This window comes from Streptomyces sp. NBC_00775, from assembly GCF_036347135.1.
Taxonomy (GTDB): domain Bacteria; phylum Actinomycetota; class Actinomycetes; order Streptomycetales; family Streptomycetaceae; genus Streptomyces; species Streptomyces lutosisoli.
This window is the reverse complement of sequence record NZ_CP108938.1, coordinates 9,976,794-10,089,359: the sequence shown is the minus strand read 5'-3', so window position 1 is coordinate 10,089,359 and position 112,566 is coordinate 9,976,794. Positions and strand designations below refer to the sequence as shown.

104 protein-coding genes and 1 pseudogene (2 of these 105 running past the window's edge) are annotated in these 112,566 nt (G+C 69.8%); 42 read left to right on the top strand and 63 right to left on the bottom strand.

Going from position 1 to position 112,566, the window contains the following annotated elements:
- On the bottom strand, positions 1-3,004 hold the 5' portion of the coding sequence (locus tag OIC96_RS44815) for a tetratricopeptide repeat protein (protein WP_330302302.1). Its footprint begins 59 nt before the window's first position; 3,004 of the gene's 3,063 nt are visible here — the first part of the coding sequence; its start codon is at positions 3,002-3,004; its stop codon lies off the left edge, out of view.
- A gap of 134 nt (positions 3,005-3,138) precedes the next feature.
- Between OIC96_RS44815 and OIC96_RS44810 the strand changes: the two genes are divergently transcribed.
- The 4 genes from OIC96_RS44810 (at position 3,139) to OIC96_RS44795 (ending at position 6,457) form a co-directional block, all read left to right on the top strand.
- On the top strand, positions 3,139-3,348 hold the full coding sequence (locus tag OIC96_RS44810) for a hypothetical protein (protein ID WP_330302303.1): 210 nt from the start codon (positions 3,139-3,141) through the stop codon (positions 3,346-3,348).
- Between the two features lie 94 nt (positions 3,349-3,442).
- Complete coding sequence (locus OIC96_RS44805) at positions 3,443-4,333, top strand: LysR substrate-binding domain-containing protein (RefSeq protein ID WP_330302304.1); 891 nt, start codon at positions 3,443-3,445, stop codon at positions 4,331-4,333.
- 99 nt (positions 4,334-4,432) lie between these two features.
- Entirely contained in the window at positions 4,433-5,920 is a 1,488-nt protein-coding gene (locus OIC96_RS44800) for a carotenoid oxygenase family protein (protein ID WP_330302305.1), read from the top strand.
- A gap of 27 nt (positions 5,921-5,947) precedes the next feature.
- Positions 5,948-6,457, top strand: a complete 510-nt coding sequence (locus OIC96_RS44795) for a mycothiol transferase (protein ID WP_330302306.1) — start codon at positions 5,948-5,950, stop codon at positions 6,455-6,457.
- On the opposite strand, the gene OIC96_RS44790 is transcribed toward OIC96_RS44795, so the two are convergent.
- Both OIC96_RS44790 and OIC96_RS44785 read right to left on the bottom strand, forming a co-directional pair.
- Entirely contained in the window at positions 6,445-7,509 is a 1,065-nt protein-coding gene (locus OIC96_RS44790; protein ID WP_330302307.1) for an adenosine deaminase, read from the bottom strand. The genes OIC96_RS44795 and OIC96_RS44790 overlap by 13 nt on opposite strands.
- A 44-nt stretch (positions 7,510-7,553) precedes the next feature.
- A complete protein-coding gene (locus OIC96_RS44785) occupies positions 7,554-7,946 on the bottom strand; it encodes a VOC family protein (protein WP_330302308.1) in 393 nt (130 codons plus the stop codon).
- Between the two features lie 225 nt (positions 7,947-8,171).
- Here OIC96_RS44785 and OIC96_RS44780 point away from each other — a divergent pair, with 225 nt between their 5' ends.
- The 3 genes from OIC96_RS44780 (at position 8,172) to OIC96_RS44770 (ending at position 10,703) form a co-directional block, all read left to right on the top strand.
- Positions 8,172-8,915 carry a phosphatase PAP2 family protein gene (locus OIC96_RS44780; protein WP_330302309.1) on the top strand — a complete coding sequence of 248 codons (744 nt, stop codon included), beginning with the start codon at positions 8,172-8,174 and terminating at the stop codon, positions 8,913-8,915.
- Positions 8,869-9,921: a sodium-dependent transporter gene (locus OIC96_RS44775; protein WP_330302310.1), complete on the top strand. Its 1,053-nt coding sequence runs from the start codon at positions 8,869-8,871 to the stop codon at positions 9,919-9,921. The genes OIC96_RS44780 and OIC96_RS44775 overlap by 47 nt, the downstream gene beginning before the upstream one ends.
- 71 nt (positions 9,922-9,992) lie before the next feature.
- Entirely contained in the window at positions 9,993-10,703 is a 711-nt protein-coding gene (locus OIC96_RS44770) for a dienelactone hydrolase family protein (RefSeq protein ID WP_330302311.1), read from the top strand.
- 111 nt (positions 10,704-10,814) lie between these two features.
- Here OIC96_RS44770 and OIC96_RS44765 read toward each other — a convergent pair whose 3' ends face one another.
- Entirely contained in the window at positions 10,815-11,606 is a 792-nt protein-coding gene (locus tag OIC96_RS44765; protein WP_330302312.1) for a hypothetical protein, read from the bottom strand.
- A gap of 512 nt (positions 11,607-12,118) precedes the next feature.
- Between OIC96_RS44765 and OIC96_RS44760 the strand changes: the two genes are divergently transcribed.
- Together OIC96_RS44760 and sph are read left to right on the top strand one after the other, a co-directional pair.
- Positions 12,119-12,841, top strand: a complete 723-nt coding sequence (locus OIC96_RS44760; RefSeq protein ID WP_330302313.1) for a hypothetical protein — start codon at positions 12,119-12,121, stop codon at positions 12,839-12,841.
- A gap of 157 nt (positions 12,842-12,998) precedes the next feature.
- On the top strand, positions 12,999-13,991 hold the full coding sequence (sph, locus tag OIC96_RS44755) for a sphingomyelin phosphodiesterase (protein WP_330302314.1): 993 nt from the start codon (positions 12,999-13,001) through the stop codon (positions 13,989-13,991).
- A 61-nt stretch (positions 13,992-14,052) separates the two neighbouring features.
- On the opposite strand, the gene OIC96_RS44750 is transcribed toward sph, so the two are convergent.
- On the bottom strand, positions 14,053-14,958 hold the full coding sequence (locus OIC96_RS44750; RefSeq protein ID WP_330302315.1) for an aldo/keto reductase: 906 nt from the start codon (positions 14,956-14,958) through the stop codon (positions 14,053-14,055).
- 405 nt (positions 14,959-15,363) lie between these two features.
- On the opposite strand from OIC96_RS44750, the gene OIC96_RS44745 reads away from it, so the two are divergent.
- Positions 15,364-16,980, top strand: coding sequence for a hypothetical protein (locus tag OIC96_RS44745; RefSeq protein WP_330302316.1), 1,617 nt, complete (start codon positions 15,364-15,366; stop codon positions 16,978-16,980).
- 167 nt (positions 16,981-17,147) lie between these two features.
- A pseudogene (locus tag OIC96_RS44740) lies at positions 17,148-17,372 on the top strand (cold-shock protein).
- Between the two features lie 187 nt (positions 17,373-17,559).
- On the opposite strand, the gene OIC96_RS44735 reads toward OIC96_RS44740, so the two are convergent.
- From OIC96_RS44735 to OIC96_RS44710, 6 genes are all read right to left on the bottom strand, one after another.
- On the bottom strand, positions 17,560-17,922 hold the full coding sequence (locus tag OIC96_RS44735; RefSeq protein WP_330302317.1) for a hypothetical protein: 363 nt from the start codon (positions 17,920-17,922) through the stop codon (positions 17,560-17,562).
- A gap of 1,093 nt (positions 17,923-19,015) precedes the next feature.
- Positions 19,016-20,392, bottom strand: coding sequence for a phospholipase (locus OIC96_RS44730; protein WP_330302318.1), 1,377 nt, complete (start codon positions 20,390-20,392; stop codon positions 19,016-19,018).
- Positions 20,393-20,483: 91 nt separating this feature from the next.
- Positions 20,484-21,371, bottom strand: coding sequence for a glycoside hydrolase family 19 protein (locus OIC96_RS44725; RefSeq protein ID WP_330302319.1), 888 nt, complete (start codon positions 21,369-21,371; stop codon positions 20,484-20,486).
- Positions 21,372-21,647: 276 nt separating this feature from the next.
- Positions 21,648-23,306 carry a glycoside hydrolase family 43 protein gene (locus OIC96_RS44720; RefSeq protein ID WP_406502235.1) on the bottom strand — a complete coding sequence of 553 codons (1,659 nt, stop codon included), beginning with the start codon at positions 23,304-23,306 and terminating at the stop codon, positions 21,648-21,650.
- A 273-nt stretch (positions 23,307-23,579) separates the two neighbouring features.
- Positions 23,580-24,902 (bottom strand): aldehyde dehydrogenase family protein, encoded by a 1,323-nt coding sequence (locus OIC96_RS44715; RefSeq protein WP_330302321.1) that lies wholly within the window; start codon positions 24,900-24,902, stop codon positions 23,580-23,582.
- Positions 24,903-25,002: 100 nt separating this feature from the next.
- A complete protein-coding gene (locus OIC96_RS44710) occupies positions 25,003-25,449 on the bottom strand; it encodes a MarR family winged helix-turn-helix transcriptional regulator (RefSeq protein WP_330302322.1) in 447 nt (148 codons plus the stop codon).
- A 78-nt stretch (positions 25,450-25,527) separates the two neighbouring features.
- On the opposite strand from OIC96_RS44710, the gene OIC96_RS44705 reads away from it, so the two are divergent.
- The 6 genes from OIC96_RS44705 to urtE all read left to right on the top strand — a co-directional run bounded on the left by OIC96_RS44705 (position 25,528) and on the right by urtE (position 31,736).
- Positions 25,528-26,640 (top strand): substrate-binding domain-containing protein, encoded by a 1,113-nt coding sequence (locus OIC96_RS44705; protein WP_330302323.1) that lies wholly within the window; start codon positions 25,528-25,530, stop codon positions 26,638-26,640.
- Positions 26,641-26,920: 280 nt separating this feature from the next.
- Positions 26,921-28,144: an urea ABC transporter substrate-binding protein gene (gene urtA / locus OIC96_RS44700; protein WP_330302324.1), complete on the top strand. Its 1,224-nt coding sequence runs from the start codon at positions 26,921-26,923 to the stop codon at positions 28,142-28,144.
- A gap of 64 nt (positions 28,145-28,208) precedes the next feature.
- Positions 28,209-29,105, top strand: coding sequence for an urea ABC transporter permease subunit UrtB (urtB, locus tag OIC96_RS44695; protein ID WP_330302325.1), 897 nt, complete (start codon positions 28,209-28,211; stop codon positions 29,103-29,105).
- Positions 29,102-30,217, top strand: coding sequence for an urea ABC transporter permease subunit UrtC (urtC, locus tag OIC96_RS44690; protein ID WP_330302326.1), 1,116 nt, complete (start codon positions 29,102-29,104; stop codon positions 30,215-30,217). The genes urtB and urtC overlap by 4 nt, the downstream gene beginning before the upstream one ends.
- Positions 30,214-31,044, top strand: a complete 831-nt coding sequence (gene urtD / locus OIC96_RS44685; protein WP_330302327.1) for an urea ABC transporter ATP-binding protein UrtD — start codon at positions 30,214-30,216, stop codon at positions 31,042-31,044. Before urtC ends, urtD begins: the two co-directional genes overlap by 4 nt.
- Positions 31,044-31,736, top strand: a complete 693-nt coding sequence (urtE, locus tag OIC96_RS44680) for an urea ABC transporter ATP-binding subunit UrtE (protein WP_330302328.1) — start codon at positions 31,044-31,046, stop codon at positions 31,734-31,736. Before urtD ends, urtE begins: the two co-directional genes overlap by 1 nt.
- Position 31,737: 1 nt before the next feature.
- On the opposite strand, the gene OIC96_RS44675 is transcribed toward urtE, so the two are convergent.
- Both OIC96_RS44675 and OIC96_RS44670 read right to left on the bottom strand, forming a co-directional pair.
- Complete coding sequence (locus tag OIC96_RS44675; RefSeq protein ID WP_330302329.1) at positions 31,738-32,937, bottom strand: RNA polymerase sigma factor; 1,200 nt, start codon at positions 32,935-32,937, stop codon at positions 31,738-31,740.
- Positions 32,937-33,290, bottom strand: coding sequence for a YciI family protein (locus OIC96_RS44670; protein ID WP_330302330.1), 354 nt, complete (start codon positions 33,288-33,290; stop codon positions 32,937-32,939). The genes OIC96_RS44675 and OIC96_RS44670 overlap by 1 nt, the downstream gene beginning before the upstream one ends.
- Before the next feature lie 117 nt (positions 33,291-33,407).
- Here OIC96_RS44670 and OIC96_RS44665 point away from each other — a divergent pair, with 117 nt between their 5' ends.
- Positions 33,408-34,481: an acyl-CoA dehydrogenase family protein gene (locus tag OIC96_RS44665; RefSeq protein WP_330302331.1), complete on the top strand. Its 1,074-nt coding sequence runs from the start codon at positions 33,408-33,410 to the stop codon at positions 34,479-34,481.
- On the opposite strand, the gene OIC96_RS44660 is transcribed toward OIC96_RS44665, so the two are convergent.
- The 3 genes from OIC96_RS44660 to OIC96_RS50000 form a co-directional block, all read right to left on the bottom strand.
- Complete coding sequence (locus OIC96_RS44660; protein ID WP_330302332.1) at positions 34,471-35,619, bottom strand: LLM class flavin-dependent oxidoreductase; 1,149 nt, start codon at positions 35,617-35,619, stop codon at positions 34,471-34,473. The genes OIC96_RS44665 and OIC96_RS44660 overlap by 11 nt on opposite strands.
- A gap of 110 nt (positions 35,620-35,729) precedes the next feature.
- Positions 35,730-36,284, bottom strand: coding sequence for an NADPH-dependent FMN reductase (gene ssuE / locus OIC96_RS44655; RefSeq protein WP_330302333.1), 555 nt, complete (start codon positions 36,282-36,284; stop codon positions 35,730-35,732).
- Between the two features lie 225 nt (positions 36,285-36,509).
- Positions 36,510-36,593 (bottom strand): putative leader peptide, encoded by an 84-nt coding sequence (locus OIC96_RS50000; RefSeq protein ID WP_369265308.1) that lies wholly within the window; start codon positions 36,591-36,593, stop codon positions 36,510-36,512.
- Between the two features lie 563 nt (positions 36,594-37,156).
- Between OIC96_RS50000 and OIC96_RS44645 the strand changes: the two genes are divergently transcribed.
- Positions 37,157-37,888, top strand: coding sequence for a DUF4142 domain-containing protein (locus tag OIC96_RS44645; protein WP_330302334.1), 732 nt, complete (start codon positions 37,157-37,159; stop codon positions 37,886-37,888).
- Between the two features lie 17 nt (positions 37,889-37,905).
- Here the strand turns inward: OIC96_RS44645 and OIC96_RS44640 are convergent, their stop codons facing one another.
- A complete protein-coding gene (locus OIC96_RS44640; RefSeq protein WP_330302335.1) occupies positions 37,906-38,388 on the bottom strand; it encodes a hydrolase in 483 nt (160 codons plus the stop codon).
- Positions 38,357-39,208: an MBL fold metallo-hydrolase gene (locus tag OIC96_RS44635; protein WP_330302336.1), complete on the bottom strand. Its 852-nt coding sequence runs from the start codon at positions 39,206-39,208 to the stop codon at positions 38,357-38,359. The genes OIC96_RS44640 and OIC96_RS44635 overlap by 32 nt, the downstream gene beginning before the upstream one ends.
- A gap of 68 nt (positions 39,209-39,276) precedes the next feature.
- On the opposite strand from OIC96_RS44635, the gene OIC96_RS44630 reads away from it, so the two are divergent.
- Both OIC96_RS44630 and OIC96_RS44625 read left to right on the top strand, forming a co-directional pair.
- On the top strand, positions 39,277-39,879 hold the full coding sequence (locus OIC96_RS44630; RefSeq protein ID WP_330302337.1) for a TetR/AcrR family transcriptional regulator: 603 nt from the start codon (positions 39,277-39,279) through the stop codon (positions 39,877-39,879).
- Between the two features lie 176 nt (positions 39,880-40,055).
- On the top strand, positions 40,056-40,496 hold the full coding sequence (locus OIC96_RS44625; RefSeq protein WP_330302338.1) for an SPW repeat protein: 441 nt from the start codon (positions 40,056-40,058) through the stop codon (positions 40,494-40,496).
- Between the two features lie 134 nt (positions 40,497-40,630).
- Here OIC96_RS44625 and OIC96_RS44620 read toward each other — a convergent pair whose 3' ends face one another.
- Positions 40,631-41,398, bottom strand: a complete 768-nt coding sequence (locus tag OIC96_RS44620; protein ID WP_330309970.1) for an ArsR/SmtB family transcription factor — start codon at positions 41,396-41,398, stop codon at positions 40,631-40,633.
- Between the two features lie 144 nt (positions 41,399-41,542).
- Between OIC96_RS44620 and OIC96_RS44615 the strand changes: the two genes are divergently transcribed.
- Positions 41,543-42,058 carry a DUF4760 domain-containing protein gene (locus OIC96_RS44615; protein ID WP_330302339.1) on the top strand — a complete coding sequence of 172 codons (516 nt, stop codon included), beginning with the start codon at positions 41,543-41,545 and terminating at the stop codon, positions 42,056-42,058.
- Here the strand turns inward: OIC96_RS44615 and OIC96_RS44610 are convergent.
- Positions 42,055-44,313 (bottom strand): molybdopterin-dependent oxidoreductase, encoded by a 2,259-nt coding sequence (locus OIC96_RS44610; protein WP_443058481.1) that lies wholly within the window; start codon positions 44,311-44,313, stop codon positions 42,055-42,057. The genes OIC96_RS44615 and OIC96_RS44610 overlap by 4 nt on opposite strands.
- A gap of 210 nt (positions 44,314-44,523) precedes the next feature.
- On the opposite strand from OIC96_RS44610, the gene OIC96_RS44605 reads away from it, so the two are divergent.
- From OIC96_RS44605 to OIC96_RS44595, 3 genes are read left to right on the top strand one after another with little or no spacing between them, the layout of a single operon-like run.
- Positions 44,524-45,798: an aminoglycoside phosphotransferase family protein gene (locus tag OIC96_RS44605; protein ID WP_330302341.1), complete on the top strand. Its 1,275-nt coding sequence runs from the start codon at positions 44,524-44,526 to the stop codon at positions 45,796-45,798.
- Complete coding sequence (locus tag OIC96_RS44600; protein ID WP_330302342.1) at positions 45,798-46,382, top strand: GNAT family N-acetyltransferase; 585 nt, start codon at positions 45,798-45,800, stop codon at positions 46,380-46,382. The genes OIC96_RS44605 and OIC96_RS44600 overlap by 1 nt, the downstream gene beginning before the upstream one ends.
- A complete protein-coding gene (locus OIC96_RS44595; protein ID WP_330302343.1) occupies positions 46,379-46,921 on the top strand; it encodes an AAA family ATPase in 543 nt (180 codons plus the stop codon). Before OIC96_RS44600 ends, OIC96_RS44595 begins: the two co-directional genes overlap by 4 nt.
- 19 nt (positions 46,922-46,940) lie before the next feature.
- Here the strand turns inward: OIC96_RS44595 and OIC96_RS44590 are convergent, their stop codons facing one another.
- Positions 46,941-48,395, bottom strand: a complete 1,455-nt coding sequence (locus OIC96_RS44590; protein WP_330302344.1) for an APC family permease — start codon at positions 48,393-48,395, stop codon at positions 46,941-46,943.
- A 212-nt stretch (positions 48,396-48,607) separates the two neighbouring features.
- Here OIC96_RS44590 and OIC96_RS44585 point away from each other — a divergent pair, with 212 nt between their 5' ends.
- Both OIC96_RS44585 and OIC96_RS44580 read left to right on the top strand, forming a co-directional pair.
- Complete coding sequence (locus OIC96_RS44585; RefSeq protein ID WP_330302345.1) at positions 48,608-49,789, top strand: ROK family transcriptional regulator; 1,182 nt, start codon at positions 48,608-48,610, stop codon at positions 49,787-49,789.
- A gap of 172 nt (positions 49,790-49,961) precedes the next feature.
- On the top strand, positions 49,962-52,688 hold the full coding sequence (locus OIC96_RS44580; protein ID WP_330302346.1) for a glycoside hydrolase family 2 protein: 2,727 nt from the start codon (positions 49,962-49,964) through the stop codon (positions 52,686-52,688).
- A gap of 81 nt (positions 52,689-52,769) precedes the next feature.
- Here the strand turns inward: OIC96_RS44580 and OIC96_RS44575 are convergent, their stop codons facing one another.
- Positions 52,770-54,218, bottom strand: coding sequence for a hydrolase (locus OIC96_RS44575; protein WP_330302347.1), 1,449 nt, complete (start codon positions 54,216-54,218; stop codon positions 52,770-52,772).
- A gap of 231 nt (positions 54,219-54,449) precedes the next feature.
- On the opposite strand from OIC96_RS44575, the gene OIC96_RS44570 reads away from it, so the two are divergent.
- Together OIC96_RS44570 and OIC96_RS44565 are read left to right on the top strand one after the other, a co-directional pair.
- Positions 54,450-54,713, top strand: coding sequence for a GlsB/YeaQ/YmgE family stress response membrane protein (locus tag OIC96_RS44570; RefSeq protein WP_330302348.1), 264 nt, complete (start codon positions 54,450-54,452; stop codon positions 54,711-54,713).
- Between the two features lie 90 nt (positions 54,714-54,803).
- Positions 54,804-55,685 carry a GNAT family N-acetyltransferase gene (locus tag OIC96_RS44565; RefSeq protein ID WP_330302349.1) on the top strand — a complete coding sequence of 294 codons (882 nt, stop codon included), beginning with the start codon at positions 54,804-54,806 and terminating at the stop codon, positions 55,683-55,685.
- A 253-nt stretch (positions 55,686-55,938) separates the two neighbouring features.
- Here OIC96_RS44565 and OIC96_RS44560 read toward each other — a convergent pair whose 3' ends face one another.
- The 4 genes from OIC96_RS44560 to OIC96_RS44545 all read right to left on the bottom strand — a co-directional run bounded on the left by OIC96_RS44560 (position 55,939) and on the right by OIC96_RS44545 (position 59,495).
- Entirely contained in the window at positions 55,939-56,850 is a 912-nt protein-coding gene (locus OIC96_RS44560) for an NAD-dependent epimerase/dehydratase family protein (protein WP_330302350.1), read from the bottom strand.
- Positions 56,851-56,958: 108 nt separating this feature from the next.
- Positions 56,959-57,735: a GNAT family N-acetyltransferase gene (locus tag OIC96_RS44555; protein WP_330302351.1), complete on the bottom strand. Its 777-nt coding sequence runs from the start codon at positions 57,733-57,735 to the stop codon at positions 56,959-56,961.
- 123 nt (positions 57,736-57,858) lie between these two features.
- Positions 57,859-58,707, bottom strand: a complete 849-nt coding sequence (locus tag OIC96_RS44550; protein ID WP_330302352.1) for a fumarylacetoacetate hydrolase family protein — start codon at positions 58,705-58,707, stop codon at positions 57,859-57,861.
- A gap of 173 nt (positions 58,708-58,880) precedes the next feature.
- On the bottom strand, positions 58,881-59,495 hold the full coding sequence (locus tag OIC96_RS44545; RefSeq protein ID WP_330302353.1) for a carboxymuconolactone decarboxylase family protein: 615 nt from the start codon (positions 59,493-59,495) through the stop codon (positions 58,881-58,883).
- 104 nt (positions 59,496-59,599) lie between these two features.
- Between OIC96_RS44545 and OIC96_RS44540 the strand changes: the two genes are divergently transcribed.
- Both OIC96_RS44540 and OIC96_RS44535 read left to right on the top strand, forming a co-directional pair.
- Entirely contained in the window at positions 59,600-60,430 is an 831-nt protein-coding gene (locus OIC96_RS44540) for an IclR family transcriptional regulator (RefSeq protein WP_330302354.1), read from the top strand.
- A gap of 125 nt (positions 60,431-60,555) precedes the next feature.
- Positions 60,556-60,987 (top strand): DUF4259 domain-containing protein, encoded by a 432-nt coding sequence (locus OIC96_RS44535; RefSeq protein WP_330302355.1) that lies wholly within the window; start codon positions 60,556-60,558, stop codon positions 60,985-60,987.
- 287 nt (positions 60,988-61,274) lie between these two features.
- On the opposite strand, the gene OIC96_RS44530 is transcribed toward OIC96_RS44535, so the two are convergent.
- The 6 genes from OIC96_RS44530 to OIC96_RS44505 form a co-directional block, all read right to left on the bottom strand.
- Positions 61,275-62,600 (bottom strand): MFS transporter, encoded by a 1,326-nt coding sequence (locus OIC96_RS44530; RefSeq protein WP_330302356.1) that lies wholly within the window; start codon positions 62,598-62,600, stop codon positions 61,275-61,277.
- Between the two features lie 303 nt (positions 62,601-62,903).
- The gene (locus OIC96_RS44525) at positions 62,904-63,854 is read right to left on the bottom strand and encodes a catechol 2,3-dioxygenase (RefSeq protein ID WP_330302357.1); all 951 of its coding nucleotides are present in this window, start codon (positions 63,852-63,854) and stop codon (positions 62,904-62,906) included.
- A gap of 9 nt (positions 63,855-63,863) precedes the next feature.
- On the bottom strand, positions 63,864-64,949 hold the full coding sequence (locus OIC96_RS44520) for a 4-oxalomesaconate tautomerase (protein ID WP_330302358.1): 1,086 nt from the start codon (positions 64,947-64,949) through the stop codon (positions 63,864-63,866).
- Positions 64,946-65,650, bottom strand: a complete 705-nt coding sequence (locus OIC96_RS44515) for a 4-carboxy-4-hydroxy-2-oxoadipate aldolase/oxaloacetate decarboxylase (protein WP_330302359.1) — start codon at positions 65,648-65,650, stop codon at positions 64,946-64,948. Before OIC96_RS44515 ends, OIC96_RS44520 begins: the two co-directional genes overlap by 4 nt.
- Before the next feature lie 2 nt (positions 65,651-65,652).
- Positions 65,653-66,402 (bottom strand): PIG-L deacetylase family protein, encoded by a 750-nt coding sequence (locus tag OIC96_RS44510; RefSeq protein ID WP_330302360.1) that lies wholly within the window; start codon positions 66,400-66,402, stop codon positions 65,653-65,655.
- A 78-nt stretch (positions 66,403-66,480) separates the two neighbouring features.
- Positions 66,481-67,131 (bottom strand): GntR family transcriptional regulator, encoded by a 651-nt coding sequence (locus tag OIC96_RS44505; protein WP_327426382.1) that lies wholly within the window; start codon positions 67,129-67,131, stop codon positions 66,481-66,483.
- A gap of 327 nt (positions 67,132-67,458) precedes the next feature.
- Between OIC96_RS44505 and OIC96_RS44500 the strand changes: the two genes are divergently transcribed.
- Complete coding sequence (locus OIC96_RS44500) at positions 67,459-67,893, top strand: cupin domain-containing protein (RefSeq protein ID WP_330302361.1); 435 nt, start codon at positions 67,459-67,461, stop codon at positions 67,891-67,893.
- A 137-nt stretch (positions 67,894-68,030) separates the two neighbouring features.
- Here the strand turns inward: OIC96_RS44500 and OIC96_RS44495 are convergent, their stop codons facing one another.
- The 6 genes from OIC96_RS44495 to OIC96_RS44470 are packed head-to-tail and all read right to left on the bottom strand — an operon-like array spanning position 68,031 to position 74,470.
- Positions 68,031-68,885 (bottom strand): carbohydrate ABC transporter permease, encoded by an 855-nt coding sequence (locus tag OIC96_RS44495; RefSeq protein ID WP_330302362.1) that lies wholly within the window; start codon positions 68,883-68,885, stop codon positions 68,031-68,033.
- Positions 68,882-69,862 carry a carbohydrate ABC transporter permease gene (locus tag OIC96_RS44490; RefSeq protein WP_330302363.1) on the bottom strand — a complete coding sequence of 327 codons (981 nt, stop codon included), beginning with the start codon at positions 69,860-69,862 and terminating at the stop codon, positions 68,882-68,884. The genes OIC96_RS44495 and OIC96_RS44490 overlap by 4 nt, the downstream gene beginning before the upstream one ends.
- 21 nt (positions 69,863-69,883) lie before the next feature.
- Entirely contained in the window at positions 69,884-71,200 is a 1,317-nt protein-coding gene (locus tag OIC96_RS44485) for an ABC transporter substrate-binding protein (RefSeq protein ID WP_330302364.1), read from the bottom strand.
- Between the two features lie 41 nt (positions 71,201-71,241).
- Complete coding sequence (locus OIC96_RS44480) at positions 71,242-72,573, bottom strand: neutral/alkaline non-lysosomal ceramidase N-terminal domain-containing protein (protein ID WP_330462153.1); 1,332 nt, start codon at positions 72,571-72,573, stop codon at positions 71,242-71,244.
- Positions 72,573-73,799, bottom strand: a complete 1,227-nt coding sequence (locus OIC96_RS44475) for a neutral/alkaline non-lysosomal ceramidase N-terminal domain-containing protein (protein ID WP_330302366.1) — start codon at positions 73,797-73,799, stop codon at positions 72,573-72,575. The genes OIC96_RS44480 and OIC96_RS44475 overlap by 1 nt, the downstream gene beginning before the upstream one ends.
- Positions 73,800-73,852: 53 nt before the next feature.
- On the bottom strand, positions 73,853-74,470 hold the full coding sequence (locus OIC96_RS44470) for a carboxymuconolactone decarboxylase family protein (RefSeq protein WP_330302367.1): 618 nt from the start codon (positions 74,468-74,470) through the stop codon (positions 73,853-73,855).
- Between the two features lie 257 nt (positions 74,471-74,727).
- Here OIC96_RS44470 and OIC96_RS44465 point away from each other — a divergent pair, with 257 nt between their 5' ends.
- Complete coding sequence (locus tag OIC96_RS44465) at positions 74,728-75,660, top strand: alpha/beta hydrolase fold domain-containing protein (RefSeq protein WP_330302368.1); 933 nt, start codon at positions 74,728-74,730, stop codon at positions 75,658-75,660.
- A gap of 153 nt (positions 75,661-75,813) precedes the next feature.
- Here OIC96_RS44465 and OIC96_RS44460 read toward each other — a convergent pair whose 3' ends face one another.
- From OIC96_RS44460 to OIC96_RS44440, 5 genes are all read right to left on the bottom strand, one after another.
- On the bottom strand, positions 75,814-76,884 hold the full coding sequence (locus OIC96_RS44460) for an Ldh family oxidoreductase (RefSeq protein WP_330302369.1): 1,071 nt from the start codon (positions 76,882-76,884) through the stop codon (positions 75,814-75,816).
- A 20-nt stretch (positions 76,885-76,904) separates the two neighbouring features.
- Entirely contained in the window at positions 76,905-78,614 is a 1,710-nt protein-coding gene (locus tag OIC96_RS44455) for a thiamine pyrophosphate-dependent enzyme (RefSeq protein ID WP_330302370.1), read from the bottom strand.
- Positions 78,615-78,627: 13 nt separating this feature from the next.
- A complete protein-coding gene (locus OIC96_RS44450; protein WP_266470371.1) occupies positions 78,628-79,488 on the bottom strand; it encodes an amidohydrolase family protein in 861 nt (286 codons plus the stop codon).
- A gap of 131 nt (positions 79,489-79,619) precedes the next feature.
- Positions 79,620-80,828 carry an L-2-hydroxyglutarate oxidase gene (lhgO, locus tag OIC96_RS44445; protein ID WP_330302371.1) on the bottom strand — a complete coding sequence of 403 codons (1,209 nt, stop codon included), beginning with the start codon at positions 80,826-80,828 and terminating at the stop codon, positions 79,620-79,622.
- Between the two features lie 41 nt (positions 80,829-80,869).
- Complete coding sequence (locus tag OIC96_RS44440; RefSeq protein WP_330302372.1) at positions 80,870-82,318, bottom strand: aldehyde dehydrogenase family protein; 1,449 nt, start codon at positions 82,316-82,318, stop codon at positions 80,870-80,872.
- Positions 82,319-82,557: 239 nt separating this feature from the next.
- Here OIC96_RS44440 and OIC96_RS44435 point away from each other — a divergent pair, with 239 nt between their 5' ends.
- Positions 82,558-82,845: a putative quinol monooxygenase gene (locus OIC96_RS44435; RefSeq protein WP_330302373.1), complete on the top strand. Its 288-nt coding sequence runs from the start codon at positions 82,558-82,560 to the stop codon at positions 82,843-82,845.
- 51 nt (positions 82,846-82,896) lie between these two features.
- Here the strand turns inward: OIC96_RS44435 and OIC96_RS44430 are convergent, their stop codons facing one another.
- The 12 genes from OIC96_RS44430 to OIC96_RS44375 all read right to left on the bottom strand — a co-directional run bounded on the left by OIC96_RS44430 (position 82,897) and on the right by OIC96_RS44375 (position 94,323).
- A complete protein-coding gene (locus OIC96_RS44430) occupies positions 82,897-83,937 on the bottom strand; it encodes a methionine synthase II (cobalamin-independent)-like protein (protein ID WP_330302374.1) in 1,041 nt (346 codons plus the stop codon).
- A gap of 3 nt (positions 83,938-83,940) precedes the next feature.
- Complete coding sequence (locus OIC96_RS44425) at positions 83,941-84,447, bottom strand: GlcG/HbpS family heme-binding protein (protein ID WP_330302375.1); 507 nt, start codon at positions 84,445-84,447, stop codon at positions 83,941-83,943.
- The gene (locus OIC96_RS44420; protein ID WP_330302376.1) at positions 84,444-85,229 is read right to left on the bottom strand and encodes an alpha/beta fold hydrolase; all 786 of its coding nucleotides are present in this window, start codon (positions 85,227-85,229) and stop codon (positions 84,444-84,446) included. The genes OIC96_RS44425 and OIC96_RS44420 overlap by 4 nt, the downstream gene beginning before the upstream one ends.
- A gap of 50 nt (positions 85,230-85,279) precedes the next feature.
- Complete coding sequence (locus tag OIC96_RS44415) at positions 85,280-85,651, bottom strand: VOC family protein (protein WP_327426397.1); 372 nt, start codon at positions 85,649-85,651, stop codon at positions 85,280-85,282.
- The gene (locus OIC96_RS44410; RefSeq protein WP_330302377.1) at positions 85,648-86,418 is read right to left on the bottom strand and encodes a fumarylacetoacetate hydrolase family protein; all 771 of its coding nucleotides are present in this window, start codon (positions 86,416-86,418) and stop codon (positions 85,648-85,650) included. The genes OIC96_RS44415 and OIC96_RS44410 overlap by 4 nt, the downstream gene beginning before the upstream one ends.
- A gap of 6 nt (positions 86,419-86,424) precedes the next feature.
- Positions 86,425-87,873 (bottom strand): NAD-dependent succinate-semialdehyde dehydrogenase, encoded by a 1,449-nt coding sequence (locus OIC96_RS44405; protein WP_330302378.1) that lies wholly within the window; start codon positions 87,871-87,873, stop codon positions 86,425-86,427.
- A gap of 70 nt (positions 87,874-87,943) precedes the next feature.
- On the bottom strand, positions 87,944-88,864 hold the full coding sequence (locus tag OIC96_RS44400) for a VOC family protein (RefSeq protein ID WP_330302379.1): 921 nt from the start codon (positions 88,862-88,864) through the stop codon (positions 87,944-87,946).
- A gap of 98 nt (positions 88,865-88,962) precedes the next feature.
- Entirely contained in the window at positions 88,963-89,874 is a 912-nt protein-coding gene (locus OIC96_RS44395; protein ID WP_330302380.1) for a LysR family transcriptional regulator, read from the bottom strand.
- Between the two features lie 261 nt (positions 89,875-90,135).
- On the bottom strand, positions 90,136-91,089 hold the full coding sequence (locus OIC96_RS44390; protein WP_330302381.1) for a sugar ABC transporter substrate-binding protein: 954 nt from the start codon (positions 91,087-91,089) through the stop codon (positions 90,136-90,138).
- A gap of 83 nt (positions 91,090-91,172) precedes the next feature.
- Positions 91,173-92,189, bottom strand: coding sequence for an ABC transporter permease (locus OIC96_RS44385; protein ID WP_330302382.1), 1,017 nt, complete (start codon positions 92,187-92,189; stop codon positions 91,173-91,175).
- A complete protein-coding gene (locus OIC96_RS44380; RefSeq protein WP_330302383.1) occupies positions 92,186-93,721 on the bottom strand; it encodes a sugar ABC transporter ATP-binding protein in 1,536 nt (511 codons plus the stop codon). Before OIC96_RS44380 ends, OIC96_RS44385 begins: the two co-directional genes overlap by 4 nt.
- Before the next feature lie 38 nt (positions 93,722-93,759).
- Positions 93,760-94,323 carry a carboxymuconolactone decarboxylase family protein gene (locus OIC96_RS44375; protein ID WP_330309971.1) on the bottom strand — a complete coding sequence of 188 codons (564 nt, stop codon included), beginning with the start codon at positions 94,321-94,323 and terminating at the stop codon, positions 93,760-93,762.
- A gap of 233 nt (positions 94,324-94,556) precedes the next feature.
- On the opposite strand from OIC96_RS44375, the gene OIC96_RS44370 reads away from it, so the two are divergent.
- A complete protein-coding gene (locus tag OIC96_RS44370; protein WP_330302384.1) occupies positions 94,557-94,961 on the top strand; it encodes a cupin domain-containing protein in 405 nt (134 codons plus the stop codon).
- Positions 94,962-95,053: 92 nt separating this feature from the next.
- Here the strand turns inward: OIC96_RS44370 and OIC96_RS44365 are convergent, their stop codons facing one another.
- Entirely contained in the window at positions 95,054-95,908 is an 855-nt protein-coding gene (locus OIC96_RS44365) for a LysR family transcriptional regulator (protein WP_330302385.1), read from the bottom strand.
- A 68-nt stretch (positions 95,909-95,976) separates the two neighbouring features.
- On the opposite strand from OIC96_RS44365, the gene OIC96_RS44360 reads away from it, so the two are divergent.
- A complete protein-coding gene (locus OIC96_RS44360) occupies positions 95,977-96,879 on the top strand; it encodes an EamA family transporter (protein ID WP_330302386.1) in 903 nt (300 codons plus the stop codon).
- A gap of 106 nt (positions 96,880-96,985) precedes the next feature.
- Here OIC96_RS44360 and fusA read toward each other — a convergent pair whose 3' ends face one another.
- Together fusA and OIC96_RS44350 are read right to left on the bottom strand one after the other, a co-directional pair.
- Positions 96,986-99,085, bottom strand: coding sequence for an elongation factor G (fusA, locus tag OIC96_RS44355; RefSeq protein WP_330302387.1), 2,100 nt, complete (start codon positions 99,083-99,085; stop codon positions 96,986-96,988).
- 370 nt (positions 99,086-99,455) lie between these two features.
- Positions 99,456-101,462, bottom strand: a complete 2,007-nt coding sequence (locus OIC96_RS44350) for an RICIN domain-containing protein (RefSeq protein ID WP_330302388.1) — start codon at positions 101,460-101,462, stop codon at positions 99,456-99,458.
- A 247-nt stretch (positions 101,463-101,709) separates the two neighbouring features.
- Between OIC96_RS44350 and OIC96_RS44345 the strand changes: the two genes are divergently transcribed.
- A complete protein-coding gene (locus OIC96_RS44345; protein WP_330302389.1) occupies positions 101,710-102,459 on the top strand; it encodes an MBL fold metallo-hydrolase in 750 nt (249 codons plus the stop codon).
- A gap of 90 nt (positions 102,460-102,549) precedes the next feature.
- Positions 102,550-103,062, top strand: a complete 513-nt coding sequence (locus OIC96_RS44340; RefSeq protein ID WP_330302390.1) for a hypothetical protein — start codon at positions 102,550-102,552, stop codon at positions 103,060-103,062.
- A 76-nt stretch (positions 103,063-103,138) separates the two neighbouring features.
- On the opposite strand, the gene OIC96_RS44335 is transcribed toward OIC96_RS44340, so the two are convergent.
- Both OIC96_RS44335 and OIC96_RS44330 read right to left on the bottom strand, forming a co-directional pair.
- Entirely contained in the window at positions 103,139-103,351 is a 213-nt protein-coding gene (locus OIC96_RS44335; RefSeq protein ID WP_330302391.1) for a DUF4287 domain-containing protein, read from the bottom strand.
- A 134-nt stretch (positions 103,352-103,485) separates the two neighbouring features.
- Positions 103,486-104,343 (bottom strand): GNAT family N-acetyltransferase, encoded by an 858-nt coding sequence (locus OIC96_RS44330; RefSeq protein WP_330302392.1) that lies wholly within the window; start codon positions 104,341-104,343, stop codon positions 103,486-103,488.
- Between the two features lie 195 nt (positions 104,344-104,538).
- On the opposite strand from OIC96_RS44330, the gene OIC96_RS44325 reads away from it, so the two are divergent.
- Positions 104,539-105,087: a GNAT family N-acetyltransferase gene (locus OIC96_RS44325; protein WP_330302393.1), complete on the top strand. Its 549-nt coding sequence runs from the start codon at positions 104,539-104,541 to the stop codon at positions 105,085-105,087.
- A 134-nt stretch (positions 105,088-105,221) separates the two neighbouring features.
- Here the strand turns inward: OIC96_RS44325 and OIC96_RS44320 are convergent, their stop codons facing one another.
- A complete protein-coding gene (locus tag OIC96_RS44320; RefSeq protein WP_330302394.1) occupies positions 105,222-105,884 on the bottom strand; it encodes a chaplin in 663 nt (220 codons plus the stop codon).
- Between the two features lie 268 nt (positions 105,885-106,152).
- Between OIC96_RS44320 and OIC96_RS44315 the strand changes: the two genes are divergently transcribed.
- The 3 genes from OIC96_RS44315 (at position 106,153) to OIC96_RS44305 (ending at position 110,112) form a co-directional block, all read left to right on the top strand.
- Positions 106,153-107,727, top strand: coding sequence for an alpha/beta hydrolase (locus OIC96_RS44315; protein ID WP_330302395.1), 1,575 nt, complete (start codon positions 106,153-106,155; stop codon positions 107,725-107,727).
- Between the two features lie 166 nt (positions 107,728-107,893).
- Positions 107,894-108,409, top strand: a complete 516-nt coding sequence (locus OIC96_RS44310; RefSeq protein ID WP_330302396.1) for a DUF4232 domain-containing protein — start codon at positions 107,894-107,896, stop codon at positions 108,407-108,409.
- Between the two features lie 134 nt (positions 108,410-108,543).
- Positions 108,544-110,112, top strand: a complete 1,569-nt coding sequence (locus OIC96_RS44305) for an FMN-binding glutamate synthase family protein (RefSeq protein ID WP_330302397.1) — start codon at positions 108,544-108,546, stop codon at positions 110,110-110,112.
- A gap of 64 nt (positions 110,113-110,176) precedes the next feature.
- On the opposite strand, the gene OIC96_RS44300 is transcribed toward OIC96_RS44305, so the two are convergent.
- Together OIC96_RS44300 and OIC96_RS44295 are read right to left on the bottom strand one after the other, a co-directional pair.
- Positions 110,177-111,439 (bottom strand): arginine deiminase, encoded by a 1,263-nt coding sequence (locus tag OIC96_RS44300; protein ID WP_330302398.1) that lies wholly within the window; start codon positions 111,437-111,439, stop codon positions 110,177-110,179.
- A 33-nt stretch (positions 111,440-111,472) separates the two neighbouring features.
- Positions 111,473-112,566, bottom strand: the 3' portion of a protein-coding gene (locus OIC96_RS44295) for a basic amino acid/polyamine antiporter (protein WP_330302399.1). The gene runs 325 nt beyond the window's last position; the window shows 1,094 of its 1,419 coding nt (coding positions 326-1,419); its start codon lies off the right edge, out of view — the gene reads right to left on this strand; the stop codon is at positions 111,473-111,475.

Here is a 112,566-nt window from a genome sequence, read left to right as displayed (position 1 = left end):
TGGATGGCGTGCCGTCCGGATCAAGGCCGTGCGGCCACAACGTCTCGTCCCCGTCGGCAGCGTTCCACAGTCCCACGAGGGCCGAGGCATCGTGGTGTCCTGCGTCGGCGGCCTGCCGGGCGAGATGCTCGATGGCGGCGCGGTACCCGGACAGCCCGGACATCAACCCCAGCCGGATCAGGGAATCCGCGCCGACTCCCGGGATCCGGCTGGAGAAGCGCCGCTGGACAGGGGCTCGGTCGCCGTCGAGGCCGTTGCGCATGTGCGCGAGCCTCAGCAACAGGAAGGGGCGGCCGGTGTCGGCTGCCAGCCGTGCCAGGCTCTCCGCCTTCGTATGGTCCCCGGCCGCCTCACGGGTGACGGTGAGGCTGGCAAGGGCGAACTCGTCGCCGCAAATCAACGCCTCGCGCGCCAGGCGTTCGGCGCCGTCGTGGTCTCCGGCCGCCTCGCGCATGAGTGCCAGGCGCCCCAGCGCCCAGGTTGCCTCCCCACCCGGGCCCCGCCGTGCGGTGCTTTCCGCTCCTTCGGGATCTCCGGCAGCCGCACGGGCGGCGGCGAGTTCACCCCAGACCCAGAAGGCGCCGGCCTCCACGGCCAGCTGTGCGTGGTGTTCGGCCGCGTCATGGTCCCCCGCGTTCTCATGCCTGCGGGCGATCCAGACGAGGGCATGAGCGCTGCCGACATCCGCGAGCAGACGAGCGAAGCGCATCGCGCCGTCGGGGTCCTCGTCCCCTTCGGCCAGTTCCTCGAGCACCCCCTTGACCGAGCTTTCCCCGGAAGCGACAGCCCGTTGGGCGAAGACTCTGGCACCGGCATGGTCCCCCGCCTCCCGCAAGCTGCGGGCCCGTCGAAACAACGCACTCGTGTCCCCAGCCTCGACGGCCTTCTCCTCCCAGCTCCTGGCCTCGTCCGACGGCCCCGCCACCGACCACACCACCGCGAGAAAGCCGACAGCCCCGAGGTTGCCCGCAGCGGCCGCCATCTGCGACAGACGCACGGCCTCAGCGATGTTTCCGGCCAGTTCCTCGCGGGAGACCTTGGTTCCGGATTTCCTCGCGCGGCTCCCCCGTGTCAGCGCGAGCATGTACATGGGCTCGGAGTCACCTGCGGCGAGGGCCACTTGCGCCAGACGTTCGGCGCCTGAGCGGTCCCCCGCCCTCTCCCGGGCCCGCACGAGGCGTTCCACCGCGTGGCTCTCGCCCGCCGCGACGGTCTCTTCGGCGAGACGTTCCGCGCTTGCCTGGTCCCCTGTCTTCTCCCGCAGGGCGGCCAGTTCACCGATGGGCCCGGCGTCGCCTGCGGCCAAGGCCCGCCGGGCGAAACGCTCGGCCCCGTCGAAGTCCCCCGCCTGCCCCCATGCCTGTACGAGAAGCAGCAGGCCGGACACTCCGTCGGCGTCGATTACCCGCTGGGCCAGTCGCTCGGCGACCTCGTGGTGTCCGGCCTTCTTGCGGGCGGCGGCACGACGGGCCGTAGCTGCGACGCTCCCGGCTTCGGCTGCCCTGATCTCAAGGTGCTGGGCCCATTGGTCGCGTCTGCGCCGGGATGCCGCTCCCGAGAGCCTCTCGATGTCGTCCGGGCTGGTGAGGTGATCGTGCGCGGCCTCCCAGAACGACGCCGGAGGGCACAGGTGATGCCGTTCGACACGCCCTTGCTGCTCCAGGTAGTCGGCGAGTCGGTAGGACGGTTGTGAGGGGCGGACGTTCCTGGGCGCACCGGGTACCCACCTGCTCGGACGCTCGCGACGCACGGGGTTCAGCGGGGCGAGGTCGCCGTGGACGGCCCTGCCGGCCTCCGCCAGTGCCCGTTCGAGCCAGTCGTCGCCGAGCGTGTTCCACTCGGTCTCGGCGAGATAGTCCTCCGCCGCGTGGGCCAGGAAGGCCGCCGGCAGGTGGAGGCCCGTACCGAGTCGGCGAGCGTCGATGGCCGCATGGAGGAGGGCCCGCGCGGCCGGTGACGCGGTGCGGTAACGATGCATCAGTTCGGGCGCCCCGGCCAGGAACTGTGTCAGCCTGCCGTCGCCCACATGCTTCAGGGCGTGGGCCAACTGCCGGTCGCCCCCGGCGGCCAGACCCTGCGCCGCGAGGATGTCGGCACTGTCGAAGCTGTCCTGCACCGGGATCTGCCGCCCGGCGAGCAGCTCCCGCACCCGGGAGTGCCGATCCGGTTCCCCGGCATCGGGCCGGGCGGTGAACGCGTGGGCGTACTCGGGCCACAGCGTGCCGAGGACCAGGACCGGCCCGCGTCCTGGATCGGTGAGCAGGGAGTGCAGTGCCGCGGCCATGCGTTCGCCCAGTCCCTCAACCGCGCCGAGGTAGTGCTGGGCCTCGTTGAGCCAGATCACCGTGCGCGGCGCCACGCGTTCCAGGCCGGCCAGCGCGGCCTCGACACGACCGGGGTCGAAGGGATGCCACAGCAGCCAGCCCTGCTCGGCCAGGGGCTGGACGGCCTCCCAGCAGGCCCGGGTCTTGCCCGTCGACGAGGACCCGACCAGCACGGCCATACGACTGCTGCCCGCCATGGCCGCGTCGACGAGGCCGGCGAGTACCGCGTCGTGCCCGCGGCGAACGTAGCGGGGCAGCGCTCCCGTCCTTCGGTGCGACGCGGCTCCGTCGGCCGGTGCGTGATCGATCGGATCGTCGGCGACTTCGACGGCGGGATGGACTTCGAGGTCGTGCGGGTTCCAGTCCTTGATCGGCCGCCCCATCCCACCCTGCCCCGCCGCTCGGCCGGGTGCCGACGGTCCGGTCTCGCACGCTGCGGCCCGCAGGTCGAGCAGGGGACGGGGTACCAGGCCGAGAGCGGCGGCGAGGGCGCCGACGGTCTGCGCGGAGGGGACGAGCGCGGACGCGGAGGCGCTGAATGCCTCGCTGACCGTGGTGCGCCCGAGGCCGGCACGTCGTGCGAGCTGGGTGATGGTGACACCTGCCGCGGCCCTGCCGGTTTCCAGTCGGCTGCGCAACTCGGCGCGTGCGCTCGCCGGATCGTTGAATTCCCCCGCCACTGCGCGGCGCCCACCCTCAGCCGTCGTCCTGCGTGTTCGTCGGTGTTCATCATCGCCCGGCCGGTCCCCGGCGAACAATTTCTTCGCGAGATTCCACAGCGGTAACACCCGCAGCGCTTCGGAGGAACGACGCCGTGTCCGACCACACTGTCCTGATCGTCATCGCCTGTGCTCTCGTGCTCGTGGTCGCCGCACTGGCGGGAGCGGGGGCCGGCTACCTCGCCCGCCGGGACCGGGCCACGTACCCCACCGCGGTGACCCGCGCCGCGATCGCCTTCGCCGCGACCCTCACGCTCGCCGCGACCGTCACGGCCGCGCTGGCTTCCCTGGTCGGAGCCCGGTGATCACACGGCTCCGGGGGATCGGCCGCCGGGCCGCACAGAGCCCGGCTCTACCATTGCGCGGAGCGAAGCCACACGGTCCCGAGGGAGGAGTCCGATGGAACTGCGCCACCTTCAGCACTTCGTCGCCGTCGCCGAGGACCAGCACTTCACCCGGGCCGCCGAGCGGTTGCTGGTGTCCCAGTCGGGCCTTTCGGCCTCGATCCGGGCGCTGGAGCGGGAGCTCCAGACCCCGCTGTTCGTGCGGACGACCCGCCGGGTGACGCTCACGGAGGCCGGGCGGGCGCTGCTGGGCGAGGCGGTGCGGATCCTGGCTCAGGTGCGGGCGGCCCATGAGGCGGTGGCGGCCGTGCAGGGCGTGCTGCGCGGGACGCTGGCGCTGGGTACCGAGCAGTGCATCGCGGGTGTGCATGTGGCGGGGCTGCTCGCCGCTTTCCGGCGGTGTCACCCGGATGTGGAGGTCCGGCTGCGGCAGGCGGGGTCGGGCGAGCTGGCGGAGGAGGTCGCCGCCGGGCGCCTGGACCTGGCCTTCGCCTATCGCACGCAGGCGGACACCGACCAGCTGCGGTCCGTGTCGCTGGCCAGCGAGCCGATGACCGTGCTGTGCCACCCGTCCCACCGGCTCGCCACGGCGGGCGTCGCGTTCACGCCGGAGGACCTGAGCGGCGAGACCTTCGTCGACTTCCACCCGGACTGGGGGCCGCGGCGCACCACCGACGCGGCCTTCGCGGCGGCGGGTGTGCGGCGGACGGTCTCACTGGAGGTGAACGACGTGCACAGCCTCCTCGACCTGATCGACGAGAACCTCGGCATCGCCGTCGTACCGCGCCACTTCCGCCACAAGCGCGAGGGGCTCACCGCGCTCCCCCTGAAGGGCACCGGCGAGGCGGTGTACGAGACCGTCGCCATGCTGCCGCCGCCGGAGGCCACCAGTCCGGCGGCGCGGGCGCTGATGGCGCTCCTCGACACCTTTGAAGAGGGGGTCTGACACCACCCCCAGAGGGGCTCCAGCACTCCTGACCGGGCCGCTGGCCCGCCGCAGACTCGTGGATGTCCAGCACGAGAACTGCGAGGCAGGAGTACGGAGATGACGGATCACACACGGCGCACGGTACTGCGGGGCGCGGCGGTCACGGCGGCCGCGGGGCTCGTCGGTGGCGTGAGCGGCCGGGCTGCGACAGCCGGACCCCGCGCACAGGACACGCACCAATTCCCTTTCCTGGAGGGCGCGTTCAAGCCCGTCACCGAGGAGCTGACGGCGTTCGATCTGCCGGTCACCGGCCGGATCCCCCGTGAGCTGAACGGCCGCTTCCTCCGAAACGGCCCCAATGTCCTGGGACTTGAGGACCCGCGTGCCCACCACTGGATGCTCGGCGACGGCATGGTGCACGGCGTGCGGCTGCGCGAGGGCCGCGCCGAGTGGTACCGCAACCGCTGGGTCCGCTCGGCCTCCGTGGCCAAGAAGCTCGGCGAGCCGTACCCCGGGCCCGTCCCGCCGGACGACTTCCCCTGCAACACCCATGTGATCGGGTACAAGGGACGGATCCTGGCGCTCCAGGAGAGCGGGCCGCTGCCGTACGAACTCGACCACGAGCTCAACACGGTGGGCACGTACGACTTCCGCTCCACCCTCAAGGGGGCCTTCACCGCGCACACCAAGTTCGACGCGGCGGCCGGCGAGCTGCACGCGATCGCCTACTACCCGGCCTGGGACCACGTCCGACACCAGGTCATCGACCACACGGGCCGGCTCGTACGGACCACGAGGATCCCGGTGGCGGACGCGCCGATGATGCACGACTTCGCGCTCACCGAGAAGTACGTCGTGATCTTCGACCTGCCCATCACCTTCGACCCCGCGGGGGCCGAGCGGGGCGACATCGTGCCGTACGTCTGGAACGAGAAGCACCCGACGCGGGTCGGCCTGCTGCCGCGTGCCGGTGGCGAGGTCCGCTGGTTCGAGGTCGATCCGGTCTACTACTCGCACACCCTGAACGCGTACGACGAAGGCTCGTCCGTGGTCGTCGACATGACGACCTACCCGGCCCCCTTCTATGTCGCCGGCCGCGGCTCCGACGGGCCCTACGGGGCGGGCACCGCCTCGCTCCAGCGGTGGACGATCGACGTGGCGCACGGCCGCGTACGCACCAGGACGATCGACGACCGCCCGCAGGAGTTCCCGCGTATACGCGAGGAGTTGGTGTCCCGGCGGCACCGGTACGCCTACACGGCGGCCGCCGCCGACATGACGCTGGCGTATCTGACACTCGACGGGAACCCGCCCGACCGCGCCTTCGGCAATGCGCTGATCAAGCACGACCTGTGCCGCGGGACCACGCAGGTCCACCGGCTGCCGCGGGACGCCGCCGCGGGGGAAGCCGTCTTCGTGCCGTCACAGGGGGCGCGGGCCGAGGACGACGGCTATGCGATCGCGTACGTCCACAACCCCGACCGCGGGGCCGCCGACCTGGTGATCCTGGCCGCCCAGGACTTCACCGGCGAGCCGGTCGCCCGGATCCATCTGCCGGGCCGGGTGCCGCTCGGCTTCCACGGAAGCTGGATTCCGGACGCGTGAAGGACCGCCATGCGCGATGGTGGACGCATGCATGCAAAGGACATCCTCATCGACGCGTTCAGCCGCATCCAGGAAGAAGTCCATGCCGCCGTCGAGGGTCTGGCCCCGGACCAGCTCAACGCCGCTCCCGCCGAAGGCACCAACCCCATTTCATGGCTGATCTGGCATCTCACCCGGATCCAGGACGACCATGTCGCCGACGCCGCCGGGCTCGACCAGGTCTGGCCGGCCCAGGGCTGGGAGAAGCGCTTCGGGCTCGATCTGCCCCACCGCGACACGGGGTACGGCCACAGCCCCGCGAAGGTCGCCAAGGTGCGGGTCGACTCCGGTGAGCTGCTGACCGGGTACTACGACGCCGCGCACGAGCAGACGCTGGGGTTCGTGCGCGGGCTGACCGCCAAGGACTTCGAGCGCATCGTGGACGAGCGCTGGGATCCCCCGGTCAGCCTGGGCGTACGGCTGGTCAGCGTCCTGTCCGACGATCTGCAGCACGTCGGACAGGCCGCCTATGTACGGGGGCTGCTTCAGAGGGCGTAGCCGGGAAGCACGACGTCCTCGATGAGGGCGTTGCGCTCGTCGAACGGGATGAACGCGCTCTTGATCGCGTTGACCGTGACCGTGCGCAGGTCCTCGACGCTCCAGCCCGCCTCCTCGACCAGCAGCGACATCTCGCGGGTCATCGTCGTGCCCGACACCAGACGGTTGTCGGTGTTGAGGGTGACGCGGAAGCCCAGGTCGCGCAGGGCGGTGATGGGGTGCTCGGCGATGGAGGTGGCCGCGCCCGTCTGGAGGTTGGACGTGGGGCACATCTCCAGGGCGATACGGCGGTCGCGCACCCAGCCCGCGAGGCGGCCGAGCTTGCCGTCGACGATGTCCTCGGTGATGCGCACGCCGTGCCCGATGCGCTGGGCGCCGCAGACCTGAAGGGCCTGGTGGATGCTCGGCAGGCCGTGCGCCTCACCGGCGTGGATGGTGAACGGGACGCTCTCGCCGCGCAGGTGCTCGAAGGCGGCCAGGTGGTCGGCGGGCGGGAAGCCGTCCTCGGCCCCGGCGATGTCGAAGCCGACGACACCCGCGTCCCGGAAGGCGACGGCCAGGTCGGCCGCCTCGCGAACCCGGTCGAACATGCGCATGCCGCACAGCAGGGTGCCGACGCGGACCGGGGTGCCCGCGGCCGCGGCCTTCGCCATACCGGCGGCGAGGCCCTCCTGGACTGTCTCGACGACCTCGCTCATCGTGAGCCCGCCCTGCGTGTTCAGCTCGGGCGCGTAGCGGACCTCGCCGTAGACGACGCCGTCCTCGGCGAGGTCGAGCACGTACTCCTCGGCGGTGCGCAGCAGGCCCTCGCGGGTCTGCATCACGGCGAGGGTGTGCTCGAAGGTGGCTATGTAGCGCACCAGGTCACCGGAGTTGGCGGCCTCGTAGTACCAGTCGGCCAGCGCCTGCGGATCGGTGGTGGGCAGGGTGTGGCCGACCGTCTCCGCGAGCTCCACGAGGGTGGTGGGGCGCAGACCGCCGTCGAGGTGGTCGTGCAGCACGGCCTTGGGGAGGCGGCGGATGGTGTCGATGTCGATGCGGGGCGCGGTCATGCGTGTCTTTCCTCGGCAGGTTGTCTCTGGGGCGGGAGGTCTGGCTACTGGGCGGGCTGCAGCAGGTCCCAGCGGTTTCCGTACAGGTCCTGGAAGACGACGACCGAGCCGTACGGCTCGTGGCGCGGCTCCTCCAGGAAGGTCACGCCCGCGGCGAGCATCCGTGCATGGTCGCGGGCGAAGTCGTCGGTGTGCAGGAAGAAGCCCACGCGCCCGCCGGTCTGGTCGCCGACCCGGCCGCGCTGCGCCTCGTCCTTGGCCCTGGCCAGCAGCAGGCCGCTGCCGCTGCCCTCCGGGCCCGGCTCGACGACGACCCAGCGGGAGCCGTCGGGACGCGGCGTGTCCTCGACAAGGCGGAATCCGAGGGCTTCGGTGTAGTGGCGGATCGCCTCGTCGTAGTCGTCGACGACGAGGGTGACCAGGGCGATGCGTCTCATCGGAACCTCTCCAGGGTTATACGTAACACGTAGGGTACGGCATCCCGCGGAGTGGTCCGGTTGCGGCGGAAGCGGCGAGCGCCGGAGCCCATCCGTTCGGCCGCACCGGGAACGATCTCGGCTGCACCCTCGTCTACAGTTTTGTAGACCGACTACAGAACTGTAGTCAGCGCGGACGCGGTCTCCTGTGCGCCCGCGCGCCCAGCGTGAAAGGGGGACCCTGCCGTGAAGCGCGAGGACGCCACGGATCTCGCCGGTTCGACGGCGGTGGGGAGCACGATCGCGTTCGTGCTGCTGACACTGATCCTGAGCGGCCGGGACGGCGACCCTCTGTTCGGCGACGAGGACCTCACCTCCTGGTCGGTGGGACACCGCCCGGATGTGGCGCTCGCCCTGGCGCGCGGGGTGACCTACACCGGCACAGGGATCGTTCCGTACGTCCTGGTCGCCCTGGCGGGCCTCCTTCTCGGTCGTACGGCGCGTCAGCGCGTCCTCGCCGTCATCGGCTGCCTCGGCTGTCTGGCCGCCGCACAAGCCGTGCGGTACGGGGTGATGTCCCTGGTCGCCCGCCCCCGCCCCGCCACGGCGGACTGGGCCACGCACGCCTCCGGCTGGTCCTTCCCCTCGGGCCACACCACCACCTCCGCCGTCACCGGCGGACTGCTCATTCTCGCGGTGCTCGCGCGAGCCGCGTACGGCAGGAAGTCGCTCGTCCTGGTCATCGGCTGCTGGGCCGCGCTGGTCGGACTGTCCCGTGTCTACCTGGGAGTTCACTGGTTCTCCGACGTCCTGGGCGGCTGGCTGTTCAGCCTCTGCTGGCTGAGCCTGTGCACATACGTCTTCGCACGCTTCGCTCCCCGTGCCTGGTCCGCGATATCGGCGCCCCGTCTCCGCCCAGGTCCCACGACGGAAGAGCGCCGCCATGCATCGCACGACCAGCGGGAAGTCCCCCCTCACTCTGCTCCGTAGCCATCTCGGATGGGCCGTCGGCGTGTCCTACCTCGCCGCCACGACGGTGCCGGCCCCGGGTCTGTGGCTGCGCCACCCGCACACGACCGGCGCGGCCGGAATCCTTGGAATCCCCTTCCAGACACCGCATTTCCTGCTGTCCCTCGTCCTGTTCACCGCGGGTCTCCAAGTGCCCCTGCACGAGCTGCGGGCGTTACTCGGCCGCCCCACCGCTCTGCTGACCGGGCTCACCCTCCATCTGGTCGCACCGCTGCTGATCATCCCGGGGGTCGCGTTCGCGCTGCGGCAGTCCCCCGACAGTGACGGGGGCAGCGGTCTGGTCGCGGCGATGATCCTGATCGTGGCCATGCCCGTGGCGGCCGGGGCCACCGTGTGGACCAGCAAGGGGGACGGCGATCAGCCGACGACGGTGGGCCTCGTGCTGGCGTCCACCATCGTCAGCCCCCTGACCATTCCGGTCACCGTGACGGCTCTGTGCCCGCTGCTGAGCGGCGAGTACGCGGCGACGCTGGCCGGAACGGCACAGACCGCGGGAAACAGCTTCGCGCTCACGGGGGTCCTGCTGCCCTGCGGCGCCGGAATCCTGTGCCGGCTCGCGCTGCCCCGCCGGCTCATGGACCGTCTGCTCGGCGCGGCGGTCCCCGCGGCGATGCTCGGCTCGCTGCTGCTGACGTACATCAATGCCAGCGGTGTCCTCGGCCCCTTCGTCAGCCATCCCGAACCGGTGCTGTTCGTGGCCGCGCTGGCCGTCGCCGCCACGGTGTGCGGGCTGTCGTTCACGCTGGGCCGGATCACCGCCCGCGTGCTGCGTCTCGACGCACCCGCCGGTGCCTCCGTCACGCTGGCCTGCGGGATGAACAACAGCAGCGCCAGCGCCGTCCTCATCACGACGACGCTGCCCGACCGGCCGCATGTGCTGCTGCCGGTCCTCGCGTACAGCCTGCTGCAGAAGGTGGCGGCGGGCGTGGTCGTGCGGGCCGGGCGGGGGCGCCGTGCGCGCGCATGACATCGTGGAGATCGACTCGGGGCCGGCCCGCCGCCCCCCACCTGACACTGCCTCCACAGGAGTTGACAGACATGTCCGAGCTGCCGAAGTCGACCGGAGCACCCGCCCATCAGAACGTGACGTTCCCCAGCGCCGGGGGCACCGCGCACGGCTATCTGGCGCTGCCGCCTTCCGGGCAGGGCCCCGGAGTGATCGTCATCCAGGAGTGGTGGGGCCTGACCGACCACATCGCGAATGTGGCGGACCGTCTCGCGGCGGAGGGCTTCGTGGCCCTCGCGCCCGACCTTTATGGCGGCAATGTGGCGCACGACAGCGGCGAGGCCTTCCGGATGATGAAGGAACTGCCGGTGTCGCGCGGTGTCGAGCTGCTCTCCGGCGCGGTCGACCATCTGCTGGCCCTGCCCGAGGTCACCTCGGACACGGTGGCATCGGTCGGCTTCTGCATGGGCGGCGGCTTCGTCGTCTACCAGGCCGCGGCTGACCCGCGGGTCAGCGCGGCGGTGCCGTTCTACGGCGTGATCCAGGGCGAGCTGCCCGACTTCTCCGGCCTGAAGGCGCAGATCCTCGGTCACTACGGCGAGCTCGATACGAGCATTCCGAAGGAGAACCTGGAGCAGCTGAGCGAGGCGATCCAGCAGCAGTCCGGCATCACCCCGGACCTCCGCCTCTACCCCGCCCAGCACGCCTTCTTCAATGACGGCCGCCCGCAGGTATACGAACCCGAGTCGGCCGCGCAGGCCTGGGAGAGCACGGTGGCCTTCCTGCACGAGCAGTTGGGCTGACACCGTCGCCGACCGCCCGCCCGCCACGGGAGATCCGCCGGGGGCGGGCGGCGGCCGTGCCGTCTGCTGTGCGGCGAGATCCTCGATAGCGCCGGAGTTCCCGGCCTCCTCTCAAGGGCCGGCCGTGTCGGCCTGCCCTCGTGCTCTGTCGAGGCTGGTCAGCAACGCGTCGAGGTCGTCTCCATGACTGTCGGAGCCGGCGATCACCTCGGCGATGTGGCGTCGCACGTTTCCCTTGCAGTCGAGCATGCGGCTGTCAGGAACCCGGCGGGCGTAGCGGACCAGAATCCGTGCCGCTTCGGGGGGTGACATGAAGGCCACGGTCCCTGCGCTGTGGAAGGGGCGGGCCTGGCCCTCGCGGTAGGCGATCTCCGCCCGGTAGATCCTCGTGCGCCCCTGCTCCTTCTCGTAGCCGTCCTCCTTGTCCGGCTCGCCCAGGGTGAACCGGACCGCTTCGGCCTTTCCTGGCGGAATCTGGAAGGACCTGCTGAGAAGTGTGCCGGCCCTGGCGGTGTCCGGGCCCTTGGCGGTGGCTGGGTTTTGGGCGCTGTCCGGGCCGGTGTCGGGCAACATCACGTCGAAGTTGCCGGTGACGGAAACCTCTCCTCCCGTGGGCGGAAGTTCCGGTGAGCAGGGCTCGCGTGCCGGGTAGACGGCTTTCACCGTGATGCGGAAGTCGGTCACCACAGCCACCAAGTTGCCGTTGTTGCGCAGAGTCAGCAGGACGCTGACGCCTTTGGTCGTGGTGCGCTTCGATGTACCACTGTCGCCGGTCCGCAACGTCGCCGGAATGCCCGACGTCTGTTCCACGGCCAGCGACAGGGACTCAAGTCCTGGCTTGGGCCGTGTATCGGCCTCCCAGGGGTTGGGCAGCCACCCGAAGACCACGCTGGTGAAAGCCAAGGCAGCGGCACTTCCGAAGGCCACCAGTGCGGTCCTCATGGAAGGGGAACTGCCCGCCTGCCGCTGCCCGTCAGGGGCTTCCGGCTCGTCCGGCGCGCCGCTCGATTCCCCCATGTGCGCCCCCCTGCGCAAAACACCCGTAACGGCAGTGTGGCGGTCTCCCCGTGAGGCGCACCAGGGCACACCGGGTAAAGAGCACAGGGCAGTCCGGACAGGTTGTACGGGCGGGTAGGCGGGGGCTCGAAACCACTACGGTGACCCGGGTGACAACCCGAACTCCGAGCGCCGAGGGCCTCATAGCTGATGTCCCTGCCCTGGGGACGTTTGCCCGAAGAGCTACATTGCTCCGTCCGACCTCAGGTACCCCAAGCCTGCTCGACAGCTCCGTCGCGGGACCGTTGCTGTGGCCCGCCGACGAAACCTGGCCCGTGTGCCGGGGACCGCACCTCGTCGAGGTGCGAGAGGGGCTCTCCGATGCGGAACGGGAAGCTCTGCAGCGGATCGACCGGAACATGCGCGCACGCCGCGCCGGGAAGCCGGATGCGGCATGGGAGATCAGCGAGGAGGAGGCCACCGTCCAGTCCCGGATCATGGCCGGCGCCGGGGCGCTGGACATGGTCACGTGGGAGCGGATCCGTCGCGTACCGGTCACGTCTGTCGACGGGGTGCCGATGCTGGGGGTGCTGCAACTTCACGCACGGGACGTGCCGGCGGCCGCGTGGCCGGAGGGCACGGATGTGCTTCAGGTGCTGTGGTGCCCCGAAGATCACAGCGGCCTGCCGGGGCAGTCGGACTACTGGGACCCCGCGGTGGAGATGCGCCACCGCTCGGCCGCGACCGTGTCGGCCGTGCTGGATCCGCCCGTGCCCGACGACATCGGCGGACGCCGCGCGCCTCTGCCCTGCGTGCTCGATCCGGTCGAGGTGACCGATCTTCCGGACCAGGACGAACTGCCCGCCGAGCTCCTCGCCGCGGCAGAGTCCTGGGCGGAGCGGCACGGCGTCGAGTTCCATCGCGTCCTCGCCTGTCATGAGGGGTGGAAGGTCGGAGGCTGGCCGAGCTGGCACCTGACGGACCTGGTGCCGGTCACCTGCTCCTGTGGAGCCACGGCACGGCTGTTCCTCACGATCGACAGCGGTGGCGACCCGGGGGTCAACGTGGGTCGGTTCGGTGAACTCCGTGTCTTCACCTGTCCGGCCGATGCCTCGCATCCCCACCGCCTGAACATCCAGTAGCCGGAGGCGCCGGGCACGAAGCCCCGGCAGACAGACGTGTGCCCGGCAGACGTACTTCTGGGAGACATCCTTTCCCCGCACGGGAGTTACCTGACAGTAATCCCCGGTGATTTGATGTGCGGCGCCACTCAACCCCCTTCACCCACAGGGAGATCCAGTGCCGCTCTCCTCACCGCGCCGTACCCGGGGCGCAGCCGCCCTCGTCCTCTCGCTCGCCGCCGCGAGCCTCGTCGGGGCCGCGCCCGCGTCGGCGGAGGCCGCGACCGCGACCGCGCCGCCGATGCGCGTGCTGACGTACAACGTCTTCCTCATGAGCAAGAACCTGTACCCGAACTGGGGCCAGGACCACCGCGCCGCGGAGATTCCGAGGACCTCGTTCTTCCGCGGGAACGACGTCGTCGTGCTGCAGGAGGCGTTCGACAACTCGTCGTCGGATGCGCTGAAGAGCGCGGCGGCGGGCGAATACCCGTACCAGACGCCGGTCGTCGGGCGGAGCAGGAGCGGATGGGACGCCACAGGCGGGGCGTACTCGTCGACCACGCCCGAGGACGGCGGGGTGACCGTGCTGAGCAAGTGGCCGATCCTGCACAAGGAGCAGTACGTCTACAAGGACGCGTGCGGCGCGGACTGGTGGTCCAACAAGGGGTTCGCCTATGTGGTGCTGAATGTGAACGGCATCAAGGTTCATGTGGTGGGAACCCATGCGCAGTCGACGGACTCCGGATGTGGCGCGGGTGAGGCCGCGTCGATGCGCAGCCGGCAGTTCGAGGCGATCGACGCGTTCCTGGACGCCAAGAACATCCCGGCGGACGAACAGGTTCTCGTCGCCGGTGACTTCAACGTCGACTCGCGCGGCTCGGAGTACGCGTCGATGCTCGCGGACGCCGGCCTCGTCGGAGCGGACGCGCGGACCGGGCACCCGTACTCCTTCGACACACAGGAGAACTCCATCGCGCACGACCGCTACCCGACCGACCCGCGCGAGGATCTCGACTACGTCCTCCAGCGCGCCGATCACGCGCGTCCCGCGGTCTGGAAGAACGAGGTCGTCAAGGAGCAGTCCGCGCCCTGGACGGTGAGCAGCTGGGGCACCGACTACACGTACACGAACCTCTCGGACCACTACCCGCTGAGCGCCTACACAGGCTGAGCGCGGAGTGCCCCTGCCGCGGCCCCCGGACCAGCAGGCCGCGGCAAGGGCGCCCCTTGCCTCACTGCCCCCGCGTGTGGAGCGCGTCGAGGCGGGCCATCTCGTCGTCCGTGAGCCGCAGCGCGCCGGCGGCGACGTTCTCGGTGAGGTGGTCCGGGTTGCCGGTGCCGGGGATGGCCAGCACGTGCGGGCCCTGCTGGAGCGTCCAGGCGAGGCGGATCTGCGCGGGGGTCGCGCCGTGGGCACGCGCGACGGCGAGCACCTCGTCGTCGGCGGCGTCGCCCGGGCCGAGTGCGCCGCCCTTGCCCGCGATCGCGAAGAACGGCACGAACGCGATGCCCTGTTCACCGCAGGTGCGCACGAGGGCGTCGGTTCCGGGGTCCGGGAAGTCGAGGCCGTACTTGTTCTGCACGCTCACCACCGGCGCGATGGCCAACGCCTCGGCGAGGTGCCGGGGTTCGACGTCGGAGACCGCGAGGTGCCGGATCAGCCCCGCGTCGCGCAGTTCGGCCAGCGCGCCGAAGTGCTCGGCGATCGAGTCCTGCCGCATACGGCGCAGGTACACCACGTCGAGGTGGTCGCGGCCAAGCTGGCGCAGGTTCTCCTCGACATGGCCGCGCAGGTCCTCGGGCCTGGCCGAGGTGCCCCACTCCCCCGAGTAGTCGCGGAACGGCCCGACCTTGGTGGCGATGACCAGCTCGTCCGCGTACGGGGCGAGCGCGCTGTTGATCAGTTCGTTCGCGGAGCGCAGCGACGAGAAGTAGAAGGCCGCGGTGTCGATGTGGTTGACGCCCAGCTCGATCGCGCGGCGCAGCACGGCGATCGAGCGGTCGCGGTCGCTCGGAGCGCCGTGGTGGAAGGCCGCGCTGCCCGTCAGCCGCATCGCGCCGAACCCGATGCGGTTGACGGTGAGATCTCCAAGGTTCCAGGTGCCCGCGGCTGCCGCGGTGATCTTCTCTGAGGTCATCGCGGCAGTTTCGCACAGGTTTACGGAGCCCTTTGCGGTACAGCAGCGGAGTACAGCAACCAATCCAACCGCAGCCGCAGCCGCAGCCGCATGCCAACGGCCCTCTATGGCCGACTGACCAGCCCGCCAAACCCTCAATAGCCCCCAGCGGAGAGTTCGGGACGAAGAGGCCGTGCCAGATCGTGCGGGGAACCACGGGGAATGGCGGGGACCAGGTCGCCGGCCCGTCAGGCCCCGTAGCCGGTCCGTCGCAGGTCATCAGAGCGACATCCCGTGGATCACCTGAGCTTCCCAAGCTGAGGGTGCGAGGTCGCTTCTCGTCACCCGCTCCACGGCAAAGCTGCGTTAGACCCGGTACCTCGCGGGTAACCTCTCGGCCGGGACAGCCAGGGGGCGGGGAGCAGCGTGCGCGCGGAGGATTTGACTGCGGTCGAGCGGCGGGTATGGGACGCGTTCTCGCGGGGCGAGAAACTGGATCTGCGTGTCGGTGATCAGGCCGAGGATGATCCGGCGAACAGTGACGGCTGGGGGCCCGAGCGCGTGGTCAGGGGCGCCGCTCTGGTGCTACTGCTGCTCAACGGTGCCGATGCCGAGCCGGGATACGTACCCGCGCTGCGTCTTGACGGTGCGCGCATCGAAGGACCGATGGAACTCGACTACGCCGAGATTCCGTATCGCGTCACCATGGACAGCTGCGATTTCCGCGGCAGGGTCACCCTTTACAGCGCGCGCACTCGGCAGTTCAGTTTGAAGCGCTGCCGACTTGTCCGATTTTACGCTGCCAACGCGTCGATCGACGGCAACCTCCGGCTGCACGATTCCCGGCTGGACGGCCTGTTCACACTGGACGGCGCTCACATCACCGGCGTTCTCGATCTCGACGGAACCTGGCTGGCAAACTCCGACGGTCCCGCCCTGACCGCAAACCGGGTTCAGGTGGACGACCACATACGGATGCGCGACGGATTCACCGCGAAAGGAGAGGTGATCCTGCGCGGCGCTCGCGTCGGCGGCGACATAGATATGCGCGACGCTCGACTGTTCCACCCCGAAGGTGTGGCGCTGACTGCGTCGCGGATGCATGTCGAGGGCGATGTGTTCTGTGACCGCATCAACACGACTGGCGAAGTCGACCTGCCAGGCAGCAAGGTCAACGGAGTCGTCCGGTTCTGGGGCGCAAAGCTGAGAAACGCAGGCGGCAGGGCACTGCACGCATACCACCTGGAGGTTGGGACGAGCCTGCACCTCAACAACGGCTTCACCGCTGAAGGCAGCATCGAGCTGGCCGGCGCCAGGGTCAACGGCCGGATAACCCTGCGCGATGCCCGCCTCATCGCTCCGGACAGGCTCGCGCTCACCATGTCGCAGGCTCAGGCAGCGGAAGTGGATCTGCGTATGAGGCAGCCGCCCCAGGGCCTCATCGACCTCCGCCACGCGGTGCTGGGAATCATCCGGGACGCCCGGCACAGCTGGCCCGACAAACTGAAGGTTGACGGTCTGCGCTACGACCGGTTCGAGACACCGCTACCGCCGAGGGAGCGCGTACGGTGGCTGCTGAGCGACACTTCCGGATACGCCCCGCAGCCCTTCGAGCAACTTGCCATGGCATACCGCTCATTGGGCCACGAGGACGAGGCACGTACTGTGTCGCTGCTCAAGGAACGCCTCCGCCGCAAGGCCCTGCCTTGGTATGCCCGAACCTGGGGCGTGATCCAGGACATCACGGTCGGTTACGGCTATCGCCCCATGCGCGCCGGCCTCTGGCTGTTGGGCTTGCTGGCACTTGGCTCCGCTGTCTTCACCGCTCGGCATCCCATTCGCACCGTGTCCAGTGGCGCCGAGGTCTTTAACCCGGTGGTCTTCACCCTTGATCGCCTGCTCCCCGTCATCGGCCTAGGACAGGGAAAGGCATTCACCCCCACTCCCGACACCCAGTGGGTCGGCTACGTACTGACCGGCTGCGGATGGATCCTGGCAACGACGATCGTCACCGGCGTCACCCGATCTCTCAACCGGCGGTAGGTAGAGGCCAGTGGGGAGATGCATGGAGATCGGACCGTCACCGCCGCTCTGGGGCACCTGTCTGTGCACGGGCCGCGGGACCCCATGACCGACGCGCCGCAAGCTCACAGCTTCCCAAGCTGAGGTGCCAGGCGCGTCGGCGCAGAGAAAGCCGTAGGGTTCCGTCCATGGTGACCGCGACTGTCCGCGAGTAGTACGACGAGGAAGGGTGGGGCGTTCTCGACTCCCCCGATACCCCCGGCGGCTGCTTCGGCCACTACTCCGACATCCGGGCGACCGGCTTCCACACGCTGTCGCCCGGACAGCAGGTCGACCTCACATGGGAAGCCCCTGGCTTCAAGCAGGACGGGTACGACTACCGCGCGGTGAGCATCGTGCCTCGGCCTGCCTGACATCCACAGCTGACATCAACGGCGGCGTACGCCCACGGTCCCCAGCGGTCCGTTACGCCACCGCGCCCTTTACCGCAGCATGCAGTAGCACCCGGTTGATCGAACTCCTAAAGCGGGTGTCGCTGGTTCGAATCCTGCCGGGGCCATTGACACCGGCAGGTGACATCAAGCGTCGTCCATGAAAGACCTAGGCCGATTTCCCCGCCAAGTGGCGGACCGTACGGAAGAGGATCTTCGCGTACAGGGTTGTGGCCGCACCGACGATGCTCGGCACCACTGCGAGGGCGAGGATGCCCAGGAGGGCGGGCCACTGGCGCATCTCCGCATAGCAGCCACCCGTCTGCCCAGCAAGGTCGAACAACGGGGCATGGCACCGGGCACCACTCGGGGACTCGTGGGGAACGAGCAGCAGGTAGAGGAACCACACCCACATAGCGATGGCCACGAGCACCCAGAATATGGACCACTTCTCGATTCGCTCGGCGTCCCGCTGGTACTGCTCCACGCGCACGTCGCCACTCGACGGCGCCACCTGGGCCTGCTCGTCCACGAGTTGATCTCCCCGTTGTGCCGGCGACTCCCGCGGTGGGAGAGCCCGGGCCCGGATCATGCCACACAGTGGCCGACCCGGTCGCGGCGAACAGGCACGCACCACAAACGCACCGGATCAAGCGGGGAACAACGGGGAAAGAAGGCCACGCCGAAGCAGTCGTAGCTCACCTGTTTGCCCAGGTCAGCACCCGAACTGGCGCCAGGTGACCGCAGCTTCCCAAGCTGAGCGTCCGGCATCTACCCTGCGCTCATGGTCGTCATTGAGCTTCCGCGGAGCCTTGGTCGCTCTGCAACTCGGCGTATATGCCGCACGGTTGAGGGTGGTCAAGCATGTTCGTGCGCACGGGCCGGTAGGTGACTGGAGCCCGGACGCCGACGCTGAGGGAGCGGGACTGCAGCAGGTCTGTGAAGCGAGTGAGGCCGCACTTCGGAAGGCAATCGAGGAGAGCGACCTCGTACGGGAGCATGGCCGGCGCGCGATTCGCCGGGCGCTCATGGCGGCAGCCGCACCACAGATGTCAGGTCGGCCCGGAACTACGACTACGCCGGACCCCGCATGAGTGTCTGACTGCGTGACAACGCCGACGAACAGCAGCGGACGCCCACGCACACCCACGGACCATCCCGGCAGCTCAGAGCCACACCATCCCAAGGCAGCGCCCCCGCCCCCGCCCAAGTTGCTTCGGGACGAAGAGGTCGCGGGGTCAAACGCCGCTGCCTCGACAGAGAACTACCGGTCCGGAGCAGTGGGTCAGTCGATCTGGGTGTCCTGGCTACGTTCCTACCAACAGAATCGTTCGCAGGGAGCTCCCGATTGAGCGTCGTACTCGTGGCGCTGTCAGAGGCAACTGCCAAATCTGACGTTGGCTCACCATCAGGCTCGCCGCTAGAGCGCGTAGGAGGCGCCGCCAGCTTGGATCAGTGGCAAGGCGGGAGTTGCGCCATCAACGTCCCACGGCGCGGACTTGCGACAACAACACGTAGAAGCAGGTGAGCGCCACGAGCGGAGACGCAGGTCTCTGGACAGCCGGTGGACCGACGACGAACAACTTGACCAAATAGGGCCTCTGACCAGCACGTTACCGATGAGGCTAAGGGCCCTCCGGATACGTGTATGCGTTCAGGGCGCTCACAGCCCCTGCCGGGTCGCCCAGGTCGTAGCGGTCCACGGCGAGGAAGTTGGGCTTCTTGCGGGCAGCCGGCTGACAGAACCGCTGAGCCCGGTCGGCGAGTTTCGTGTTGTCCGTCGTGGCGGTCGAGGTGATCGTGGCGTCGCGGAAGTGGTTCATGACGAAGAGGGGGCGGAAGCCGGTTTCGGTGCGGGTCAGCGGGATGTTCGTGTCGGCGCCGTACCAGCGGCTGTAGCAGGACCAGTCGGAGGAGCCGATGCCCGAGCCCATGGACCAGTAGTTCTCCACGGTCCAGTCACGCTGGTACATCACGCCGAAGCTGTCCCGGGTGAGGCCCGCGGACTCGTCGGAGGAACGGCTGTGGTCGGTGAAGATCAGCAGCCGGTGTCCGGCGGCCAGCAGGTCGGCGAGTTTCGGCCAGCCGTTCTGGCGTACGCCGGTCTGGTCGGGACGGTAGAGGACGTCCGACAGGCCGTTCACGCGGGCGAGTTCGCCGCGCAGGACGCCCGGGTCGACATAGTCCTCCAGGAAGACGGTGACGAACTGGTCGGGGTGCTGTTCGAGGAAGTCCACCATGCGCTGGAGGTCGACCCACAGCGCGACCGGCCTGCTGACGAGGGTGCAGCTGTTGTGGCAGAGGATCGCGCCGTCGGAGGTCTGGTGGATGTCGAGCATGAACCCGCGTACTCCGTCGGCGAGTTGCTGGTTGATGCCGCGTGTCTGGTTCGGCACCAGGTTCACGAAGGGCGGGGCGAAACCGCCGTCGACGCCGTTGGCGAAGGCGTTGTGGGCGGTGAGGAACGTGACCTGGTCCAGGGTGCGTTGATCCTGGGAGGGCATGGGCCTGGTCGCGGGTGTCACCGGGGTGAGGTACCAGGCGGCGAGGCTCCCCGCCGAGCCGAGGACCAGCTGGGCGGGGTAGTTCGAGCCGGAGGGCTTGGCGGCCACCGTCAAGTACCGGTCCGCGCCCGGGTCCTTGAGGGTGTACTGGTCGGCTCCGGCGGGCGCCAGTTGCCACCCGGCGTCGGCACTCGTACAGGCCACGGTCCTGGCCTGGTCGCCGGAGCGGCCCAGACAACTGCCCGCCGTGTCGGCGCTTTCCAGGACGTACGAGGATCCGCTCGCCCGCAGTGTCCACTGCTGGTGGTCCTCGTTGCCCTTGGGGTTGTGCTGGACGACCGCTCCCCCGCTGTCGGACGCGTTCAGTCCTGTGGTCGCGCTCTGGACGTAGTACGCGCCGGCGCCCGGGACTTCGGCGGCCCGGGCGGGCGAGGGAGCGGTGAGGGCAGCGCCCAGTACGGCGGTGGCGGCGAGCAGGGAGCGTGCGATCGGTCTCATGGTCACGTGGTCCCTTCCTGTGGGGAGTCATGAGCATGCCACGCCAGGGGCCCACCGGCGCCGATGCGGCCGCCACGCGCCAGTGTGGGTGTCAGCAGTACAGGTTGGCGCCCGCCGTCGTGCCGAGGATCTGCACGAACCGCTGATAGGCGTCCACGCGGCTCTGCACCTGCGCCGGGTTCTTGCCGTCGCACTCAAGGGAGCCGTTGATGCTGCGGATCGTCTGGCCGAACCCCGCGCTGTTGACCATGGCGTTGTGGCCGGTCATCGTGCCGGGGCCGGTCTGGGTGTTCCAGTACCACAGGCCGGTCTTCCAGGCCACGGAGGCGTCGTTCTGCACCAGGTAGGGGTTGTTGAGGAGGTCGATGCCGAGTGCGTCGCCCGCCGCCTTGTAGTTGAAGTTCCAGCTGAGCTGGATCGGGCCGCGGCCGTAGTACGCGGACTGGCCGGCCGGGCAGCCGTACGACTGGCTCCAGTCGCAGTAGTGCGAGTAGTTGGCGGTGTTCTGCTCCACTATGTACACCAGTCCGCCGGTCTCGTGACTGACGTTGGCGAGGAACGCCGCGGCCTCCTGCTTCTTGACCGTGTCGCTGCCGGTGTTGGCGAACGCCGGATAGGCACTCATCGCCGCCCGCAGCCCGCTGTAGGTGTAGAAGGAATTCCGGTTCGGGAACATCTGGTTGAACTGCGCTTCGCTCACGACGAATCCGTCGGACGGCGTGGAGCCGCCGTCGCAGGCGTACGGATCCCAGTACCAGGTGCTGATGGTGGGGTCGTAGCCCGGGTTGTCGTGTTCGGCGATGTAGGTCTTGCCGTCCGTGTACCGGACGATGTTGCCGGTGACGTAGGACTGGCCGGCCACCCAGCTCGGGTAGCTCGAACAGGCGGCGGCGGAAGCGCTCGTGGCCGGCATCAGCGCCGGTACGGCGGTTCCGACGACGAGTGCGGCCATGAGGGCGGAGATGCGGCGCCTCGACACAGGATCAACTCCTTCGCGGAGCACGGCCGCACCCGAGACAAGGGCAGAGCGAAACAGAGCCTTGAGCGCACGCGCCGGGAGAGCCGGCCACGGCGTCGGGGGCGGCCGCGGTGGGGGGTGTGGAGGCACACTCAACCGCTTTGGTCTGTACCAGTCAAGGGTGTAGACCAGTCAGATCTGACAACGTTGGCAGCGAAGTGCGGGGCGCCCCGCAGTGGTTGGGCGACATGCCGTCGGCCCGGACGGACCGACGCGTACGTCACCGACCACGGGAGCTCAGGTGGTCAGGTAAGTGGCCCTGTCGAAGTCGGCATGGTGGCCGCGCCCGTTGAGGTCCCACACCCACAGGCCGACGAACGCGCCGGTGAAGCCGAGGGAGCGGATCTGGTCGCCGTCGAACTCCTCGGCGTGTTCGTCGGACAGCACGGTCGCGTCCAGCGCGGGTCCGAAGGACTGCCAGCCGGCCCCGGTGTCGAGGCGGAATCGCAGAGCCGGTCCGTCGAGGTCGAGTCCGAGGTGGAGGCGTGCGAGGTCTCCGAGCGCTGCCCGGTGGGTGGTGTCGACCGTGGTGCGGCCTCGGTCGCGGGCGGCCAGGCGGACCACCGCGCTGCCGTCGTCGTCCGCGGTGACGTACAGGTAGTACCAGTTCCGGGTGTTGTAGTAGGCGGTGATCCCGGCCAGGTGCTGGAAGACGCGCGGCCGGTACTCCATCGTGGCCTCGAAGGAGCAGCGCGCCGCTGTCACCCTGCGGGCCACCAGGCTCGGGCCGATCAGGCTCTGCGGTGAACGGCCCCCGCGTACCCGCAGGTGGGAGGGGCGCTCGGTCAGCGAGAGCCAGTCGGGGGTCGCGGGGCGACGCAACGTCGACCAGTGCGGGGCCAGTTCGGATTGAGCGAAGTCGTCCGCGCCTCTTTCCTGCTCATCTCCTCCGCGCTCGTTTCCTGCGGGCTCGTTTCCTGCGCGCTCGTCCTGTCCCCGGTCGTCAGGGGATGCGCTCTCCGACGCGGGGGCGGCGTCCGGAGCCGGTACGAGCAGTTGAGGCAGGCCGGTCTCGACACGCGGCCACCCGTCGTCCGTCCAGGTCACGGGGGCCAGGGCGGTTTCCCGGCCCAGCACGCAGGGGCCGTGCGTGCCGACGGGCCGGGCGGCCAGGTACGCGAGGTACCACTGGCCGGATCCGGTGTGTACGAGACTGCCGTGACCGGCCTTCTGGAGCGGGAGTTCGGGGTGGTCACGCGCGGTGAGCAGCGGACCGTGCGGGTCGCGTTCGTACGGCCCCGCCAGTGAACGCGAGCGGGACACCGTGACCTGGTGCAGATAGCCCGTGCCGCCGTCCGCGGTGAGGAGGTAGTACCAGGGGCCGCGTCGGTAGAGGTTGGGGCCCTCGATCCAGCCGGCCTGGGGTCCCAGCGCGATCTTGACGGGCTCTCCGACCAGACGACGGGCTGTGCGGTCGTAGCGGGTGGCTTCGAGACCGGCCGAGCCGCCGTGGCCCGGCCGCCAGTCGTGAACCAGGTTCAGCAGCCAGCTGTCGGGCCCGTCATGGAAGAGGGACGCGTCGAAGCCCCGGGAGTGCAGCAGGACCGGCTCGGACCATGGCCCTTCGATCGAGGGCGCGGTCACCAGGTAGTTGGGGCAGTCGGTGAACCCGCCCGCGTACGTGGACACGTTGGAGTAGACGAGGTGGAACAGGCCGTCGGCGTGGCTCAGGTTCGGGGCCCACACACCGCCCGAGTCCGGACAGCCCGTCAGGTCCAGCAGCGCCTCACTGTCGAGCGCGCCGCCCAACGGCCGCCAGTGTGTGAGGTCTTGCGATGTGTGCAGCCGGACGCCCGGGTACCACTCGAAGGTCGAGGTCGCCAGACAGAAGTCCGGACCGACGCGCAGCAGCGAGGGATCCGGATGCGATCCCGGCAGGACGGGGTTCCGGATCATGCGGGGGGAGTTCACCGGCGTACGCCATCTCCTTCGTGACCGATCCGCCGGGCGCCCCGGTCGTGAGCAGCGAATTTAGTGTCGAACACCTTCGCGAGCAACCGTCCCGTGCGGCACGGACAGCGCAGACATGGCAGCGCGGTCATACAGCGACCCCGCTGGGGTCACCGCCATCTGGCGGCCCCAGCGGGGTCGGTGAGCAGTCGGCCATCGCCGACGCGTGCTTCGACTACTGACGTGGAACCGAGGCCGGTACGGAGGCGGCCGCTCGGCTCAGCCGAGCGGCTTCTCCAGCACCGCCTTGCGGTGGCTGAACGTCTCGATGGAGTAGCGGCCGTGGTAGCTGCCCATGCCGCTCTCGCCGACCCCGCCGAACGGCAGGTCGGAGACGGTCAGATGGGCGAGCGGCAGTCCGAAGCCGAGGCCCCCGGAGGAGGTCTCGGCGGCGATCCGCTCCCGGGTGGTGTCCGACTCGGTGAAGACGTACAGCGCGAGGGGCTTGTCGCGGTCGTTGATGAAGCCGATGGCCTCGTCGAGGTCCGCCACCGTGACGATCGGGAGGATCGGGCCGAAGATCTCCTCCTGCATGACGGGCGACTTGGGGTCGACGTCGGCGAGGACGGTCGGCGCGATGTACTTGGTGGCGCGGTCGCTGTCGCCGCCGGTGACGGTCCGGCCGGAGTCGAGCAGGGAGCTCAGCCGGTCGAAGTGCCGCTCGTTGACGATCCGCCCGAACTCGGCGGACTGCTGCGGCTCGGTGCCGAAGAGTGTCTCGACGGCCTGGGCGAACTCGGACTCCAGGGCGAGGGCGGTCGCGGGGTCGGTGAGGACGTAGTCGGGCGCGACGCAGGTCTGGCCGGCGTTGAGGAACTTGCCGCGCGCGAGGCGGTCCGCGACGACGGCCAGGTCGGCGTCACGGTCGACGAACGCCGGTGACTTGCCGCCCAGTTCAAGGGCGACCGGGGTGAGGTGCTCGGCGGCGGCACGCATCACGATGCGGCCGACCGTGCCGTTGCCGGTGTAGAAGATGTGGTCGAAGCGCTCGGCCAGCAGGGCCGTGGTCTCCGGGATGCCGCCCTCGACGACGGCGACCGCGTCGGCGTCGAGGTACCGCGGCAGCAGCCGGGCCACGACGGCCGAGGTGGCGGGGGCCAGCTCGCTGGGCTTGACGACCACCGCGTTGCCCGCGGCGAGCGCGCCGAGCATCGGCGTGAGCAGGAGCTGCAGCGGATAGTTCCAGGGGGCGATGACCAGGACGACGCCCAGGGGGTCGTACTGCGTCCAGGCCGTCGCGTCGTCGCCGAGGTGTGCCGGGACCGGGGCGGACTCGGGGCGCAGCCAGCCGTCGAGGTGCTCCAGAGTGTGGTCGATCTCGCGCACGGTGAAGTTGATCTCGGTGCGGAACGCCTCGGTGGAGCTCTTGCCCAGGTCCGCGTGGAGGGCGGCGGCGAGGTCCTCGCCGTGCGAGGTGAGCAGCTCACGCAGGCGGCGCAGCTGGTTCGTGCGCCATTCGACGGGCTTGGTGCGGCCGGAGCGGAAGGTGGCGCGCAGCCGGGAGACGACGTCGGCGGGCTGCTCGGGGGCGGAGTGGTTCACGGTGCCTCGCTGGTCGAAGTAGCTGGATGTATATGCCAACTTTATGTGCGGCCAGATAAATTCCGGGCACACGGAAACTACTTTCCGCGATGATCCAGCTTCAGAGAGTGTTCTCGGTGCTCGCCCCGTCGAGCGTGTCCACCAGGCGGCCCAGCAGGGCCCGCAGCAGCTCGTCATCGCCCTCGCTCAGCATCGGCCGGCGCCCGCGGACCTCACGGTCGAGGCGCCGCCAGTACGTCTGGCCGCGCGGGGTGAGGTGGGCGAGGATGCGCCGCCGGTCGAGCGGGTCGACGCGGCGGTGGACGAGGTTCTGGTCGACGAGATGGTCGACCAGCTTGGTCAGCGTCGCGGGCGGCAGGAAGGCGGCTTCGGCGACCGCCGTCATGTGATGCCCCTGGCCGTCGGAGAGCAGGACGAGCACCCGCCAGGCGTCGAGCGAGCAGCCGTCCTCGTCGAGCACCGCCTGCAGCCGGCGCGCGGCCAGCCGCTCGGCCCGCGTCAAGAGCTGCATCAGATCCTGGGGCTGACGCGGAGATGGGGTGGGCATCCTGCTCCTCGGTCCAGGGGGATGTACATGCTATGAGACAGATTGGAGTTCACCCGGCGAACCCGGAATCATGACGCCATGTTCCGGCACGATCCGCCTTCGCCCGACTGGTTCACGGCAGACGACTCCGTGCTCAGTGTGGCACTCGTCTTCCCGATGCAGGGGTCGGCCGGGATCTTCGGACCCACCTGTGAGCTGTGCGCGCAGCTGGCCGCCGAGGAGGTCAACCGCGCGGGCGGCGTCCTCGGCCGGGAACTGCGGCTGCTGCCCGTCGACGGCGGTGGCGCGCCGCGCGAAGTCGCCGACCACGTCGAGGCGTTGGTGGACCTGGGAGTCGTGCAGGGCGTCACGGGCTGGCACATCTCCTCGGTGCGGCAGGCGCTGGCGCCGAGGATCGCGCACCGCGTGCCGTACGTCTACACCGCCCTGTACGAAGGCGGGGAGCACACCGCGGGCGTGTTCCTCACCAGCGAGACTCCCCGCGATCAGCTGCGGCCCGCCATGGGTCTCCTGGCGCACGAACGGGGGGTGCGCCGCTGGTTCGTCGTGGGCAACGACTATGTGTGGCCCCGGCGCACGGCCCGGGCCGCGCACGCCTACGCGCGCGACTCGGGCGGGACTGTCCAGGGGGAGGTCTATCTGCCCCTGGGTACACACGACTTCGACGCGGTGCTGCGGCGGATCGAGCGGTCGGACGCGGACGCCGTGATCATGCTGCTCGTCGGCAGTGACGCGGTGCGCTTCAACCGGGCGTTCGCCGCGGCCGGGCTCGACGCGCGCTGCCTGAGGCTGAGCACGCTGATGGACGAGAACATGCTGATGGCCAGCGGACCGACGGCCACCGTGGACCTGTACAGCACCGCCGGGTTCTTCGCCTCGCTCGCCAACCAGGACACCCTCGACTTCCACGGCCAGTACGCCGGACGGTTCGGCGTCGAGGCGCCGGCCCTGGGCAGCCTCGGCGAATCCTGTTACGAGGGCGTGCTGTTGCTGGCCGCGCTCATCGAGCGCGCGCGGACCCTCGACATGTCCGCGATCGGGGCGGCGGCCGAGACGGTGTCGTACGAGGGCCCGCGCGGTCTGCTCCACCTGCGCGGCGGTCACGTACGCCAACGCATCTATCTGGCACGGGCGGACGGCGTGGACTTCGATGTCGTCGCGCAGCTCGATCTTCACGAGTCCCGCCCTTGACAGGGCCACTCCCCCGCCAAGATACTTCCCACAGGAAGTAATTAGAATGCCTCGGGCGAATTGTGAATTCAGGTGACGAATTCCGCCCCGGGCATTTTTTGTTGCCCCGCGAAAGTCCCGTGAAAGCTTGATGAGAGCGGGAAGATACCGCCGGGAAAGTATCGCGAAACACCTTGGAAACAGGGTGACTTGAGGCTGTGGACCGCACTTCAGGAGGTTGTCTCCTCCACAGCCCGAGGGGGTTCTTTTGTCCAGCGGTTCCAGTATTCTCCGACGCCGGATGGTGGCCGGTGCCGCCGCGCTCGCGGCGGTCGTCGCGCTCTCCGCGTGCGGCGCCAAGACCAACGCGGGCGGTACGTCCGACAAGGCCGCCCAGGCGGACGTCAGCGGCGACACCGTCAAGGTCGGCCTGCTCAACTCGCTGTCCGGCACGATGGCGATCAGCGAGGTGACCGTACGCGACTCGCTGAAGCTGGCGATCGACGAGATCAACGCCTCGGGCGGAGTGCTCGGCAAGAAGATCAAGCCGATCAGCGAGGACGGCGCCTCCGACTGGCCGACCTTCGCGGAGAAGGCACAGAAGCTGATCAAGGAGGACCGGGTCGCGGCCACCTTCGGCTGCTGGACCTCCGCCAGCCGCAAGGCCGTCAAGCCGGTCTTCGAGAAGAACAAGTCGCTGCTCTTCTACCCCGTGCAGTACGAGGGACTTGAGGAATCCCCGTACATCTTCTACACGGGCGCGACCACCAACCAGCAGATCATCCCGGCCCTCGACTACCTCAAGAGCCAGGGCAAGAAGAAGATCTACCTGGTCGGCAGCGACTACGTCTTCCCGCGCACCGCCAACAAGGAGATCAAGGCGTACGCGAAGGCCAACGGCATGACGGTCCTCGGCGAGGACTACGCCCCGCTGGGCTCCACGGAGTTCAGCACGATCGCCAACAAGGTGAAGGCGTCCAAGGCGGACGCGGTCTTCAACACCCTCAACGGCGACTCGAACGTGGCCTTCTTCAAGGAGTACAAGTCCGCGGGCCTGACCGCCAAGAGCATGCCGGTGGTCTCGGTGTCGATCGCCGAGGAGGAGGTCAAGTCGATCGGATCGCAGTACCTGGCGGGCCAGTTGACGGCCTGGAACTACTACCAGACGACCGCGGGCGCGGCGAACACCAAGTTCGTGAAGGCGTACAAGGCCAAGTACGGCCAGGACAAGCCGACCAGTGACCCGATGGAGGCCGCGTACACCTCGGTCTACCTGTGGAAGGCGATGGTCGAGAAGGCGAAGTCCTTCGACCCCGAGAAGGTGAAGGCGGCCTCCGACGGCATCACCTTCGACGCTCCCGAGGGCAAGGTCACCGTCGACGGCGCGAGCCAGCACATCTACAAGACCGCGCGCATCGGCAAGATCGGCTCCGACGGTCTGATCAAGCAGGTCTGGGACTCCGGCAAGCCGATCAAGCCGGACCCGTTCCTGAAGGGCTACTCCTGGGCCTCCGGCCTCTCCTGATCACCCGTCACGCGGGGGCCTCACACGTCGAGGCCCCCGCGTCCCGCCTCCCCGGAGCCGCCGCATGACCGTGATCCTCGGGCAGATGTTCACCGGTATCAGCATCGGTGCCGTTCTGCTGCTCATCGCGCTCGGCCTCTCGCTCACCTTCGGCCAGATGAATGTCATCAACATGGCCCATGGCGAGTTCATCATGGCCGGCGCCTACACCACCTACGTACTCCAGAAGTCCATTTCCAGCGCAGGAATTTCGCTGATCGTCGCGCTGCCCGTCGCTTTTCTCGTCTCGGGTGCTCTCGGCGCGCTGCTGGAATGGCTGCTCATTCGCCGCCTGTACCTCCGTCCCCTCGACACGCTTCTCGTCACATGGGGCGTTTCGCTGATGCTTCAGCAGCTCGCCCGTGACATCTTCGGCGCGCCGAATGTGCAGACCCGCGCGCCTGACGTACTCACCGGGCACATCACCGTCATCGGCGGCGACGACCCGCTCACCTTCGCCAACAACCGTCTGTTCATTCTGGGGCTGGCGATCGCGGCGGTCGTGGCACTGTCGCTGACGCTGCGGCTGACGCCGCTCGGGCGCCGCATCCGCGCCGTCGTGCAGAACCGGGACCTGGCCGAGGTGTCCGGCATCTCCACCGGTCGCGTCGACCGCACCGCGTTCTTCATCGGTTCGGGGCTCGCCGGAGTCGCCGGGGTCGCGCTGACGCTGGTCGGTCCGATCGGGCCCACGATGGGCACCAACGTCATCATCGACGCCTTCCTGGTGATCGTGGTCGGCGGTATCGGCCAGCTCAAGGGCAGTGTGATCGTCGCCTTCGTGCTGGGTGTGCTGCAGTCCGTCCTGGAGTACTCCACCACCGTCAGCGTCGCGAAGGTGCTGGTCCTCGTGGCCATCGTCGCGTTCCTCCAGTGGCGGCCCCAGGGGCTGTACACGCTGCGCACGAGGAGTCTCGTATGACCACCACCACTCCTGTCGCCACGAAGCCGAAGCAACTCACCGGCGTCAAGGGCCGGTTCGCCGCGACGCGTACGGCGGCCGGTTTCGCCGCGGGTGCCGTCGTGCTCTTCGCCGTCGCCCCGCTCGCGCTCTCCGACTTCCGGCTCGGCCTGCTCGCCAAGTACCTGTGCACCGCCATGGTCGCGGTCGGCATCTGTCTGGCCTGGGGCCGCGGCGGGCTGCTGACGCTCGGGCAGGGGGTGTTCTTCGGGCTCGGCGGCTACGCCATGGCGATGCATCTGAAGATCGCGGACGCGGGTCCCGGCCAGGTCCCCGACTTCATGCAGCTGTACGGCACCGCCTCCGAACTGCCGTGGTGGTGGCGGCCGTTCGCGAACCCGGGCTTCGCGCTCGCGGCGACCGTACTGCTGCCGATGGCCGTCGCGGCGATCCTCGGATCGTTCATCTTCCGGCGCCGGGTCAAGGGCGCGTACTTCGCGATCCTCAGCCAGGCGCTCGCCGCGGCCTTCGCGATCTGGCTGATCGGCCAGCAGGCCACAACCGGCGGCACCAACGGTCTCACCGACATCCAGGGCTTCTTCGGCTACGACCTCAACGACCCGGTCAACCAGCGGATGGTGTACTTCGTCATCGCCGCGGCCCTGCTCCTGCTGATCGCCCTGGCCCGCCAGCTCATCCACAGCCGCTACGGCGAACTCCTGGTCGCCGTACGGGACTCGGAGGAGCGGGTGCGCTTCCTCGGCTACAACCCGGCGAACGTGAAGCTCGTCGCGTACGTGGTGGCGGCGGGCATGGCCGGGCTCGCGGGGGCGCTGTTCGTGCCCGCGGTCGGCATCATCTCCCCCGCACTGATCGGCATCGTGCCGTCCATCGAACTCGTCATCGGCGCCGCGGTCGGCGGGCGGGCGAGCCTGGTGGGCGCGGTGCTCGGCGCGGTCGGCGTCGCCTGGGCCAAGACGGCACTGTCGGAGGAGTTCCCCGCGGCCTGGACGTACTTCCAGGGGCTGCTGTTCATCGTGGCCCTGGCGTTCCTGCCGGGCGGTCTCGCCTCACTGGTGGGGATCGTGCGGCGGCGCAGGTCGAACCAAGCACTCGCTGGAGACGCGGCATGACTGAGCTTTCGGGTATCGAGCCTTCGGGTCTGAAGTCTTCGGGCCTTGGGCCCTCGGGTCTTGAGATACGCCAACTGCGGGTGTCCTTCGACGGGTTCACGGCCGTCGACGGAGTCGACCTCGACGTACGGCCGGGCGATCTGCGCTTCCTCATCGGGCCGAACGGCGCCGGCAAGACGACCCTGGTCGACGCGGTCACCGGCCTGGTGAAGGCGGAGGGATCGGTGCGCTTCGGGGGCGAGGACATCCTCGGCCGCAGCGTGCACAGGATCGCCCGCTCGGGGATCGGCCGGACCTTCCAGACCGCCACCGTCTTCGAGGAGTTGACGGTCCTTCAGAACCTGGACATCGCGGCGGGCGCGGGCCGGGGCGCGCTGACCATGCTGCGCCGCCGCAAGAGCGTTCCGGAGTCCGTCGCGCGCGCCCTGGAGACGGTGGGTCTGACGGACCTCGCCGACAGCCCGGCCGGGACGCTCGCGCACGGCCAGAAGCAGTGGCTGGAGATCGGCATGCTGCTCGTGCAGGACGTACGGCTGCTGCTGCTCGACGAGCCGGTCGCGGGCATGAGCCACGACGAACGGCAGGCCACCGGCGAGCTGTTGGAGCTCATCAGCCAGGAGCGCACGGTGGTCGTCATCGAGCACGACATGGACTTCATGCGCTCCTTCGCGCGCAGCGTCAGCGTGCTGCACGGGGGCAAGGTGCTGAGCGAGGGGACGGTGGCCGAGGTGCAGGCGGATCCGAAGGTGCAGGAGGTGTACCTCGGGCACACGGCCGCCGAGGAGGTACGCGACACCGCGGCCCCGGCCGCCGTACAGGAGGCGTGATGCTGGAGATCGACAACGTCCGCGTCGGCTACCACCGCAGCACCGTCCTGCACGGGGTCACTGTCGAGGTGCCGAAGGACGGCGTGGCCGCCGTGCTGGGACACAACGGCGCGGGCAAGAGCACCCTGCTGCGGGCCGCCGTCGGACTGCTCACCCCGCAGAGCGGCGCCGTCCGCCTCGACGGCGAGGACATCACCCGCCGCAAGCCCCACGAGCGGGTGGCGCGCGGCATGGCCTACGTCCCGCAGGGCCAGCAGGCCTTCCCGCACCTCACGACCGCCGAGAACCTCCAACTCGTCGCGGACGGGCGCAAACGCGGCAAGGAGGCGATCGCCGAGGCGCTGGACCTGTTCCCCGCGCTGCGCGCGCTCTCGACCCGCCGCGCGGGCCTGCTCTCCGGCGGTCAGCGCCAGCAACTCGCCATCGCCCGCGCCCTGGTGACGGAGCCTCGGATCCTCCTTCTGGACGAGCCCACCGAGGGCATCCAGCCTTCCGTCGTCGCCGAGATCGAGGAGACGATCCTCGCCCTGGCCGCCCGCGGCGGCCTCTCGGTGCTCCTGGTCGAGCAGCACGTCGGCTTCGCGATGCGGGCGGCGCAGCGCTACTACGTCCTGGAGGCCGGCCGGGTCACCTCGTCCGGCGAGGGCGGACAGGACGCCGAACGGTCCGTCCGGGAGGCACTCAGCGTCTGACTCAGGCTGATGCGAGCGCGGCGCGCGTCCGTTCGAGGTAGGCGCGCTCCGCCGTGCTCTCGGTGAGCGCGATGGCCGCCTCGTACGCCTTCACGGCCTCGCCGCGGCGGCCGAGACGCCGCAACAGATCCGCGCGTACGGCGTGGAAGGCGTGGTAGCCGTCCAGGTCGAGCGCGTCGACGAGGGTGAGGGCCCGCTCCGGCCCCTCGACCTCGGCCACCGCGACGGCGCGGTTGAGGGCGACGACCGGGCTGGGGGCGAGGGCCATGAGCTGGTCGTACAGCTGGAGGATCTGGCCCCAGTCCGTGGTGGCCGCGGTCGGGGCGTCGCTGTGTACGGCGTTGATCGCGGCCTGGATCTGGTAGGGGCCGGGCTGGTTGCGGCGCAGGCACTGGCGTACGAGTGACTGGCCCTCGGTGATCGGTTCGCGGTCCCACAGGGAGCGGTCCTGGTCCGAGAGGAGGACCAGGTCGCCGTCGGGTGTCGCGCGGGCGGGCCGGCGGGACTCGATGAGGAGCATCAGCGCGAGCAGGCCGAGGGCCTCGGGCTCGTCCGGCATGAGTTCGGCCAGGAGGCGGCCCAGGCGGAGGGCCTCGGCGCAGAGGTCCTCACGGCCGCCGTACCCCTCGTTGAAGATGAGGTAGACGACCGCCAGCACGCCCTTGACGCGGTCCGGGAGGTCGGCGTCGCGCGGGATGCGGTACGGGATACGGGCGTCGCGGATCTTGGCCTTGGCTCGCACGATCCGCTGGGCCATCGTGGGCTCGGGGACCAGGAAGGCGCGGGCGATCTGCGGGGTGGTCAGGCCGCCGAGGAGTCTCAGGGTGAGGGCGACCTGGGCCTGGGTGGCGAGTGCGGGGTGGCAGCAGGTGAAGATCAGGCGGAGCCGGTCGTCGCGCACGGGACCCTCCTCGGGCGGTTCGTCCTGCGCGTACAGCTGGGCGGCCTCGGCGTGCCGGGCCTCTCGCGTGGACTCGCGGCGCAGCCGGTCGACGGCCCGGTTCCGGGCGGTGGTGATGATCCACCCGGCGGGGCTCGGCGGTATGCCGGTCTCCGGCCACTTCCGCACGGCCGTGGTGAAGGCGTCCTGGACGGCTTCCTCGGCGAGGTCGATGTCGCCGAGGAAGCGGATGAGGACGGCGACCGCGCGGCCGTACTCCGCGCGGAAGACGGCCTCGATCTCCGCGGCGGTGGCCGCCATCAGTCCTCGGCTTCGTGCATGAACGGCCGCACCTCGATGGGGAGCGTGGTCGCCAGCGTCGCCTTGCGGCCCCAGTCGAGCGCCGCGTCGAGGTCGGGGGCCTTGATCAGGCAGATCCCGCCCAGGTACTCCTTGCTCTCGGTGTACGGGCCGTCGGTGACCAGGACGTCTCCGTCCCTGGCCCGCAGCACGGTGGCCGTCTCCGGTCCGTGCAGTCCTCCGGCGAACACCCAGGCACCGGCTTCGCGCAGCTCCGCGTGGAAGACATCGAGGTTGTGCATGATCTCTTCCAGGACCTCGGGCGCGGGCGGCTCGCCCTGCGGCTGCATCACGCTCAAGAGGTAGTACTTCATGAGGTGTCCTCCTCGGTGGTCTCTCATTCCCGGTGGTCTTCACTGACTACACGAACGCGGGACCGCCGGATCGACACACACCACGACGACACACGACGAGAACGGGAGATTCCTTCGATGACCACCCCACCGCATCCGCTCGTCGCCCGGGCCCGGCTGCTGGCGGCCGAGGTGCTGGCGCCCCAGGCGGAGCGCGTGGACCAGGAGGGCGTGCCCGCGAGCAGTATCGAGGCGGTCAAGCGGTCGGGGCTGCTCGGGGTGAGCGCGCCAGTCGCGTACGGCGGGGCGGCGGCGCCCGCCTCGGTGGCCCGGGAGACCGCGGAGATCCTGGCCGGGGCGTGCTGCTCGACATGGTTCGTGCAGACCCAGCACCACACGCCGGTGATGACGCTGGCCAGAAGTGAACTTCCCGTGCGGGAACGGCTGTTGGGGCCGCTCGCGAAGGGGGAGCTGCTCTCCGGGGTCGCCTACGCCCAACTGCGCGCCCATCCCCGTATCCCGGTCCGGGTCACGCGAGAGCGCGGCGGCTGGCGCTTCGACGGGACGGTGCCCTGGTACACGGGCTGGGGGCTCAACGACGTGATGCTCCTTGCGGGGGTGACGGACGCGGACGAGGCGCTGTTCGCGTTCACCGAGGCACGCGAGCAGCCCGGTCTGCGCCCTTCCCCTCCGATGCGGCTCGCCGCGCTCACCGCCTCCCGGACCGTCTCGCTGGAGCTGGACGGACTGTGGCTGCCCGATGACGCGGTCGCCCTGCGCAGCCCGTACCAGACCTGGGCGGCCACCGATCGCCCGAAGAGCACCAACGCCTCACCGGCCGTCTTCGGAGTCACGGCGTCGGCGCTCGATCTGCTGGATTCGGTGGACGGCGATCCCGCCGCGAAGGAGACCGCGCGCGTGCTGCGCGCCCGCCTCGACGAGGTGCGACGGCAGGCGTACCAGCTGGCCGATCACCCCGTACCGACCGAGCGAATCGAGGAGCGACTGGCCGCCAAGACACGGGCGTACGACGTCATGCGGGCGGCCACGACCGCGGCGGTCGTGGCCGGTGGCGGGCGGTCCATGGACCTGGGCAGCCCGGCGCAGCGGCTGGCCCGGGAGGGGATGTTCCTGCTGGTGCAGGGGCAGACGGCCGAGGTGCGCGGCGCACACCTCGGTGCGCTCGGCTCTCCCGGCTCGCTCAGCTCGTGAAGGGCACCTGCGCGGCAGGCACGGGCGCGAACGGGTGCTGCCACAGACCTTGCGCGGCAAGGCGCGGCAGGACGCCCTCGCCGAACCAGTACGCCTCCTCCAGGTGCGGATAGCCGGAGAGCACGAACTCGTCGATGCCGAGGGCGTGGTACTCCTTGATGCGCTCCGCGACCTCGTCATGGCTGCCGACCAGGGCGGTACCCGCGCCGCCGCGGACCAGGCCGATCCCGGCCCACAGGTTGGGGTGGATCTCCAGGCCGTCGCGACCGCCTTCGCGACCGCCGCCGTGCAGCGCGAGCATCCGCTGCTGACCCTCCGACTCGCTGCGCGCGAGCCCCGCCTGGACCGACTTCACGGTCTCCGGGTCGAAGCCGTCGAGGAGTTTGTGCGCCTCGGTCCAGGCCTGCTCGGAGGTGTCGCGGGTGATGACGTGCAGCCGGATGCCGAACCGGAGGGTACGCCCCTCCTTCGCCGCCAGTCCCCGGATCCAGGCGATCTTCTCGGCGACCTGGGCGGGCGGTTCGCCCCAGGTGAGGTAGACGTCGACGTGGCGGGCGGCGACTTCTCCGGCGATGGGCGAGGAACCGCCGAAGTAGACCTCGGGGACCGGGTCGGGGACCCTGGCGAGCCTGGCGTCCTCGACCTGGAGGTGCTCGCCGGCCAGGTCGGCGGTCTTGCCGTCCCACAAGTCCCGCACGATCTGGAGGAATTCGCCGGTACGGCGGTAGCGGGCGTCCTTGTCGAGGAAGTCACCGTAGGCACGCTGCTCGTGGCTCTCGCCGCCGGTGACCACGTTGAGCAGCAGCCGTCCACCGGTCTGCCGCTGGAAGGTGGAGGCCATCTGCGCGGCGAGCGTGGGCGAGACGAAGCCGGGGCGGAAGGCGACCAGGAACTTCAGCCGTTCGGTGTGCTGGCTGACCATCGCGGTGGTCAGCCAGGCGTCCTCGCACCAGGCGCCCGTGGGGGTGAGCGCACCGACGAAGCCCAGGTCCTCGGCGGCGCGGGCGATCTGGCTCAGATAGGCGACGGTCGGCGGCCGGTCCCGGCCGGTGGCCGTGGCAGGGGTGCCGTGGCCGCCACCGACTACATGCCGGCTGTCGCCGTTGGTGGGCAGGAACCAGTGGAAGGTGAGGGACACGGCGGCGTTCTCCGATCGTGGGGGGCCGGGGGCCAGGGGATTGCGGGAGGCCGTGACGGGGCGGCTTGGTGCCGCTCAGTGCGCGACGGCCGATGCGCCGGCGATCACGGTCACCCCGCCGCGGCCAGCAGGGGCGTACGCCCCAGGGCGGCCGAGAACTGGTCGACGACCTGGGTCAGGGCCTCGGCTGTGCCCGGTGCCACGGTGATGCTCCCGTCCTCACCCGTGGTGATGTCCTTGTCGAGGGTGAACCAGCCCTGGACTATGTGCGCCGCGCCCATGGAGTTGAGCACCGGACGCAGGGCGTAGTCGAGGGCGAGAACATGGGCGGTGCTGCCTCCGGTAACGAGCGGCAGGACGGTCTTTCCGGCGAGGGCGTACTGCGGGAGCAGGTCGAGCAGGGCCTTGAGCACGCCGGAGTAGGCGGCCTTGTAGACGGGGGTGCCGATGACGACGCCGTCGGCTCGGGCGAAGAGTTCGGTCGCCGCGACGATGGCGGGGTGCTTGAAGTCGGCACCGAGCAGTGCCTCGGCGGGGATCGTGCGGACGTCGAGCGGGATCACCTCGTGGCCCTGCGCGGCGAGTCGGGTGTCCAGGTGGCGCAGCAGTCTGGCGGTGCGGGAGGAGACGGAGGGACTGCCGGAGACGGACAGGACGGTGGCCATGAGCCCTCTTTCATGAGGTACGGAATCTGTCGCGGATTCTGCCGGGGGCACGCACAACTCCCGGCGTGCGGAACAAGGGCATGACGAATTCAGGCCCGGCAATTCACGACGAATGCGGGCGGCCAAATGGGTGCGGCGGGCAAGGCAATGGGTCCAGGTGCGCCGTGCGGGGAGAGAACACCGGGGCGAACCGGCCCGTGCGAAGGGGCCCTACCGTCGGGATCGTCAGGCTTCGCGACAACAGAAGGAGCTGGAGACACGCGCGAGGTCGACATGGCGTCGTCGCGTGAGGTCCAGTCGCGTCTTCATGTCGCCGATGGTCGCAGCCCCCGGTCCGGACCGTCAAGGAATGGCCGACCGGTCTCGTATCCCGGACCGCCGAATTTCACGAAGGCGTCATAAGGAAACCCTTGAACGCGGCGCGAGCTCATCGGCAATCGGCTGCGGTGCGAATTGAGCAGCTGGAATACGTCGCGGCGGTCACCCGGCTCGGCGTCGATCTGCCGGAAACTTCGAGCGCGCCGAACTGCCGTGCGGGCGCCCGGTGTTGTGCGTACGCCCGGACGGTCCCCCGGTCTCACTGGACACGGTGTGGGTGTCCGGCTTCCTCGACGGCGGAGAGCCGCTGATCGCAACGCCACGGTCCTGCCCGACTTCAGCGTCATCGGCGACCCGCTGGAGTGGCGCGGCGCCATCACCTGTCGGCCGGGCGATCGGGCACCACGGATTTTACCCGGAGTAAAGATTTCCCTCCCGCGCAGGACCGTACTGGTGGGCGTCCGAACCACCCGTACCGGATCCATCGGCACCGGATCCACCACGCGGCGGCGCAGAGCGACCGGCTCTGGGCTGCCGCCCCGCCAGGAGGCTCAATGCGCATCACTCGGAACGTGGGAACCCTCTTCGTGGCCGGCGCGTTGAGCATGACCATCGCCGCACTCGCCTACCCCGCCGTGCTCGGGTTGCAGAACACGGCCAGCTCCCCGACGCGCGTCATCGCCCAGACCTCGACGGGCCCGTTGACCGAGGCCGACCGCGACTTCGTCGTCAAGGTGCGCGCGGCCGGACTGTGGGAGTACCCCTCCGGGCAGCTGGCCCTGCAGAAGGGCACCACCCCGGCGGTCAGGACCGCCGGTCAGCACCTGATCAAGGGCCATTCCGCGCTGGACGCCACCTGCCGCAAGGTCGCCACCCAACTCGGTATCACCCTGCCCAACAAGCCGTCGCCGCAACAGCAGGGATTCGTGGCGACGTTGAGCGGGGACAGCGGCAAGCAGTTCGACAACGACCTCGCCAACATCCTGCGGGTGACCCACGGGCAGATCTTCCCGGTCATCGCGAAGATCCGGGCCACGACCGAGAACACGCTGGTACGTCAACTCGCCGACCAGGCCAATGACACCGTGCTGGACCACATCACGGTGATGGAGAAGACCGGGCTGGTCAACTTCGATCAGGTGCTGTTCCAGGAGACCAAGAACCCGAATCTGCCCGCACAGGACGTCACGCCTCCGGCACCGCAGCAGGGCGAGCCGACCGTCGTGCTCAGTCCGCCCGCGGACGGAGCCTCGGCTTCCCTGTCGCCCACACCGACGGTGGGATGAGGCGACGCCCTCTTCCGTCAGGCACGTCCGGGCCGTACGCGCTTGAAACCCAGCAGGGTGTGGTAGCGCTCCCGTGCGGTGAACTCCTCCAGGGTCCAGACGGCCGGACGGCCCGCCTCTCTGCACAGGTGAAGGACCTTCCCCTCCCCCGCGGCCACCCCGACGTGGGCGCCCCACGCGGTGTCGTCGGCGTTGAAGAGGGCCAGGTCCAACGGCCTGGGAACGCGTACGCGTTCGGTGAGTTCGGTGTCGGCCCACAGGTCGCTCGACCGCCACGCGGGAATGTCCAGGCCGAAGTGGCGGAGCACTTCGTAGGCGAAGAACTGGCAGTTGGCGCCCTCGGTGAGGCCCGGCTTCTCGGCGACGGACCGTGAGCCGGGAAAGCGTCGGCCGACGTACGGCGTTGTCCAGACCCGCTCGGGCAACCGCAGCGCCAACTCGCCCTCGCGCGGCGTCGACAACTCGTCCTCACTCGGTTCCCGCCCACTCGGTTCCCGCATCCCTGCCTCCGCCCGTGAACCGTGCCAGTTCCCAAGGGTCGTGCGCGCTGAAGACGTCGACCTCGTCGCCGTGCAGACGCACAAGTTCCCGCAGACGGGCATGGTTGCCGAGCCGCAGCGGCCTGTCCACCTCGGTGATCTGCTGGAGGACGTCCATGCCGGGGTGGCCCTGGGGTCGGTCGGGATCGATCTCGCGGTGGAAGTAGTAGGCGTCGCCGCAGTGCAGGAGCCATCGGTCCGGAGCCTCGACGGCGATCGCGCTGTGGCCGGCGGTGTGGCCGCCCAGGGGAACGAGCAGGATGTCCGCGTCCAGGCCCTCCAACGGGCGGACCGCGTCGAAGCCGAACCAGGGGTCGCCCTGGGGCCGCGCGTACGTCACCCAGTGCGGCCGGTGCGCCCACTGGGCCGGGCGGTAGCGGAGCCGGTCCTCGGGGTGGGTGCCGGGTGCCGCCATCGCCGCGCGGTGTTCGGCCTCGCTGAGATGGACCTTGGCCCAGGGGAAGTCGGCGAGGCCTCCCGCGTGGTCGAGGTCGAGGTGGCTGAGCACGATGTGCCGGACGTCCTCGGGGCGGAACCCGAGCGCGACGACCTGGTGCAGCGCGGTCTCGGCCAGGTCGAGGACGGGCTGGGCCCGGCCGAGGAACTCCGCGCCGAGGCTCTCCTCCGGCCGCGCCACATCGGCCGTACCGATGCCGCTCTCGACGAGGACGAGTCCGTCGCGGTCGGTCTCGACGAGCAGGCAGTGACAGACCGCGGGCAGGTTCCCCTGCTCGGTGTCGATCGTCCGCATGGAACCGCAGTTCAGGTGGTGGATCTTCACGGTGAACCCCCTTAGGTAACGAACGATCGTAAGCTAATTGCGAACGGTCGTTAGGTTAAAGTGACTTCATGAGCCCGCGCAAGTCCGTTGCCGAAACCGCCGCCACCCGCGACCGGATCATCGAGAGCGCCCTCGCGCTGGCCTCCAGGGAGGGCCTCGAAGGCCTCACCATCGGCCGGCTCGCGACCGATCTGGAGATGAGCAAGGCGGGGGTGATCGGCCACTTCGGCAGCAAGGAGGCGCTGCAACTCGCCGTACTGGAGGCGGCGGTCGAGAGGTTCCGGCTGCGGGTGCCGGCGCGCGCCGTGGGCGCCAGGCCCGGTACCGAGCGGCTGGCGCGCGCCTTCGACGAGTGGATCGACTACATGGCCGGGGGCGAGGGCCACGGGGGCTGCTTCCTCACCTCCGTGGCGAGCGAGTTCGACGGCCGCCCGGGCCCGGTCCGCGACGCGGTGCTGGAAGCGCTCGCCGCGTGGTCGGCGTACGTGGCGTCGGAGCTGAACACCGCGGTCGACAATCGCGAGCTCCCGGAGCGCACGGACGTGGACCAGCTCGTCTTCGAACTCAACGGCGTTGCCCTGGCGGCCGATCAGTCCATCCAGCTGCACCGCGATCCGCAGGCGCCCACGCGGGCCCGGCGCGCCATCGCCCGCCTGCTCATCGCCCCCTGAGGCGACCCTCTTCGGCCCCGCGGAGCGGCGGAGTGCATCACTCATGCCCCTTCGGACCCGCCAGCTCTACACATAAAGAAGAAATAAGCGCAGAATGGATGTACACGGCGCTTACCGCATACCGCACCAGACGCGGTCAGGCCGTGGAGATCGAGAGCGATCGAAGGAGACGAGTCATGGCCAACGTCTCGCACCCCAGGGGTGACATCACCAGTCACCCCGATGTATCCGAAATGCGGGCTCGGTATGACCGCATGGTCGGTGGTCGCGATGTGGCGCTCGTGGACGGGCCGGTGTTCCTGCTCGGTCTGTACTGCGCCGTGTCCCCGTGGATACTCCACTACTCGACGAGCCAGCCCGCCCTGGTGACCCACAACCTGGTCATCGGTATCGCGATTGCCGTGCTGGCCCTCGGATTCACCGTCACGCCGGAGAGGATGTACGGCCTGAGCTGGGCCATCTGCGCGATCGGCACGTGGATGATCATCTCGCCGTGGATTGTCGGCACCAGCCCGGACACGGGAGTCGTCCTCAACAGCATCATCATCGGCGCACTGGCCGTGGTGCTGGGGGCGATGTGCGCGGTCACGGCGACGAAGAGCATTCCCCGGGCGTAGACCCGGCAGCCCGGAAGGAAGCGGAAGGAAACAGAAGGAAGTGGCGGAAAGGAGCGAAAGCTGAAGGCGAGAACTGAAGGAAGAGGAAGACGGAGGCCGGCCCGCCCCGCGCGGACCGGCCTCTCCTTGGCCGTTCAGCGGTTCGGCACCAGCCACGGCTCCTGCGGCAGCGGGCTGCCGGTCTCGATGAAGGACTTCAGGTTGGACAGCACCGCGGCCCAGCCGGCGGCGGTGTCCCGCAGCATGGCCTCGTGGGCCAGGTCCTCATGGGTCACGGTGAGGCGGACGATGTCGCCGTGCGGCTGGATGTCGAAGGTGGCCCGGGAGTACTTGTCCTCCTGCCCCTCCTCCTCGGGCGCGGCCCAGGTGGTCACCAGCCGGGCGGGACGGTCGCTCTCCACGACGGTGCCGACCACATCGGCGATGCCCGAGCCATCCGCACGCCGGTGTTCCCAGCGGGAACCGGGCCTCCAGTCCGAGACATTGCGGTGGCCCCAGTAGACGGCGGTCAGGTCCGCGTCGGTGAGCGCGTCCCAGACCTTCTCAGGTGTGCTCTCGATGTAAATGACGTACACGAAGCTCGGTTTGTCGGCCATGGATTCCTCCGCTCGTCGCTTGAGATCGCCGAGCACGCGCAGCCGCGGGCGCTCGAACTTGTCGATCCACCGCTCCTGGATCTCGTGGAGCGGCACCGGATTGAGGTAGTGCAGCTTCTCCCGCCCCCGGCGCACGGTGCTGACGAGGTTGGCGGCCTCCAGGACGGCGAGGTGCTGCGTCACCGACTGACGTGTCATGTCGATGCGCTCGCACAGCTCACCGAGCGTCTGACCGCTGTGCTCGTGCAGCCGGTCGAGGAGCCGCCTTCGTGTCCCGTCGGCCAGCGCCTTGAAGACCTGGTCCATCGCGGAGTCGTCGTCTGATCGCACGCCCCACGTTATGCAGGCAGTCACTTGCATGTCAAGGATGCCGCCGCCACTGTGGACCCGTCGGCCTCAAGATTCACAAGACGCACAGGAATCCGGGCGCCGTGAAGCTAGCCTCACGGCATGGATGGGTCTCTGATGCTGAACCTGCTGGCCCTCGGGGTGTCGGTCACCGCCCTGGCCACCTCGATCGCGATGTCGCGTGGACAGCTGCGACTGGCGCACAACTCCAACGTCCTGCCGATCATCATCGACATGTTCAAGGAGACACGCAGTCCCGAATTCCTGCGATCCGTCGAGTACATCCGCACCGAACTGGCTCCGCGGCACCCCCATCACGACGGCTACCGGAACCTGCCGCCGGAGCCGCGGGAGCACATACGGCGCGTCGGACAGTTCTACGACGACGTCGGAAAGCTGGTCGCCCACGGGGTCGTCGACGAGCATCTCGTACTCGGGTCCTACAGCGTCAACGTCCAGAGAATGTGGGAGGCGCTGAGCCCCTACATCTACAACGAGCGGGCCCGGCACGGCACTTTGACCATGACGTACTTCGAGGATCTCGCGGCTCGCGCCAAGCAGACTCCCGGACCGGCCATCCACACCGCACTTGATCTCCGGCGCCTGCCGCCCGCCTAGGACAGGGTCTGGACCGGGCCCAGGGCCTCCAAGCGCGCCGGAACATGCTTGTGCCACGGGGTTCCGGCCAGCCAGTCACGGTGGTGCAGGGAGGTGAGGTCGTTGGGGGCGACCCCCACCGTGCCGTGGTCGGGGTGGTCGACGCCGAGGCCGTTGGGCAGGGAGATATGGCCCTCGCGCATCATGTCGGTGACCTCGACGACCACGTGGGCACTGCCGCGTTCGGTGTGCAGGCGGGCCGCGGACCCGGTGCTCAGGCCGAGTCGGCCGGCGTCGGCCGGGCTGACGCGCAGGGCGCCCTGCGCGTCGCGGCGGCGCCAGGTCGGGTCACGGTAGATGGTGTTGGCGGTGAAGGAGCGGCGCTCGCCCGCCGAAAGGACCAGTGGGTACGCGTCACTCGTGAGGGATGTCTCCGGATCCCCCAACTCCCGCAATTTCTCGATCAGTTCGGGAACCTCCACCGTGAATCGGCGATCGGGGCGGCGCACATAGGTCCATACGTCGTCCCAGTCGTCGACCGTGAAGGTGACCCCGGAGGGCGTTGCCACGATCGCGTCGAAGAGGGCGTCCCCATCGGGGAATCCGGCGCGGCGCACGGCGTCCGGGTACGTCATCGCGCACAGCTGGGCCAGTCCCCACACCGGCGCCGTGGCGCGCCGCCCTTCCGGGAGTGCGGTGCCGAGCGTCTCGTACAGGAGGTACGGGGCGAGACCGAACAGCGCCGGGTCCTCCCCCACCGCGGCGAAGAAGGCCTGGCCGAAGGCGGCGCGTGAGGTGTGGGCCGCCTTGGTGAGGGTGATCAGGAGTCCCTCGTCGGCGGCGCCCAGGCGGCGCAGCAGCCGGGCGTAGATCTCGGGTTCCGGGAGGGTGCCGGGCAGCGGGTCGAGGACGGGCGGGCGGAGCTGGAAGGCGTTGTGCGGGAACTCGGTGTTGAAGAAGGTCGCCTCCCACTTCTCGAACTGGCTGGCCGCGGGCAGGACATAGTCGGCGCGCCGGGCGGTCTCGGTGAGCGCCACATCCACGACGACCACCAGGTCGAGGACGTCCAGCGCCTCGGCGAAGGCGCGTGAATCGGCAAGCGAGTGGGCGGGGTTGGCGCTCTCGATCCACATCGCGCGGAACCGGTCGGGGTGGTCGGTGAGAATCTCCTCGGCGATGGAGTTGCACGGCACCAGACCCGAGATGATCTTCGCTCCGGTGACCGGGGTGCGGCGCCCGCGGCCGGACTTCCCGCTGCCGCCTGCGAGTGCGGCGAAGGCGGAGTGCAGGAACATCGTGCCGGGCCGCCCGAAGTTCCCGGTCAGGATCCACAGCAGCTTGTTCAGATACGACACCAGGGTGCTGTGGGGTGCCTGCTGGACGCCCAGATCCTCGTACGTCGTGACACTCGCGGCCGTCGCGATGCGCCGCGCCGCCGACCGCAGCAGCTCCTCGTCCACTCCGCAGCGGGCCGCGTACTCCGTCACCGGTACGCCGGCCAGCGCGTCGAGCACCGAGGCGGTCCCCGTCGTGTGCGCTTCGATGAACTCGGCGTCGCACAGGTCCTCTTGGACGATGACGGCGAGCAGGGCGGCCAGGCACCACGCGTCCGTGCCCGGCCGTACCTGGAGGTGGTAGTCGGCGAGCTCGGCGGTCTCGCTGCGCCGCGGGTCGAGGACGATCATCGAACGGCCTGGGTCCTTGGCGAGGACACGCAGGGTAGGCCTGGCCCGCGGGAAGCTGTGCGACTGCCAGGGGTTCTTGCCGAGGAAGACGACGACCTCGGCGTGCTCGAAGTCGCCCTTGGTGTGACCTCCGTAGAGCTTCGCGTCGACCCACATCTCGCCGGTCTTCTCCTGAGCGAGCGCGTTCGAGAAGTACGGGCTGCCGAGGGCCGCCTGGAGCGCCTTGGTGTGCAGGCCGCCCAGGTGGTTGCCCTGGCCTCCGGCACCGTAGAAGAAGATCTTGTCGCCGCCGTGCTCGTCGCGCACGGCCATGAGCCGCTCGGCGATCTCATCGAGCGCGGTGTCCCAGTCGATCTCCTCGTACGTCCCGTCGGCGCGGCGGCGCAGCGGGGAGGTGAGCCGGTGGCGGCCGTTCTGGTAGTGGTCGAGGCGCAGCGCCTTCTCGCAGGTGTAGCCGGCCGAGGCGGGGTGCCTCTTGTCGCCGCGGATCCGGGCCAAGCGCCGCCCGTCCAGCTGGACTTCGATTCCGCAGTTGCACTCGCAGAGGATGCACGCGGAGGTCTGCCAGGTCTCTTGTCCGGTGTCGGCCACGCTCATCGGCTCCTCACGCCCAGCGGGTTCCAGTGAGTCCTGTGTCTGTGCCCTGTATCTGCGCCCTGCGCCTGTGCCGTGTGTCGGCGTACCGCTGTCCCGCCGACAACTTACTGGACGGTAGCGCCGTCAGTCCTATAGAGCAACCCACTTGGCGGAGGCCCGCATATTCGCTCGCCGTCGACAGCCGTCGCCCCTCACACTGGCGCCGTGAGCCGAACCGTGAGCGCATGGGTGACCTCGGGCGGGGACTTCCTCGGTGTCGCCGGACCCTTCCCCGTGGACATCCCCTGGTGGTCGGAGGTGGAACCGGTCATCGGCCATCTGGAGGGGCTGCTCGGCGTTCCGGTGCTGGTCCTGCGTCTCGTCGACGTCGACGGCGGTGCGGGCGGACGGGACGGCCATGTGACGTACCACGTCGAGGCGTTGGCGCGCCCCGCGCCCGGACTGCTCGACCGACTCCCCGTAGATCAGGGCCTGTTGAACGGTCCCCAGGTGTTGCGGGCGCCGTGGGCGCGGGCCGACGGTCTGCGCGACCTCCTCGCTTGGGCGGCCGACACGCTGGCCTCGGCGGGGCGGCCGGTGACCGGTCCGGTCGAGCAGCGCCGTACATGGAATCTGGCCGGACTCTTCCGGCTGCCCACGGCGCGGGGCACGGTCTGGCTCAAGACGACACCGCGCTTCGCGGCCGACGAGAGCACGGTCGTGGGCGCGTTCGCGCGGGTCGACCCCGGTCTGGTCGCAACCGTCCTCGGATCCGGCGAGCACCGCATGCTGATGGAGCACATACCCGGCGAGGACTGCTGGCAGGCGTCGTCCGAGACGGTCACCGCCGTCATGGAGCGCTTCGTGGCGGCGCAGACAGCGCTGGCTTCCGCACCTTTGCCCGGCATCCGGGACTGGCGTGCGCCGGTCCTCACCGCACAGCTCCAGGAGCTGCTCGACGGACCGGTCGCGCGGGAGCTGGACGCCCAAGAGATCGCCCGCGCAAGGGAGTTGATGAACCGCTGGGACCTCCTCGCCGAGTGCGGACTGCCCGACACGCTCGTGCACGGCGACTTCCATCCCGGCAACTGGCGCGGTGCCGGTGGCGCACCCGTGGTCGTGGACTTCGCCGACGCCCACTGGGGCAACCCGGTCCTGGACGGACTGCGTGTCCACGACTTCCTCCCCGGGCCGCGTCGCGCGCAGGCCGCCCGCGCCTGGACCGACGCCTGGAAGGCGCGGGTCCCGGCCGCCGATCCGGCGCGCGCCCTCGCCCTCGCCGAGCCACTCGCCCATCTCACGTACGCCGTCCGCTACCAGGAGTTCCTCGACGGCATCGAGCCTTCGGAGCGGCGCTACCATCGGGGAGATCCGGCGGACGAGATCCGCGCGGCGGTGCGGTGCGCCGAGCAGCCGAGCCCGTACCTCGGCCCCGCCCCGGACCTCGGCCCCGCGAGCACCTCTTGGCCGGCAGCCACTCCGCACGGCAGGATCAACTGATGGACAGCCGACCGACGTTCGACGTTCCCAGGCCGCTGCGCATCGAAGGGCTCGGGCTTCAGCTGCGCGAATGGTCCGCCGACGACGTGGCGGACCTCGTCGCGATCTACGACGATCCCGAGATCGACCGGTGGACGCCGGTCGTGTCGCCGTTCGACACCGAGGCCGCGCGGGCGTATCTGGCCGCCGCCGCGCAGAAAGGTACCGAGGGGCATGTGGTGCAGCTGGCCATCACCACGGACGGCGGGGCGCCGCAGGGTGAGATCCTGCTGTTCCGCAGCGCGGCCGACGGGCGGGACGTCGAACTCGCCTATGGCGTAGGGGCCGCGTACCGGGGCCGAGGGCTCGCGACCCGCGCGGTCCGGCTCGCGGTGGACTTCGCGAAGGGGCGCGCCGTGGTGCGGCGGGTGGTCCTGTGCATAGAGAACGGGAACGGGGCGAGCGAGGCGGTCGCCAAGGCCGCCGGGTTCGTGCTGACCGACGACGAACCGGTCGTTCGTGAGGCGAAGGGCCGGGTGGTCGTCCTGCGGACCTGGAGCCATCTCGAAGGCGACGACGTCGCGGGCGAAGGGCGCCGCCGGTGACCCGCGCGGAGGTCCTGCTCATCGGGGGACGCGCGGGCGTCGGCAAAACGACCGTGGGCTGGGAGATTTCGGCGCAACTGCGTGCCGCGGAGGTCGCCCACGCGGTGATCGAGGGCGACTGCATGGGTTACGTGCACCCGGCGCCGGAGGGCGATCCGCACCGCGCGGCGGTGACCGAGCGAAATCTGCGGGCGGTATGGGGGAACTTCGCCGAACTGGGCTACCGGCGCCTGATCTACACCAACACCGTGAGCGTGCTGGACCAGTCCACGGGCCTGTTCGAGCGCGCGATGGGAGGAGACGTACGACTCGTACGGGTGCTGCTGACCGCCACCGACGAGATCACCGCCGAGCGGCTCAAGGCGCGGGAGATCGGCTCCGAGTTGAAGCGGGAGATGGAGAACAGCGCCCGCAAGGCACGGCTGTTGGACGAGCGGGCGCCCGCGGACACCGTGCGGGTGGCGACCGACGACCGCGCGGTGACCGATATCGCGCGTGAGGTCGTGGCCGCCACCGGCTGGATGTCCGCCGGTTCCTGAAGAGGGCGGCGCCGCCGCGTCACGTCCCGGCGGGCTCCGTTTCCGGAGTCGGCGCGGTCAGGTACTCCTCGCTGAGCTCCTTCGGCCCGAAGGGCCACACCTTCTCCAGGCGCGCCCAGATGACGAAGGCGACGCAGCCGAGGGCGAGCCAGGCGAGGGACCATTCGATGGGGTGGCGGCCCGGGGAGTTCTTGTCCGCGTATCCGTAGATGGTCAGCCAGCCCGCGAGCGCGAGGAAGCTCGGTACGGGGTAGAGCCACATCCTGTACGGGCGGCGCAGGCCCGGCTGCCGCTTGCGGAGCACCGAGAGGGCGACGATCTGGGCCAGCGCCTGGACGATCACCATGACGGTGGTGAGCAGCTGGATGAGCGTGGCCAGGTCGGTGTGGCGGCCGATGAGGAAGCCGATCGCCGTGATGACGCCCATGGTCGCGAGGCCCAGCATCGGGAAGCGGTGCTTGGGGTGCAGCTTGGCGTAGGGGCGGAAGAACACGCGGTCGCGGGCGGCGTCGTACGGCACTCGGGAGCCGCCGAGCAGTCCGGTGAAGACCGAGGCGAACGCGGTGATGAGGATGAGGACCGTGACGGTGTCGGCGGCGCCCTTGCCCCAGGTCTCCTCCAGGACGGCCGACGCCACGGAGGTCGAGGCGATGTCCCCTGGATCGGTCATCCGGTGCCAGTCGATGACGCCGAGCGTGCCGATCTGGAGCAGCAGGTAGATCGCCATGATGCCGAGGATGGAGAAGATGATGGAGCGGGGCAGGGTGCGGCCCGGGTCCTTGATCTCGGCGCCCATGTACGCGGTGGTGTTGTAGCCGAGGTAGTCGTAGATGCCGATGGTCAGGCCCGCGGCGAAACCGAGCCAGAAGTGACCGCTGGTCAGCTCGAAGGCGTGCGCCGGGTAGGTGAAGGCCAGGTGGGCGCTGAAGTCGGTGGCCGCGGCGAGGATCACCAGGACGACCGAGGTGATCATGACGGCCCACATGACGGCGGTGATGCGGGCGATGTGCTCGATGCCGCGCCACAGCAGGATCACCACGAGGGCGACGATGCCGAGCCCTATGAGGTCCCCGGTGGTCCTGCCCATGTCGGGGGCCAGGTAGCCCAGGTACTGGACGAAGCCGACCACGCCGGTGGACATGATCAGCGGGATGAAGAGCATGGCCGTCCACACGAACAGGAACGGCATCAGCCGTCCGGTGCGGTACTGGAAGGCCTGGCGCAGATAGACGTAACTGCCGCCGGAGCCGGGCATCGACGCGCCCAGTTCGGCCCAGATGAGCCCGTCGGCGAGTGCCAGCAGGGCGCCGGCGACGAAGCCGATGACGGCCTGCGGGCCGCCGAACGCGGCGACCATCAGCGGGATCGTCACGAACGGTCCGATGCCGCACATCTGGCTCATGTTGATGGCGGTGGCCTGGAACAGGCCGACGCGGCGGACGAAACCGCCGTTGGGTGGCGGGCTGCCGGACATGGGTCCTCCTGAAGCGGGACGCGGGGAGAGGTACGTGGTGACGGCCGGCCTCAGTGGCGGCCGACGGACGAAAGGCGGCGGATCAAGGGCGGCGGGTGACCGGCCGGCGCTGGGCTCCCCTTGGCTCGCCCGGCGAGGCTGACTGGGCGATAAAGTTAAGGAGCCTTACTAGATGCGTCAAGAGGGTGTCATGAATGCGTGAGAATGGTGCGATGCCCGCCAGCGACGCCGCAGAGCAGCCCGAACAGCCCTGGAACCGCCGGCGGCTGCGCAGCACCAACGAGCGGCTGCTGCTCGACCGGCTGCGCACCGGCGGCGCCGCCTCACGCGCCCAGCTCGCCCGCGAGACGGGCCTGTCCAAGCCGACGGTCTCCAGCGCGCTCGCGGCCCTGGAGGAAGCCGGACTGGTCCACGAGGTCGGCACCCACACACCGGAGCGCGGCCGGGTCGCCGTCCTGTACGCCCCCGATCCCTCGGCCGGTTACGCGCTCGGTATCGACATCGGCCGTAGTTGGCTGCGCGTCGCGGTCGCCGATCTCGACGGCGCGGTGGTCGCGCGGGCCGACGTACGCAACCGGGCCCGCACCTCCGGCGCCATGGCCGACCTGGTGGTCGCCACGGCCCACCAGGTCGTCGCCAACTCCGGTGTCGGCGCGGACGAGGTGGCCCACGCGGTGGTGGGCACGCCGGGCGTGTACGACGAGAAGCAGCGCCGGGTGCGGTACGCGATGCATCTGCCCGGGTGGGGCCGCGCGGGCCTGTTCGACCGGATGCGCGAGGAGCTGGGCATCCCGCTGGAGGTGCACAACGACGCCAACCTCGCGGCGCTGGGCGAGTACACGTACGGAGTCGGCGCGGGCAGCCGGCTGTTCACATACATCATGATCGGCACCGGTCTCGGCATGGGTGTCGTCAGTGAGGGGCGGCTGTTCACGGGGGCGCACGGCGGGGCCGGCGAGATCGGGTTCCTGCCGTGGCCGGGGCAGCAGAAGCCGGAGACCCTGGAGGACGCGGTGTCGGGCGTGGCCGTCGTCGAGGCGGCGCGGCACTTCGGGATGACCGGGCAGCTCACCGCGAAGGCCGTCTTCGACGCGGCACGCGCGGGCCATCCCGCCGCGGTCCAGGCGGTTCAGCTGGAGGGCGAGCGGATCGCGCACACGGTGGCCGCGGCGGCCGCGGTCCTCGACCCGGATCTGGTGGTCCTCGGCGGGGGCGTGGGCCACAGCGTCGATCTGCTGCTGCGTCCGGTGCGCGAGACCCTGCGCGCCCTCACTCCGCTGCGCCCGAAGATCGTGCCCAGCCGGCTGGGTGAGGACGCGGTGCTGCTCGGTGCGGTGGCGACGGCGCTGGGGACGGCCCGTGATGTGGTGTTCGAGCGGCGGTCGGCCTCCTGAACCGGGCGAGCTCCCCGGCGGCGGGAGCCGCGGCCGGCTTCAGGGGCGGGGCGCGCCCTTGCAGCGATTGACATGACTTACTCAGCCGCTTAGCTTGTGAGCCTAGTTAGTAAAGTTTCCTAACTTGCAGTGTCGAAGCGCGGATGCTCCCCCACCTCCCAAGGAGACCACCGTGTTCCACCGCCCCGCCTCACGACGGCGCTGCACCACGGCCGCCGTCGCCCTGGGCCTCCTGTGCACCGTGTCCACGATCGCATGGGCCGGAGACCCTGGCGCGGGGCCGGTCACCACGCCGGACGCCCGCGTCACCGCGGTGGCCTCCGCGCCGGGCAGCACCACCGCGCTGTCCGGCTACGCGATCCAGTCGACGGCGAAAGTCACCGACTCCACGGCAGCCGTCTCCTCCCCGGGCTACCCGGCGAGCGGCTGGTACACGGCGGGCTCCCGCTCCACGGTCCTGGCGGCGCTGCTCGCGAAGGGGAAGTACGCGGACCCGTTCTACTCGACCAACCAGCAGAAGATCCCGAAGGCCGACTTCACCGTGCCCTGGTGGTACCGCTCGGACTTCACGGTCACGGACACCACCGAGCGCAGCTACCTGGACTTCAGCGGGGTGATCTCGGCGGCCGACGTCTACGTCAACGGCCATCGGGTCGCCAAGGCCGCCGATGTGGCGGGCGCGTACACCCACCACGAACTCGACATCACCTCGCTGGTGCGGGCGGGCACCAACACCGTCGCCTTCCGCGTCCAGCCCAACACCCCGAACAAGAACCTCACCATGGGCTGGATCGACTGGCTGCAGCCGCCGCCCGACGAGAACATGGGCATCGTCCGCGACGTCCTCGTCCGCCGCGGCGGCCCGGTCGCGCTGCGCGACGCACACGTGGTGACCAAGCTCGCCGTCCCGTCGCTCACCTCGGCGGACCTGACCGTCAAGGCTCAGGCACGCAATGAGACGGGCGCCGCCGTCACCGCCACAGTCTCCGGCACCATCGGATCGACGTCCTTCACGAAGACCGTCCCGCTCGCCGCGCACGAGACGAAGACGGTCACCTTCGCCCCGGCCGACTCCCCCGGCCTGCGTCTGAAGTCGCCGAAGGTGTGGTGGCCCGCGGGCATGGGCGGCCAGCCGATGTACGGCCTCGACCTGACCGCCTCCGTCGCCGGCGCCCCCTCGGACACCGCGCACGAGGACTTCGGCATCCGCGAGGTGAAGGCCCCGCTCAACGCCGACGGCGCCCGGCAGTACAGCATCAACGGCCGCAGGCTGCTCATCAAGGGCGGCGGCTGGTCACCGGACGAGTTCCTGCGCTGGGACCGCACCTATGTCGAGGACCGGCTGAAGTACGCGCTCGACCTGGGCCTCAACACCATCCGCCTGGAAGGGCACATCGAACCGGACGAGTTCTTCGACCTCGCCGACCAGTACGGCATCCTCACCCTGCCCGGCTGGGAGTGCTGCGACAAGTGGGAGGGGCAGGTCAACGGCAGCGAGACGGGCGAACGGTGGACCGCGGCCGACTATCCGGTCGCCAAGGCGTCGATGGCCGCCGAGGCCGCCCGGCTCCGCGACCACCCGAGCGTCATCTCGTTCCTCATCGGCAGCGACTTCGCCCCGGACGCGACGATCGAGAAGAACTACCTGGCCGCACTGAAGGCGGCCGACTGGCCGACGCCCGTGGTCGCCGCCGCCTCTGACAGCTCCTCGCCGGTTTCCGGCAGTTCGGGCATGAAGATGACCGGCCCGTACGACTGGGTCCCGCCGAACTACTGGTACGCCAAGCGCGAGGGCGGTGCCACCGGCTTCAACTCCGAGACCAGCGCGGGCCCCGACATCCCCACACTCGACACCCTGCGCCGCATGATGTCCCCCGCCGAACTGGACACCCTCTGGAAGAACCCCGGCGCCAAGCAGTACCACCGCTCGCCGTCCTCGACCTTCGCCACCCTCAAGCTCTACGACGCCGCCCTGACCGGCCGCTACGGCGCACCGACCGGCCTCACGGACTACGTACGCAAGGCGCAGCTCGCCCAGTACGAGAACGTGCGCGCGCAGTACGAGGCGTACGGGCGCAACGCCACCGACTCCTCGCAGCCCTCGACCGGAGTCGTCTACTGGATGTTCAACAGTGGATGGACGTCACTGCACTGGCAGTTGATGGACCGTTACCTGGACCAGGGCGGTGCCTACTTCGGCGCCAAGAAGGCCAATGAGCCGCTGCACATCCAGTACTCGTACGACAACCGCTCGGTCGTCGTGGTCAACAACCGGCACGCGTCCGCGTCCGGTCTCAAGGCCCGGGTCACCCTCTTCAACACCGACGGCACACAGAAGTACGACACGACGGCGACCGGTGTGAGCGTGGGCGGCGACGGGGCGCGCCGCACCGCGCTCACGGTGCCGCCCTCGGTGAGCGGGCTGTCGACGACCTATCTCGCGCGCCTGATCCTCACCGACGCCCAGGGCAAGGAGGTCAGCCGCAACGTCTACTGGCTGTCGACGAGGGCCGACACGCTCGACTGGGCCAACACCGACTGGTGGTACACGCCGACGACGAGCTATGCGAACCTCAAGGGGCTCAACTCCATGGCGCGGGTGCCGGTTTCGGCTTCGGCGTCGACCTCCGTGGGCCCGGACGGCACGTCCACGACGACGGTCACCGTACGGAACACCGGGACCGGGAAGACACCGTCGCTCCTCACCGATGTGCACCTCGTGGACGCGAAGGGCAAGCCGGTGCTGCCCGTTCAGTGGTCCGACAACCAGGTCAGCCTGTGGCCCGGCGAGTCGACGACTCTGAAGGCCACGTACCGGACGGCCGATCTGCACGGGTCGACGCCTCGGGTACGGGTCTCGGGGTGGAACACGGCGGAGAAGACGGTTCCGGCCTCGTAGAGCGGGGCAGGCGCGTACGTCAGGACGGGGCGGGCCCGATTCAGGGTCCGCCCCGTCGCACGACTCGTGCTCGGTTCCCGCTCAGCTCACGTTGAGCGCCGTGTCGTCGATGACGAACGACGTCTGGAGCGTGGAGCCTTCGGTGCCGGTGAACTTGATGGTGACCGTCTGCCCGGCATAGGTGGTGCCGAGGCTGAAGGTGCGCTGCGTGTACCCCGAGGCGGCGTTCAGGTTCGAGTACGTGGCCAGGGTCGACAGCACCGTGCCGCTGCTGTTGACGACCTGGGCCTTCAGGGTGTCGTACGCCGTGCTGGTGGTCGTCTCGGCCGTGTCCACGTGGAGGTAGAAGCTCAGGGTGGCCGAGCAGCCGGACGGGACGGTGACCGCCTGGGAGAGCGTGTCGGTGTTGGCCGAGCCGTAGCCGTTCAGCCAGGCCTTGTACGAGCCGGTGCGGGCGGCCTCGCTGCTGCTGTTGGTGATGACGCCGCTGGTGGCGGTCCAGGACGTACTGCCGGACTCGAAGCCGGGGTTGGCGAGCAGCTGGGCGGCCGTGCAGGTGCCGCCACCGCCTCCGCCACCACCGCTGCTGCTCGCGCCGGCGAGCCAGTCGGTGGCGTTGAGGGCGAGCGCGGCGTTGGTGGCGCCGGTGTCGTTCCAGCCGTCGTACAGCGTGTTGCCGGACTGGCCGGTGCCGTCGTCGATCGGGGAGCTGTCGCCCCAGAAGGCGACGCGACCGCTGCCGAAGGTGCTGGTGGCGAAGAAGGCGCCGGTGTTGCCGGAGTAACCGGTCCGGTAGAGCAGGCCCTTGACGGCCGAGTTGTCGGCGGGCTTGAGCGTGGCCGTCGTACCGCTGGCGATGAGGCTCTTGGTGACCGTGCCGAACGAGCCGTGCAGGATCGCGTTGGTGCTGTCGCTGATGGCGCTCGGGTAGTCGGAGCTGATGCTCAGCGAGTCGATGGAGAAGCCGAACGGGTCGGTGGAGTCGACGCTGTTGTTGGTCATCAGGTCGTTGAAGATCTCGACCGCGTCGTAGCCGTCGTTGTTGCGGTCGGCGCCGGTGTGGTCGGAGACCATGAAGAGGCCGCCGCCGTTCTGTACGAACGTCATGATCGCGGTCTTCTCGGCGGTCGTGAAGAGCGTGTTGGGCTCGGGCAGCACCAGCTCGTCGAAGTTCGACAGGTCGGTCGCGGCCGAGCCGCCGTAGGTGAGGCTGGAGCCCGAAGGCAGCGTCTTGAGGCTGTAGTTGCCGGTGTTCTGCAGGGCTACGCCCCAGGAGGAGAGGGCGCCGGTCCAGTCCGTCTCGGAGGACGGGGAGGAGTCCTGGCCGAGCGGGTCGGGCTGGCTGGTGGAGATGATCCAGTCGGCGTTGCCCGCCGTCTCGGCGTGGCCGTTGTCGAACAGGACGCGGTGCGTGGTCGCCGCGTGCGCGGGAGCGGCGGTGGCCGCCTGGACGGCCGCGCCCGTGACGAGCAGTCCGAACACGGCCAGCGCCGTGGTGAGTCTGTGGCGGGATCTTCTGAATCCGAGCATCCGGCGAACCTCCGTGAGGGGTGGGGAGAGGCGGTGCGGGCGCCAAGTCTCCGCGCGTAGAACGGTGGTTGGCCGTCTTCCGCGCGACAGATTCTTGAACGGTACATGTCGAAACGACGGCTGAACAGGAGGGCGCCGGAGCGCATCCCGGGGCGCGCGAAGCGGGGCGGACTGCCTCCGCTCCCAGGGGGCAGATACATAACTGCGGGGGACCGACAAAGAGGGGCGGAGATGGAGATCTCAGGCATCATCAGTGCCATCCTCATCGGCATCATCATCGGCGTACTGGGCAGGCTCGTCGTCCCGGGACGCCAGCGCATCGGCATCCTGTGGACGATCGGCGTCGGCATCGTGGCCGCGTTCATCGGCTCGGGGATAGCCGCCGCGTTCGGCGTCGCCGACACCAAGGGCGTCGACTGGATCGAGTGGCTCATCCAGATCGGCCTGGCGGCGCTGGGCGTCGCGGCGCTGGACCGGGCGAAGGTGCGCCGCTGACGGCCGGGCTCAATTCTGTTGCGGGTGGCGCGCCGGTACGGCTAGGTTCTGCGGGCTTCGCCCCCGCACACCCGACGCCACGGAGAGACCTTGCCACCGCGCATCACGCCGCTGACCGATCCCGAGCCCACACCGTCGAGCCGCCGCCTGGCATGGCTGGCCTCCGGCACCGAGGGAGTCCCCGTGGGCTCCGCCTTTCTGCGGTTGTTCACCAAGGAGGGGCAGGATCATCTGGCGGAGCTGGAGGTCGCCGTACACCCTGCCGAGCGGCGGCAGGGTGTCGGCGGCGCTCTCCTGGACGCGGCCGTCTCCGCGGCGCGGGACGACGGGCGGCGGTCACTCGTCGCGCAGGCCGAGACCGGCTCCCCCGGTGATCTGTTCCTGGCGGCGCGCGGCTTCCGCCGGGTGCTGGCACTGACGTACGCACGACTTGCGCTGGCCGACCTGGATTCCGCGCGGAACTCCGAGATCGCCGAACGGCCGCATCCGGGCTACGAGTTGACACACTGGGTCGGCGCCGTGCCGCCCGAGCTGGCGCAGACCTTCGCCGACTCGCGGCGCGCCATGGACGACATGCCGATGGAGGGCACCGACTACGGGATCGTCGCGTGGGACGTGGAGCGGGTCCTGGCGGCGGCCGAAGCCATCGCGAAGCGCGGGGAGTTGCTCCACACGGTGGCCGTGGTGGACCGCTCGGACGGTTCGATCGCCGGCTTCTCCGAACTCGTCGTTCCGGGCGACGGCCGGGGTGACGGCCAGCACTACGGCACCGGTGTGCTGCCCGAGCACCGCGGTCACGGCCTCGGACTCTGGATGAAGGCGGAGTCGATCCGGCTGGCCCGGCGGACGTATCCCGAACTCGGCGGCCTGCTGACGGACACCGCCGACAGCAACGCTCCCATGCGCTCCATCAACGACGCGCTCGGCTATCTGCCCACGCACGCAGCGGTGGAGTACCAGCTCGATCTCTGAGCGGGCCGGATGTCCGGTGCCGGATGCGGAGTGCTGAACACCAAGTGTGAGTCCAGGCCCGCCGACATGGCTCCCCCTCGACAGCCGGCGGGCCTGCCGCCTCGACCGAGCGCCTGGCGCGGGAGAGTCGAGCGCGACGGGAGGCAGTCCCTGGGACGGCTTGCGTCCACACCCTCAGCATGCCGTCCCGAACCCTCACCCACAGGGGGCCGGTTGGCCCTCGGCTCCGGGCCGTTCGGCCCCCGTTCGCGCCTCAGGCGGCCGCCTTGAGCGCGGCCAGCCCGTCGTGACTGGACGGGTAGGCGGGGTTCCAGCCCAGTTCCCGCTCCGCCTTCACCGCGGACACCCGCATGGCCGTCTGCATCATGACGTGCGCGTACGACATGGGCTTCATCAGCCACAGCGGTACGGTCATCGGCTTCGGCAGTCCGAACTGCTGGGCCACGGCGCGGACATGGGCGGCGAATCCCAGCGGGGTGCGGTCGACGATGTTGTAGGCCTGGCCGGGGCGGCCGTGTTCGACGGCGGCGGCGACCGCGCTCGCGGCGTCGACCAGGTCGATCCACGGCAGGACCCGGCCCTGGTCGTCGGCCACGGGAAGCTGCCGCTTGCGCAGCATGGGCAGAATGGCGTCGGTGCCGCCGGGGCCGTAGAAGAGCCCGAAGCGCAGCGCGATCCCCTCCAACCCGCATGCCTCGAAGGTGAGTTGTTCCTTGATGCGCATGGCCGCGATGTGCTGTTCCAGCTGCGCGGTGGCGCCCTGCGGGCCGAAGGTGTCGTCCTCGGTGATGACGTGGTCACCGTGGTCGCCGTATCCGTACCCGAAGACCATCGACTCGGCGACGAGTCGCCGTGCGCCGGTGGCCCGCGCGGCCTCGATGAGGTGGACGGTGCCGTCGATGCGCAGCGCGTTGGTCTCGTGCATGTCGCGGTGGCGCAGGGGCGCCTTGCGCAGGGCGGTGGCGGCGAGGACGACCGTGTCGAAGTGCCGCCCGTCGACGGTACGCAGCAGCGCGTCGCGGTCCATCAGGTCGGCCTGGACCCCGTTGTCGGGGCCCCGGCCGAGGCCGGTGACCTTGTGGCCCGCGTCGGTCAGGGCCCGGGTGATGTGCCGGCCGAGAACTCCGCTCGCGCCGGCCAGGAGGATGCTCTGGTTCGTCGTCATGCCGATGCGACGGATCGAGCGGGCCGGGATGTGACATCGGGTCCTGAAAATCTTTCCGGCGTCACTGTCCGCGCAGGGGCGAGCACCGTGGGACATACGGGCCTGGCGTCACCGCGTATACACGTAGGGGGTCGTCGTGGTCAGCGGCTGGAAGCCCAGGCGGGCGAGGATGGGGCGGCTCTGGCTGGAGGCGTCGACCTGGACGTAGCGGTAGCCGCGCTCGGCGGCGACGCGGGCGCGGTGGGCGACCAGTGCGCGGTAGATGCCCCGGCCGCGCCAGGCCTCGACCGTGCCGCCGCCCCACAGTCCGGCGAACCGGGTGCCCGGCAGGAGTTCCATCCGGGCCGCGCTGACCGGGGCGTCACCGGCGAGGGCCACGACGGCGACGACCGTGTCCGCGTCGCCGGTGAGCTGGGCCAGCAGCTGGTGGCGCAGGCGCGTGCCGTCGGTGCCGAAGGCCTGTTCATGGACCTCGGCCACGAGGTCGACACCCGCGCGGTCGGTGACGGGAAGCAGCCGTACGCCCTCGGGCGGCTCCGCGTCGAGCGTCAGATCGCCCAGCTCGGCGACCATCAGCGTCTCCTCGGGCGCGGCGGTGAATCCGGCCGTCCGCAGCCGGTGCCCGAGGTCCTCCGGCTTGTCGTGCCCATACAGCTTCCATTCGAACTCTCGCCCGAGGTCGGCGAAGTACCTGACCTGCTCGGCGATCGCCGCGTCCGCGCCGGCCTCGTCCAGGTCCGACCAGATCACCCCGTTCCAGCCCCGCTCGGCGCCGACCTGACGCACTACCTTGCCGACGCGCTCGACCCGGGCATCCGGGGCGTCCGGCCGTGCTCCTTCCCGCATGTCCCGATCGAACAGAGCCAGTACCGCAACGTGATCCATGGGCTCACTCCAGCACCCTGGGGCGACTGGGGCAACGCATATGAGGTAACCCACAGTGAACCGCCGGCCCAAATGCTCCCCGTTCTCGATCTCGGGGCACTGCGGCGCACCCCCTGACACGGTTCAGGCCGCGGGTCCCGTGAAGTGCTGGCGCAGTTCCCCGATGCCGCCGATCCGGCTGACGAGTTCGTCGCCCTCGGTGAGATAGCGGGGCGGGGTGCGGCGGTTGCCGACTCCGGCCGGGGTTCCGGTGAAGATCAGGTCGCCGGGGAGGAGTCGTACGACGGCGGAGAGGCGGGCCACCAGGTCCGGGACCGGGAAGATCATGGACTTGGTGCGGTCGTGCTGGATCGCGTCACCGTTGAGGAAGCCGGTGATCTCCAGGTCGTCGGGGTCGTCGAGTTCGTCCGGGGTGACCAGCACGGGGCCGGTGGGCCCGAAGCCGGGGAAGGACTTGCCGAGGCTGAACTGTGCGGGTTTCCCCTGGAGTTGGCTGACACGCTCCGAGAGGTCCTGGCCGACGGTGAGCCCGGCCACGGCGGCCCAGGCCTGTTCCTGACTCACCCCGTGGGTCTCCCGGCCGATCACCGCGACGAGTTCGACCTCCCAGTCCACCTTGCCGGGAGGCAGGGCGACGGTGGTGCGCGGGCCGGTGACGCAGGTCGGGAACTTGGTGAAGACCAGGGGCTCCTCGGGCGGCGTGAACCCCGCTTCGGCGGCGTGCGGAGGGTAGTTGAGCGCGACGGCGAACACCTGCCGGGGTCGCGGCACGGGCGCCTGGAGGGCAGCCGGGTCCACGGCCATGTCGTACGCGTCTTCGGGGAGGCCGGCCGCCCAGTCGCGCAACGCCGGCCACTTCTCCAGCAGGGCCATCGGGTCGGACGGCAGCCGGTGCTTCGAGGCGGTGGCGACGTCCGCGGCCCGGCCGCCGCGCAGCAGGACGGCCCGGTCCGCGACGACAGCGAGCCTCACCGGTCCGCCTTCTGCCGTACGGGAGTTCCGTGGCCCCCGTCCTCCAGTCCGCTCGGGCGTCCATCGTCAGCGGTGACCAGCTTCATCGGGGCCTGCCTCCCTGTACTTTCACTGAATGAAACCTCACTTCACTCCATGAACCCGGTTGAGTATTGGGGCACCCTGACGGCCTGTCAAGGTCTCGCCGGACGCCGGGGCGCGGCGGCATCCCCGGGGCCGGATTCAGGTCGTTCACCAGCGAAGACGCGCAGTTGGAGGGCGAGCATGGCGTAGTAGCCGACGAGCACCGTCAGTTCGAAGAGGCCGCGCTCCCCCAGTGTCGTCACCGCGGCTTCGTACTCCTCGTCCGTCAGCGCACCCGAAGCCGCCAGCGCGGTCGCGGCGCGCAGTGCCACGCCCTCGTCGGCGTCGGCGAGTTCGGGCAGTCCACCGGCGCGCACGGCGGCCATCTCCTCGTCGGTCAGACCACAGGCACGCCCCACCGCCTCGTGGGCCTCCCGCTCGAAGTCGCTGCCCCAATGGGCCGCCACCGCGAGAATGGCCAGCTCCCGGACGCGGTCGCTCAGCACGGAGTGGTAGCGAACCGCGGCACCGACGGCCTGCACGCGCAGACCGACCGGCGGACTCAGCAGCATGGCGTTGAAGGGGCCCCGCAAGCACCCCTTCTCGTCGACGAGCGCGAACGCCTGCGGTCCGGCGGCCCGGGGGCCACGCGTGATGGCCCGATAGACCTCAGCCTGCCCGTCCGTGAGTTCGTCCGGAGTCATTGCGGCCAGCCGGTCGGTCATCGGGTGCCCTTTCCGCTGACGAACCTCATGTGATACCTGCTTCCATAGAATGAAAGTGCCAGCCCAACCTTGCTGAACCCTGTGCAGAAAGCGAGCCGTCCGTCGTGCCCCCGCGCAAAGAGACCCGCAGCGAGTCGCCGCCCGCTCCCGCCGACCAGTCCACGCCGCCGAAGCGCGGTTACCAAGTGGAGGCGCTGGCCAAGGGACTTCGTCTCCTCGGACTCTTCTCGGAACAGCGCCCGTCGATGAAGCTCTCGGACATGGCCGCCGAGACCGGAGTGCCGCTGCCGACCGCGTTCCGCATGGCCGCCACGCTGGTGGGCGAGGGGTTCCTGGAGCAACTGCCGGACGGCGCCTACCGACCGGCGTCCAAGGTGCTCACCCTCGGCTTCTCCGCCCTGCGCGGCCTCGACCTCGTACAGCTGGCCGACGCCCCCTTGCGCAGGCTCGCCGAGGCGACGGGGCAGACGGTCAACCTGGGCACTCTGTCGGACGACCGTGTGCTGTACCTGATCCGGCTGCGCAACACCGACCTGGTGACCGCCAACATCCAGGTCGGCTCACGCCTTCCGGCGGTCCGTACCTCGATCGGCAAGGTGCTGCTCAGCGGCCTCGACGACGCCGAACTCGACCGGCGCCTGACGGACGCGTCCTTCGCCGGGGCGGCGGGACCCCACGCCGTCAGGTCGGAGGCCGAGCTGCGGTTCGCCCTGACCGAGATCCGCAAGCAGGACTGGGCGCTTCAGGACGAGGAACTCGCGTACGGGCTGCGCTCGGCGGCCGCGCCCGTCCGGGACTCCTCCGGCGCGATGGTGGCCGCGGCCAATGTGGCCGTACCCGCCATGGAGTTCCCTCCGTCCCGGCTGGCGGACGAGCTGCTGCCGCCACTGCGGGAGACGTGCCGGGAGATTTCCCGGCTCCTGGGCGGCAGTTGACGCGACTGACGCAGGGGGCACAAGATCCTCCGTCCCGCGGTGCTCCCCGGGGAACACCGGGGATCGTGCGCCATTGTCACTGCCTGCTGACACGATGCCCGGACATCACACGAGCAGGAGAGATCATGGGAACCTGGGACGTCGGCCCCTTCGACAACGACACCGCTGCGGACTTCTCCTACACCCTCGACGAGGCAGCCGAAGGCGAGCGGGAAGGCATCATTCGCGCGGCACTGGTCCGCACGGTCGACACCCATGGCTACCTCGACCAGGACATCTCGGTGGAGGCAGTCGCCGCGGCGGCCCTGGTCGCCGCACAGTGCCCCGGCGGCGAGCCCATCACCACCGCCTACGGGCCGGACCTGCCCATCCCCGAGCTACCTGCCGACCTGCGTGAACTCGCCGTCCACGCCCTCGACCGAGTCGTCGCCGAGCCGTCCGAGCTCATGGAACTCTGGGGTGAAAGCGACAAGGACGGCCCTTGGCGAGCGACCATCTCCGCGTTGCGAAACACTCTCCTGCCACAGGCTCCGGGCGAACAGCTCAGTCTGATCTGACACACACCAGCTCAGCCGGCTCGGTGGCGGGGACACCAGCGGCGCCGCGTCGGCCGCCCCCAGCGGTAGCGCCCGGCCGTCGGGGAACGCGAGCGGCAGCGCCGCTCACGGTGGAGTGCACCCGGCCGCACCACGCCAGTTCCACCGGTCGATTCCGCCGTGGCCGCCGATCCGCCGCCGAGAAATTCAGAGGCCGGTACGCGTAAGCGCACCGGCCGTATACACACACGCGCCTGGGCCGGGCCTCCTCAGGCCCTGCCCAGGCGCGTGTCCCTCGCCCTTCCGGATCAGCCGGTGGGCGTCAACTCCTGCTGCGTGGTGCTCTGCGGCACCGCCGGCTGGACGCGGCGCAGGCCGGTCAGGCTGACCATCACCATGGCGAACACGCCGGCGACGGCGAAGGCCGTGAAGCCCGCGGTGGTCGAGCCGGTGGCGAGCAGCTGGCCGCCGAGCCACGGGCCGAAGACGGCACCGAAGCGGCCCATGCCGGAGGTCCAGCCGACCGCGGTGGCGCGGTTGTCGTCGTCCGAGCGGTGCGCCACGGTGGCGTAGATCATCGCCTGGGCGCTGAAGAGGAACATGCCGGTCAGGAAGACGACGGTGTAGGTGAGCGGCAGCGCCATCTTGATGCTGAGGGAGTAGATACCGAGGGCGGTGGCGCCGAACCAGATGGCGGAGATGCGCGAGCCGCCGAACTTGTCGGTGAGCCGGCCGCCGATCAGCATGCCGACGATGCCGCCGAGGTTGATGACGATGACGAAGCCGATCGAGGAGCCGAGGTCGTAGCCGTTGGCCTTCATCAGCGAAGGCAGCCACTGGGAGACGCCGTAGACCAGCAGGAGGCCGCCGAATGAGGCCAGCCAGAAGAGCAGGGTCTGGACCCACTGGCGACCGCGGAAGAGGGCGGTGAGCGCGCTGAAGCGGTCGGTCGCGGCCGGGCGCTCCTTGTCACGGGCGGCCAGCTCGACGCCGTAGCGGTCGGCGAGCGCCTGGGCGTCCGCGGTGCGGCCCTTGGCCTGGAGGAAGGCCATCGACTCGGGCAGGAACTTGGCGGCCAGCGGGACACCGATGAACAGCGGGATCACGCAGATCCAGAAGGAGACACGCCAGTCGCCGGTCCACAGCGCCACGAAGCCGGCGACGATGCCGCCCGCCTGGTGCGCGGTCATCAGGGAGCCGACGATCAGGGCGCGGCGACCGCGGGGGGCGTACTCGGTGACCATGGTGATGGCGCTCGGCAGCAGGCCGCCGAGACCGAGGCCCGCCAGGAACCGGCCGAAGCTGAACATGCCGAGGCTGGAGGCGGAGGCGCAGACGGCGGAGGCCAGGGAGAACACCGCGGTCGACACGATGATCGTCTTCTTGCGGCCGACCCAGTCGCTGACGGTGCCGGAGGACAGGGCGCCGATCAACATGCCGAAGGTGGCGTAGGAACCGACGTCGCCGGCCTTGCCGGGGTCGATGCCGAGGGCCTTGGTCTCCATCATGTGCGGGAGCACGGAGCCGTAGATGAACATGTCGAGGCCGTCGAAGAGGACGACCAGCCAACAGAGGCCGACGACAAGCGCGGCCATTCTGCCGCCGCGAGCGGGCAGGGCGAGGGAGGAGGACATCGTTGTTTCCTCTCGTCCAGGAAGCGTGGGCCCTGGAAGGGGGATCGGTGAGGCGGGTCGACGCGGCTCGTGCGGCTGACCCGATTGTGCCCCAGACGCTAAAGATTCGTTTCGAGAGTGTCAACGGTTTTGTCAACAATCTAGGAAACGATCCGGCCACCGCCACGACGGTGCCACAGGCAGCTGAAGAACAGGTGAAACGGGCGTGGGCGGCACAAAGTGACGTGCCGCCCACGCTTGCGTGATGGCTTGTTTTATTCGCTCAGGTGACCAACGGGCTACCAGCGGACAAGGCTCAGCTGATCAGCCGACCGGCGGCGTGCCGTGGGTGTGGAAGGACTCGATGGTCTTCAGGCCCCAGGCCTGGCCCTTCTTCCGCTCGTCCTCGGTCCAGGTGACCAGTGGCCAGTCGGGGGCCAGGACAAGGCGGGTGAGCGGGTTGCACAGCTCGATACGGTTGCCGCCCGGCTCATAGACGTACAGGAAGAACGTCTGCTGGATGGCGTGCTTGTGCGGGCCGGTCTCGATGAACACACCGGTGTCGATGGCGAGGTCCGCGGCGCGCAGGATGTCCTCACGCGTGTCCGTGGCGAACGCGATGTGGTGCAGGCGTCCGCTCGAACCCGTCCAGTCCTCGGTGTAGACAATGTCGTACGACTTGCTGCTGAAGGTCAGCCACTGGGCGGCGATCTTGCCGGTGTTGAGCTGGATCTGCTCGGTGGGGCGGGCTCCCAGCGCGTCGCGGATGAAGTCGCCGTTGGGTGCGACGTCGGAGGCGAGGAAGTTGACGTGGTCCAGGCGGCGCACGCCCACCCCGTGGCCGGGCTTGGCCTGCGGCTGGTTCTTCAGGCCCGGCTTCAGATGCTCCGGTGCCTGGTACCACTCGCTCTCCCAGTACAGGGCGATCTCGTGGCCGTCGGGGTCGGTGGTGACGTAGAGCGGGCCGATACCGGGCTCGTCCTCGACCCAGCGGCCCTGGCCGCCGGCGCTCTCGATCTCCTTGACCCGTCGCTGGAGGGCTTCCTCGCTGGAGGCGCGCAGGGCGGTGCGGCGGATGCCCGATGTCGTATGGGCGGTGAGGGTCAGACTGTGATGCTCGTAGTCGTCCCAGGTCCGCAGATAGACCGAGTCTCCGGAGCGGCCGTTCTCGGTCAGGCCGAGGTACTCCGTGAAGAACCGGACACTGGCGTCCAGGTCGGGGGTGAGCAGTTCGACGTGCCCGATGTGGGCGATGTCGCCAAGCGGCGGGGCCATGAGGCCTCCTTAAAGGTGATGTGCGGCTCCGGCCGGCCGGGGGAAGACCGTGCCGTCGAAGATCTTTCGGGCGGTGCGTACGACGGCGGTGTGCCGGGCCACCGGGGCGCCGTCAGGGCCGTACTCGATACCGGCCTCGATGTCGAGGAACCCCGTGGGGTGCTCGATGCGCAGCCGGTCCCCCCTCTCGGGCAGGCGTGCCATGGCCTGTCCGACGCCGCCCTCCACCCGTAGCCCGGCGGCGACGCTCGCGGCGCCGAGGACTCCGATGGAGGTGTGGCAACGCACCGGAATGAAGGTGCGGGTCATGACGGCGCCGTCGTCGCGCGGCGGCGCCAGCAGGGTGAGCTTGGGCACGGTGGCGCTCTCGACGTCACCGAGGCCCATCAGCTTGCCCGCCTCCAGCCGGATCTCCCGGAGCCGGTCGGCGAGGGTGAGGTTCTCCTCAAGGTCCTTGGGCGCCTCATAGCCCGTGACATCGAGGGAGGAGGCCGCGATCAGGACGGTCGGCATGCCGTTGTCCACGCAGGTCACCGGGGTGTCCGCGAGAAGGTCGCGGGCGTGGCCGGTGGGCAGCAGCGGACTGCTCCCCTGCGGGAACTCGATCACGACCGGCGCCGCGGTCCCCGGCACTCCGGAGATCTCGGCGGAGCCGGTGTACACGACGCGACCGCCCTCGGTGGGGAAGCTCGCGACCGCGAGGTCACCGGTGTTGACCATCCGGATCCGTACGGACGTCTGTCCCTCGCCCGGGGCGACCAGTCCGCGTTCGACGGCGAACGGGCCGATCCCGGCGAGGATGTTGCCGCAGTTCTGACGGTCCGACACCTCCGCTCTGTCGACGACGACTTGGAGGAAGAGATAGTCGACGTCCGCCTCGGGGTGGGCCGAGGCGGAGACCACGGCCACCTTGCTGGTCAGGGGGTGCGCCCCGCCCAGGCCGTCGATCTGGCGCGGGTCGGGGCTGCCCATGACACGCAGCAGCAGGTCGTCGCGCGCGGCTGCGTCGGCGGGCAGGTCCTCGGCCAGGAAGTAGGCGCCCTTGGAGGTGCCGCCGCGCATCAGCATGCAGCGCACCTCCTCGGGCCCGGTCACGACCCGGCTCCGGTGTACTCCTCGTACGTCTTGTACTCGACGCCGAGACGCTTGAGGGTGTCGCGCAGTCCGTAGCGGTCGAGGCCGAGCTGTCCTTCGAGGAAGGCGGCCCGGGTGGCGGCCTCCTTGGCCTCGCGGGCCTCGGACTTCTCCGCGGTCTCGCGGGCCTTCTCGCGTGGTACGACCACCACACCGTCGTCGTCGGCGACGATCACGTCACCGGGGCGGACGACCTGGCCGTCGATGGCGACCGGCACATTGACCGACCCGCCGGTGGCCTTGACGGTGCCCTGCGAGGAGACGGCGCGGGACCAGCCGGCGAAGCCCATGTCCCGCAGTTCCTGGGTGTCGCGGATGCCGGTGTTGATGACGACGCCACGCACCCCGCGCTGCTGGAGCGCGGTGGCGAAGAGTTCGCCGAACAGGCCGTCCGCGCACGGCGAGGTGGTGGTGACGACCAGGATGTCGCCCTCGCCGCACTGCTCCACGGCCGCGTGGATCATGAGGTTGTCGCCGGGCCAGCTGAGCACGGTGACCGCGGTGCCCGCGACCCGTACGCCCTGCTGGACCGGGCGGATCTCCGGCCCGAGGAGACCGGTGCGGCCCATGGCCTCGCTGACGGTGGCCACGCCGAAGGCGGCCAGCGCCTCGACGTCCTTCGCGTCCGCCTTCGGCGGGTTGGTGACGATCACACCGCCCATGGCTATGCCAGCTCCTTCGCGATCTGCGGGTAGGGGCGCATGTACGCCTCGGCCATGGTCTTGTGGGCCAGGCCCAGGTTCGGACCGGCGTTGCGCTTGAGCTGGACACCGCGGCGGACGGCGAGGTCGGTGTAGTAGTCCCACAGGTGCTGCTGGGCGCCGAGGCACTCCATGGCCTTGCGCTTGGTCTGCCAGACCTCGGTGATGTCGAGGAGCACCTCGGGCTTGAAGCCGCTCATCTCGGGCTGGTGCGGCTCGAAGTAGAAGACCGGCGGGGCACCGATGATCTCGCCCGGGCCGGGGTAGCCGATGGCCTGGGCGAGGACGCGGGCCTCCAGCGCCATCCGGTTGGCGGCCGGGTGGTCGCCGTTGTAGGGGTCCTCGACCGGGTGGGTGAGGACGACGTCCGGCTGGGTCTCGCGGTAGACGGCCACCAGCTGGTCGGTCAGCTCGGCGGTGGCGGTCAGCGGGTAGTCGCCGGCGTCGAAGAAGCGGACCTCGGCACCGAGGGTGGAGGCGGCCTTCTCGGCCTCCTCGCGGCGTATCGCCTTGATCTCCTCGAGCTTCTTGCCCTCGCGCCACGCCTTGGCCGACTCGCCGCGCTCGCCGAAGGTCAGGCACGCGATGGTGACCTTCTCACCGCGGGCGGCGGCCAGGGCGATGGCTCCCCCGGCCCTCCACACGAAGTCCCCGGCATGCGCGGTGACGACCAGCGTCGATCGTGGGGTGGCGGGCGCTTTGCCGTGCGTCATTGCAGAAATCTCCTTGGTGGACAGATGCGCGCCCGCCTCGGCCTCGCCCGTCGCACAGCGCGTCAGCCACGCGGTACGTCAGTCGCGCAGCGCGTCGATCACACTGCCGAGGTGGACGCGGACGGCCGCTTCGGCCGCCTGCGGGTCCCTGGACTTGATCGCTTCGATCATGTCCAGGTGTTCACTCAGGGACTGCTGGGCACGCCCCGGCCGCAGGGCCAACTGGAAGCGGTGGCGCACCAGTTGAGCGTTGAGGCGCTCCAGGAGCTCCACGGCCACCTGCTGACCGGAGAACTCCCTGATCCGGGCGTGCACTTCGTGATTGAGCTCGGAGTACGTCACCGGCTCACCGTCGGCGACCGCCTTGGACATCGCCTTGCCCAAGTCGCTCAGCTCTGCGAGCTGTTCATCGCTGGCCGCCACGGCCGCCTTGGCCGCGCACAGTCCTTCGAGGGCCATGCGGCACTCGGTGATGGCCACTGCTTCCTCGACCGTCACCACCCGCACCCGCGATCCGCGGTTGCGGATCCGCTCGACCAGTCCCTCCGATTCCAGCTCGATCAGCGCCGCCCGGACGCTGGCCCGAGTGACATCGAACTGCTCGGCGAGTTCGTTCTCCACCAGCCGCTGGGCCGGTGCCATCTCGCCTTGCAGGATCGCCTGCCGAAGCCGCACCAGTGCGTGCTGCTTGGCCTGCTCTCCGGTGCCTGGACGGGCTTCCTTCTGCATTGCGCCCTCCCTGAGTGAGTGCCTGTCGAACGTAAATCTAGACCAACAAGATTGTCAACAATTTTGTTCGGCATGTTGCCGACATGCTTCATCCGTCACACCGATACGCCCCTATGTTCCACTGCCGCTCCACGGAAGCTTCATACGGCGAGCCGTCACGGCGTCGCCGTGACGGCTCGGGCCGGGTTCGGGGCCGGCCAGGGGCGCGATGTTCGCGCCATGGATGCCGATGGTGTCGATGTGACCAAGTCCGGGAATCCCTGGGTTCGGTTGCGCCACACTCCACGGGAGAACGCCGACTCGTCGTCCGCCGAAGGGACTTCACGTATGCGCGCGCTGCTCCGCTCCGGGCTGGCCACCACCGCGGCCCTCTGCCTGTCGCTCGTCGCCGTCCCCGCCCACGCGACCTCTCCCGGACCGGGGGTCAGCGGCAGGATCATCGCGCAGACCACCGTCGACGGCACCGACTACACGCTCCGGGAGATCACCATCCCGCCCGGCCAGGCGACCGGCTGGCACTACCACGACGGAACCCTGTACGCCTACGTCAAGCAGGGCGCTCTGAGCCACTTCGACTCGACCTGTTCACTCGACGGCCGCTACCAGGCCGGCGACTCCCTCACCGAGCCTCCCGGTCCCGACCACGTCCACATAGGACGCAACCTCGGCACCACCCCGCTGGTCCTGGACGTCCTCTACGTCCTGCCCCACGGCGCGCCCTTCTCCGAGGACGCCGCCAACCCGGGCTGCGCGTTCCAGTGACCGACCGTGCGTGACGGATATAGGAGCGTGACCGGGCCTTCAGGGCGACCTCGGTCTTGATACGGGCACGGAAGGCGGCCTCGGTCCGGGCGAGCCGCCCGGACCAAGGCCGTGATCACGCCGACCGGTGCGGGTGGTCAGCCGGTCACCCCGCCTTCGGTGAGGCCGCCCAGCACCCGGCGCTGCAGGACGCCGTAGACGGCCAGCAGCGGGAGGCTGGTGAGGACGACATGGGCGAAGACCAGATTCCAGCGCACTCCGTGTGTGGATGAGGACGCGAACTGGAACAGCGTCAGGGGCAGGGTCGCCCGGTCGGATCCCTGGAGGAGGAAGAGAGCGAAGTAGAAGTCGTTCCAGACCGAGATGATCAGCATGACGGCGCCGGTGAAGAGAATGGGTGCCAGCAGCGGGAGGATCATGCGCCGGTAGATCTGCCATCTGCCGGCGCCGTCGATCTCGGCGGCCTCCTCGAAGTCCACGGGCAGGGTGCGGATGAACCCGGCGGCGAGGAAGACGACGACGCCGAGCCGGGTGCCCGCGACGGTCAGCATGTAGCCGATGCGCGAGCCGTTGAGACCGAACTGCGTCAGGACGTAGATGGTCGGGATGATGGCGGGCGGCAGGACGATCGACAACGCCGAGCCGTAGTAGGCGAACCGCAGGGAACGCGAAGTGGAGCGGGCATAGGACCAGGCGGCCATCGAGCCGAACAGCAGCACCGCGAGGATGGTGGGTACGGCGACGAGGGCGCTGTTGCGCAGTCCGACGACGTACGAACCCTGGTCGATCACCGTGGAGTAGTTGGCGCCGGCGTTCCAGTGCCGCGGCCAGCTCATCGACAGCACGCTGGCGTCGCCCTCGGTCTTGAAGGAGTTCACCAGGAGCAGCCAGAACGGCAGGACGATCCATGGGACGGCGAAGAGGGTGAGCAGCAGATACCGCGCTCCGGTCCGCAGACGCGGATGGCGCACGCCGACAGCGATCCCGGTCACAGCTGTACCTCCCGTCGGCGCAGCCAGCCGATCAGCGGGACTGCGGTCACGATGACCATGAGGGTGATGACGAATCCCAGCGCGCTCGCCGTGCCGAAGAATCCCTGCCCGTACTGGTTGTAGACCGCGACGTTCAGCACGGTCGTCGCATCGCCGGGTCCACCCCCGGTGGTCGAGAAGACGACGTCCAGGGCGCTGAACGAGCCGACGAGCGTCACCACGACGTTGAAGGTGAACGAGGGGGCGAGCAGGGGGAACTTGACCGACCGGAAGCGGCGCCAGACTCCCGCTCCGTCCAGCGTCGCCGCCTCGATGACGGAGCGGGGTATCCGGTTGAGTCCGGCGATGTAGACCAGCGTGACCAGGCCGGTCCACTTCCAGGCGTCGACGGACGCGACGGCAACGAGCGCCGAGGTGTCGTGCCCCAGCCAGGCATAGTGGTGGCTGCCCGGGAGCACCGCCGTGAGGAAGGCGTTGACCGGGCCGCGCGGGCTGAGCGCGGCGGCCCAGATGTATCCGGCGGCCAGCGGCGAGATGAGCACGGGGATGAAGAACAGCGAGCGGAACACGGTGTTGACGCGGTTCGTCTGCTGCAAGGCCGTCGCGAGGGCGAGGCTGACCGCGTTCTGTACGACCATGGAGACGGCCGCGTAGATCACCGTGACCCTGATGGCGTGGCTGAGCGTGCCGAGTTCGTCGAGCAGCCGGAAGTTCGTCAGACCGGTCCACCGGATCGTGTCGCTGTATCCGGTCCACTGGAGGAAGGCGAACACGCCGTTGGCGACGAACGGGACGGCGAAGAAGACGAGGACCAGCACGATCGAGGGCAGGGCGAACAGGTAGTGATACAGCGTCCGGCGCGCACGGCGGCGGGGTCCTGGCCGGCCGGGCGGCCCACTCTCCTGGGAGAGTCGGTCGCGCTGCTCGACGAGCCCCCTGGTCCGTGACGGCCTGGTCGGCTTTTCCAGGGACTTCATTCTCTGATCGGCCGCCTCGGGTCAGTTACCGGCCGCCGCGGCGGCCTGGAGGTAGTAGGTCTGCATCTTGTCGGCCACCTGCTGAGGGCTCTGCTGACCCGCGAGCAGCTTGGCCGACTGGGGGCCGAAGTTGCCGGAGCCCGGTATCTGGGAGTTGAACGAGAGGGTGGCGCCGTCCTCGTACGCCTTCTGGGCGTCCTGCATCAGGCCCTGCAGTTGGGGAGTGGGCGCGCCGGACAGTGTGGGAATGGTCTTCGCCTCCTTGACGTAGTCGGCGTAGCCGTCGCCGGTGATCCACTGGATGAAGTCGGTTGCGGCCCGTTCCTTCTTCGCGTTGCCGGTCTTGGGCACGTAGTACGTGCCGAGGGGGCTGGGCGAGTAGTTGGCGACCGCCTTGGTGGCGGAGACCCCGACGAAGCCCACGGCCTTGTCGACCTTCGCCGTGTCTCCACCCGCGTCGGCGTTGAGCAGGGCGATGCTGTCGGTGTTCTGCGCCACCATCGCGGCCTTGCCGCTGAGGACCGCCTTGAGGGAGTCCTCCCAGGTCGCCGTGGCCGAGTCCTTGTTGAAGCATCCCGATGTGCGCAGGGAGTCATAGGACTTGAGCCCGGTGACGAACGGCCCGTCGGAGTCGCCGAGTTCGGCCTTCTTGTCGAGGATCGACTTGTCGTAGGCCTCGTTCACGTTGTACTGGCCGAGGTAGTTGAAGGCGCTGAGGACCTGCTGGGACCAGCCGGAGCCGCCGGCCTCGAAGATCGGTGCGACGTCGGGCAGCTTCGACTTCAGGGTCTTGCAGTAACTCGCCAGATCCGCGTAGGACGTGGGCGGTTGCAGACCGGCCTTGGCGAATACCTGCTTGTTGTAGAAGACGCCGAACACGGAGGGCATGCCGATGGTTGCCGCGTAGACCTTGCCGTTGACGCTGCCGGAGACCTCCGCGAGGTGCCCTTCCTTCTTCACGAACGGGAGCGCGCTGAGGTTGGTCATGTTCTGCGCGCCGTTCAGGGAGAGCAGATCGGTCTGGTTGCCGTGCCATTCCAGGATGTCCGGCCGCGCTCCGGTGGCCCACTTGGTCTGGACGGTGGTGGGGAAGGTGCCCGGCGGGATGTCGACCAGGGAGATCTTGTTGCCGGAGGCCTTTTCGTAGGCCTTGTACAGGCTGAGCAGTGCGGGCGAGTCCGCGGTGTTGTGCCAGAGCGTCAGGGTGACGCCCGTCGGTGCCGGCCCTTCGGTGTTCGCGGCACTCGACGTTCCGCCGCCACTGGAGCAGGCGGTCAGGGTGAGGGCGAAGGCGAGGGTGGCGCCGTACACGGCGAATCTCTGCTTGGACGTCTTCATGGATTCGTTCCTCTTCCGGAGTGTGAACAAGAGGGGCCTGGTCAGGGCCTGATTCCGCCTTGCCAGGGCTTGTTGTGGACCGTGTTCAGCGTGTCGAGGATCTTGGCGGTGACGGTCTCGGCCGCGCCTTTCGCGTACCTCGAGTTCATCGCCCCATAGGTGATCCGGTCGTAGTCGCGCGCGTCCGCCATGTACTTCGCCGCGCCGTCGACCATGGTCGCCACCATGGTGTTCGGGAACGGCGAGTTCTCTTTGACGTGGAGTCCGGACGTGCTGGACAGCTCGGCCTGGACGCCGGCGAGCACGATGTCGCCCAGCCGCACCACCACGACCGGGGCGTCGGCCGTGCCGTTCGGGCGGTACGGGTAGTCCCTCGTCGGGCGCAGGTCGCTCAGGCTCGCGGGCGGGACCTGTGCGGGCACTTCGACATGGGTGTGGATCACGGCCAGAGTTCCTTCGGCGGGGGCCGTGGTCCGGATGCCCTCGCCGACCCGTGCGGCCTCGGCGCCCAGGCGTTCGCCCAGCAGGTCGACGAGGAGGTGTCCCGCTTCATGGGCGTCGGTCCGTGCGCGGGCTCCGTCCCGGTCCAGGGTGTGCCGGTTGGCCGTCAGGTAGGGCGCCTGGTCGCCCGCCGCGCCGATGAGGAAGAGGGCGACGGTTCCCTCGCCGTACTGGCGCTCGACATGGCCGGTGGCCGCGCCCGCGAGGTCGGCGGAGACCAGCCTGCCGCCGTCCTGGGTGACGGACTCGTGCAGGACCGACGACTGGACGGCGTAGTTGATGAGCAGGGCGATCGGCCTGCCCTCGGTGTCATCGACGCGCACGACACCGACGCTCCGGTCGCAGGGTCCGCTCTCGTCCGCGCCGAGCCACCAGCCGTCCGCCGTGAGCACGTTCCTGTTGACGTTCGCGTGGCACACGCCGCGCCCGAACCCCAGCCGTGCGGGGCGCAGTTGGCGTACGGCGTCCTCGGCGGCACGGTGCACCGCCGCGAGGACGGCCTGCCGTACGGCTTCGTTCTTGGCCGCCGCCTCGCCGTTCAGCCGCGCGGTGGGGAAGACGTGCGGTGCGCAGAAGGTATGACTCGCGGCGATGACGACGTCCTCCTCGGCGACATCGGCCGTCCGGCCGATGAGGTGCTTCAGCTCGTCGAGGAGCTCGTCGAAGACGGAGGTCAGATCGACCACGGCGAGGGCGACGCGGTGGGTGCCGTCGTCGAGGAGTACGACCCTGGCCCGGAGCCTGTCGCGCTCGGCGGTGAAGCCGTCCACCGGGTAGACGGACGCGGGAATGCCGATCCCGCTCTTCCCGGCTCCCGCAAGGAGAGTCGTGCCGGCGGCCTCGACGGCGAGGAGCCGGTCCGGCGCCGTCATCACGCCCGTGCCCTGATCATGTCGACGACTCCGTCGACGATGCCGTTCTCGGCGTAACCCCGCTGGACGGGGCAGCCGTTGACCTCGAAGGTGCGCCGGTCGTAGGCGGCGTCGTCGGTGAGGTAGCCGATGCGGTCGTTCGCGAGGGACATCAGGATGGTGTTCGCGAGGGGTGACTCCTTCCTCAGGCGCCGGTAGATGTCGGTGACCACCTCGCCGGAGACACCGGCGAGCGCGACCTCGTTGATCGTGAGGAGTGCCAGGCGCAGGTCCACCGATGCGACCTTCTCCTGCACCATGTCGGCCATGACGTCCACGCCTTCCTTCATGGGGCAGGCGAGGACGCGTTCCTGAGCGCCGATGCGGGCGTGTGACGTCAGGTGCCGGATACGGCCCGCCACCCGGACGGCCTCCGCCCCGACGATGAGCCCCTGGGCCTTCATCGCCTCGTAGGCGGCGGGCCACTCCTCCTCGGGTGCCCCGAACGCCTTGTCGAGGGCGATGCGGGGAGCCTGATCCCCGACGGGTCCCAGGGTCCACAACGCGACGGCGTCGCCGCCCAGTTCGCGTTCGATGTGGTGGGTCGCAGCGCCCGCGAGGTCGCCGCTGACCTCGCCGGTGCCGAGGGTGACGGTCGAGTGGACGGCGTAGTTGACGACGACGGCTATCGGCTCGCCGCTCCGGGTCTCGAACTTCATCACCCAGACCGTCTTGTCGGACGGTCCGTCGGGGTTGAAGCCGAGCACCCACTTGCCGTCGACGTACTCGTCCCGGTTGACGTTGACGTCGGCCGTGCCCGTGCCCAGTCCGAAGCGGGCCGGCTGCGACGACTCGCGGGCCTGCTTCAGCGCGGCGAGCAGTTTGTCGTAGACCTCGGCGGTGTAGGCCGCGGACTCGGGCCCGCCCTCGTGGGCCAGCGCGCCGGGTGAGACCAGCCCGATCCTCGGCGCGTTGTGGCTGTGCGTCGCCGTGATGACGATGTGGTCGAAGGGGATGCCGAGCTCGCGCTCGATCCGCTCGCGCACCGGCGTCATGTCCCCGGCCTCGATGAGGTCGGCGGAGACCAGGGCCACCTCCCTCGTCCCGTCGTCCAGGACCAGGACGCGGAGAAACAGGGGGTCGTGCACGTCCGTGAAGGAACGTCCGCCCATGGGATTGAGGTTGGTCAGATCCGCGGGCGTGATATCGACTTTGGCGACTCCGGCTCGCAGATTTCCGGGTTCCAATACACACTCCTATGAATGCTTGTACAAAGCCTGGACTTTTTCGGAGGACCTGCTTATAGCGCGTCCCGAACCGCCACGCGCGTGAATCCCTCGATGTCGGGAAAGGGCGGCTCGCGGTCGGGCTGGAGATCGACCTGGAATGCGTTGAGCACCATGGCGAACATCGAGAAGCAGCCGAGGGCGGCGAGCAGGTCGACCAGTCCACGCTCGCCGAAGTGTTCCAGCGCTTCGGCGTAGGTCTCGTCGCCGACGAAGTGGTGCTCCAGCACTTCGGTGGCGAAGCGGTGGAGCGCCCGTTCGTCCGCTTCGCCGAACTGCGGGTCCTGCCGGTGCGCGAGGCGGTGCAGCGCGGCGGGGTCGAGTCCGGCGTCGATTCCCTTGTCCACGTGGGCGTTCCATGAATGCTGGGCGTCACAGTGGCGCGCCGCGATCAGCAGGGTCAGTTCGCGCAGCCGGAGCGGGAGCGCGGAACCTCGGGTGCAGTACGTTCCGAGTTCCTCGACGAGTTCACATAGTTCCGGACTGCGGAGAAATGCTGTGAACGGGCCTTTCACTCCGCCGCGTTGATTCACCATGCGTTCGACGAGATCCGCCTGCCGCGGATTCATCTCGATCAGCGGCCTCAGACGCATGCGCACCTCCGTAAAGACGTGATCGGCCGGCTGTTGCATGAACACTGTTGAAAGACGCGTTGCTTGTCCACGGCGGTGACCGGATTCAGAGGGTTGCCCGCGCAACATTAGATTTCACATCCGAGCGGGCAACGCACCCTTGCGGCCCGGGCGTTCGAGCGTCTGCACCAAGTTCAGGGAGCTGCCCGAGCATGACCGCAAGCACCTAAGAAGATTCGGCCGCCCGTGCTAGCATCGCCCCACCAATTACCAGGAATCCTGTTGATTGACGGACGCGGCTCGACGAACGGAACCGTATGTCTCTCCTCGCCCGGCCCGCGGTGGCCGCCTTCGCCGCCAAGTCGATGCAGCGCCTTGCCCTGATGGCTGACCGGCGCCCGAGCGGCCGTGGTTCCGCCGCCGCATCGCATGACCGTCTCCCCGAGTTCCCGCGCACGGTACGCGAGTTGACGGTGCCGACGTCGTTCGGAGCGGCGCGTGTCGTGGTGTACCTGCCCAAGAGCGAGGGTCCGCCTCCGCCGGTGCACGTCAACTTCCACGGCGGCGGCTACGTCCTGCCCCTGACGGAGCTCGACGATCCGCTGTGCCGCTGTCTCGCCGCGGAGGCGGGGGTGGCCGTGGTCAACGTGGACTACGTCGTCGCCCCGCAGCACCCGTTTCCCGCCCCGCCGCGACAGGCGTTCGAGGTCGTCCGGTGGATCGCCGGGCACGGCGGGGAGCACGGCTGGGACGGCAGCCGGCTCTCCGTGGGCGGACAGAGCGCCGGCGGCGGTCTCGCCGCGGCCGTGGCCCGTCAGGCTCTTGAGGAGGGCGGGCCGTCGATCGCGCTCCAGGTTCTCCACTACCCGCCGCTCGACCTCGTGACGAGCGCCAAGGACAAGCACGCCGCCATCGCCAAGCCGCTGCTGCGCCCGTGGATGGCGGAGGTCTTCGACACCTCGTACGTGCCGGACCCGCGCGAGCGCGCCGACCGGCTGGTGTCGCCCGCCCATCCGTCGGACACCGCCGATCTCAAGGGCATCGCCCCGGCCCTGGTGATCACGGCGGAGTTCGACCTCCTCAAGGCGGAGGGCGAGCGGTACTCCGGGCGTCTTCAGCAGGCTGGAGCACTCGTCGAGCACCATGACGTGCCCCAGGCCGATCACGGGTACGACGGCAAGGACGACGGGAAGGCCCGGGAGGTCTACGCCCTGATCGCACGGCATGTGCGGCAAGCCCTCAACGCCTAGGAGCCCGACGCCGGTTGAGCGTACGGGCTCCCTCAAGGCCGCCGCAGCGGCTGAGCCTGCCTGAATGGACGAGGCGGCCTGGGCGCCCGCGCACATCGGACGCCCCGGCCGTCTGCCCCTCCATCCCCCTTCGTGGAGTCTGTGCCAATCCCTCTACTGGGCCTCGGGCGGCGTGATGCCGAACCTGCCCGCGCTCTCCGTCAGTTCCCGCCACACCTTCGGCGCCACGGGCACCCCCTTCTCGGCCCGCTGCACCGCCACGGAGGCGCTGCGCTCGCCGGGGTAGAACACGCCCTCCGCGCCGTCCGCCGGCGTCAGCCCCTTGAGGGTGCTCAGCGTGCCGTCGACGGCCGCGGTGAAGCTGTCCGCGTCGCCGAAGGCCGCCGGGTCGATCGCGATGAGCAGGGCGTTCTGACGGTGCTTGCGGCCCTGGGGATCGTCGGAGTGGAAGCCCGCGAAGATCGGTGCTCCGACCAGCACGCTGGTGAGCAGCTCGAAGGCGAGCGACATGCCCGACCCCTTGGCGCCGCCCAGCGGCAGCGGCATGACCGCCATCGAAGGGTCGGTGGTGGGAGTGCCGTCCTCGGTGGCGGCGGCGCCCTCGGGCAGCGGGGTGCCGCTCGCCTTGGCCTGGCGGATCTTGCCCAGGGCGATGGTGGCGGTGGCCATGTCGAGGAGCAGCGGGGCGTGCGCCTCGGCGGGTACGGCGATGGCGAGCGGGCTGGTGGCCACGGCGGCGCCCTTGACTCCGGTGTAGCCCATGTTGGGCATTCCGGCGACGAAGGCGATGCCGACCAGGCCCTGCTCGGCGATCTTCGACACGTAGTAGCCGATGGCGCCGGTGTGGACGGTGCGGCGCACCCCCACGGCGGCGATGCCGGCCGCCCTGGCCCGGGTCACCGCCTCCTCGGCGGCGGCGCTGAGGGCGACCGGGCCGGGCGCGCGGTCGGCGTCGAGGACGGCGACGGCGGACGCGCCCGACTCGACCTTGATCTCGGGCTTGGCGTTGGCCACGCCCTTGGCGAGCAGCTCCAGGTAGGCGGGAACGCGCGCGATGCCGTGGGAGTCGACGCCGCGCAGCGCGGCCCAGACGAACACATCGGCGGTGGTGGCCGCGTGCTCGGGGCTGAGACCGCCCTTCTCCAGGAGAGCGGCGGCGAAGGTGCGCAGGTCCTCGGCGGGGACAAGGACCTTTCCCGGCTTGGGCGTTGGGGTGTCGGTCATGGTGGCGGGAGCCTCCTGGGTCAGCGGGTGACGAGAACGTCGACGACGGCGGTGGTGCCCTCCGCCACAGCCTTGAGCGCGCGCTCCAGGGCGGGGGCGAGCGCGTCCGGCGCGTCGACGGTCTCGGTGTGCATGCCGAACGGCTCGGCGAACTGCGCGAGTCGGGGCAGCCGGTGCAGGTCGGTGCCGAGCCACTCGCCGGTGTCGGCCGCCGCGCCGTCGGGGTAGAACCTGCGGTGATTGAGGTTCATCGACTTGTAGACGCGGTTGTTGAAGACCACGATCAGCACCGGCAGCCTGTACGCGTTGGCGGCGTCGTACGACTGGATCACCGGGTTGTAGGTGAACGCGCCGTCGCCGATCGTGAGCACCACGGGCCGGTCCCCGGCGGCGAGTTTGACGCCGAGAGCGACCGCCATGCCCTGGCCGAGCCCGCCCTGCACATAGAAGTACGAGTCGGGGTCGGAGGTCAGCGCATGGCGCTTGACGACGCGGCTGTGCGTGATGGTCTCGTCGACGACGATCGCGTCCTGCCCGTCGAGCAGCTTGCGCAACGTCGCGGCGACGAGCACCGGGTCGATGCCCTCCGCCTGGGCCGCCTTCGCCTCGGCCGCGGCGATCGCGGCCTGCTCGTCGGCGTGCCGCTCCTCCTGCGCCGCGCGCCGCGCGGTGACGGCGGCCACGTCGAGTTCCTTGGCGCGCTTGGCGAGCTGGCGCAGGGTGTTGGCGACGTTGCCTTCCAAGTACCGGTCGGCGAACAGGACTTGGTAGACGACGTGCGGGCGCTGCGGCACCTCGTCGATGACGACGATCTGTGCCTTGGACGGGCGGCGCGACGGCGGGTAGAACGGGGCCCGGCAGTTGACGAGGAGGATGAGGTCCGCCTCGTCCATCCACGGGCCGATGTCGCTGCCCGCGTGCAGCGGGTGGGTGCGCGGGAAGTTGCCGCACACCGCCGAGTCGGGCTCGACGACCGGGATGTTCCACGCCTCGGCGAAGGCGACGAGTGCCTCGAAGCCGCCCGCCTCACGGCCGGCCGTCTCCGTGACGATCACGGGGTTCTTCGCCTCGCGGATCATCTGGGCGACCGGGTCGACCTCTTCGGGCGAGCTGTGCGTGGAGCCCGGCGGCACGATGGGCTTGGCCTCGCGGCCGTCCCACTCCTCCAGCAGGATCTCCAGCGGGATGTTCAGGTACGCCGGGCCCGCGGGCGCCCGCCAGGCCAGTTCCGCCGCCCGGGTGATCATCGTGGGCAGGGTGTGGACGCTGGCGGCCTCGTTGGACCACTTGGTGAACGGCTGGGCGATCTGGTGCGGTCCGCCCACGATCGACAGGTTGCGGTACCACTGGCCGCCCGGGTCCTGGCCGGGGCCGTCGCCGTAGGTGGTCGACTCCGAGGAGGTGACCACCATCGGAACGCCGGCCAGGAGCGCGCCGTGCACCGCCATCGAACCCTGGAGCAGGCCGGGGGCCGCGTGCAGGAGCACGGCCTGCGGGCGGCGGGTGACGAGCCCGTAGCCGGTGGCCATGCCGACCGCCACCGTCTCGTGGGTGAGGTCCAGGTACTCCGGCGCGGGCTCACCGTCACGGTGGCGCCGGGCCAGGGACTCCCAGACCGGGGCCCATTCGGACCCCGATGAGCAGAAGATGTAGTCGGCGCCGACGGCGTTGAAGGCGGAGACGACGGCGTCACCGCCGTCGACGCCTGGAGTGTTCTTGGTGTCCGTCATCTCTCTTGCTTCCTCAGCCCTCGATCGGCCAGTCGAGGACCTCGCTGATGCCGCGGCCCATGATCCACTCAAGCTCTTCGGGCGTGAAGTCGTAGTGCTTGGTGAACTGCTCGACGGTGTCGGTGTACGTGATGCCGTGGCCGAGCAGGCGGGTGATGTCGGTGCCGTAGAAGCAGCGCTCCGGGCCCATCTTGTCGACCATCTCGCGCACGTACTGCTCGATGTTCTTGTTCGGGAAGGGCTGCGTCGAGTAGCCGGGGAGGGCCGAGACCTTGACGTAGATGTTGGGGTGCTTGGCCAGGTCGGCGGTCTCCGCCACCCAGTAGCCGATCGCGTCGTCGACGCAGCGGGCCATGATGCCCATGTGGTCGATGATGATCTTCAGGCCGGGGTGCTTGGCGGCGATCTGGCCGAGCTCACGCTTCCAGATCGGGGCGTGGACCATGGTCGGGACGGCGAGCTCCTCGGCGACCGGCCAGTACCAGTCGTTGGTGCCGTCGATCATCCAGTTGCGGTCCTGCGGCCGGTGGAAGGTCAGCCGCGTTCCCTTGATGTGCGGGTTCTGCGCGAAGTCCTTGAGCATCGCGGTGCCCTCGACCTCGTTGTCCTGCGGGACGCGGGCCATGATGCCGAAGCGGTCCGGGTGCGCCTCGCACGCCTCCAGCGCGTAGTCGATGCGGTTGCCCTCCCAGGAGGGGGGCAGGATCAGCGCCCGGTTGATGCCCGCCTCGTCCATCAGCTCCAGGGCCTCCTCGTAGGAGAAGGCCTCCTCGCGGTGACCGTTGAGGCGGATGCGCTCCCGCGCGCCCGGGACCCAGGGGCGGTCCGGGGTCTCTTCCTTCCAGATGTGGATCTGGGTGTCGACAACGAACATGTCTTCAACTCTTTCTGCCGAAGGGGGTGGTGAGGTGGTGCGGAAGGAACGCTAGGCGGGTCGCGAGGCCTTGCCGAGCCCTGGGGATGCAAGCAGTACTTGCGCGGAAGTGCGCTGTACGCAGGGCATTTTCAGGTTGCGCGGGCGTCGCCGAAAACGGCGCCCGCGATGTGCTCGGCGATCGCCATGGAGGCCGTGGCGGCCGGCGAGGGCGCGTTGCGGACGGCGGTGATCCGGCCCGTCTGGTGGATGCGGAAGTCGTCCACGAGCGTGCCGTCCGGGTCCAGCGCCTGGGCGCGTACACCGGCTCCGCCGCGGACCACGTCCGGGACGCCGACGCCAGGGACGTACAGCTTGGCGTCCTTCATGAAGGACGCCATGGACAGCGAGCCGCGGTATTCCTTGATGCCCGTTTTCCAGTGCTGGGCGGCCATCTTCCACGCGCCGGGGTAGGCGGCGAGCCCGGCGAGGTCCTTGAGCGAGACGCGGCTGAGTTTGTAGCCCTCCTTGGCGAGTGCCAGGACGGCGTTGGGACCGACCTCCACCGAGCCGTCGACGCGCGGGGTGAAGTGCACGCCGAGGAAGGGGTAACGCGGGTCCGGGACCGGGTAGATGAGCCCGCGCACCAGGTCCGTCCGCTCCGGCCTGAGGAGCATGTACTCACCCCGGAAGGGGATGATCTTCGGCTCCTTCTTGTCCTGGGCGAGCTTGGCGACGGAGTCCGAGTGCAGGCCCGCGCAGAGGATCAGCCGGTCGACCCGGACCCGCTCCTGCCCGGAGCCCACCTCGATGCCGCCCGGGACATTGGTGATGGAGGTGACGGGGAAGCCGAGTCTCACCTCGCCGCCCGAGGCCTCGATGTCCTTGGCGAACTCCCGGGCGATCGCCGGGTAGTCGGTGATCGCGGTGCGCGGGGAGTGCAGGGCCGCGATGCCGCCGGCGTGGGGTTCGAGTTCCTTGATCTCCTCCTTGGAGATCTTCCGCAGATCGGGTACGTGGTTGTTCCGGGCCCGCTCGTAGAGGCTCTCCATCCGGCCCAGCTCGTCCTGGCGCACCGCCACGACGAGCTTGCCGATCTCCTCGTACGGCAGTCCCCGGTCCTGGCAGTACTCGCGCAGGACGGATACGCCCCGTACGCACAGGTCGGCCTTGAGGCTGCCCGGCGCGTAGTAGATCCCGGCGTGCACCACGCCCGAGTTGTGCCCGGTCTGGTGGACGGCGACCTGCTGCTCCTTCTCCAGCACCACGACACGGGTGCCGGGGCGGCGCAGGGCGATCTCGCGGCCCGTGGCCAGACCCACGATGCCGGCTCCGACGATGCCGATCGTCTCGTCAGCCATCGGCTTCCTCCTTTGCTTCCTGACGTCCGATCTCAAGAGCGTCAGGCACCGAAGTGGATGGCGACAGTCTTGACGCGGGTGTAAAAGCGCAGGGCCTCCTCGCCCTGCTCCTTGAACGGCGACCCGGAGTCGCGGAAGCCGCCGAAGGGGTGGTGGACGTCCCAGCCGGAGGTGGTGGTGTTCACGGCGATCTGGCCGCACTCGGCCTCGTCGGCGAAGCGGTATGCGGCTCCGAGGTTCTGGGTGAACACGGCGGCGGCGAGGCCGAAGACGGAGTCGTTGACCGCCTCGACCGCCTCCTCGAAGGAGTCCACCGGGCGCAGGGCCACGACCGGTCCGAACACCTCCTCGCGCCAGATGTCCAGATCCGGGGTCACGTCACCGAGCACGGTGGGATTGACGTAGCAGCCGTGGCCGAGGGCCTCGTCCGCCGGCTGGTCGCCGCCGGCGAGGACCGTCGCGCCCTGCTTGACGGCGCGCTCGATGTCGGACACGACGCTGTCGCGCTGCTTGGCGCTGACCAGCGGCCCCATCGTGGTGCCCTCGGCGAGGCCCGGACCGACGCGCAGCGCGGCGGCCTCGGCGAGCAGCAGAGCGGTGAACTCCTCGTACACGGACCGTTCGACGATGACCCGGCTGGTGGCGGTGCAGCGCTGCCCGGCCTGCGCGAAGCCCGCGGCGACGACGGCCTTGGCGGCGGCGCTCAGGTCGGCGTCGGCGAGGACGACGGTGGCGTTCTTGCCGCCGAGTTCGCCCTGGAAGCGGACGTTGGTGGCGGCGAGCCGGGCACGCAGGGCCTCGCCGACCTCGTTGCTGCCGGTGAAGGTGAGCGCGGCCAGGCGCGGGTCGGAGAGCAGCGGCTCGGAGATCTGCGCGCCGCGGCCGGTGACCACGTTGAGGACGCCGGCCGGCAGGCCCGCGTCGTGCAGGGCGCGGGCGAAGTGCAGGGCGGCCTGCGGGGTGTCGGTGGCCGGCTTGAGTATGGCCGCGTTGCCGGCCGCGAGGCAGGGCGCCAGCTTGCGGGCCGGGGTGATCAGCGGGTCGTTCCACGGGGTGATCGCGAGGACGATACCGAGGGGTTCGCGCTGGTGGTGGGTGCGGGTGTCCGGGCGTACGTCGTGTACGAGCGTGCCGTAGCCCTGGCGGGCGATGCCCGCGTAGTACTCCAGGAAGTCGGCGGCCTTGATGGTCTCGCCCGTCGCCTCGGCGCGGGTCTTGCCCATCTCGGTGGCCACGTCCTCGGCGATCTGCTCGACACGCTCGCGCAGCAGCCGGGCCGCTTCGGTCATGATCCGGGCACGCTCGAAGGGGCTGGTGCGCTTCCAGACGGCGAAGCCCTGCTCGGCGTGGTCGTAGGCGCGGGTGACGTCGGCGGCGCTCAGCGCGGGAACTCGGGCGACGGGGATGCGCAGGTCGGAGGGGTCGTGGACGTCGATCCACTCGCCGGTCGCCACCCACTCTCCGCCGGAGAGCGTTTCCAGGGTTCGCATGAAGATCACTTCTCTCGTCTGCCGCGGTGCGGGGCCGCGGTGAACCAGATGGACGGCCGTGGGCCGGATCGGACCGGATCGGACGGGACGGCCAGGGGTCGGAACGACAACACACGACAGGGGGGCCTGGCGACCAGCCCCGCGGCGGCAGACATAGCTTTCGCTCCGCGCAGGTCGCTCATCAGGGGATTCATGCTGGAATCGGCGGGTATCACAGCACACCCACCCGGAGGAAACACATGGCATTCGCTGTCGTCGCCCACTACCGGTGCGCACCCGCCGACGAGGCGACCGTACGCGCCGCGCTGCTGAAGATGCGCGACCTCACGCCGACCGAGCCCGCGAACCTCGCCTACGAGGTCCACGCGGAGGTCGACCAGCCGGGCTCGTTCATGCTCTACGAGCAGTACACCGACCGTGCCGGCTTCGAGGCGCACAAGGCGGCGGACCACTTCGCCGAGCTCATCGTGGGGTGCGTGCTGCCGCTTCTGACGGAGCGGACCGTGACCTTCGCCGAGGTCCTCTGAGGCCCCGCCGGGAAGCGCGGGTGCGCTTCCCGGCCCCTCGTTGGCCAGGGGTCAGAACTCGTTGCCCCAGCAGTAGCGGGCGAGGGTCTCGATCAGGACCAGCTTGCGCCGCTGGTCCTCGGCGCCGAGCAGCGGCCGGGCGGCCGAGTCGGCGAAGCCGCGGGACGGCGCGAGGGCCATGTCCTCGATGTCCTTGAGCTCGGCGCCGGCGTCGATGCGGGCCAGCACCGTGTCGAGGTCCTCGAGTTCGGGCGCGGTCGCGTCCACGACGCCCAGGCACGCGTCCCGGTCCTCCGGCAGCGCCCTGAGCAGGTCGAGTTCGGCCGCGGTTCCCTTGTCGTACGGCAGGATCCAGCGGTCCGCCGGTACCTCGCCGTACAGGCGCTCGGCCCGGACCCGGTCCACCGCGGCGGGCGCCTGCCAGCCGGGAGAGACGCCGATCCGCACACCCTCGGGGCGCTCGTCCAGGCGTACCGCCAGAGCCTCCACGGCCAGCGCGTCCTCGAAGGACAGTGCGCCGGCGGCGGCCGGGTCCGCGGCGATGTGGCCGAGGAGCAGCGGGTTGTTCAGCTGGATCAGGCGCACGCCCCGGGACACCAGCAGCTCGATCTCCGCGTGGATGATCTCCGCCAGGGCCTCGCCGAGTTCGCGGGCCGAGGCGGGGCCGCCCGACGCCGCCAGCTCGGGCTCGAAGGTGGTGGCGGCCAGGTAGGCCGGGGACGGCAGGGACGCCTTGGGGGCGATCACCGTCAGCTCGGCGAGCCGGCCGGCCCAGTCGGCCAGCAGCGGGCCGTTGGCCTTCGGCAGGGACTCCGCCACCCAGCGGGGCAGGCCGTCGGGGGTCTTCTCGTCGGTCCGCCGGAAGCCGGAGACGCCGTCGAAGACCGCGCTGCGGAAGTCCTCACGGGGGAAGTCGCCGTCGGTGACGACCGTGGTGCGCAGCCTGCGCTGGTAGGCCACCGCCTCCTTGACCGCCTCGAGTTCGGCCTCGGCCAGAGCCTCGGTGTCACCCGCGGCGCGGGCCGTCAGGAGCGTGGCCGGACGGATCAGGCTGCCGTGGTGGTCGATGCGGTAGTTGAAGGTATCCGCCATGGTTCAGGCCCCCTTCTCGGTGTTCTCCGCGTGCTCGGCGTGGTCTGCGTGCTCCGCCGGCTTGCCCGCGACGCCCCAGGCGGCGAACTCCAGCTCGTAGCCGAGGGATTCGAGGACGTCGTCGGCGACCTGCTGGTCCTCGTCCGCGGTGCCGCCCGCGATGCCGAGGCCGCCGATGATCTCGCCGTCCTTCTTGATGGTGACGCTGCCCTCGGTGGCCATGATCGGCAGGGCAGCGCCGGGCAGCTGGGAGAGCTGGGAGAAGAAGACCGGCTGGCTCTCCTGCCACTTCTTCAGCATCTTGCCGGGCCGCTGCATCACGGCCGCGGTGTAGGCCTTGGCGCGGGCGATGTCCGGGGTGAGGGGACGCGCCCCGTCCGAGCGGCGGACACTGATGACGAAGCCGCCGGCGTCCACCACGGCGACGCTCACCGCCTTCCCGAGCGACTGGGCGCGCTTCAGAGCGGCGTCGACGATCTCTTCGGCGGCGTCGAGGGTGAGGCTGCTCATGCTGTTTCCTTCTGTGCGGTGAGGGTGCGGCGGAGGTCGGCGACGGCCGCGTTGTACTGCTCGGGCGTCTCCCAGTACATGGAGTGCGGGCCGTCCGGGACGATCTCCAGGTGCGAGCCGGCCAGCAGCTCGTGCGCGCGGGTCACGGTCTTCACACTGAGCACCGCGTCCTTCTCACCGGCCAGGAAGGCAACCTTGACGCCCGAGTTCTGGATGTCCTCCAGGGACGGGCCGTTGGTGTCGAGGTTGCGCAGATCCTGCATCTTGGCGACGTTGAAGGTGCCCATCTGCTGGAAGAGGAAGGTGAGATCGGCCCGTTCCTGCTGGAACTTCTTGGTGAGCAGGCGGTCGATCACCGGCAGCTTGACGGCCTCGGCGCGGTCGGCGGCGGCCAGTTCCTTCAGCTCGGGGTGGCTGATGCCGCCGAGCGAGTGGCCAAGGACGACGGAGCTGACCCGCTCGGGGCGCAGCAGACCGGCGCGCAGTGCGGCGACGGAGCCGATGGACTGGCCGACGAGCATGACGTCGGTCAGGTCCTCCTGGTCGAGTACGGCTATAAGGTCGCCGGGGAAGTCCTGGCCGTCGAACTCGGGCATGGACGAGTCGGACTTGCCGAAGCCGCGCAGGTCCACGGTGACGACCGTGAACTCCTCGCGCAGCGCGGCCACTTGCTGCCACCAGATGGCGTGATGGCCACCACTGCCGTGCACGAACAGGATCGCCGGACCGCTGCCGTGGCGCTCGTAGTAGATGGAGGTGCCGTCGGAGTCGGCGATGGGCATGGGGGTGAACTCCTCGTGGTACGGGGTCGTGAAGTCCTTGCGGTGCGCGGTCAGTTGGGGCGCTTGCCGTGCCAGACCAGCTCGATCATGGTGTGGTCGGGGTCGTGGATATAGCAGAACTTGGACTGGTTCTCAGGGCGTTCGATCGGCCGGGTGTGACGGATGCCCAGCTCCTTGAGGTGGGCGAGGAAGTCGTCCCAGTCGTCGACCTCGACCGCGAAGTGATAGGGCGCCATGCGCTCCATCTCCTCGACCGGGGTGAAGTGCAGGTCGAAGTTGCCGCGGGTCATCAGCACCACACGGGTGTTGGACTTGGGCATGATCCGCTTCATCCCGAAGACCTTCGCGTACCACTCGGCGGTCCGGTCGGAGTCGGTGGTGGGGAAGTTGACGTGGTGGATGTAGCGAGGTGCGTTGCTCATACGTGGTTCCCTTCTGGATGTACGGGGTTGGAGAGCACGCCGATTCCGCTGATCTGGACGTCGACGACGTCTCCCGCCTCGATCTGGCAGGTGGATTCGGCGCCCATCCACAGCACGTCGCCGGGCTGCATGGTGATGTGCTTGGTGATCTCGACGATGTAGTCGAAGGGGTCGAAGACCATGTCGCCGGTCGGGAACGACGCGCGGACCTCTCCGTTGACGCGGAGGGTGGTCGTCTGCGCCAGGGCGTCGACGTCGGTCTCGATCCAGGGCCCCATGGGCTTGAACGTGTCGCTGTTCTTGCTGCGCCAGAAGGTTCGGTCCTCATGCTGCCAAGTGCGGGCGCTGACGTCGTTGCCGATCGTCCAGCCGAAGATGGACTTGCGGGCTTCCTCCTGGGTGGCGTTCCGCAGCGTGCGGCCGATCACCGCGACGAGTTCCGGCTCGGCCTCGAACCGGCCCGCTACCTCTTTCGGCTTCACGATGGGTGAAAGGTGGCCGGTCAGCGCATTGTTGGCCCGGTAGCCCACCTCGGGGCGGGAGGGGACCTCGGCGCCGGCGTGCTCGATGTGCCGCGGGTAGTTGAAGCCGACGGCGTAGAACACGGGCGGTACGACGACGGGCAGCCAGGTCGCGGTGGCGCGCGGCACTGTCCCGATGACGGTGGGGTCGCCGTTCAAGGGGGACTCGGACAGCAGCTCGATGTCCTCCTCCCCCACGCGGCCCCACACCGCTCTTCCGCCGACCGAGACGCGGGTGTACTTCATGGCGCCTCAGCCCGCCAGCAGGTGGGAGACACGCTTGGTGATCAGGTAGGCGTCCAGGGCCTCGGGCCCGCCCTCCCTGCCGTAGCCGCTCTCCTTGACGCCGCCGGAGGGGGCCTCGCTGACGGAGCCGCCGCAGTGGTTGACGGAGAGGATGCCGGCCTCCAGTTCGTTCGACAGCTTCTCGGCGGTGGCGGCGGACTCGGTGAACCCGTAGGCGGCCAGCCCGTAGGGCAGGGCGTTGGCGGTCGCCAGCGTCTCGCCCAGGTCGGTGAACGGCACGATCGGCGCCAGCGGGCCGAACGGCTCCTCGTGCAGCACGTCCGCGTCCGCGGGGACGTCGGTGAGCACGGTCGGGGCGAAGAAGTAGCCGTCCCGCTCCAGGCGTTCACCGCCGGTCAGCACCTTGGCACCGCGGCTGACGGCGTCGGCGACCAGACGCTCCATCGTCTGCAGCCGGCGCTCGTTGGCCAGCGGGCCCATGGTGGTGTCCGCGTCGAGGCCGTCGCCGACGGTGACCGCCCGGGCGACCTTGACGAACTCGGCGGTGAACTCCTCCACGATGCTCTCGTGGACGAAGAAGCGGCTCGGGGAGGTGCACACCTGGCCGGCGTTGAAGAACTTCGCCTGGGCGGCCTTGCGGGCGGCCTTCACCGGGTCGGCGTCCGCGCACACGATGACCGGGGCGTGGCCGCCCAGCTCCATCAGGGTCGGCTTCATGACCTCGCCCGCCTTGGCGGCGAGCAGCTTGCCGACCGGGACCGAGCCGGTGAAGGCGACCAGGCGGACCTTCGGCGAGGGGATCAGATGGGCCGAGACCTCGGCCGGCTCGCCGAAGACGAGGTTGAGCACACCGGCCGGCAGCCCGGCGTCGGCGTAGCAGGCCACCAGCGCGGCGGCCGTGCCGGGGGTCTCCTCGGACGCCTTGATGACGATCGAGCAGCCGGCGGACAGGGCGGAGGAGAGCTTCCGGTTCGGGCCGCCCACGGGGAAGTTCCACGGCACGAAGGCGGCCACGGGGCCGACCGGTTCGCGGCGGACGGTGAGCAGGGTGCCGGGCGCGGACGGGATGATCCGGCCGTAGGCGCGGCGGGCGTCCTCGATGTGCCAGCGCAGTGTGTCGGCGGTGCGCAGGGCCTCGGTGGTGCCCTCCTTGAGCGGCTTGCCCTGCTCCTGGGCCATGATCCGGCCGATCTCGGGGGCCCGCTGGGTGATCAGGTCGGCGGCGGCGTGCAGGATGGCTGAGCGCCTGGCGATCGGGGTGTCGCGCCAGGTCCGGAATCCCTCGGTGGCCGCGTCGAGGGCGCGATCGAGGTCGGCGATGGTGGCGAGGGGTACTTCTCCGATCACCTTCTCGGTGGCCGGGTTCACGATCGGGGCGGTACGTCCGGTGCCGCCCTGGCACCACTCGCCCGCGATGTACATGCGGACGGCGGGGTAGCCGTGGTCGGAGGTCATGAGTGGGTGCCCTCTCAGGCTGGCGTGTGAAGCGAGATGGGGTCCCCCGGCGGAAGGCCGGGGAGATCGGTCAGGAGGCGGGGGCGTCCTGCTGGTCGCGGTTGGTGCGCAGCGCCCAGATGTGGTGGGGCGGTGTGGTCTCGTGCACGCGGGTCTCGTACGAGTCGTCGACCCGGTCCATGTCGGCGGCGTACTCGACCCGCCCGCCGCAGGGCGCGTGCACGAACCGGAAGACGTTCGAACCGACGGTGTGGCGGCCGAGCCTGCGGGCCTCGCGCCAGCCGTGGTCGATCATGTAGTTGCCGCCCTCGATCACGTCGTCGAAGCCGGGAACCTCGTACGCGATGTGGTTGACGCCGGCCCTGTCGGGGCGGTGGCACAGCAGCATCGTGTGCTGGTCCTCGTCGCCCGGCGCCTGCATGAAGACACCCATGGGCTCGACCACGTCGGTGGGCCGGAAACCGAGGCGCTCCACATAGAACGCGACGGCTTCCTCCCGGCCCTCCTTGAGGATGTTCAGGGCGACATGGCACATACGCAGGGGGTGTACGCGGGTGATCGGTTCCAGGGCGGTGTTCCAGCGGCTGACGCTGCCCAGCGCGTTGGCAGTCCGCGGGGCGAAGACCGCGGGCTTGGGCCGGGCCAGGGTCAGACCGACCCCGAAGCCGGTCTCGTCCACGGTGTGGAACACACCGGCGGCGTCCTTCCGGACCGCGCGGTCGCGGCCTGCCGCCGCCGCCAGCCGCTCCAGTTCCTGCGGGGTGTCCACGCCCCACACCACCTCGCGCAGTGTGGGTCCGGCTTCCAGTGGCGGTGGCAGCAGCGGGCCGGGCTCGGTGTCGAGGTGCAGGGTCTGCCCGGTGAGCGTCTCGAACACCGCGTGCTCGTCCGTCTGCTCCACCAGGAAGAGCCCGAAGTCGTCGAAGAACCGGACGCATTCGTCGAGATCCTCGACGCTGTAGGTGACCGATTCGATTCTCTGGATTCCCATGGGCTCCTCGTTTCGCGGGTCGCCTGGTGAGCGTAGATTTCGGGTCGCGGAGGCCTCAATGCTCCAGGCTCGACAGAATGTGCAATCGTTTCTTGCGGCTACGGCCGGATGGCCGGAATGGGATTCTGTGAGAACCAGGTGGTGAGGAAGTCCAGGAATACGCTGATCTTGCGAGGGGTGTCCTGCCCCGGGCCGTAGATCGCGTACAGCGGACGCTCGGGCACCGCCAGTTCCGGCAGCAGCACCTGAAGGGCGCCGGAGACGAGATCGTCGTACGCCGGACGCTGTGGCAGCAGCGCGATGCCGCGCCCGTGTACGGCCGCCTTCTGCAGGGCGAGGTACGAGTTGGACGAGAAGGCGATGTTGCGGATCTTGTGCAAAGTGGACGCGTGTCCGTGGCCGATCCGCCAGACCGGGTCGTTGACGTGCACGAGGCAGTCGTGGTGCGCGATGCCGTTCGGCTCGGTGAGCGGCTCCGACCGGTCCAGGTAGTCCTTGGAGGCGCACAGCACGAAGGGCAGCGAGGCGATCTTCTTCAGGCGGACGCTGGAGTCCCTGAGGTCGCGGGTGTGGAATGCGACGTCGAATCCGCTGTCCAGGAAGTCATAGGTCCGGTCGGACATCCCGCCGAGTTCGAATCGGACCTGGATTTTCGGATGCGCGGCGGAAAAGGCGGCGATGGCGTCCCCGAGGTCGAGGCTGCCTATCCACTTGGGACAGATGATGCTGAGCGTCCCTTCGGCGCGGTCGTGGAGATGGGCGATGCCGGCGTCCTCGGCCTCGATCTCCTCCAGGATGCGCGCGGCGAACTCCGCGTAGCGCTGCCCCGGCTCGGTGAGGCTCACCGAGCGGGCGGTGCGGTTGACCAGCCGGACGCCCACCTGCCGTTCCAGCTCGGCGACGTGCCGTGACACCAGGGAGCCGGACGAGCCCAGCTTCTTGGCGGCTCCACTGAAGCTGCCGGCCTGCGCGACCGTGACGAAGCTGTGCATGAGGAGCAAGCGGTCCATGTTTCCTCCGGAGGCCCACGACTGCCAGGGGTGGGCCCCGGCGGCGTTGCCGGTCGTACGAGTGTGCGGATGGTGCGTCCGCCCGAGAGGTGGGCCTCACGGCGGTCCGGTCGTAGGGTCGTGCAGGGCCGGAATGTCCGCGGTGGGGGGTCTCCCCGCTCGCGCGAAGCCGAGAGTGGGCAGGCTCTACCGGGACATTCCAACGATGCGGCGGACGGGCGGCTCAGGACGCTGTGAGGCAGGCACCGTTCCCCAGGTCGGCTATGACTTGGGGCAGTACTGGGGAGCCTTGGTCAGGTTGTCCTTGGTGACCAAGAGAAGAGGAATGTTGGCAATTTTGTCAACCTTTTTCTTGTCCAGCAGACCGATCGCGTTCTTCACCGCCGTCTGGCCGATCGTCATCGCCGAGTTCGCCACGGTGGCGGAGAAACGGCCGTCCTTGACGGCGGCCAGGCCCTCGTCGGTGCCGTTGGCGGTCACGATCTTGACGTCCTTGGCACCGGCGGCGTCGAACGCCTTGCGGACGGCGAAGGCCATCTCCTCGTTGGCGACGAACGCGTAGTCCAGGTCGGGGTGGGCCTGGATCATGTTCTCGGCGACGTCCTGCGCCTTGGCGGGGTTGAACATGCCGGGCTGGTTCGCGACCACCTTGGCGTTGGCGGGCAGGGCGCCCTTGAATCCGCCCACGAGCAGGTCGGAGGCGGCGCCGGGGGCACCCGCGACGATGCCGACCTTCACGTTCTTGCCGGCGGCGTCCGTCCCGATCCAGCCGGCGTCCAGGCTGCCGACCTTCTTGAGGTCGACGACGGCCGCGCCGAGGATGTCGTTCACGTCGCTGGTGGCGACGGACGTCAGGTAGATCGGGATGTTGGAGGCCTTGGCCTTGGCTATGTCGCCCTTGAGCGAGTCGACGTTGACCGTCTGCACGATCAGCGCGCTCACGTTGCGGGAGATCATGTCCTCGATGTTGGACAGCTCGGTTCCTGCATTCTGGTGCGAGTTGGACGTGTAGACCTTGGCGTTCTCGGTCTTCGCCGTCTGCTCGACGGCCTTCTGCAGACAGCTGTGGAAGTTGGTGTCGCCACCGTTGACGAACCCGAGGGTGACGTCTCCGGAACCGGTTGAGCCGTTGTCCTTGCCACAGCCGCTGAGCACCAGGGTGCTGCAGGCGACCGCGGCGAACAGGGCGTAGCGGGAGCGGGCGGAAAGTCTCATGGTGAACCGCCTTTCATAGGGGGCTGTGAGCACGACGAGCCGAGAGCGCGACGAGCCGTGAGCAAAGACGAGGGGGGTGGTGATCAGTGCCGCGAGGAGCGGGCCTTGTGCATCTCGTTGGCGATGGCCGCGATGAGCAGCACGGCGCCGACGGAGACCGGCTGGTAGTTGCTGGAGAAGTCCAGGAGGTTGAGCGCGTTGGCCACCACACCGAGGAGCACCAGGCCGAGGGCGGTGCCGATCACGGTGCCGTAGCCGCCGGCGAGCGAGGTCCCGCCGATGACGACCGCGGCCACGACGGAGAGCTGTAGCGAGAGACCGGCGGTGCCGCCCGGGCTGCTGGAACCCAGCCGGGACAGCAGCATCAGGCCCGCCAGCCCCGAGAGGGCGCCGGTCGTGCCGTAGAGCACGAGCTTGCGCGCCGTGACGTTGATGCCGCTGAGGCGGGCGACGTGCTCGTTGCCGCCGATCGCGAAGGCGTCCCGGCCGAACACGGTGAACCTCATGACCAGGGCGGTGGCCACCAGCACCAGGACGGCCACGACCAGCAGGTAGGGCACGCCGAGGATCTTGTTGTTGCCGAGCGCGAACATCCGGGTGCCGATGGAGATGGTGTTGCCGTCGTGCACCAGGAGGGCGACGCCGTCGAGCAGGGTGGCCGACGCCAGGGTCGCCACGAACGGTGCCACGTTGGTGAACGTCACGACCAGCCCGTTGACCAGGCCTATGGCCGTGCCCAGCAGCAGCGCGACCATCACCGCGAGGCCCGTGGACTGGCCGTCCGCCAGCAGCTTCGCCGCGACGGCCGCCGTGACCGCGACGTTGCTGCCCATGGAGAAGTCCATGCCGCCCGCGGTCATCAACAGCGTGAGGCCGGCGGCGAGCACGGCGTTGACGCTCACCTGGCTCAGGATGTTGACGATGTTGCGGTCGGTGGCGAACGTGGCGGACTGCACCGCGGTGAAGACCACCACGATCGCCAGGACCGCGATCAGACCGGCGTGCGGCACGCTCCGCAGAGCGTCGAGCGAGAACCGGGACCGGGGTGCCTCGGGCGGGTCGGAGACGCCGGGGGCATCGGGAAGTGTCTTGACGCTCACTGCGGTTGACCTCCGAGAGCGGTGGCGACGAGCTCGTCGCGCGTGATGGTGGTGATGTCGTGTACGGCGACCGTGCGGCCGGCGCTGACGACGACGACCCGGTCGGCCAGCCGCATGACCTCCTCGGCGGAGGAGGAGGCGAGCAGTACGGCCACACCGCGCGAGGCGAGGTCGTCGACGAGGGTGTGGATGTCCGCCATGGCCGCGATGTCCACGCCGTTGGTGGGGTCTTCGAGGAAGCACGCGACGGGCTCGGTCTCCAGCCATTTGCCCAGCAGGACCTTCTGCTGGTTGCCGCCGGACAGCGCGCCCACCGGCGGATTGCCGGTGAGGGCGACCACGCCGAAGCTCTCGCGCAACGGTGCGGCCCGTCGGGCGAGTTCGGCGCGCAGATGCAGCCGCCGCCGTGCGAAGCGGTCGCCGGCCAGCATCAGGTTCTCGTCCAGGGACATGTCCGGGACGAGGCCCAGGGTCCGCCGGTCGCCGGTGACGCAGCGCAGGCCGCTGGCCAGCGAGGCCGTGATACGGCCGAAGGGCACGGGGCCACCGTCGACACTGAGTTCCCCGGCGTCCGGGCGCTGCCGCCCGGAGAGCAGGTCGAAGAGGCAGGACTGCGCGTCCCCGGCGGGGCCGAGGACGGCGACGATCTCGCCCTTGCGCACCTCGACGGTGAAGTCCTGGACGGCCCGGCCCTGGCTCAGGCCGCGCACGGCCAGGCCGATCTCGTCCTTGGGAGCGGGGCGGTCGGGGCGGCGCGAGACCACGTCCCGGCCGACCATGCTGCGGACCAGCCCGGCGGGATCCATCTCACCGGCCGGAGCGCAGGTCACCACTTCCCCGTCGCGCAGGACGGTGAGGCGGTCGGCGACGGCCATGACCTCGTCGATGTAGTGCGAGATGTAGACGACGGCGACGCCCTCGTCGCGGAGCGTGCGTACCAGAGCCCTGATCTGGTTCGCCGCCTCCGCGCTCAGGCAGGCGGTCGGCTCGTCGAGGATCAGGATCCGGCCACCGCGGCGCACCTCCCGCGCCACCTCGACCATGGTCTGCTCGGCGACGGTGAGGGAGCCCGCGGTGCGCTCCACGTCGATGTCGATGCCGAGGCCCGAGAGCGCCCGTTTCGCCTCGGACTTGAGCTCTCTCCAGTGCACGGCACCGCGCCGGGTCGGCAGATCGCCCATCATGACGTTCTCGGCCACGGTCAGTCCCATCGCCAGCTCGCGGCGCTGGGGAACCGAGGCGATGCCCTGGCGGCGGGCCTTGCGCACGGTCAGCCCGTGCTGGGCGTGCCCGTTGACCTCGATGGTGCCGCCGTCGGGCTGGTGCACTCCGGAGAGGATCTGCACCAGCGTCGACTTGCCGGCTCCGTTCATGCCCATCAAGGCGTGCACTTCGCCGGGGTACAGGTCGAGATCCACGCCTTTCAGCGCGGCCGCCCCGCCGAAGCTCTTGGTGACGCCTCGTACCCGGACCACGGCCTGGGGCGTCGTACCGGCACCGCCGTCGGCCGTGGTCGGTGTCCTGGGTGTCACAGCGGTGCCTCCCTGCGTGTCCGGACCCGTAAGGGCTGTCACGGCCGCGGTCCGTCGGCGTCGGGGGCGACGCGCTCGTAGCCGCGGATGTCGGGGAAGGGGGGCTCGCGGTCCGCCTGGAGGTCCACCTGGAAGGTGTTCAGACACATGCCGAGCATCGTGAAGTTGCCGAGCGCGCCGATGGTGTCGACCAGGCCCTTGGAGCCGAAGTGCTCCAGAGCGCGGGCGAAGGTCTCGTCGGAGACGAAGTGCTCTTCGAGGATCTCCTGGCAGAACTGGTAGAAGGCCTGGTCCGCCTCGTTGTCGAAGACCGCCTCGCGCTTCTCGGCCACGGCCTTGACGGCGGCCTCCGGGATGCCGGCCTCGATCGCCTGGTGCACATGCGCGTTCCAGGAGTACTGCGCGTCCCAGTTCCGGGCGGCCATCAGCAGGGTGAGCTCACGCAGGTGCTTGGGGAGGCTGCAGTCGAAGCGGGCGAAGGCGCCGAGGGACTCGGCACGCTCGCACATCTCCGGGCTGTGCAGCCAGACCCGGAACGGGCCACGGACGGCGCCGCGCCGGCCGGCGATGCGGGCGGCCAGTTCCTGCTGGCGCGGGTCCATTTCCTCATCGGTCAGAACGGGGAGCCTCATGTGGCCGATACCTGCCTTTTCTTTCCGGCGTGTTTCAGGCACGTACTGGGAAGTCGTGCGATGCCAGCCGACGGTACAGCCGGGTTCGAGAAGCTCACCCCTCCCGGAGTGCAAGGTAAAACTGCACGCTGGAGGGCACCCATTCACGGGGACGCGACCTAACGTCGGTCGACGCATCACCGTTGATTGGAGAGGAACTCCGGATGACCACGATCATCAAGGCCGCGTCCGTGCCCCTGCTCGACCGCGGCGGTTCCGTCGTGACGACACCGCTGATCACGACGTCGGCGGCGGGCGGGGAGAACCGGATCACCAGCGGGATGAGCGTGTATCCGGTCGGTTCCGGGGCGCCGTTGCACTCGCACAACTGCGACGAGCACGTGACGATCCTCGAAGGCGAGGCGGAGGTGGTGGTCGACGGCGAGGTGACGAAGCTGGAGCAGTTCGACACCACTTACGTTCCGTCGCCGATCCCCCATCTGTTCAGGAACATCGGCGACCGGCCGCTGCGCATCCTGTGGGTGTACTCATCCGGCCATGTGACACGGACGTTCACCGAGAGCGGCAAGACGGTGGAACACCTTTCGGACGCGGACCAGATGGGATGAGCCGGTGTTGAGGGCAGTTGATGGGAGCTGCCCTCAACACCCTTTTCTCAAGGCGTCACTGACTAGGCGTCAGGGGAACTTCCGGCCACGGGTCACCCCTCGCGGTACAGCTCCGTGAGGAGCTCTATCGCGGCCGGGGCGGCGGGATGCGCGTCGTCCCGCCACCAGGCCAGCCGCACCGCGATCGGCTCGGCGTCGCGCACCGGCCGGTAGACGATGCCGGGGCGCGGGTACTGGTTGGCGGTCGACTCGGCCGTCATGCCCACGCAGCGGCCCGTGGAGATCGCGGTGAGCCAGTCGTCGACATCGTGCGTTTCCCTGGTCGCCGGGCGGGAGTCCGCCGGCCACAGGTCCGTCGTGGTGGTGCCGGTCCTCCGGTCGACCAGCAGGGTGCGGCCGGCGATGTCGGCGAGTCCGACCGAGCGGCGTACGGCCAAGGGGTCGTCGGAGGCCATGGCGCACAGCCGGCGTTCCAGTCCCACGATGGCGGAGTCGAACCGGCGGTCGTCCAGTGTCCTGCGGACGACGGCCAGGTCACACGCCCCCTCCGCGAGTCCGGCCGTGGGGGAGTTGACGCGCACGAGCCGCAGGTCCGTCTCGGGGTGCGCGCCGGCCCAACGGCGCTGGAAGACCAGTGTGTGACGGCCGAGTGCCGACCAGGCGTACCCCATCCGCAGCGCGGCGTGACCCGACCTGGCCTCCTGGACCAGGTCGTCCACCTCGCCGAGCACCCGCCGGGCATGCGCCACCACGCGCAGCCCGGTCGCCGTCGGGGTCACCTCGCGGGAGGTGCGCCGCAACAGCCGTACGCCCAGGGCGCGTTCGAGCGACGCCAGCGTGCGGGACACAGCCGCCTGGGAGACGCCCAGCACGATGGCGGCGTCGGTGAACGTGCCCTCGTCGACGATCGCGACGAGACAGCGCAACTGCCGCAGCTCCACATCCATGACGACAGCGTATAGATGAATCACCGGATGCATTTTGCGCAAGAGGAGTCCCGTCGCACCATCGCGGCATGGATGCAGCGCCCACCACCACAGCAGCACCCGCGCTCCCGACGGTCCCGGTGCCGTTCGGAGCGGAACTCGCCGGCAGACGGCTGGCTGTGGCCACGATGTTCGGCAGCGGCCTGTCCAACCAGACCGGGGCCGCGATCGGCTCCCTCGCCTTCCCCACCCTGGGACCTGTCGGTGTCGTCGCTGTACGCCAGTACGTCGCCGCGATCGCCCTCGTGGCCGTCGGCCGGCCCCGGCCGCGCACCTACACCTGGCGGCAGTGGTGGCCGGTGCTGCTGCTGGCCCTGGTGTTCGCGGCGATGAACCTGTCCTTGTACAGCGCCATCGACCGCGTCGGCCTGGGGCTCGCGGTGACCCTGGAGTTCCTGGGCCCGCTCACGATCGCGCTGGCCGCCGCACGTCGCCGGGTGGACGCGGGCTGCGCGGTGATCGCCGCGGCGGGCGTCGTCACCCTGATGCGCCCGACGCCCTCCACCGACTACGTCGGGATGGCTCTGGGGCTTCTCGCCGCCACCTGCTGGGCGTCGTACATCCTGCTCAACCGCACGGTCGGGCGACGCATCCCCGGAGTGCAGGGTTCGGCGGCCGCCGCCTGTCTCTCCGCCCTGGTGTTCCTGCCGGTCGGACTCGTGATCGCCGTCCGGAACCCACCGTCCGTCGCGGCTGTCTGCTACGCCGTCGCCGCGGGCGTCCTCTCCTCCGCCGTGCCCTACCTGGCGGACCTGGTCACCCTGCGGCGCGTGCCCGCGCAGACCTTCGGCCTGTTCATGAGCGTCAACCCGGTCCTCGCCGCCGTGGTCGGGTGGATCGTCCTGGGCCAGCGCCTCGGCTGGATCGAGTGGACCGCCATCACCGCGGTGGTCTGCGCCAACGCCCTCAGCATCCTTTCCTCACGTCCGTAGAGCCGCCGCCCTCCGGCCACGGACTCACGACCCTCGTTGTGACAGCTTCCCGTGTGCCGTACGCCGGGACGGCCCCACCCCCGGAGGGGCGGGGCCGTCGTCGGAGCTACCGGGCCGGGGTCCCGTGGGACGCCGGGCTCGGTGCCGGGGCGTAGCCGGTGGGCCGGGTGGTGAAGACTCCCCGGCCCTGGGTGCGGCTGCGCAGTCGGGTCGCGTAGCCGAACAGTTCGGCCAGCGGCACGGTCGCCGTGATCACCGTCGCGCCGACCCGGGTGAGCGAGCCCGAGACCCGGCCGCGCCGTGCCGCCAGATCGCCGAGCACCCCGCCCACGGCGTCGGCGGGCACGGTGACGGTGACCTCGACCACCGGTTCCAGGAGCACCATCGCGCTGGCGCGCAGTGCCTCGCGGAGCGCCAGTCGGCCGGCCGTGCGGAACGCCATCTCCGAGGAGTCCTTCGGATGGGTCGCCCCATCGGTCAGGGTGACGCGCAGCCCGGTCACCGGGTGACCGCCGAGCGGTCCCTCGGCGAGAGCGTCCCGGCAGCCGGCCTCCACCGCGCGGACGTACTCCTGCGGCACCCGGCCGCCCACCACGGTCGAGCGGAACGCGAAGCCCGTCGGGCTCCCGTCGGCGCCGCTCGGATCGGCCTCCAGCGGCTCGACGTCGAGGACCACGTGGGCGAACTGACCAGCGCCTCCGTCCTGTTTGACGTGCCGGTGGACGAGCCCCGACACCCCGCGGGCGACCGTCTCCCGACAGGCCACCTTCGGCCGGCCGACACCGATCTCCAGCCCGTGGGCGCGCCGGATCTTCTCCACCGCCACCTCCAGATGCAGCTCGCCCATGCCCGACAGCACCGTCTGGCCGGTCTCGGAGTCGGTGCGGACGACCAGCGAGGGGTCCTCCTCGACCAGGCGTGCCAACGCCGAGACCAAGCGGTCGGTGTCGGTGCTCCTGCGCGCCTCGACCGCCACGGAGACGACCGGATCGGCGACGGCCGGCGGTTCGAGGAGCAGCGGCGCCGTGGAGGCGCTCAAAGTCGCCCCCGCGCGGGCCGACTTCGGCCCGATCAGCGCGACGATGTCACCGGCCACCGCGCACTCCAGCTCCGCGTACCGGTCGGCCTGGACGCGCAGAATCCGGCCGATCCGCTCGGTGCGTCCCGCGCCCACGTCCCTCACCGCCTCTCCCTTTCCCACTGTTCCGGAATACACGCGTACATACGTCAGCCGTCCCGTGGCCGTCGCGTTCACCTTGAACACCAGCCCCGCGAACGGCGCCGCCGGGTCGGCGGCCCGCTCCTGCACCGTGCCGCCGTGCGTGCCGCGTACCGCCGGCACGTCCAGCGGCGAGGGCAGGTAGGCGACGGCGGCGTCCAGCAGCGGCTCAATACCGCGGTTGCGGTAGGCCGAGCCGCACAACACCACCACGCCCTCGCCGGTACGGGTCAGGTCGCGCAGCGCGGCGGCCAGCGTCGCCGCGGTGACGGTGGACCGGGTGCAGATCTCCTCCAGCGCGGCGGGGTGGAGTTCCGCCACCGCTTCCTCCAGCAGCCTGCGGCGCCGCTCCGCTTCTTGGCGCAGGGCTTCCGGTACCGGTCCCTCCTCGACCGTTTCGCCGCCGTCGGCCCAGACCAGCGATCGCATACGCAGCAGATCCACCACGCCGGTGAAGGCGTTCTCCGCGCCGATCGGCAACTGGACGACGAGCGGGGCCGGATGCAACCGCTCCCGGATCGACTCGACCGCGGTGTCGAGGTCGGCACCGGCGCGGTCCAGCTTGTTGACGAAGGCGATCCGCGGTACGCCGTGCCGGTCGGCCCGCCGCCACACCGACTCGCTCTGCGGCTCGACGCCCGCCACGGCGTCGAACACCGCGATCGCGCCGTCGAGGACACGCAGCGAGCGCTCCACCTCGTCCGAGAAGTCGACGTGGCCCGGTGTGTCGATCAGGTTGATCCGGTGGCCGTCCCAGGCACAGCTGACGGCGGCGGCGAAGATGGTGATCCCACGGTCTCGCTCCTGGGAGTCGAAGTCGGTGACGGTCGTGCCGTCATGGACCTCGCCACGCTTGTGGGTGGTCCCGGTGACGTACAGGATCCGCTCGGTGACGGTGGTCTTCCCGGCGTCGACGTGGGCGAGGATGCCCAGGTTGCGGACGGCGGTCAGCGGGTTGGTGAGGTGACGGTCGAGGTGGGTACGCACGGCCCATGGCCTTTCGGGGTGATCCTTCAAGGGGCGGCGCGATTCCCGGACGAGGGGCCTGTGGTCAGGCGCTGATGAGACGTCCGCGGCAGGCAGCACACCGCATCGAGACGTGCGGAGGCGACAACTGGCAGGCGCAGATCAGGAGTTCGTCGCGGGCATCCGGTTCCGGCCGCGCAGCCGGCACCGGACGCGCGGAGACACCAGGATCACCTCGAACTGTGACCGGGGAACGACGACAGCGGTGCGGTAACGCACGGCCCGGCTCCCCTCACTCGTCACGACGCGCACCGCCCGTTAGGGGCGGCGCGCGCTTTCGTTGCGAGTGTAGGGAACCCGGCGCGTGCGGCGCACTGGAATTAGCGGGGGCTCAGTTGCGCGTCCACTGCTGGTTCGTTCCCCCGTTGCACGACCACAGGTCGATCAGCGCTCCGTTCGCCGTGCCGTTGTTGTAGACGTCGAGGCACAGGCCGGAGACGTTGTTGGTGATGGTGCCGTTGGAGTTGACGGTCCACTTCTGGTTGGTGCCGCCGTTGCAGTCCCAGAGGACCACCTTGGTGCCGTTGGCGGTGCCGCTGTTGTAGGCGTCGAGGCACTTGTTGCCATAGACGACGAGTTCGCTGCGCGAGGTGTACGTGAACGTCTGGTTCTGGCCGCCGCCGCAGTCCCAGAGTTCGGCCTGGGTGTTGTTGGTGATGGAGCTCTTGAAGAAGTCGAGGCAGCGGCCGGACCCGGTGCCGACGACCGCCGTGCCGTTGGTGCCGGGGATGGCGCGGACCGCGACGGCGTCGATGTCGGGTGCCGTGCCGGACGTCCCGAAGGTCAGCGTGTTGGAGCCCTTCGCCATGCTGGCCAGAACGGAGACCGTGCGGTACGTCGTCGACGACCCGGTGGGCGGGAAGGCGAGGGTCTGCGTGTACTGGCCGTTGACCTGGAGGGTCGCCTTGCGGGCGGTGGAGCCGCTGTTGGCGTAGGTGATGTCGACGAGCTTGGTGCCCGCGGCGGCCGTGGTGACCCCGGTGAACGTCGGCGTCGTGGCCGAGGTCGTGTCCTCGTACGTCGTCCCCGAGCCCTCCGTGCCGGAGACGGTGAGCAGGACGCCCTCACCGGCGGGCACGCTGGTGGTGTAACTCGTCGCGTACGAGCCGACGTTGGACGCCGACCAGACGTTGCGCACCGCGGCGGAGGCCGTGGTCAGACCCATGTCGGCCCAGCGGGCGGTGATGTTCGCCGCGGCGGACGTACGGTTGAGCAGCAGGACCGCGCGCTTGCCGGTTCCGGAGAGGATCTTGCTGTAGACCTGAAGGCCGGTGCTGTCCTCGGCGACCTTGACGCCCTGGAGGCCGCGGGTGTCCTGGTCGATGGCGATGACCTCGGAGTTGGTCAGGATCGAGGTGGTCGTCGAGCTCATGGTGGCGAGGTTGTTGCCCGCGAGCAGCGGTGCGCCGGAGATCGCCCACAGGCCCATGTGGGTACGGTTCTGGGCGGCGCTCAGACCGCTCATGCCGACCGTCATCATGTCCGGGTCGTTGTAGTAGCCGGTGTGCTGGGCGGCCGGGTGCAGCGACTTGTCGAAGTTGGCGAGGATGCTCGACATCGTCGGGTTGTCGGGGTAGTAGACGATGTCGGTGCTGGTGCGCCACATGTCACCCGTGCCGGCGGCCCAGTTCCAGGGGTTGCCGGTGCCCCACTCGCACAGCGACAGGACGAGCGACTTGCCGGTGACGGCTGTCGCGGCCACGTTCGCGTCGCGGATCGCCTTGTACGTCGTCTCCTGGTCGAGGCCCTCGACGTTGCCGCCGCACCAGTCGATCTTGAGGAAGTCGAAGCCCCAGTTCTGGAAGGTCTCCAGGTCCTGCTGGTTGTGGCCCTCCATCCCGGTGTTGGGCGCGGCGGGCGTCGTCGAGGGGGTCGGGTAGTAGTAACCGCAGCCGTTCTTCCCGGCGTCGGTGTAGATCCCGGCCTTGAGGCCCTTGCTGTGGATGTAGTCCACGATGGCCTTCATCCCGCCGGGCCACTTGGCGGTGTCGACGGTGATGTTGCCGCTGCTGTCGCGGGTGCCCAGCCACCAGCCCTCGTCGAGGTTGACGTACTTGTAGCCGGCGGCGGCCATGCCGGACGAGACGAGGGCGTCGGCCTGGGCCTTGATGGTGTCGTAGTCGATGACGCTGGCGAAGGTGTTCCAGGACGCCCAGCCCATCGGAGCCGGGTTGACCCCGATCTGGGTGGTGCTGACGGCGGTCGGCTCGGCCGAGAGCGGCGCGGCGGAGCGCCCGACTCCGGCCAGTCCGGCGACGGCGAGGCACAGGACGGCGCACTGAACGGCTGCGCGCCTCAGGAGGCCTCTGAGGCGCGCGGTGTGCGAATGGGGGGACATGCGGCTCTCCCTTGAGCGGTTTGTTCGCAGACTCGAACAAAAGTCAACGAGACTCGCCATATGGGAGCCGCCATTCCGGAGGCACGTCAAGTACCTTGCCGACAGCGCCCGTTCACGTTCGGCCAGTGCCGTCGGTGAACACGCCATGTGTCCGAAAGGGCACCGGCCGAGCCGCCGTGCGCACGCGATACCTTCGCCTCACACGGCCCGACCCGGCCGGGGAAAGATCTCAAGCATCGGGATGGTCATGCGCGAGGACGCGATCGTTGAGGCCGCCGCCGGAGTTCATCTGGTGCACGGCAGCAACACCAACTGGGTGATCCTGACCGACGGCGACGCCGTCACCCTGGTCGACACCGGATACCCCGGCGACCGGGAGGAAGTCCTCGCGTCGCTGGACGCGCTGGGCCACTCCCCCGAGGCCGTCAGCGCCGTACTCATCACGCACGCGCACAACGACCACCTCGGTTCAGCCGAGTACCTCAGCGGCACCTTCGGCATCCCGGTCTACCTGCACGAGACGGAAGTGCCGCACGCGCGCCGCGAGTTCCTCCACCAGGTGAGCGTGGGGCAGGTCATGCGCCAGGCGTGGCGCCCCGGCGTGCTGCCCTGGGCGCTGCACGCCCTCAAGTCGGGCGGCACGGCGGACGTCCGTATGACCCGTCCCGAGGCGTTTCCCGCAGAGGGGCCGCTCGACCTGCCGGGCCGTCCGGTGCCGGTGCACACGCCCGGCCATACGCCGGGGCACTGCGTCTACCATCTGCCGGACGCCGGAATCGTGATCTCCGGTGACGCCCTGGTCAGCGGCCATCCCACCTCACGGATCCGGGGTCCGCAGCTGCTGCCGGCGATGTTCGACGCCGAGCGCGCCGGGGCCTTCGCCTCCCTCAAGCGCATCGAGGCGCTCGCGGCGGACGTCCTGCTGCCGGGCCACGGTTCCGTGCACCGCGGTCCGGTGCACGAGGCGGCACAGCGCGCGCAGGAGCTGGCCGGTTGACGCCGCCCGGCCCGACCGCACTCGCAGGCCTGGGCACTGCCTCCCCTGACGAGTTTGTCGGTTCGCACAGACCGTCAATAGATTGACCCGATGGGCCTTTTCGACAAACTGACCGGAACCAAGCGCCCCAGCGAGGGTGTCGCACCGCGTTCGGCCGAGGACGTCCGGGCGGCGCTGCTCGGGCTGGGCGGTCCGGACGTGCCGTACGCCGTGCGCAACGGCATCTCCTCCGAGGGCGCCGACCTGGTGGCGGAGTTGCGGATCCGGGACCCCGCCTGGCGCACCTTCTTCGTCCGGACCCAGGTGAGCCGGACCCTCAAGATCCGGATGCGCCTGGTTCCGGCGACCCACGAGGTCCGCGCCCTCGACGAGCAGTGGGAGGTCACCTGGGTCGGGGACACGCCCAGGCTGGCGCGGTCGCGCGAGTACGGCCGTGGGCAGGTGACCACGGTGTCCCGGGACTGGACGGTCGAGCGGGGGGCCGACGGTCGCCCGCGGATGACGGAGGTGTCCCACTTCGACCCCGCGGGGATGAAGGCCCCCTTGCGGGACGCGGTCCTCGGCGCGGGATGGACATGGCGCGGAGTGGTGTTCAAGCTGTGACCGGCCCGGTGGGACGCCGATGCGCCTTCCCGTCACGGCGCCCCGCAGGCGGTCGGTCACACCTCCGTCGAGCGGCTCACCTCCCGCTGCCCTCGGCGAGGGTGTGCGCCACGAGGGCGTTGGCATGACCGTGTCCCAGCCCGTACTCGGTCTTGAGCCATGCCACGAGTTGCATGTGCTTGGTGAGCGGTGAGGAACGGATGAGTTCCTTCCACTCGGCGATGGGGCGGCCGTACTTCTTCTCGATCGAGGGGAAGTAGCTGGCCGGACCCTTCACGGTTTCCGTCATGTCGTGTTGTCCCTGTCCATCGAAGCGGCGCCGATCCTGGCGCAGTCGTTGCGCCTGCCCGTATGACCGCGGAGGGCGCGGGAACTCATCGGCCCTCCGCGGACGGGTTTCCACGCCCGCGACGACGGACGGCTCTAACCGAGCTCCAGCGTCGTAACGCCGTAGACACGCTCCTGGGCGAACGGCCTGACCGGCCCGGTGTACATGCGGGCCGTTTCGAAGGACGGGGCGAGGCCGAGTTCCTCGACCAGGGCGATGCCCGCCGTGTTCGTCTCGGGGACGTCGATGGCGACCGCGCTGCCCGCGGCGTCGGCGGCCAGCGCGGAGAAGAGCGCCCGGGCATCGTCGGCGGTGTCGGCGAACAGCGGACCGATGCGCAGGGAGTCGCGGGCCGGGCGGATCACCCCGTAGCCGGTGAGCTGCCCGTCGTCGGCGAGGCGGACGAAGGTGCGGTGCTCCGGGCCGGTCAGCCAGCTCTCCACGAACGCCGGCCGGTCCGCTGGGCAGCAGGCACTGTCGTACGCCGTGATCGCCGCGAGGTCCGCCTTCTCGGCGGGCCGGACTCCCGGCGGCGTCTCCCCCACCGGGGCCACTCCGCCGAAACGGACCGTGCGATGGGCGAGTTCGAAACCCGACTGGCGGTAGTTGTCCTGCTGCGCGACCACCCCGTCGAGGCCGACGGTGCGGCCGCCGGCATGGGCGAGGGCGGTCTTCCAGGTGGTGATGCCGTAGCCGCGCCCGCGCAGATCGGGGCGTACGAGGTAGAAGCCCAGGAAGGCGTAGTCGGCGCCATAGTTGACCACCGAGATGGCCGAGACGGGCTCCCCGCCGATCCGGCCGATGAAGAAGCCCTCGGGGTCCTGGGCGAAGAAGCTCGCCCTGTCGGTCAGCCCGGGATTCCATCCCTCGTCCGCCGCCCAGCCGCCGACCACCTTCCAGTCGTCGAGCGTGGCCTGGGTGACGACGAGGTCTTCGGGTCCCGGAGAGGTCATGTGGGCGCTCCATTCCATATGGGGTCGCGTCGGTGCGGTGGTCGGTGGCACCCGCAGCATCCTTCCCGATCTCCGTGCCGTTCGCAGCGGCAATCACCCGGCGTGGGAGGGGATTTGGCCAGGATCCCTCGACCGGTGAGCCGGTCCCCCGGCTCCCGCGCCGCTGCCCGCGGGTCCGGCCTAGGGTTGCCGTTCATGAACATCGAACAGGTGACACTGCGCCCGGTGGACGAGGACGATCTGCCCGTCATCGAGCGGTTTCTGACAGAACCTCAGTCATCCGCGCCCTTCCAGTGGTTCGGCTGGTGGGACCCCCGGCGCTGGCGGCGCCAGTGGGCGGAGAACGGTCTGCTCACCGACGACGCCGGCCAGCTGATGGTCGTGCGGGACGACGAGCGACTGGGATTCGTCTCCTGGCGGAAGATTGCCGCCACTCGGACCACGCACTACTGGAACATGGGTATCGCTCTGCTGCCGGAGGCCCGCGGCAAGGGCGCGGGCACCGAGGCACAGCGGCAACTGGTCCGCTATCTCTTCGCCCACACCAACGTGGTGCGCATCGAGGCCGACACCGATTCGGAGAACATCGCCGAGCAACGCGCCCTGGAGAAAGTCGGGTTCACCCGCGAGGGCGTGCTCCGCAGTGTCGTGTTCCGCGACGGGCGGTGGCGCGACGGGGTGCGGTACAGCATCCTTCGCGATGACATTGACATTGACGCGGACGCGGACGCGTCACGCGGTTAGCCTCCGGGACGCCCTCGCGCCTTCCCTTCGCAACCAGAGGGGCTCGACCCGCTGAACGCCACCGGGCGAGGGAGCCGAGGAGGCCCCACCGGTCACGAGTCCGGTGGGGCCTTCCGTCCTCGGCGGACCGTGGGTCAGCGCACCGCAACGGGCCGGAAGCGCCGGTAGAGGACGGCTCCGCCCAGGACCAGGGCCGCGCTCGCGGCGATGGCGGGCACCGTCTGGTCCGTGCCGGTGTGGGCGAGGGAGGCCATGGGGTGTCCCTGCGGCGCGTGCCGGGGCGCCGGGGGACCCGGGTGCGCCTTGGACGGGGCGGACGGCTTGGGGGCGGGCCCGACGGGGTGGTGGGGCAGGCCTCCGGAGGTGTTCGTGGACTCGTTGCCGACGGACGCGTTGCCGAGGCCGACGACCGTCACGGAGTTGCCGGTGACGTTCACCGGGAGATGCACCGGGAGCTGTACGTCGTTGCCGGAGAGCACCCCCGGAGAATCCTTTCCGCCGCCGTGCGCGACGGCACCGCCGTGCGTGTCACCGGGTGCGACGGCACCGCCGCCCTCGCTCTCGTTGGCGCAGCTGTTGCCCGCCGCCGGGTTGAGCAGCCCGGCCACGTTCACGGTGTTCCCACACACGTTCACGGGAACGTGCACCGGGAGCTGGATGGTGTTGCCGGAGATCAGCCCGGGTGAACCGACGGCTGCGCCGTCCGCCGCGGAGTCGGCGTGCGCCGGCATGGTCACGGCCAGCGCGCCCGAAGCGGCGGCCGCGGCGATCAATCCATTTCGGGTAACCCGTTTCATAGGTTCCCTGCCTTCCAGACATGGTCACGAGCACTCGCCCGCATGGCGTAAAACGCGGAAGAACCATCCGAGTTATGGCTTATCGGCCTTTCACTCCATCGAGCGTCATGGTTATCGAACTGGCGCAGCGGTTCGTACGAAAGATGTGGGCGCGCAGGGTAAGGCATGCCGGCCCGTTCCGCTCGCCCAGAGGCGTCGCCCCTGACCTGTGCTTATCGTGATCCGGGGGGTATCGCCGGTCCACCGCCGGGGGTCCCTGGAGGCATGCATGCTGTCCGTGCACCAACGCCAACGCTGCGCGTTCGCCGGAGCCGCGACCGCGACGCTGGCCCTGCTGGCGGCCGGGCTGCCCTCGGTGGCGACGGCCGCCGGCGGTCCGGACCTGTCCCGTTTCTACCGCCAGAAGATCAGGTGGGCGGCCTGCGAGGGCGAGAGCATGCCCAAGGACCTGCAGTGCGGGAAGGTGACCGTCCCGCTGGACTACGCGAACCCGGGTGGCGGGACGCTCGACGTGGCGATGGCCCGCTACCGGGCGACGGGCAGGTCGAGGGGTTCCGTGCTGTTGAACTTCGGTGGCCCCGGAGGCGCGGGAATCAGTGAACTCGCCCTCGGGGGCAAGGAATTCATGGGCCTGACGAACGGCTACGACGTGGTGACCTTCGATCCCCGCGGTGTCGGCCAGTCCTCGCCCGTCAGCTGCGGCGAGGGCGCCGACGAGGCTTCCGCCGCGACCAGCGGCACCGTCGACACCACTGATCCTCAGGCCGTTCTCCAAGAGGTGAAGAAGGCCGCCGACCAATGCGCCAAGTACTCCGGCCCGGTGCTGCCGCACATCGGCACGGTCAACGCCTCCCGCGACATGGACGTGATGCGCCAGGCGCTCGGCGACAAGAAGCTCAACTACCTGGGTTTCTCGTACGGAACACGGCTGGGCGCGGTGTACGCGGCCCAATTCCCCAAGAAGACCGGCCGGTTGGTGCTCGACGGCGTGGACACACTCACCGAATCGCTGTCCGAGCAGGGCCTGGTGGGCGCCGCGGGGCAGCAGATGGCCCTGGAGGACTTCCTGACCTGGTGCACGAAGGACGTGGGCTGTCCCTTCGGGCAGGATCCGCGCAGCGCGCGACAGCAGGTCGTCCAGCTCGTCGACTCGCTCGACGCGGACCCCGTCCCGTCGGACTTGGGCCAGCAGTTCTCCGGCCAGGATCTCGTGGGCGCCATCAGCCAGGCGCTGTACAGCAAGCAGCTGTGGCCCACCCTCGAAGCGGCCCTCAACCAACTGGTGCAGGACGGCGACACCCGCGGCCTCATGCAGCTGTCGGGAGGCGTCGCCTTCCCCGGCGCCCTCGCGGGGGTCCGGCGGGACGGCGGACTCGTCGACGCGCAGGACGTCCCCATCGACAACCTCCCCGCCGCCCTGATGGCGATCGACTGCGCGGACGACCCCGACCGGCCCACCGCCGGCCAGGTCACCCGGGACATCGACAAGATGCGCGCCTCGTACGAGGAGGCGTCCCCCGTCTTCGGTCAGTACCGGCTCACCCAGGTGCTGATGTGTTACGGCCGCCCCAAGGGCACCGACTACATCCGCGACGAGGTGCGCGACGTCCACACCCCGAAGATGCTGCTCGTCGGCACCCGCGGCGACCCCGCGACCCCGTACCGCTGGACCCTGGAGACCGCCAAGCGGCTCGGTTCGTCGGCCGTCGTGCTCGACAACAGGGCCGAGGGGCACACCGGGTACGCGTCCTCCAAGTGCGTGCACCGGAAGGTCGACGACTTCCTGCTGTACGGCTCCCTGCCGGACAGCGGCAGCTCGTGCGCGCCGGACGACGACGTCTGAGTCCCGCGAGTCCGGATGGGGACCGAAGACGACAGAAAGGACGCGAACCGGTAACACGGACAAGTCGGCTACAACCTCTCGTACGCCCCGGCCGTCACACTGGGCAGGCGTCGCCCTGACCCGGCGCGCCGCACCGTATGTGACCACACCAGGGGGAACACCACCGATGCGCATCCGAACCGTCCTCGCCCTTTCGACCGCGGCCACCGCGCTGCTCTTGGCCGTGCCCCAGAGCGGCTCTGCCGCCCCGCAGCCCGTGCGGCCCGCGAAGTGCGCGGAGAAGGTCCTCAAGCTGTGGGCCGGGCAGTCCGCGGACCCCACCATCGTCCACATCAGCGTGACGAACCGCTCCGCCCGCACCTGCACGGTCGACCGCATTCCGACGGTCACCTTCGGTGACCTCGACGGCGCGGCCCTGCCGGCGCCCGCGGGTGAGAGCGGGCCGTACCGGATCGGCGCGGGCAGGACGGCGTACGCCGCCGTGCGCACGATCGCCGACCCGGCCGACCCGGAGGCCCGCCGGGTGGACGCGATCACCGTGTCCGCCGACCCGTCCCGGTTCGGGCGCGCCTTCACCGCGCGCGAGCTGGGCGCCGGTGACGCCGTCCTGGTGTGGGAGCCGCTGACGACGTGGTGGAAGCCTTCCGTGGCCGCCGCGGACAAGGCACTCGACAACAGGTAGCCGTCGGCCCGAGTACCCCGGCCGCCGTTCCGCGGGTCGGCGTCCGCCACCTGATCGGCTCAACGGAGCCGCGTCCCACGCCCCGCGGAACGGCGGAATCCCTCCCCATGGATTTGACTCATGGTGTGCGCCGGATGCTCTTGCTGCTGCTCGTCGCCCTCGGTGCGGCCGGGGCGCTGGTCCTCGTGTGCGCCGTCTCGCCGTGGTGGTGGTGCGCGGCGGGCCCCCTGCTGGCCCTGACCGGGCTCGGCGTGTGGGACCTGGTGCAGCGCCGCCACGCGGTACTGCGGAACTATCCCCTGCTCGGCCATCTCCGCTTCCTGATGGAGGCGCTGCGGCCGGAGTTGCAGCAGTACTTCGTCGAGCGGAACTTCGACGGACGTCCGTACGACCGCGAGGTACGCGGCATCGTGTACGCGCGCGCCAAGGGCATCGAGGCCGAGGAGCCGTTCGGCACCGAGCGTGATGTGTACGTGGACGGGTACGAGTACCTGGAACCGTCGATGCGCCCGGTCGACGTGCCGGACGAGCCGCCGGTGGTCCGCGTCGGAGGCCCTGACTGCACCCAGCCGTACGACATGGCCCTGCTCAATGTCTCCGCGATGAGCTTCGGGGCGCTGTCCTCGAACGCGATCCTGGCGCTCAACAGGGGCGCGGCGCTGGGCCGTTTCGCGCACGACACCGGTGAGGGCGGCCTGTCGGAGCACCACTTGCGGGGTGGCGGCGACCTGATCTGGGAGATCGGCACGGCGTACTTCGGCTGCCGCACCCCCGGAGGGGGCTTCGAGGCACGGGAGTTCGCCGACAAGGCGGCACTGCCCGAGGTCAAGTGCGTCTCGCTGAAGCTCTCCCAGGGCGCGAAGCCGGGCATCGGCGGGGTGCTGCCCGGCGCCAAGGTGAACGCCGAGATCGCCCGGGCGCGCGACGTTCCGGAGGGTGAGACGGTGATCTCACCGCCGTATCACCAGGTGTTCTCGACCCCACGCGAACTCGTGCGATTCGTCGCCCGTATGCGGGAGTTGGCGGGCGGCAAGCCAACCGGCCTCAAGCTCTGTGTCGGCTCGCGCCGCCAGTTTCTCGCGGTCTGCAAGGCGATGATCGCGGAAGGCGTCACGCCCGACTTCATCGTGGTCGACGGCTCGGAGGGCGGAACGGGGGCGGCTCCGCTGGAGTTCGCCGACAACATCGGTACGCCGCTCACCGAGGGGCTGATCACGGTGCACAACGCGCTCGTGGGCACCGGGCTGCGCGACCGTATGAGGATCGGCGCGAGCGGCAAGGTCGCCACCGGCTCCGACATCGTCAAGCGCCTGGTGCAGGGCGCGGACTACACGAACGCGGCCCGCGCGATGATGTTCGCCGTCGGCTGCCTCCAGGCCCAGCGCTGCCACACCAACACCTGCCCGGCGGGCGTCGCGACGCAGGATCCGCGCCGGGTCCGCGCCCTGGACGTGGCCGACAAGTCCGAGCGCGTCCACCGCTACCAGCGGGCGACCGTGCGCAGCGCGAGCCAGATCATGGCCGCCATGGGGGTACGGGATCCGGGCGACCTCACACCGCACCGCCTGCTGCGGCGTACGGACCCGACGACCGTACGGTCGTATGCGGAGCTCTACGAGTGGCTCGCGCCCGGCGTCCTGCTCGCCGAACCGCCGGCGTCCTGGTCCGCGGACTGGGCGGCGGCGCATCCGGACACGTTCTGAACGTGTTGAACGTGTTGAACGTGTTGAATGCGCTGGGCATTCTGGGCGTTGCGCGACCGGGGCTTCAGAACTCGACGGCGTCCCGCACGATGGGGCAGGTCATGCAGTGGCCGCCGCCCCTCCCCCGCCCCAGTTCGGCGCCGACGATGGTGATGACCTCGATCCCGGCCTTCCGCAGCAGCGTGTTGGTCTGGGTATTGCGGTCATAGGTGAACACCACGCCGGGCTCCAGAGCGACCGCGTTGTTGCCGCTGTCCCACTGCTGCCGCTCGGAGGCGTACACGTCTCCGCCGGTCTCGACGACCCGCAGCTCGGACAGGCCGAGCGCCTTCGCGACGACGTCGGTGAAGGGGCGCGAGCCCTCGTCGGTGAGTTCGACGCCTGGGGCCTTGTCGCTCGGGCGGAGGGAGAAGGTGTGGACCGCGTCCATGATGGTCGGGTAGAGGGTGACCAGGTCGCGGTCGGCGAAGGTGAAGACGGTGTCGAGGTGCATCGCGGCGCGCAGCTTCGGCATGCCGGCGACGATGACGTGCTCGGCCGCCCCGTTCTGGAACAGCGCGGCCGCGACCTGGGTGATGGCCTGGCGCGAGGTCCGCTCACTCATGCCCATGAGCACGATGCCGTTGCCGACCGGCATGATGTCACCGCCCTCGAACGTGGCCTGGCCCCAGTCCAGTTCGGGGTCGCCCCACCACACGGTGGAGCCCGCGAAGTCCGGATGGAAGGTGTAGATCGCCTTCATCAGGAGCGTCTCGTCGTGCCGGGCAGGCCAGTACAGCGGGTTGAGCGTGAGGCCGCCGTACAGCCAGCACGTCGTGTCGCGGGTGTAGAGCGTGTTGGGCAGCGGCGGCATCAGATATTCGCGTACGCCGGTCGACTCGCGGGCCAGCGCGAGATAGCCGGAGCGGAAGTCGTCCGGCAGATCGGCGGTGGCCAGACCGCCGATCAAGTACTCGGCGAGCCGGGCGGGTTCGAGGGACTCCAGGAAGGCCCGGGTGTCCTCGATCAGGCCGAGTCCGACCTGGTTCGCGATGATCTTCCGGTCCAGGAGCCAGTCCCTGGCCACGGGAAGCGCCATCGTCTGGGCGAGCAGGTCGTGCAGTTCCACGACGTCCACGCCGCGCTCGCGCAGCTTGTTGACGAAGTCGGCGTGGTCGCGCTGCGCGTTCTCCACCCACATGACGTCGTCGAAGAGCAGGTCGTCGGAGTTGGTGGGGGTGAGCCGGCGGTGCGCGAGTCCGGGCGCGCACACCAGCACCTTGCGCAGTCTGCCGACCTCGGAGTGGACGCCGTACGCCGCACGGCTCGTGGTGTCTTGACTGGTCACAGTAGGCCTTTCTCCAGGTCGGAGACGGACGGGTCAGAGGCTGATCCAGCCCACTGCCAGGGCGACGATCCCGAGGATCGCGCCGGCGATCGAGACGGCGAGGATGACGAGTTCACGGGGCGAGAACAGCCGCCTGCCCTGCTCGCGCCGGGCCATCACGAACAGGACCGTGGCGGGCGCGTAGATGATGAAGGAGACGAGGATGAACTTCAGCCCGGCCGCGTAGAGCAGGAACGCGGTGTAGACGGTGGCGAGTGCGGGGATGACGAGGTCGCCGCCGAGACCTCGTCGCGCGATCTTCACGGCGAAGGCCGCCGCCAGCAGGAACGGGATCAGCGTCAGCGCACTGGTCAGATCCAGCGCGAAGTTGAACGCGTCGTCCGAGAACAGCGTGACGACCAGCACGACTTGGGTCAGCAGGGTCGTCATCACCAGCGCGGGGACGGGCACGTCCGCGGCGGTGGACCGGCCGAGGAAGCGGGGCATGTCCTCGTCCTTGGCGGCGACGAACAGCACCTCGGCGGACATCAGGGTCCAGGCGAGATAGGCGCCGAGCACCGAGACGATCAGGCCCACGCTGACGAAGACCTGGCCCCAGGTGCCGACGGCGTGCTCCAGGACCCCTGCCATGGACGGCTGCCGCAGCTCGGCGATCTCGCCCATCGGCATGATCCCGTACGACACGATGGTGACCGAGGCGAAGACGGCGAAGACGCTCAGGAAGCCGAGAACGGTGGCCCGGCCCACATCCTCACGGCGTTTGGCGTGCCGCGAGTACACGCTCGCGCCCTCCACGCCGAGGAACACGAAGACCGTGGCCAGCATGGTGCCTTTGACCTGCTGGAAGAGTGATCCGGCGTAGTCGGCGCCGCCGAAGTTCTCGGCGAAGACATGGGGATCCAGGTAGAAGAGCGCCAGGATGACGAAGACAAGGATCGGCACGACCTTGGCCACGGTGACGATCCGGTTGATGGCCGCGGCCTCCTTCACCCCTCTGCGGATGAGGAGGAAGAACGACCACAGGCCCACCGAGGAAAGGACGACGGCGAGGACCGTGTCGCCGTCTCCCAGTGCCGGCGCGATCGCGCCGATGGTCGACATGATGAGCACCCAGTACGTCACGTTGC

Coding starts and splice junctions, on each gene's coding strand:
- OIC96_RS44805 (WP_330302304.1), top strand. CDS start 3,443: ATGGAACTGCGCCACCTTCAGCACTTCGTCGCCGTCGCCGAGGACCAG.
- OIC96_RS44800 (WP_330302305.1), top strand. CDS start 4,433: ATGACGGATCACACACGGCGCACGGTACTGCGGGGCGCGGCGGTCACG.
- OIC96_RS44795 (WP_330302306.1), top strand. CDS start 5,948: ATGCATGCAAAGGACATCCTCATCGACGCGTTCAGCCGCATCCAGGAA.
- OIC96_RS44790 (WP_330302307.1), bottom strand. CDS start 7,509: ATGACCGCGCCCCGCATCGACATCGACACCATCCGCCGCCTCCCCAAG.
- OIC96_RS44785 (WP_330302308.1), bottom strand. CDS start 7,946: ATGAGACGCATCGCCCTGGTCACCCTCGTCGTCGACGACTACGACGAG.
- OIC96_RS44775 (WP_330302310.1), top strand. CDS start 8,869: ATGCATCGCACGACCAGCGGGAAGTCCCCCCTCACTCTGCTCCGTAGC.
- OIC96_RS44770 (WP_330302311.1), top strand. CDS start 9,993: ATGTCCGAGCTGCCGAAGTCGACCGGAGCACCCGCCCATCAGAACGTG.
- OIC96_RS44760 (WP_330302313.1), top strand. CDS start 12,119: ATGCGCGCACGCCGCGCCGGGAAGCCGGATGCGGCATGGGAGATCAGC.
- OIC96_RS44750 (WP_330302315.1), bottom strand. CDS start 14,958: ATGACCTCAGAGAAGATCACCGCGGCAGCCGCGGGCACCTGGAACCTT.
- OIC96_RS44730 (WP_330302318.1), bottom strand. CDS start 20,392: ATGAGACCGATCGCACGCTCCCTGCTCGCCGCCACCGCCGTACTGGGC.
- OIC96_RS44720 (WP_406502235.1), bottom strand. CDS start 23,306: ATGATCCGGAACCCCGTCCTGCCGGGATCGCATCCGGATCCCTCGCTG.
- OIC96_RS44710 (WP_330302322.1), bottom strand. CDS start 25,449: ATGCCCACCCCATCTCCGCGTCAGCCCCAGGATCTGATGCAGCTCTTG.
- OIC96_RS44705 (WP_330302323.1), top strand. CDS start 25,528: ATGTTCCGGCACGATCCGCCTTCGCCCGACTGGTTCACGGCAGACGAC.
- urtA (WP_330302324.1), top strand. CDS start 26,921: ATGGTGGCCGGTGCCGCCGCGCTCGCGGCGGTCGTCGCGCTCTCCGCG.
- urtB (WP_330302325.1), top strand. CDS start 28,209: ATGACCGTGATCCTCGGGCAGATGTTCACCGGTATCAGCATCGGTGCC.
- urtC (WP_330302326.1), top strand. CDS start 29,102: ATGACCACCACCACTCCTGTCGCCACGAAGCCGAAGCAACTCACCGGC.
- urtD (WP_330302327.1), top strand. CDS start 30,214: ATGACTGAGCTTTCGGGTATCGAGCCTTCGGGTCTGAAGTCTTCGGGC.
- urtE (WP_330302328.1), top strand. CDS start 31,044: ATGCTGGAGATCGACAACGTCCGCGTCGGCTACCACCGCAGCACCGTC.
- OIC96_RS44675 (WP_330302329.1), bottom strand. CDS start 32,937: ATGGCGGCCACCGCCGCGGAGATCGAGGCCGTCTTCCGCGCGGAGTAC.
- OIC96_RS44670 (WP_330302330.1), bottom strand. CDS start 33,290: ATGAAGTACTACCTCTTGAGCGTGATGCAGCCGCAGGGCGAGCCGCCC.
- OIC96_RS44665 (WP_330302331.1), top strand. CDS start 33,408: ATGACCACCCCACCGCATCCGCTCGTCGCCCGGGCCCGGCTGCTGGCG.
- ssuE (WP_330302333.1), bottom strand. CDS start 36,284: ATGGCCACCGTCCTGTCCGTCTCCGGCAGTCCCTCCGTCTCCTCCCGC.
- OIC96_RS50000 (WP_369265308.1), bottom strand. CDS start 36,593: ATGAAGACGCGACTGGACCTCACGCGACGACGCCATGTCGACCTCGCG.
- OIC96_RS44645 (WP_330302334.1), top strand. CDS start 37,157: ATGCGCATCACTCGGAACGTGGGAACCCTCTTCGTGGCCGGCGCGTTG.
- OIC96_RS44640 (WP_330302335.1), bottom strand. CDS start 38,388: ATGCGGGAACCGAGTGGGCGGGAACCGAGTGAGGACGAGTTGTCGACG.
- OIC96_RS44630 (WP_330302337.1), top strand. CDS start 39,277: ATGAGCCCGCGCAAGTCCGTTGCCGAAACCGCCGCCACCCGCGACCGG.
- OIC96_RS44625 (WP_330302338.1), top strand. CDS start 40,056: ATGGCCAACGTCTCGCACCCCAGGGGTGACATCACCAGTCACCCCGAT.
- OIC96_RS44620 (WP_330309970.1), bottom strand. CDS start 41,398: ATGGACCAGGTCTTCAAGGCGCTGGCCGACGGGACACGAAGGCGGCTC.
- OIC96_RS44615 (WP_330302339.1), top strand. CDS start 41,543: ATGGATGGGTCTCTGATGCTGAACCTGCTGGCCCTCGGGGTGTCGGTC.
- OIC96_RS44600 (WP_330302342.1), top strand. CDS start 45,798: ATGGACAGCCGACCGACGTTCGACGTTCCCAGGCCGCTGCGCATCGAA.
- OIC96_RS44590 (WP_330302344.1), bottom strand. CDS start 48,395: ATGTCCGGCAGCCCGCCACCCAACGGCGGTTTCGTCCGCCGCGTCGGC.
- OIC96_RS44585 (WP_330302345.1), top strand. CDS start 48,608: ATGCCCGCCAGCGACGCCGCAGAGCAGCCCGAACAGCCCTGGAACCGC.
- OIC96_RS44575 (WP_330302347.1), bottom strand. CDS start 54,218: ATGCTCGGATTCAGAAGATCCCGCCACAGACTCACCACGGCGCTGGCC.
- OIC96_RS44570 (WP_330302348.1), top strand. CDS start 54,450: ATGGAGATCTCAGGCATCATCAGTGCCATCCTCATCGGCATCATCATC.
- OIC96_RS44560 (WP_330302350.1), bottom strand. CDS start 56,850: ATGACGACGAACCAGAGCATCCTCCTGGCCGGCGCGAGCGGAGTTCTC.
- OIC96_RS44555 (WP_330302351.1), bottom strand. CDS start 57,735: ATGGATCACGTTGCGGTACTGGCTCTGTTCGATCGGGACATGCGGGAA.
- OIC96_RS44545 (WP_330302353.1), bottom strand. CDS start 59,495: ATGACCGACCGGCTGGCCGCAATGACTCCGGACGAACTCACGGACGGG.
- OIC96_RS44535 (WP_330302355.1), top strand. CDS start 60,556: ATGGGAACCTGGGACGTCGGCCCCTTCGACAACGACACCGCTGCGGAC.
- OIC96_RS44530 (WP_330302356.1), bottom strand. CDS start 62,600: ATGTCCTCCTCCCTCGCCCTGCCCGCTCGCGGCGGCAGAATGGCCGCG.
- OIC96_RS44525 (WP_330302357.1), bottom strand. CDS start 63,854: ATGGCCCCGCCGCTTGGCGACATCGCCCACATCGGGCACGTCGAACTG.
- OIC96_RS44515 (WP_330302359.1), bottom strand. CDS start 65,650: ATGGGCGGTGTGATCGTCACCAACCCGCCGAAGGCGGACGCGAAGGAC.
- OIC96_RS44510 (WP_330302360.1), bottom strand. CDS start 66,402: ATGACGCACGGCAAAGCGCCCGCCACCCCACGATCGACGCTGGTCGTC.
- OIC96_RS44505 (WP_327426382.1), bottom strand. CDS start 67,131: ATGCAGAAGGAAGCCCGTCCAGGCACCGGAGAGCAGGCCAAGCAGCAC.
- OIC96_RS44500 (WP_330302361.1), top strand. CDS start 67,459: ATGCGCGCGCTGCTCCGCTCCGGGCTGGCCACCACCGCGGCCCTCTGC.
- OIC96_RS44490 (WP_330302363.1), bottom strand. CDS start 69,862: ATGAAGTCCCTGGAAAAGCCGACCAGGCCGTCACGGACCAGGGGGCTC.
- OIC96_RS44485 (WP_330302364.1), bottom strand. CDS start 71,200: ATGAAGACGTCCAAGCAGAGATTCGCCGTGTACGGCGCCACCCTCGCC.
- OIC96_RS44480 (WP_330462153.1), bottom strand. CDS start 72,573: ATGACGGCGCCGGACCGGCTCCTCGCCGTCGAGGCCGCCGGCACGACT.
- OIC96_RS44470 (WP_330302367.1), bottom strand. CDS start 74,470: ATGCAACAGCCGGCCGATCACGTCTTTACGGAGGTGCGCATGCGTCTG.
- OIC96_RS44465 (WP_330302368.1), top strand. CDS start 74,728: ATGTCTCTCCTCGCCCGGCCCGCGGTGGCCGCCTTCGCCGCCAAGTCG.
- OIC96_RS44460 (WP_330302369.1), bottom strand. CDS start 76,884: ATGACCGACACCCCAACGCCCAAGCCGGGAAAGGTCCTTGTCCCCGCC.
- OIC96_RS44455 (WP_330302370.1), bottom strand. CDS start 78,614: ATGACGGACACCAAGAACACTCCAGGCGTCGACGGCGGTGACGCCGTC.
- OIC96_RS44450 (WP_266470371.1), bottom strand. CDS start 79,488: ATGTTCGTTGTCGACACCCAGATCCACATCTGGAAGGAAGAGACCCCG.
- lhgO (WP_330302371.1), bottom strand. CDS start 80,828: ATGGCTGACGAGACGATCGGCATCGTCGGAGCCGGCATCGTGGGTCTG.
- OIC96_RS44440 (WP_330302372.1), bottom strand. CDS start 82,318: ATGCGAACCCTGGAAACGCTCTCCGGCGGAGAGTGGGTGGCGACCGGC.
- OIC96_RS44435 (WP_330302373.1), top strand. CDS start 82,558: ATGGCATTCGCTGTCGTCGCCCACTACCGGTGCGCACCCGCCGACGAG.
- OIC96_RS44430 (WP_330302374.1), bottom strand. CDS start 83,937: ATGGCGGATACCTTCAACTACCGCATCGACCACCACGGCAGCCTGATC.
- OIC96_RS44425 (WP_330302375.1), bottom strand. CDS start 84,447: ATGAGCAGCCTCACCCTCGACGCCGCCGAAGAGATCGTCGACGCCGCT.
- OIC96_RS44420 (WP_330302376.1), bottom strand. CDS start 85,229: ATGCCCATCGCCGACTCCGACGGCACCTCCATCTACTACGAGCGCCAC.
- OIC96_RS44415 (WP_327426397.1), bottom strand. CDS start 85,651: ATGAGCAACGCACCTCGCTACATCCACCACGTCAACTTCCCCACCACC.
- OIC96_RS44410 (WP_330302377.1), bottom strand. CDS start 86,418: ATGAAGTACACCCGCGTCTCGGTCGGCGGAAGAGCGGTGTGGGGCCGC.
- OIC96_RS44405 (WP_330302378.1), bottom strand. CDS start 87,873: ATGACCTCCGACCACGGCTACCCCGCCGTCCGCATGTACATCGCGGGC.
- OIC96_RS44400 (WP_330302379.1), bottom strand. CDS start 88,864: ATGGGAATCCAGAGAATCGAATCGGTCACCTACAGCGTCGAGGATCTC.
- OIC96_RS44395 (WP_330302380.1), bottom strand. CDS start 89,874: ATGGACCGCTTGCTCCTCATGCACAGCTTCGTCACGGTCGCGCAGGCC.
- OIC96_RS44390 (WP_330302381.1), bottom strand. CDS start 91,089: ATGAGACTTTCCGCCCGCTCCCGCTACGCCCTGTTCGCCGCGGTCGCC.
- OIC96_RS44375 (WP_330309971.1), bottom strand. CDS start 94,323: ATGGACCCGCGCCAGCAGGAACTGGCCGCCCGCATCGCCGGCCGGCGC.
- OIC96_RS44370 (WP_330302384.1), top strand. CDS start 94,557: ATGACCACGATCATCAAGGCCGCGTCCGTGCCCCTGCTCGACCGCGGC.
- OIC96_RS44365 (WP_330302385.1), bottom strand. CDS start 95,908: ATGGATGTGGAGCTGCGGCAGTTGCGCTGTCTCGTCGCGATCGTCGAC.
- OIC96_RS44360 (WP_330302386.1), top strand. CDS start 95,977: ATGGATGCAGCGCCCACCACCACAGCAGCACCCGCGCTCCCGACGGTC.
- OIC96_RS44350 (WP_330302388.1), bottom strand. CDS start 101,462: ATGTCCCCCCATTCGCACACCGCGCGCCTCAGAGGCCTCCTGAGGCGC.
- OIC96_RS44345 (WP_330302389.1), top strand. CDS start 101,710: ATGCGCGAGGACGCGATCGTTGAGGCCGCCGCCGGAGTTCATCTGGTG.
- OIC96_RS44340 (WP_330302390.1), top strand. CDS start 102,550: ATGGGCCTTTTCGACAAACTGACCGGAACCAAGCGCCCCAGCGAGGGT.
- OIC96_RS44335 (WP_330302391.1), bottom strand. CDS start 103,351: ATGACGGAAACCGTGAAGGGTCCGGCCAGCTACTTCCCCTCGATCGAG.
- OIC96_RS44330 (WP_330302392.1), bottom strand. CDS start 104,343: ATGACCTCTCCGGGACCCGAAGACCTCGTCGTCACCCAGGCCACGCTC.
- OIC96_RS44325 (WP_330302393.1), top strand. CDS start 104,539: ATGAACATCGAACAGGTGACACTGCGCCCGGTGGACGAGGACGATCTG.
- OIC96_RS44320 (WP_330302394.1), bottom strand. CDS start 105,884: ATGAAACGGGTTACCCGAAATGGATTGATCGCCGCGGCCGCCGCTTCG.
- OIC96_RS44315 (WP_330302395.1), top strand. CDS start 106,153: ATGCTGTCCGTGCACCAACGCCAACGCTGCGCGTTCGCCGGAGCCGCG.
- OIC96_RS44310 (WP_330302396.1), top strand. CDS start 107,894: ATGCGCATCCGAACCGTCCTCGCCCTTTCGACCGCGGCCACCGCGCTG.
- OIC96_RS44305 (WP_330302397.1), top strand. CDS start 108,544: ATGCTCTTGCTGCTGCTCGTCGCCCTCGGTGCGGCCGGGGCGCTGGTC.